The 111501-nt window shown below is 67.6% G+C and carries 110 protein-coding genes and 6 tRNA genes (2 of these 116 cut by a window edge); 39 read left to right on the forward strand and 77 right to left on the reverse strand.

Annotated elements, in window-relative coordinates; translation table 11 throughout:
- Nucleotides 1–35 carry the final stretch of a hypothetical protein gene (locus tag LTA6_RS02930; RefSeq protein WP_407358596.1) on the forward strand. The gene continues 508 nt to the left of window position 1, outside the view, so only the last 35 of its 543 coding nucleotides appear in the window; the start codon falls outside the window, past its left edge; it ends in the stop codon at nt 33–35.
- A gap of 44 nt (nt 36–79) precedes the next feature.
- On the opposite strand, the gene LTA6_RS02935 is transcribed toward LTA6_RS02930, so the two are convergent.
- Nucleotides 80–1660 carry a DUF222 domain-containing protein gene (locus LTA6_RS02935; protein WP_407358597.1) on the reverse strand — a complete coding sequence of 527 codons (1581 nt, stop codon included), beginning with the start codon at nt 1658–1660 and terminating at the stop codon, nt 80–82.
- A gap of 269 nt (nt 1661–1929) precedes the next feature.
- Between LTA6_RS02935 and LTA6_RS02940 the strand changes: the two genes are divergently transcribed.
- Nucleotides 1930–2427: a carboxymuconolactone decarboxylase family protein gene (locus tag LTA6_RS02940; RefSeq protein ID WP_363551000.1), complete on the forward strand. Its 498-nt coding sequence runs from the start codon at nt 1930–1932 to the stop codon at nt 2425–2427.
- A gap of 28 nt (nt 2428–2455) precedes the next feature.
- Nucleotides 2456–3295 (forward strand): sigma-70 family RNA polymerase sigma factor, encoded by an 840-nt coding sequence (locus LTA6_RS02945; RefSeq protein WP_341975961.1) that lies wholly within the window; start codon nt 2456–2458, stop codon nt 3293–3295.
- 25 nt (nt 3296–3320) lie between these two features.
- Here LTA6_RS02945 and LTA6_RS02950 read toward each other — a convergent pair whose 3' ends face one another.
- Nucleotides 3321–5051: an L-aspartate oxidase gene (locus LTA6_RS02950; protein WP_407358598.1), complete on the reverse strand. Its 1731-nt coding sequence runs from the start codon at nt 5049–5051 to the stop codon at nt 3321–3323.
- Between the two features lie 77 nt (nt 5052–5128).
- On the opposite strand from LTA6_RS02950, the gene LTA6_RS02955 reads away from it, so the two are divergent.
- Nucleotides 5129–6061, forward strand: a complete 933-nt coding sequence (locus LTA6_RS02955; protein ID WP_341975963.1) for a LysR family transcriptional regulator — start codon at nt 5129–5131, stop codon at nt 6059–6061.
- 52 nt (nt 6062–6113) lie between these two features.
- Here the strand turns inward: LTA6_RS02955 and LTA6_RS02960 are convergent.
- Nucleotides 6114–6186: transfer RNA gene (locus LTA6_RS02960), tRNA-Arg, on the reverse strand.
- 65 nt (nt 6187–6251) lie between these two features.
- On the reverse strand, nt 6252–6833 hold the full coding sequence (locus LTA6_RS02965) for an asparagine synthase (protein WP_407358599.1): 582 nt from the start codon (nt 6831–6833) through the stop codon (nt 6252–6254).
- A gap of 131 nt (nt 6834–6964) precedes the next feature.
- Here LTA6_RS02965 and LTA6_RS02970 point away from each other — a divergent pair, with 131 nt between their 5' ends.
- Nucleotides 6965–7804: an SDR family NAD(P)-dependent oxidoreductase gene (locus tag LTA6_RS02970; RefSeq protein ID WP_407358600.1), complete on the forward strand. Its 840-nt coding sequence runs from the start codon at nt 6965–6967 to the stop codon at nt 7802–7804.
- An 18-nt stretch (nt 7805–7822) separates the two neighbouring features.
- Here the strand turns inward: LTA6_RS02970 and LTA6_RS02975 are convergent, their stop codons facing one another.
- From LTA6_RS02975 to LTA6_RS03015, 9 genes are all read right to left on the reverse strand, one after another.
- Complete coding sequence (locus LTA6_RS02975) at nt 7823–8485, reverse strand: GntR family transcriptional regulator (protein WP_407358601.1); 663 nt, start codon at nt 8483–8485, stop codon at nt 7823–7825.
- A gap of 116 nt (nt 8486–8601) precedes the next feature.
- A complete protein-coding gene (locus tag LTA6_RS02980) occupies nt 8602–9243 on the reverse strand; it encodes an NADPH-dependent F420 reductase (protein WP_407358602.1) in 642 nt (213 codons plus the stop codon).
- A gap of 66 nt (nt 9244–9309) precedes the next feature.
- Complete coding sequence (locus tag LTA6_RS02985; protein WP_407358603.1) at nt 9310–10251, reverse strand: GNAT family N-acetyltransferase; 942 nt, start codon at nt 10249–10251, stop codon at nt 9310–9312.
- 33 nt (nt 10252–10284) lie between these two features.
- Nucleotides 10285–10722 carry a Fe-S cluster assembly sulfur transfer protein SufU gene (sufU, locus tag LTA6_RS02990; protein WP_341975968.1) on the reverse strand — a complete coding sequence of 146 codons (438 nt, stop codon included), beginning with the start codon at nt 10720–10722 and terminating at the stop codon, nt 10285–10287.
- Nucleotides 10719–12026 (reverse strand): cysteine desulfurase, encoded by a 1308-nt coding sequence (locus LTA6_RS02995; RefSeq protein ID WP_407358604.1) that lies wholly within the window; start codon nt 12024–12026, stop codon nt 10719–10721. Before LTA6_RS02995 ends, sufU begins: the two co-directional genes overlap by 4 nt.
- Before the next feature lie 208 nt (nt 12027–12234).
- Nucleotides 12235–13689, reverse strand: coding sequence for a glycoside hydrolase family 32 protein (locus tag LTA6_RS03000; RefSeq protein WP_407358605.1), 1455 nt, complete (start codon nt 13687–13689; stop codon nt 12235–12237).
- A 60-nt stretch (nt 13690–13749) separates the two neighbouring features.
- Complete coding sequence (locus LTA6_RS03005; RefSeq protein WP_363550987.1) at nt 13750–14583, reverse strand: carbohydrate ABC transporter permease; 834 nt, start codon at nt 14581–14583, stop codon at nt 13750–13752.
- A 9-nt stretch (nt 14584–14592) separates the two neighbouring features.
- Nucleotides 14593–15534 carry a sugar ABC transporter permease gene (locus LTA6_RS03010; RefSeq protein ID WP_341975972.1) on the reverse strand — a complete coding sequence of 314 codons (942 nt, stop codon included), beginning with the start codon at nt 15532–15534 and terminating at the stop codon, nt 14593–14595.
- Complete coding sequence (locus tag LTA6_RS03015; RefSeq protein ID WP_341975973.1) at nt 15534–16916, reverse strand: sugar ABC transporter substrate-binding protein; 1383 nt, start codon at nt 16914–16916, stop codon at nt 15534–15536. Before LTA6_RS03015 ends, LTA6_RS03010 begins: the two co-directional genes overlap by 1 nt.
- Nucleotides 16917–17066: 150 nt before the next feature.
- On the opposite strand from LTA6_RS03015, the gene LTA6_RS03020 reads away from it, so the two are divergent.
- Complete coding sequence (locus LTA6_RS03020; RefSeq protein WP_341975974.1) at nt 17067–18092, forward strand: LacI family DNA-binding transcriptional regulator; 1026 nt, start codon at nt 17067–17069, stop codon at nt 18090–18092.
- A gap of 66 nt (nt 18093–18158) precedes the next feature.
- Here LTA6_RS03020 and LTA6_RS03025 read toward each other — a convergent pair whose 3' ends face one another.
- The 5 genes from LTA6_RS03025 to LTA6_RS03045 form a co-directional block, all read right to left on the reverse strand.
- On the reverse strand, nt 18159–18293 hold the full coding sequence (locus LTA6_RS03025) for a methionine/alanine import family NSS transporter small subunit (protein ID WP_102194762.1): 135 nt from the start codon (nt 18291–18293) through the stop codon (nt 18159–18161).
- The gene (locus tag LTA6_RS03030; RefSeq protein ID WP_341975976.1) at nt 18290–19912 is read right to left on the reverse strand and encodes a sodium-dependent transporter; all 1623 of its coding nucleotides are present in this window, start codon (nt 19910–19912) and stop codon (nt 18290–18292) included. Before LTA6_RS03030 ends, LTA6_RS03025 begins: the two co-directional genes overlap by 4 nt.
- A 160-nt stretch (nt 19913–20072) precedes the next feature.
- On the reverse strand, nt 20073–22334 hold the full coding sequence (locus LTA6_RS03035; protein ID WP_407358606.1) for a heavy metal translocating P-type ATPase: 2262 nt from the start codon (nt 22332–22334) through the stop codon (nt 20073–20075).
- A gap of 37 nt (nt 22335–22371) precedes the next feature.
- Complete coding sequence (locus tag LTA6_RS03040) at nt 22372–23325, reverse strand: heavy-metal-associated domain-containing protein (RefSeq protein WP_341975978.1); 954 nt, start codon at nt 23323–23325, stop codon at nt 22372–22374.
- Nucleotides 23325–23534, reverse strand: a complete 210-nt coding sequence (locus LTA6_RS03045; protein WP_341975979.1) for a heavy-metal-associated domain-containing protein — start codon at nt 23532–23534, stop codon at nt 23325–23327. The genes LTA6_RS03040 and LTA6_RS03045 overlap by 1 nt, the downstream gene beginning before the upstream one ends.
- A gap of 210 nt (nt 23535–23744) precedes the next feature.
- On the opposite strand from LTA6_RS03045, the gene LTA6_RS03050 reads away from it, so the two are divergent.
- The 3 genes from LTA6_RS03050 to LTA6_RS03060 are packed head-to-tail and all read left to right on the forward strand — an operon-like array spanning nt 23745 to nt 25727.
- Nucleotides 23745–24413, forward strand: coding sequence for a hypothetical protein (locus LTA6_RS03050; RefSeq protein WP_341975980.1), 669 nt, complete (start codon nt 23745–23747; stop codon nt 24411–24413).
- A 31-nt stretch (nt 24414–24444) separates the two neighbouring features.
- Complete coding sequence (locus tag LTA6_RS03055) at nt 24445–24624, forward strand: hypothetical protein (protein WP_341975981.1); 180 nt, start codon at nt 24445–24447, stop codon at nt 24622–24624.
- 17 nt (nt 24625–24641) lie between these two features.
- Nucleotides 24642–25727, forward strand: a complete 1086-nt coding sequence (locus LTA6_RS03060) for a GNAT family N-acetyltransferase (RefSeq protein WP_341975982.1) — start codon at nt 24642–24644, stop codon at nt 25725–25727.
- 86 nt (nt 25728–25813) lie between these two features.
- Here LTA6_RS03060 and LTA6_RS03065 read toward each other — a convergent pair whose 3' ends face one another.
- From LTA6_RS03065 to LTA6_RS03110, 10 genes are all read right to left on the reverse strand, one after another.
- Nucleotides 25814–27268 carry a cellulase family glycosylhydrolase gene (locus LTA6_RS03065; protein ID WP_341975983.1) on the reverse strand — a complete coding sequence of 485 codons (1455 nt, stop codon included), beginning with the start codon at nt 27266–27268 and terminating at the stop codon, nt 25814–25816.
- A 286-nt stretch (nt 27269–27554) separates the two neighbouring features.
- The gene (locus LTA6_RS03070; protein ID WP_407358607.1) at nt 27555–28406 is read right to left on the reverse strand and encodes a sugar nucleotide-binding protein; all 852 of its coding nucleotides are present in this window, start codon (nt 28404–28406) and stop codon (nt 27555–27557) included.
- A gap of 153 nt (nt 28407–28559) precedes the next feature.
- Nucleotides 28560–28648 (reverse strand) — tRNA-Ser (locus LTA6_RS03075).
- Nucleotides 28649–28737: 89 nt separating this feature from the next.
- Nucleotides 28738–29973, reverse strand: a complete 1236-nt coding sequence (locus LTA6_RS03080; RefSeq protein ID WP_407358608.1) for an LCP family protein — start codon at nt 29971–29973, stop codon at nt 28738–28740.
- Between the two features lie 59 nt (nt 29974–30032).
- Nucleotides 30033–30117, reverse strand: a tRNA-Ser gene (locus LTA6_RS03085).
- Nucleotides 30118–30203: 86 nt separating this feature from the next.
- Nucleotides 30204–31208: a LacI family DNA-binding transcriptional regulator gene (locus tag LTA6_RS03090; protein ID WP_341978256.1), complete on the reverse strand. Its 1005-nt coding sequence runs from the start codon at nt 31206–31208 to the stop codon at nt 30204–30206.
- A gap of 46 nt (nt 31209–31254) precedes the next feature.
- Nucleotides 31255–31875 carry a hypothetical protein gene (locus LTA6_RS03095; protein WP_341976059.1) on the reverse strand — a complete coding sequence of 207 codons (621 nt, stop codon included), beginning with the start codon at nt 31873–31875 and terminating at the stop codon, nt 31255–31257.
- Nucleotides 31875–32786 carry a carbohydrate ABC transporter permease gene (locus LTA6_RS03100; RefSeq protein WP_341976060.1) on the reverse strand — a complete coding sequence of 304 codons (912 nt, stop codon included), beginning with the start codon at nt 32784–32786 and terminating at the stop codon, nt 31875–31877. Before LTA6_RS03100 ends, LTA6_RS03095 begins: the two co-directional genes overlap by 1 nt.
- A complete protein-coding gene (locus LTA6_RS03105; RefSeq protein WP_407358609.1) occupies nt 32783–33766 on the reverse strand; it encodes a carbohydrate ABC transporter permease in 984 nt (327 codons plus the stop codon). Before LTA6_RS03105 ends, LTA6_RS03100 begins: the two co-directional genes overlap by 4 nt.
- A gap of 19 nt (nt 33767–33785) precedes the next feature.
- Nucleotides 33786–35075: an ABC transporter substrate-binding protein gene (locus LTA6_RS03110; RefSeq protein ID WP_407358610.1), complete on the reverse strand. Its 1290-nt coding sequence runs from the start codon at nt 35073–35075 to the stop codon at nt 33786–33788.
- Nucleotides 35076–35376: 301 nt separating this feature from the next.
- Here LTA6_RS03110 and LTA6_RS03115 point away from each other — a divergent pair, with 301 nt between their 5' ends.
- The 6 genes from LTA6_RS03115 (at nt 35377) to LTA6_RS03140 (ending at nt 43522) form a co-directional block, all read left to right on the forward strand.
- Nucleotides 35377–37308 carry a DUF6807 family protein gene (locus LTA6_RS03115; protein WP_407358611.1) on the forward strand — a complete coding sequence of 644 codons (1932 nt, stop codon included), beginning with the start codon at nt 35377–35379 and terminating at the stop codon, nt 37306–37308.
- A 95-nt stretch (nt 37309–37403) separates the two neighbouring features.
- The gene (locus LTA6_RS03120; protein ID WP_407358612.1) at nt 37404–37784 is read left to right on the forward strand and encodes an L-rhamnose mutarotase; all 381 of its coding nucleotides are present in this window, start codon (nt 37404–37406) and stop codon (nt 37782–37784) included.
- Entirely contained in the window at nt 37781–38944 is a 1164-nt protein-coding gene (gene rhaI, locus LTA6_RS03125; RefSeq protein WP_341976067.1) for an L-rhamnose isomerase, read from the forward strand. Before LTA6_RS03120 ends, rhaI begins: the two co-directional genes overlap by 4 nt.
- A 4-nt stretch (nt 38945–38948) precedes the next feature.
- The gene (locus tag LTA6_RS03130) at nt 38949–39872 is read left to right on the forward strand and encodes an alpha/beta hydrolase fold domain-containing protein (RefSeq protein WP_407358613.1); all 924 of its coding nucleotides are present in this window, start codon (nt 38949–38951) and stop codon (nt 39870–39872) included.
- A gap of 1 nt (nt 39873) precedes the next feature.
- Complete coding sequence (locus LTA6_RS03135) at nt 39874–41925, forward strand: bifunctional aldolase/short-chain dehydrogenase (protein ID WP_407358614.1); 2052 nt, start codon at nt 39874–39876, stop codon at nt 41923–41925.
- A 187-nt stretch (nt 41926–42112) separates the two neighbouring features.
- Complete coding sequence (locus LTA6_RS03140) at nt 42113–43522, forward strand: rhamnulokinase family protein (RefSeq protein WP_407359242.1); 1410 nt, start codon at nt 42113–42115, stop codon at nt 43520–43522.
- 19 nt (nt 43523–43541) lie between these two features.
- Here LTA6_RS03140 and LTA6_RS03145 read toward each other — a convergent pair whose 3' ends face one another.
- From LTA6_RS03145 to serS, 3 genes are all read right to left on the reverse strand, one after another.
- Nucleotides 43542–43787, reverse strand: a complete 246-nt coding sequence (locus LTA6_RS03145; RefSeq protein WP_341976072.1) for a hypothetical protein — start codon at nt 43785–43787, stop codon at nt 43542–43544.
- 203 nt (nt 43788–43990) lie between these two features.
- Nucleotides 43991–44749 (reverse strand): HAD family hydrolase, encoded by a 759-nt coding sequence (locus LTA6_RS03150; RefSeq protein WP_407359243.1) that lies wholly within the window; start codon nt 44747–44749, stop codon nt 43991–43993.
- Nucleotides 44750–44829: 80 nt separating this feature from the next.
- Entirely contained in the window at nt 44830–46113 is a 1284-nt protein-coding gene (gene serS, locus LTA6_RS03155) for a serine--tRNA ligase (protein WP_407358615.1), read from the reverse strand.
- A 57-nt stretch (nt 46114–46170) separates the two neighbouring features.
- Here serS and LTA6_RS03160 point away from each other — a divergent pair, with 57 nt between their 5' ends.
- Nucleotides 46171–47169: a diacylglycerol kinase family protein gene (locus tag LTA6_RS03160; RefSeq protein WP_341976075.1), complete on the forward strand. Its 999-nt coding sequence runs from the start codon at nt 46171–46173 to the stop codon at nt 47167–47169.
- Between the two features lie 11 nt (nt 47170–47180).
- Here the strand turns inward: LTA6_RS03160 and LTA6_RS03165 are convergent, their stop codons facing one another.
- The 3 genes from LTA6_RS03165 to LTA6_RS03175 all read right to left on the reverse strand — a co-directional run bounded on the left by LTA6_RS03165 (nt 47181) and on the right by LTA6_RS03175 (nt 49660).
- Nucleotides 47181–47912 carry a hypothetical protein gene (locus LTA6_RS03165; protein WP_363550857.1) on the reverse strand — a complete coding sequence of 244 codons (732 nt, stop codon included), beginning with the start codon at nt 47910–47912 and terminating at the stop codon, nt 47181–47183.
- 20 nt (nt 47913–47932) lie between these two features.
- Nucleotides 47933–49393, reverse strand: a complete 1461-nt coding sequence (gene cls / locus LTA6_RS03170; RefSeq protein WP_341976079.1) for a cardiolipin synthase — start codon at nt 49391–49393, stop codon at nt 47933–47935.
- Nucleotides 49394–49486: 93 nt separating this feature from the next.
- Complete coding sequence (locus tag LTA6_RS03175) at nt 49487–49660, reverse strand: hypothetical protein (RefSeq protein ID WP_363550853.1); 174 nt, start codon at nt 49658–49660, stop codon at nt 49487–49489.
- Nucleotides 49661–49784: 124 nt separating this feature from the next.
- Here LTA6_RS03175 and LTA6_RS03180 point away from each other — a divergent pair, with 124 nt between their 5' ends.
- Nucleotides 49785–50894 carry a DUF4192 family protein gene (locus tag LTA6_RS03180; protein WP_407358616.1) on the forward strand — a complete coding sequence of 370 codons (1110 nt, stop codon included), beginning with the start codon at nt 49785–49787 and terminating at the stop codon, nt 50892–50894.
- A gap of 4 nt (nt 50895–50898) precedes the next feature.
- Here LTA6_RS03180 and lysS read toward each other — a convergent pair whose 3' ends face one another.
- Entirely contained in the window at nt 50899–52428 is a 1530-nt protein-coding gene (gene lysS, locus LTA6_RS03185; protein ID WP_407358617.1) for a lysine--tRNA ligase, read from the reverse strand.
- A gap of 79 nt (nt 52429–52507) precedes the next feature.
- On the opposite strand from lysS, the gene LTA6_RS03190 reads away from it, so the two are divergent.
- A complete protein-coding gene (locus tag LTA6_RS03190) occupies nt 52508–54349 on the forward strand; it encodes a DUF2207 domain-containing protein (protein WP_407358618.1) in 1842 nt (613 codons plus the stop codon).
- Between the two features lie 156 nt (nt 54350–54505).
- Here LTA6_RS03190 and LTA6_RS03195 read toward each other — a convergent pair whose 3' ends face one another.
- The 10 genes from LTA6_RS03195 to hpt all read right to left on the reverse strand — a co-directional run bounded on the left by LTA6_RS03195 (nt 54506) and on the right by hpt (nt 63232).
- Nucleotides 54506–55222 (reverse strand): DUF2520 domain-containing protein, encoded by a 717-nt coding sequence (locus LTA6_RS03195; protein WP_407358619.1) that lies wholly within the window; start codon nt 55220–55222, stop codon nt 54506–54508.
- Nucleotides 55223–55224: 2 nt separating this feature from the next.
- Nucleotides 55225–57219, reverse strand: coding sequence for a PH domain-containing protein (locus LTA6_RS03200; protein WP_407358620.1), 1995 nt, complete (start codon nt 57217–57219; stop codon nt 55225–55227).
- A complete protein-coding gene (locus LTA6_RS03205) occupies nt 57216–57797 on the reverse strand; it encodes a PH domain-containing protein (protein WP_407358621.1) in 582 nt (193 codons plus the stop codon). Before LTA6_RS03205 ends, LTA6_RS03200 begins: the two co-directional genes overlap by 4 nt.
- Nucleotides 57748–58230: a DUF3180 domain-containing protein gene (locus LTA6_RS03210; RefSeq protein ID WP_407358622.1), complete on the reverse strand. Its 483-nt coding sequence runs from the start codon at nt 58228–58230 to the stop codon at nt 57748–57750. Before LTA6_RS03210 ends, LTA6_RS03205 begins: the two co-directional genes overlap by 50 nt.
- A complete protein-coding gene (folK, locus tag LTA6_RS03215) occupies nt 58227–58766 on the reverse strand; it encodes a 2-amino-4-hydroxy-6-hydroxymethyldihydropteridine diphosphokinase (RefSeq protein ID WP_341976092.1) in 540 nt (179 codons plus the stop codon). The genes LTA6_RS03210 and folK overlap by 4 nt, the downstream gene beginning before the upstream one ends.
- Nucleotides 58763–59164, reverse strand: coding sequence for a dihydroneopterin aldolase (gene folB, locus LTA6_RS03220; protein ID WP_341976093.1), 402 nt, complete (start codon nt 59162–59164; stop codon nt 58763–58765). Before folB ends, folK begins: the two co-directional genes overlap by 4 nt.
- Before the next feature lie 5 nt (nt 59165–59169).
- On the reverse strand, nt 59170–59973 hold the full coding sequence (gene folP, locus LTA6_RS03225; RefSeq protein WP_407358623.1) for a dihydropteroate synthase: 804 nt from the start codon (nt 59971–59973) through the stop codon (nt 59170–59172).
- Nucleotides 59970–60590 carry a GTP cyclohydrolase I gene (folE, locus tag LTA6_RS03230; RefSeq protein WP_341978258.1) on the reverse strand — a complete coding sequence of 207 codons (621 nt, stop codon included), beginning with the start codon at nt 60588–60590 and terminating at the stop codon, nt 59970–59972. The genes folP and folE overlap by 4 nt, the downstream gene beginning before the upstream one ends.
- Before the next feature lie 2 nt (nt 60591–60592).
- Nucleotides 60593–62602, reverse strand: coding sequence for an ATP-dependent zinc metalloprotease FtsH (gene ftsH, locus LTA6_RS03235; protein ID WP_341976096.1), 2010 nt, complete (start codon nt 62600–62602; stop codon nt 60593–60595).
- A gap of 78 nt (nt 62603–62680) precedes the next feature.
- Nucleotides 62681–63232 carry a hypoxanthine phosphoribosyltransferase gene (gene hpt, locus LTA6_RS03240; RefSeq protein WP_341976098.1) on the reverse strand — a complete coding sequence of 184 codons (552 nt, stop codon included), beginning with the start codon at nt 63230–63232 and terminating at the stop codon, nt 62681–62683.
- A gap of 141 nt (nt 63233–63373) precedes the next feature.
- On the opposite strand from hpt, the gene LTA6_RS03245 reads away from it, so the two are divergent.
- Nucleotides 63374–63979, forward strand: a complete 606-nt coding sequence (locus LTA6_RS03245; RefSeq protein WP_341976099.1) for a DUF937 domain-containing protein — start codon at nt 63374–63376, stop codon at nt 63977–63979.
- 102 nt (nt 63980–64081) lie between these two features.
- Here LTA6_RS03245 and LTA6_RS03250 read toward each other — a convergent pair whose 3' ends face one another.
- The 4 genes from LTA6_RS03250 to LTA6_RS03265 all read right to left on the reverse strand — a co-directional run bounded on the left by LTA6_RS03250 (nt 64082) and on the right by LTA6_RS03265 (nt 70190).
- Nucleotides 64082–66919 carry an endo-beta-N-acetylglucosaminidase gene (locus LTA6_RS03250; protein WP_341976100.1) on the reverse strand — a complete coding sequence of 946 codons (2838 nt, stop codon included), beginning with the start codon at nt 66917–66919 and terminating at the stop codon, nt 64082–64084.
- Between the two features lie 125 nt (nt 66920–67044).
- On the reverse strand, nt 67045–68031 hold the full coding sequence (gene tilS, locus LTA6_RS03255) for a tRNA lysidine(34) synthetase TilS (protein WP_341976101.1): 987 nt from the start codon (nt 68029–68031) through the stop codon (nt 67045–67047).
- A gap of 15 nt (nt 68032–68046) precedes the next feature.
- A complete protein-coding gene (locus LTA6_RS03260) occupies nt 68047–68820 on the reverse strand; it encodes a 3-hydroxybutyrate dehydrogenase (RefSeq protein WP_341976102.1) in 774 nt (257 codons plus the stop codon).
- A complete protein-coding gene (locus tag LTA6_RS03265) occupies nt 68817–70190 on the reverse strand; it encodes an MFS transporter (protein WP_341976104.1) in 1374 nt (457 codons plus the stop codon). The genes LTA6_RS03260 and LTA6_RS03265 overlap by 4 nt, the downstream gene beginning before the upstream one ends.
- A gap of 151 nt (nt 70191–70341) precedes the next feature.
- Here LTA6_RS03265 and LTA6_RS03270 point away from each other — a divergent pair, with 151 nt between their 5' ends.
- From LTA6_RS03270 to LTA6_RS03280, 3 genes are read left to right on the forward strand one after another with little or no spacing between them, the layout of a single operon-like run.
- Nucleotides 70342–71274 carry a LysR family transcriptional regulator gene (locus LTA6_RS03270; protein WP_341976106.1) on the forward strand — a complete coding sequence of 311 codons (933 nt, stop codon included), beginning with the start codon at nt 70342–70344 and terminating at the stop codon, nt 71272–71274.
- Nucleotides 71275–71333: 59 nt separating this feature from the next.
- On the forward strand, nt 71334–71954 hold the full coding sequence (locus tag LTA6_RS03275; RefSeq protein WP_341976108.1) for a TMEM175 family protein: 621 nt from the start codon (nt 71334–71336) through the stop codon (nt 71952–71954).
- A 42-nt stretch (nt 71955–71996) separates the two neighbouring features.
- The gene (locus LTA6_RS03280) at nt 71997–72488 is read left to right on the forward strand and encodes an inorganic diphosphatase (RefSeq protein WP_042536967.1); all 492 of its coding nucleotides are present in this window, start codon (nt 71997–71999) and stop codon (nt 72486–72488) included.
- Nucleotides 72489–72564: 76 nt separating this feature from the next.
- On the opposite strand, the gene LTA6_RS03285 is transcribed toward LTA6_RS03280, so the two are convergent.
- Complete coding sequence (locus LTA6_RS03285; protein ID WP_341976111.1) at nt 72565–73932, reverse strand: M23 family metallopeptidase; 1368 nt, start codon at nt 73930–73932, stop codon at nt 72565–72567.
- A gap of 211 nt (nt 73933–74143) precedes the next feature.
- Between LTA6_RS03285 and LTA6_RS03290 the strand changes: the two genes are divergently transcribed.
- The 5 genes from LTA6_RS03290 to LTA6_RS03310 all read left to right on the forward strand — a co-directional run bounded on the left by LTA6_RS03290 (nt 74144) and on the right by LTA6_RS03310 (nt 75085).
- Nucleotides 74144–74216, forward strand: a tRNA-Glu gene (locus LTA6_RS03290).
- Between the two features lie 28 nt (nt 74217–74244).
- Nucleotides 74245–74318: transfer RNA gene (locus tag LTA6_RS03295), tRNA-Asp, on the forward strand.
- A gap of 67 nt (nt 74319–74385) precedes the next feature.
- Nucleotides 74386–74458, forward strand: a tRNA-Phe gene (locus LTA6_RS03300).
- A 99-nt stretch (nt 74459–74557) separates the two neighbouring features.
- Nucleotides 74558–74881 (forward strand): hypothetical protein, encoded by a 324-nt coding sequence (locus tag LTA6_RS03305; RefSeq protein ID WP_341976113.1) that lies wholly within the window; start codon nt 74558–74560, stop codon nt 74879–74881.
- Nucleotides 74882–74920: 39 nt separating this feature from the next.
- On the forward strand, nt 74921–75085 hold the full coding sequence (locus LTA6_RS03310) for a hypothetical protein (RefSeq protein ID WP_341976114.1): 165 nt from the start codon (nt 74921–74923) through the stop codon (nt 75083–75085).
- Nucleotides 75086–75091: 6 nt separating this feature from the next.
- On the opposite strand, the gene LTA6_RS03315 is transcribed toward LTA6_RS03310, so the two are convergent.
- Nucleotides 75092–75373 carry a hypothetical protein gene (locus LTA6_RS03315; protein WP_341976117.1) on the reverse strand — a complete coding sequence of 94 codons (282 nt, stop codon included), beginning with the start codon at nt 75371–75373 and terminating at the stop codon, nt 75092–75094.
- 111 nt (nt 75374–75484) lie between these two features.
- On the opposite strand from LTA6_RS03315, the gene LTA6_RS03320 reads away from it, so the two are divergent.
- On the forward strand, nt 75485–75787 hold the full coding sequence (locus tag LTA6_RS03320) for a hypothetical protein (protein WP_341976118.1): 303 nt from the start codon (nt 75485–75487) through the stop codon (nt 75785–75787).
- A gap of 85 nt (nt 75788–75872) precedes the next feature.
- Nucleotides 75873–76466: a short chain dehydrogenase gene (locus LTA6_RS03325; protein WP_341976120.1), complete on the forward strand. Its 594-nt coding sequence runs from the start codon at nt 75873–75875 to the stop codon at nt 76464–76466.
- Here the strand turns inward: LTA6_RS03325 and LTA6_RS03330 are convergent, their stop codons facing one another.
- Both LTA6_RS03330 and LTA6_RS03335 read right to left on the reverse strand, forming a co-directional pair.
- A complete protein-coding gene (locus tag LTA6_RS03330) occupies nt 76467–77168 on the reverse strand; it encodes a DUF2071 domain-containing protein (RefSeq protein ID WP_341976121.1) in 702 nt (233 codons plus the stop codon).
- Nucleotides 77165–77503, reverse strand: a complete 339-nt coding sequence (locus LTA6_RS03335; RefSeq protein ID WP_341976122.1) for a metalloregulator ArsR/SmtB family transcription factor — start codon at nt 77501–77503, stop codon at nt 77165–77167. Before LTA6_RS03335 ends, LTA6_RS03330 begins: the two co-directional genes overlap by 4 nt.
- A gap of 258 nt (nt 77504–77761) precedes the next feature.
- Here LTA6_RS03335 and LTA6_RS03340 point away from each other — a divergent pair, with 258 nt between their 5' ends.
- The 5 genes from LTA6_RS03340 to LTA6_RS03360 all read left to right on the forward strand — a co-directional run bounded on the left by LTA6_RS03340 (nt 77762) and on the right by LTA6_RS03360 (nt 83041).
- The gene (locus tag LTA6_RS03340; protein ID WP_407358624.1) at nt 77762–79222 is read left to right on the forward strand and encodes a cell division initiation protein; all 1461 of its coding nucleotides are present in this window, start codon (nt 77762–77764) and stop codon (nt 79220–79222) included.
- 144 nt (nt 79223–79366) lie between these two features.
- A complete protein-coding gene (locus LTA6_RS03345; RefSeq protein ID WP_341976124.1) occupies nt 79367–80305 on the forward strand; it encodes an ABC transporter ATP-binding protein in 939 nt (312 codons plus the stop codon).
- 2 nt (nt 80306–80307) lie between these two features.
- A complete protein-coding gene (locus LTA6_RS03350; protein WP_341976125.1) occupies nt 80308–81150 on the forward strand; it encodes an ABC transporter permease in 843 nt (280 codons plus the stop codon).
- Between the two features lie 56 nt (nt 81151–81206).
- Nucleotides 81207–82421, forward strand: coding sequence for a sensor histidine kinase (locus tag LTA6_RS03355; RefSeq protein WP_341976126.1), 1215 nt, complete (start codon nt 81207–81209; stop codon nt 82419–82421).
- Nucleotides 82418–83041 carry a response regulator transcription factor gene (locus LTA6_RS03360; RefSeq protein WP_341976127.1) on the forward strand — a complete coding sequence of 208 codons (624 nt, stop codon included), beginning with the start codon at nt 82418–82420 and terminating at the stop codon, nt 83039–83041. Before LTA6_RS03355 ends, LTA6_RS03360 begins: the two co-directional genes overlap by 4 nt.
- A 68-nt stretch (nt 83042–83109) precedes the next feature.
- On the opposite strand, the gene LTA6_RS03365 is transcribed toward LTA6_RS03360, so the two are convergent.
- The 3 genes from LTA6_RS03365 to LTA6_RS03375 form a co-directional block, all read right to left on the reverse strand.
- Nucleotides 83110–84228, reverse strand: a complete 1119-nt coding sequence (locus LTA6_RS03365) for an acyl-CoA desaturase (protein WP_341978260.1) — start codon at nt 84226–84228, stop codon at nt 83110–83112.
- 123 nt (nt 84229–84351) lie between these two features.
- Nucleotides 84352–85491, reverse strand: coding sequence for a low temperature requirement protein A (locus tag LTA6_RS03370; RefSeq protein WP_341978262.1), 1140 nt, complete (start codon nt 85489–85491; stop codon nt 84352–84354).
- 80 nt (nt 85492–85571) lie between these two features.
- Nucleotides 85572–86747 carry a glycosyltransferase gene (locus LTA6_RS03375; RefSeq protein WP_341976128.1) on the reverse strand — a complete coding sequence of 392 codons (1176 nt, stop codon included), beginning with the start codon at nt 86745–86747 and terminating at the stop codon, nt 85572–85574.
- Between the two features lie 104 nt (nt 86748–86851).
- Here LTA6_RS03375 and LTA6_RS03380 point away from each other — a divergent pair, with 104 nt between their 5' ends.
- Genes LTA6_RS03380 through LTA6_RS03390 form a run of 3 tightly spaced genes read left to right on the forward strand, consistent with a single transcriptional unit; the run spans nt 86852 to nt 90334 of the window.
- Nucleotides 86852–87115, forward strand: coding sequence for a glutaredoxin domain-containing protein (locus LTA6_RS03380; RefSeq protein ID WP_341976129.1), 264 nt, complete (start codon nt 86852–86854; stop codon nt 87113–87115).
- Nucleotides 87116–87165: 50 nt separating this feature from the next.
- Entirely contained in the window at nt 87166–88563 is a 1398-nt protein-coding gene (locus LTA6_RS03385) for an MFS transporter (protein WP_341976130.1), read from the forward strand.
- A 28-nt stretch (nt 88564–88591) separates the two neighbouring features.
- Nucleotides 88592–90334 carry an aldehyde dehydrogenase family protein gene (locus LTA6_RS03390; protein WP_341976131.1) on the forward strand — a complete coding sequence of 581 codons (1743 nt, stop codon included), beginning with the start codon at nt 88592–88594 and terminating at the stop codon, nt 90332–90334.
- Between the two features lie 165 nt (nt 90335–90499).
- Here LTA6_RS03390 and pip read toward each other — a convergent pair whose 3' ends face one another.
- Nucleotides 90500–91465: a prolyl aminopeptidase gene (gene pip, locus LTA6_RS03395; RefSeq protein WP_407358625.1), complete on the reverse strand. Its 966-nt coding sequence runs from the start codon at nt 91463–91465 to the stop codon at nt 90500–90502.
- Nucleotides 91466–91533: 68 nt separating this feature from the next.
- Nucleotides 91534–92406 (reverse strand): neutral zinc metallopeptidase, encoded by an 873-nt coding sequence (locus tag LTA6_RS03400; RefSeq protein WP_341976133.1) that lies wholly within the window; start codon nt 92404–92406, stop codon nt 91534–91536.
- Nucleotides 92407–92450: 44 nt separating this feature from the next.
- On the opposite strand from LTA6_RS03400, the gene LTA6_RS03405 reads away from it, so the two are divergent.
- Nucleotides 92451–93440, forward strand: a complete 990-nt coding sequence (locus LTA6_RS03405) for a malate dehydrogenase (RefSeq protein WP_341976135.1) — start codon at nt 92451–92453, stop codon at nt 93438–93440.
- Nucleotides 93441–93494: 54 nt separating this feature from the next.
- The gene (locus LTA6_RS03410) at nt 93495–93965 is read left to right on the forward strand and encodes a recombinase family protein (protein WP_341976136.1); all 471 of its coding nucleotides are present in this window, start codon (nt 93495–93497) and stop codon (nt 93963–93965) included.
- A gap of 9 nt (nt 93966–93974) precedes the next feature.
- Here the strand turns inward: LTA6_RS03410 and LTA6_RS03415 are convergent, their stop codons facing one another.
- The 19 genes from LTA6_RS03415 to LTA6_RS03505 form a co-directional block, all read right to left on the reverse strand.
- Nucleotides 93975–94634, reverse strand: a complete 660-nt coding sequence (locus LTA6_RS03415) for a hypothetical protein (protein WP_341976137.1) — start codon at nt 94632–94634, stop codon at nt 93975–93977.
- A complete protein-coding gene (locus tag LTA6_RS03420) occupies nt 94631–95125 on the reverse strand; it encodes a hypothetical protein (RefSeq protein WP_341976138.1) in 495 nt (164 codons plus the stop codon). Before LTA6_RS03420 ends, LTA6_RS03415 begins: the two co-directional genes overlap by 4 nt.
- Nucleotides 95126–95127: 2 nt before the next feature.
- A complete protein-coding gene (locus tag LTA6_RS03425) occupies nt 95128–96690 on the reverse strand; it encodes a hypothetical protein (protein WP_341976139.1) in 1563 nt (520 codons plus the stop codon).
- A gap of 3 nt (nt 96691–96693) precedes the next feature.
- The gene (locus LTA6_RS03430) at nt 96694–96975 is read right to left on the reverse strand and encodes a hypothetical protein (RefSeq protein WP_341976140.1); all 282 of its coding nucleotides are present in this window, start codon (nt 96973–96975) and stop codon (nt 96694–96696) included.
- Nucleotides 96972–97160: a hypothetical protein gene (locus tag LTA6_RS03435; protein ID WP_341976141.1), complete on the reverse strand. Its 189-nt coding sequence runs from the start codon at nt 97158–97160 to the stop codon at nt 96972–96974. Before LTA6_RS03435 ends, LTA6_RS03430 begins: the two co-directional genes overlap by 4 nt.
- Nucleotides 97161–97308: 148 nt before the next feature.
- Nucleotides 97309–97800, reverse strand: coding sequence for a hypothetical protein (locus LTA6_RS03440; RefSeq protein WP_341976142.1), 492 nt, complete (start codon nt 97798–97800; stop codon nt 97309–97311).
- An 11-nt stretch (nt 97801–97811) separates the two neighbouring features.
- Entirely contained in the window at nt 97812–98402 is a 591-nt protein-coding gene (locus LTA6_RS03445) for a hypothetical protein (protein WP_341976143.1), read from the reverse strand.
- A 214-nt stretch (nt 98403–98616) separates the two neighbouring features.
- On the reverse strand, nt 98617–98904 hold the full coding sequence (locus tag LTA6_RS03450; protein ID WP_341976144.1) for a WXG100 family type VII secretion target: 288 nt from the start codon (nt 98902–98904) through the stop codon (nt 98617–98619).
- A 185-nt stretch (nt 98905–99089) separates the two neighbouring features.
- Nucleotides 99090–99377: a WXG100 family type VII secretion target gene (locus LTA6_RS03455; protein ID WP_341976144.1), complete on the reverse strand. Its 288-nt coding sequence runs from the start codon at nt 99375–99377 to the stop codon at nt 99090–99092.
- Between the two features lie 117 nt (nt 99378–99494).
- Nucleotides 99495–100547, reverse strand: coding sequence for a hypothetical protein (locus LTA6_RS03460; RefSeq protein ID WP_407358626.1), 1053 nt, complete (start codon nt 100545–100547; stop codon nt 99495–99497).
- Complete coding sequence (locus LTA6_RS03465; protein ID WP_407358627.1) at nt 100544–101164, reverse strand: hypothetical protein; 621 nt, start codon at nt 101162–101164, stop codon at nt 100544–100546. Before LTA6_RS03465 ends, LTA6_RS03460 begins: the two co-directional genes overlap by 4 nt.
- Nucleotides 101161–101778 carry a hypothetical protein gene (locus LTA6_RS03470; RefSeq protein WP_341976147.1) on the reverse strand — a complete coding sequence of 206 codons (618 nt, stop codon included), beginning with the start codon at nt 101776–101778 and terminating at the stop codon, nt 101161–101163. Before LTA6_RS03470 ends, LTA6_RS03465 begins: the two co-directional genes overlap by 4 nt.
- A gap of 64 nt (nt 101779–101842) precedes the next feature.
- Nucleotides 101843–103009 carry a hypothetical protein gene (locus LTA6_RS03475; RefSeq protein WP_341976149.1) on the reverse strand — a complete coding sequence of 389 codons (1167 nt, stop codon included), beginning with the start codon at nt 103007–103009 and terminating at the stop codon, nt 101843–101845.
- 11 nt (nt 103010–103020) lie between these two features.
- Nucleotides 103021–103329 carry a hypothetical protein gene (locus LTA6_RS03480; RefSeq protein ID WP_341976150.1) on the reverse strand — a complete coding sequence of 103 codons (309 nt, stop codon included), beginning with the start codon at nt 103327–103329 and terminating at the stop codon, nt 103021–103023.
- A 77-nt stretch (nt 103330–103406) separates the two neighbouring features.
- Nucleotides 103407–103694: a WXG100 family type VII secretion target gene (locus tag LTA6_RS03485; protein ID WP_341976144.1), complete on the reverse strand. Its 288-nt coding sequence runs from the start codon at nt 103692–103694 to the stop codon at nt 103407–103409.
- 105 nt (nt 103695–103799) lie between these two features.
- Nucleotides 103800–108311 (reverse strand): FtsK/SpoIIIE domain-containing protein, encoded by a 4512-nt coding sequence (locus LTA6_RS03490; RefSeq protein WP_407358628.1) that lies wholly within the window; start codon nt 108309–108311, stop codon nt 103800–103802.
- Nucleotides 108312–108354: 43 nt separating this feature from the next.
- Nucleotides 108355–109749 (reverse strand): RDD family protein, encoded by a 1395-nt coding sequence (locus LTA6_RS03495; RefSeq protein WP_407358629.1) that lies wholly within the window; start codon nt 109747–109749, stop codon nt 108355–108357.
- Nucleotides 109746–110477: a hypothetical protein gene (locus LTA6_RS03500; RefSeq protein WP_407358630.1), complete on the reverse strand. Its 732-nt coding sequence runs from the start codon at nt 110475–110477 to the stop codon at nt 109746–109748. Before LTA6_RS03500 ends, LTA6_RS03495 begins: the two co-directional genes overlap by 4 nt.
- A protein-coding gene (locus LTA6_RS03505; RefSeq protein WP_407358631.1) for a protein kinase domain-containing protein crosses the window boundary here: on the reverse strand, nt 110474–111501 show its 3' portion. Its footprint extends 619 nt past the window's final position; the window shows 1028 of its 1647 coding nt (coding positions 620–1647); its start codon lies beyond the right edge, outside the window; its stop codon occupies nt 110474–110476. The genes LTA6_RS03500 and LTA6_RS03505 overlap by 4 nt, the downstream gene beginning before the upstream one ends.

Raw genomic sequence — 111501 nt, forward strand, 5'->3', positions numbered from 1 at the left:
CGCAATTCGATCCGGACGACATCACCCCGGGGTGACCCCGCTGAGCACCCCGGGTCGCTGAGCGTGCCGCAGCGCGCGGTCAGACGCGGGTGCGGGTGAGTGTGTCGAGGGTGGCGCGTGGGGTGCGCCATCGCTGTGCGGGGTCCCACCAGCCGGGTCCGCGGATCTGTGGGATGCCGCCGATCATGCGGATCTCCCATCCGGATCTGTCGAGGGTGCGGTGGTGGTGCCAGCACAGCGGCACCCCGTTGTCGGTGTGGGTCGGTCCGCCGCGGGCGTGTTCGGTCACGTGGTGGATCTCGCACCAGGATGCCGGGACGTGGCAGCCCGGGATGAGGCATTCTTTGTCGCGGAGCACGATCGCCCGACGTTGGTGGACGGTGAAGACCCGGTCGGTGACGCTGATCCCGACGATGCGGCCCTCGTCGAACAAGACGCGTTGGATCGTACCCGTGCAGGCGGTGTGGGAGGCGACGGATGCCGAGACCGGGGCGTCAACGCCGGGGATCGTCGCCCAACCGGCCGCGAATCCCGCTCCGGCGCCGGTGTCGCTGTTGACGCCGCTGTCGGTGTTGGTGCCGCTGTCCGGCACAGGGAGCGCGTCTGCGGCTGATCCGACTGCGAACTTCGCACCGTCGCCCGTGGCGAAGGTGGCAGCGTCGACGTGCACCACGAGAGTCGGCGCCGCCCCACCCAGGCTGGGCATCTCGTCGTGGCGGGCCGCGATGCCCAAGGCCGCGGCGAGGGCGTCGTGCTGCTTCTGCGCGCGGGTGCGCGGATCGATCACGTTCCTCGGGTCCGAGTTGAACGGATCCAGACCGTCACTAGCCCCGTCGATCTCGTCGGAGGGGCGGAACATCACACCCAAGTCGGCCGGGCCTGCTGTCTTCGGGTTCAGTTGCGCGTCGAAGATCAACTGCATCTGCGCGTAGACCTCGGGCAGCATGTTCCCCCAGACCGGGTAGGTCCCGTTGCGGAGCCTCCCGACCGTGAAGGACCGGTTCTGCGATGCCTCCGCCTCCGACGGCGCGGACCCATCCGGATCCAGATACAGGGCGATCAGCTGCGCGAACTGCTTCAGATCCTCCGGCGTCGCCGGAGGCGCCACATCAGCGGGCACAGTATCGGCATCTGCCCGCTCGCCGAAGTCGGCATCGGCGGCGGCACCGGCGAGGACGTACCCGCGGGCCTGGCCGGCGAGTTCGACATCCGCCCGCAACCGATCAGCCGCCCCGATCCGGACCCCCGCCCGTTCGATCGGACCGGTCGCCGCCAGCAGCCCGGCGATCCCGATCGTCCCGCCGAGCATCGCGCCGCGCAGTGCGGGCCACCGGGACGGCAATCGTGCACCTGAGGTGAGTTCCACATCACGGTGCACCATGTCCGCGGCCTTCACCACCCGGGCAGCCCCCGGTGCGTCAACGCGCAGCACCCGCTGCAGCAGTTCGTTCATGTTCCGGCATCCGAAGCCGTCCGGGAAACCCGGTTCTGCCCCTGCCGTCGTCTCCACGACGACCGCCTCGATGCGGCGGAAAGCCTCCCCGGCGATACGAAGAACATGCATCCGGTCGGCATCCGACAGTGCCCCGAGAGCATCCCCACTCAGCACCTGATCGAGGTCGGAGACGACCTGATCGAGGAGAGGTATGGGGTTGTTCATACCTCCATTCAACAGGGGGCCACCGACATTCAGACCCCGAAAAGAAGCAGATCAGAGAAACTTTTTCGATTTCCTTGGAGTCGAGCACCACCGGTCAGATAGTCGGTCCCACTCCGCCGCCGCGAGGGGTCGAGGCCGGCCAGCATCGGTCCGACCCGACGATCAGGAATATCGCGCGACGACGCATCCGTCACATTCTGCGCGCCCCATCCGTCTTCTCTATGAAGCGGTCCACCGGACGGCGCACAACCGACGAACAGGAGAAACCCATGACCATCATCGAAGCCCCCATCGACGCAGATGCGATCGTCACCCACAAGGCGCGGATGCCGCATCCGGCTTTCGTGCTCGAAGGCGGAATCGACGCGATCAGCAGCATCAACCGCGCCGCGCAGTCATCCGGCGTCCCGGAGTCACTGCTGCATCTCGTCGCGCTGCGGGCGAGCCAGATCAACGGTTGCAGCTGGTGCGTCGTCGACCACGCCCGCCAGGTGCTCGAGGACGGTGCTTCCCATGAGCGCGTCCATGCCGTCGCCGCTTGGCGGGACGCGCCGTATTTCAGCGCCAAGGAGCGCGCCGTGCTCGAGTTCACCGAGGTCCTCACCCGCCTCGCCGATCACCACGACCCGATCTCGGATGAGCTCTGGGAGGAGATGACGAGCCATTTCGATCGCAGGCAGATCTCCGGGCTGCTCTTCGAGATCGGCGCGATCAATGTGTGGAATCGCATCAATGCGGCGATCCGGCAGCCGGCCGGCGCCCACTGACCGGTAGCTTTCGAGCGGAGAGGTGCACATGCAGACGACCGACCTCGGCGAGACGTTCGAGACCCACCGGCGATATCTGACCGCCGTCGCCTATCGGATGCTCGGCTCGCACGCCGACGCCGAGGACGCCGTGCAGGAGGCGTGGCTCCGCGTCGCCCGCGCCACCCCCGAGGTCGACGATCTGCGAGCCTGGCTCACGCGGGTCGTCAGCCGGATCTGCCTCGACCAGCTGCGCTCCCGCTCACGGCGGCAGGAGAACCCGCTCGATCTGCTTCCGGAGGCGGAGCGGAGCCCCGACGAGTCCGACCCGGTCGTGCGTGCCGAGAGCGCCGACCGGGTCGGCTACGCCCTCATGCTGGTGCTCGAGCAGCTGACACCCGATGAGCGCCTCGCCTATGTGCTGCATGACGTGTTCGGCTTGTCGTTCGACGAGGTCGCGCCGATCGTGGACCGGACGACGCCCGCCGCCCGCAAGCTCGCCAGCCGGGCGCGGGACCGCGTGCGCGGGGCTGCCCCCGGCGACCCTCAGCAGGCGGCGACCCGCGAACAACGGCGGGCGGTCGTGGATGCGTTCCTCGCGGCCGCGCGGACCGGAGACTTCGCCGGGCTGCTGGCGGTGCTGCACCCGGATGTGGAGTTCCGCGTCGATCAGGGCGCTGACGGCATCCGTATCGTCCGCGGTGCGGAGAGCGTCGCCTCGAGCGCCGCCGCCTACCACCGCTACGCGGCGGGCTTCGACTTCGAGATCGTCGAACTCGCCACCGGTTTCGCTGTGGTCGCGATCTCCGACGGCGTCCCGGAATCCCTCCTCCTGTTCACCTCGGAGGGAGATCGCATCGTGGCCATGGAGACCCGCCTGATCCGCTGACGCAGAGCCGAACGACGAGAGACGGCTACTCGACGAGCTTGCCCACCGTGTCGACGTCGCGCATGAGCTCGGCGATCTCGTCGGGGATCGGCGGGATCGACTCGCGCGTCACACCCGTGCGCGGCGACCAGACGAGGTTCACCTGCAGCGCCTGATCGGTCTCGGGATAGTCGCTGCGGTTGTGGCATCCGCGGGTCTCCCGCCGCTCGAGGGCCGCCTCCATCGTGGCCCGGGCGGCGAGCGCCGACGCCTTCAGATCGAACGCATGCGCGAGATCTTGGAACCCGGCGATGTCCGGGTGGATTCCGATGTCGGCCATCCGCGCTTCGATCGCGTCGAGCTCGGCGAGCCCCGCGAGCAGCCCCTCCTCGGATCGCACCACGCCTGCATGCGACGTCATGGTGTTGCGGATCGCGCGCTGCAGCGCACGGACGTTCTCCCGCCCATCCGCAGCGAGCAGGTCATCGACCTCTGCACGGGCAGCCGCCACGGCGGCAGCAGATCGCCGCTGCGCATCCAATCCAGCAGCATGCGCCATCGCTGCCTGCCCCACCAGACGGCCGTAGACGAGCAACTCGATGAGCGAGTTGCCGCCGAGGCGATTCGCACCGTGCAGCCCGCTCGAGGCCTCCCCGATCGCATACAGGCCCTCGACGTCGGTCCGGTGGTCTTCCGGGCGCACCCAGACGCCGCCCATCGAGTAGTGGGCGGTCGGTGCGATCTCGATCGGGTCCGTGGTGATGTCGAGCATCTGCAGCTCGAGCATCGTCTGGTAGACGCGCGGCAGTCGCGACATGATCGTCTCGCGCGGGAGGTGCGACACGTCGAGCCAGACGCCGCCGTTCTCGGTACCGCGCCCCTCGGCGATCTCGGTGTAGGCGGCGAGAGCGACGCGGTCGCGGGTCGACAGCTCCATCCGCTCCGGATCGTACTTCTCCATGAACCGCTCGCCGAGTGCGTTGCGCAGGATTCCGCCTTCACCGCGCGCCGCCTCGGAGATCAGGGTTCCCGCGGCGTTCTCGGGCTCGATGATCCCGGACGGATGGAACTGCACGAGCTCAGGGTCGCGCAGCCGCGCCCCGGCCTCGACTGCGAGCCGGAAGGAGTCGCCGGTGTTCTCGTCACGACGAGAAGACGTGCGCCGCCAGATGCGGTTGTGGCCGCCGGCGGCGAGGATGACGGCATCCGCATGGATCAGGTAGCGAGTGCCGTCGCTCTGATCGAAGCCGTACGCGCCGAACACGACGTTGTCGCGGACGAGCAGACGTGTGATGTAGACGTGGTCGAGGATCGGCACGTGCAGCTGCTCGGCCCGGCGCACCAGCGAACGCTGGATCTCAAGGCCGGTGTAGTCGCCGGCGAACGCGGTGCGCCGGAAGGTGTGTGCGCCGAAGAAGCGCTGCGAGATGCGTCCGTCGTCTTCGCGGGCGAAGTCCATGCCGTAGCGCTCGAGGTCGCGGATGCCGCGCTCCGCGCCCTTCGCGACGATCTCGACCGTGTGCGGATTGGCGAGGAGGTAGCTCTCCTTGATCGTGTCGGCGGCGTGCTGCTGCCAGCTGTCCTCGGCATCCATGGTGCCGAGTGCGGCGTTGATGCCCCCTGCGGCGAGTGCGGTGTGCGCATCCTGCCGCGGCCGCTTGCCGACCGCCAGAACGTCGACGCCCCGCTCGGCCACTTCGATCGCCGCGCGCAGGCCGGAGCCCCCTGTTCCGATGACGAGGACGGAAGTGGAGATCTGTCGTTCGCGTGTGCTCATATCCTCCACGCTAGGAACCCGACGGCGATAACTCCAATGCATTGTTCGGCTTGATTCGATAGCTGTAGACTATTCTCATGAATCTGGAGCAGCTCCGCGGGTTCGTCCGCGTCGCCCAGCTCGGGCACTTCACCCGGGCCGCCGAGGACCTCCATCTGGCCCAGCCTTCGCTGAGCCGGCAGATCTCGACGCTCGAACAGGAGCTCGGGGCCGCGCTCTTCCACCGCGCACGCGGACATATCTCGCTCACTCCCGCCGGCGAGGCGCTGATGCCCCGCGCGCAGCGGATGCTCGCCGAGGCCGATGCCATCAAAGAGGAGATGAGCGACCTCGCCGGACTCCGACGAGGAAAAGTGCGTCTCGGCGCCACTCCTACCCTTTGCATCAGCCTCGTGCCCGAGGCGGTCGGGGCCTTCCACGAGATGCATCCCGGCATCGAGCTGCACCTCTCCGAGGCCGGCTCCCGACTGCTCATCGAGCAACTCGCCGTCGGCGCGGTCGACATGGCGCTCATCACCGCATCCGATGACCCGCCCGTCGCCGGCGTCAGTCTCACGAGAATGCCGCTGCTGTCCGAAGAGCTCGTCGTCGTGTCGTCCGCCGCCCGCCCCCCGATCTCGGCGCAGGCGACGATCGCGCTGGAGCAGCTCGCCGAGCTGCCGCTGATCGCCTTCGACGAGAGCTACGACCTGCGGGCGACGACCGATGCCGCGTTCCGCGCCGTCGGCCTCGCACCGACGCCGGTGCTGGAGGGGGCCGAAATGGACGCGGTGCTGCGCTTCGTCGAGCGCGGCCTGGGAGTCGCGGTCGTGCCGGCGATGGTGCTGCTCGATCGACCGGAACTGCGTTCGGTGCGGCTGGCGCATCCACTGATGACGCGGACGATCATCCTCGCCCATCGCACCGACGTGACGCCGACCGCCGCCGGTGCCGCCATGCGGCGGGTCATCGTCTCGACGGCCGCCGAGGTCGCACAACGCGACCCGGCGATCACGAGCCTGCTCGGGTAGTCCGGAAAGCAGAATTCCCCGCCACTTCCGTGGCGGGGAATTTCTGATGCTGTGCGCCCGAAGGGACTCGAACCCCTAACCTTCTGATCCGTAGTCAGATGCTCTATCCATTGAGCTACGGGCGCTCCTGCCCGCTCAGCGGGCCGACGATAAGCCTACAACAGTCGCGTCGCGATTGCGAAACGAGGGCTCAGTCGTGCTCTGCGGCCGCCTTCTGCTTCTTCTTCACCTTGCGGCGGGCACGCTGCTGCGAGGACAGCGCCTGCAGATCGACGAGCCGGAGCGCCTGCATCCGCGCCTCGCGCATGGTGTCGTAGTCGGGATCCTGATCGGGGCGCATCCCCTCGACGCGCAGGCGCCGATCGAGGTTGTGCCGCACGTCGGCCCAGGCCCCCTCCCGCGCTTCCTCCACGATGACGCTGAGCGCCTCCGGATCTTCCATCGTCTCGCGCAGTCTGGTGGCGACCCCGTGGGACTGCTTCGCCCGACGCTTGAGGTTGCGCACGTCGCGGTCACGGTAGTCGTGCGTGCCCGAAGGGTCGGAGTGACGACCGCGGGCGCGCTTGCGCAGTTCCGCGAGCGTCTTCTCGGCCTGCTCCGCTTCCTCCGCCATCGCGCGCAGCGCTTCACGGGCGTCGGCGATGTATTTGCCGGTGTCGAAGGCGCCGCCCTGGGCGATCGTGTCGACGAGGATGTGGTTCTTCACGACGAGGCGCGCAGCTGAGGTCGCGATCGCGACACCCTCAGCGATGGCATCCGATGTTCGTCCCACCGCAACCTCCTCTCCTCGAGCGTACCGGTATCACTTGCGCAGAACGTCGGCCAGAATGGATCCGATCGGGGTCTCGCCGCCTACACCGCCGCGCGAGACGCATCCTCGAGATCGCCCCCAGAGGAGGATGGATGCAGCCGCTCACGTTCACCGGCAGCACAACGGTCATCACCGGAGCCGCGAACGGCATGGGCGCCGCTGTCGCCCGCCTGCTCGCCGCCCAGGGCGCCCACCTCGCGCTGCTCGACCACGATGCCGACGCGCTGGCCGCCGTGGCCGAGGACCTGGCGAATACGACCGTGACGACGCATGTCGTCGACCTGCGCGATGACGACGCGGTCTTCGCGGCGACCGCCGAGATCGCCGCTGCGCACGGGCAGGTGAACGCCCTGATCACGTGCGCAGGGTCGTCGATGCTCGGTTCTCTCGACCAGCTCACGATGGAGGAGATGCGCTGGCTGGTCGATGTGAACCTGTGGGGGACGGTCTCGATCACGAAGGCGCTCCTCCCCGTGCTGCGCGCGGCGCCGGCGGCTCACATCACGCATCTCGCCAGCGTCTACGCCCTCGCCGCCCCCGCCGGTCGCATCCCCTATGCGCTGAGCAAGTTCGCCGTCCGCGGCTTCTCGGAGTCGCTGCGCCATGAGCTCGAGGACACCACGGTCACGGTCGGGGCCGTCTACCCCGCCGGAGTGCGAACGGGGATCATCCTGCACGGCCGCTATGCGGCGGCGATCGATCCGGCCGTCGCGGCCCGGGCCGCCGCAGCGCAGGCGCAGATGTATCACACCGACCCCGCGGATGCCGCGGCCCGTATCGTGCGCGCCACGCAGCGGCGCCGCGCGCGAACGATGATCGGTCGTGAGGCGCGACTCATCGATCTGCTCGTGCGCGCCAGCCCGACCGGATACTGGGCGGCGATGCGGCGACCGCTCCGTGCGGCGATCGACACGACGACCCCCGCCTCCTGAACCCGTTCGCGGTCGCGTTCAGTCCGACGAAGCGGCGCGCGCCAGGAGAACCCGTTCGGCGGTCGCCCGCCCGGCGGCGAGGTGCCGCGGCACGAGGACGCGCAGGGCATCCACGTCGCGCGCAATCAGCGCATCGAAGATGATGCGGTGCTCGGCAGCCATCGCGACCAGATCGTCGTGCTGCCCGAAGAGCCACTGCAGGCGCGTGATGAACACGCGGATGAGTTCATCGAGCATCTCGTTGCCTGCCAGCTCGGACACGATCTCGTGGAACCGTCCGGCAGCGATTCGCGCTGCTTCCGTATCGCCCGCGTGTGCGGCGCTCTCTTCGCGTTCGAGTGCGGCGCGCAACCGTTCGATTCCGGCGTCATCGTGCCGCTCGGCGGCGAAGACGAAGATCAACGTCTCGACAGACTCTCGAACTTCGCTGAGGTCGTACAGGTCGCGCACGGTGAACTCGCGCACCACCGCCCAACTGCGCGGTCGCGCCACGACGACTCCCTCGCCGACCAGAGCGCGAATCGCCTCTCGCACCGGCAGACGTGACACGTGGAGTTCGGCCGCGATATCCCGCTCGATGAGCTTGGTTCCGGGCAGACGCCGGCCCAGCACGATGTCGTCGCGCAGAATCCGCGTCACCCGCGCAGATTCCAGTTCCCCGACTGCCCCCAGCCCTGTCATGTCTGAATTCTCGCACTGTTCGGAGTTTCGCGTTCGCGTGTGTCTCCCCGCGCGTGAGCGTCGAAAGGGACGGGATGCCACAGCACCCCGTCCCCTTCATGCGGCTGGAACGATCGTCAGGGCAGACGGTTCGCGAGAGCCAGGTTCGCGGTCAGCTCCTCGGCGTTCTGCCTGACCACGTACGCGGGACGATCGCGCTCCACGCGCCACGATTCGCTCAGCGGGCCGACGTTCACGGTGTCGAAGCCGATCTCGTCGTAGAACCGCTCGACGAACTCGGCCGCGTCGTCATGGTCGCTCGAGGTCGCGAGCGCGCGCCGGTTCGGCGACCCGGCCGGGGCGCCGGCCGTCGCGATCTCCGAGGCCAAGATGTGGTTGAACGCCTTCGCCACCTTGGAGGTCGGCAGGTGCTGCTGGAGGAGCTCCGAGGTGGTGGTCTCCCCCTTGTCGAGAGCCTCGATGCGGCCGTCGCGCTCGAAGTAGTAGTTGTTCGTGTCGAGCACGATCTTTCCGGCGAGCGGCTCGACCGGGACCTGGTCGATCGCGTGCAGCGGCACGGTCACAACGACGACATCTCCCGCCGTTCCCGCCTCTGCGGCCGTGGCGGCTCGCGCCTTCGGGCCGAGTTCCGCGACGAGGTCGCCGAGGGTTTCCGGACCGCGGGAGTTCGCGATCACGACGTCGTAGCCGGAGGAGACGGCCGCGCGTGCGACCTGGGCTCCGATGTGTCCTGCACCGATGATTCCGAGAGTTGTCATGTCCGGGCCAACGCCCTCCGCACTGCGGTATTCCCGTCGGTGACGCCGGAAGTCACGAAGGCCGATTCACAGCTCCAGAAGGAGATGTTCTTCCAGCCGACGGTAGCCGAGCTGTTCGTAGAGCGAGACAGCACCGACGTTGAACCCGAACACGTGCAGTCCGATGGAGCCGGCACCGAGACGCTCGGCTTCTCGTTCGGCGGCGTGCATGAGCTCGCGGCCGTACCCCTTCCGCCGCTGATCGGCGGCCACCTCGATATCGAGGATGAAGGCATGCGGATGACCACCCCGTCGGCGCATGCCGATCCAGAGGATGCCCACCTCGACGCCGTCGACCGTCGCGGTGAACAACTCCTGACCCGGTGTCTCCAATCCCTGCGGCAGCTCCTGCAGGAACTGCCGGTGGGACTCCTCCACCGCCTCCTCCATCGTGTATCTGCCCGCATCGACGAGGTCCTGCGCGAAGGCCGCCTCGGATTCGATCTCGTAGCGGGGGTAGCGCTCCGGGGTCATCGGCGCCACCTCCACGTGGGCCGCGATCTGCCGACCCGGTAGCGGCTCGAGCAGCATCTGGATGGACGAGACCTGGAAGCCACGGCCGTCGGCGAACCGATGCCCCGCAGCATCCTGGGGGAACAGCCCCATGCTGACCCTGCGGACGTCATGCTCACGGCCCGTGTCCAGCACCGCGGCGAACACGGCGTCGCACTGCGCATCGCTGGGTTCGGTGCTGAACGCGAGATCGACGATGAACATCGTGGTGCTGTTCAGGCCGAGCCACACCGTGCCGATCTCGCCGTCTGCATCATCGACGATGCGCAGAATGCGCGACGTGGGCGTGTCCGTACCGTCGGGAATCAGGTCGGTGAAGTAGGCGTCGGCCTGGTCGACGGCATCCTGTCCCAGGCGCAAACCCGAGTCCTGCCGCAGCCGGATGAGCCGCGTCCTGGTGACTTCCCGCCACTCGTCGTAGCGGTCGGCATTCAGAGGAAGCAGCTTCAGAGGCATTCGTCCATCATCCTCTGTTGCCGCCGCGACCCGTCAAGCCAGCTTGTGCAGTGCGTCCTCTGCAGCGACCCAGGCCAGCATCGCGCACTTGACGCGCGCGACGTATTTCGATACCCCGCCGAGGGCCGCCGCATCGCCGAGCAGCTCCTCGTCGGGTTCGATCTTCCCGCGTGAGCGCATCGCCTCGCGGAACGCGGCGATCCGGACCTCCACCTCGTCGACGGTGAGCCCTTCGACGAGTTCGGCGAACAGCGAAGCGGATGCCTGCGAGATCGCGCATCCGTGGCCTTCCCACGCGACCGCTTCGATCGTGCCGTCGGCGGCGCGGTGCAACTGAAGGGTGACCTCGTCGCCACAGGTGGGATTCACCTGATGCGACTGCGCCGCGACCTCATCACGCAGCCCGAAACCGTGCGGGGTCCGAGAATGGTCGAGGATGAGCTCCTGGTACAGGTTCTGCAGGTCGCTCATGCGCCCCTCCGGAAGAAGTCGATCGCCGCGGCGACGCCCTCGATGACGGCATCCACCTCGGCCTCAGTCGTGTAGAGGTAGGTGCTCGCCCTCGTGGACGAGGTGACGCCGAGCCGCCGATGCAGCGGCTGGGCGCAGTGATGCCCGACGCGCACGGCGATGCCGCGATCATCGAGGAACTGACCGACGTCGTGGGAGTGGATGCCGGCGACGTCGAAGCTCGCGAGTCCCACCCGCGGCAGGTCGATGCCCGCGCCGAGCACGCGGACACCGTCGATCGCGCTCAGCCCGTCGACGAGCTGCCTGCCGAACGCCGCCTCGTGCGCAGCGATCCGCGGCATCCCGACCGCCGTCAGATAGTCGACGGCCGCGGTGAGCGCGATGGCCTGCGAAACCCGCTGCGTGCCCGCTTCGAAGCGCTGCGGCGGCGGCAGGTACTCGGCGGTCGTCGTCGTGACCGTGGTGATCATCGAGCCCCCGGTGAGGAAGGGCGGCATCGCCTCGAGGAGTTCGCGCCGCCCGTACAGGGCGCCGATCCCGGTGGGTCCGAGCATCTTGTGGCCGGAGAGCACAGCGAAGTCGACGTCGAGCTCTTTCACGTCGAGCGGGAGGTGCGGGGCCGATTGGCAGGCGTCGAGGAGCACGAGCGCGCCGACCTCGCGCGCACGGGCGACGATCTGCGGGACCGGGTTGATCACGCCGAGCACGTTGGAGACGTGCGTGACGGCGACGATCCTGGTGCGCTCGTTGATGATGGTAGCCGCGTCGTCGAGCCGCAGCGCACCGTCGTCGTCGACCGGGATGACCCGCAGCGTCGCGCCGGTGCGGGCGGCGAGCTCCTGCCACGGAATCAGGTTCGCGTGGTGCTCCATCTCGGTGGTGACGATCTCGTCGCCCTCGCGCAGCCGGAGCCGGTCTGCCTCGGCACCGCCGCGTCCGATGGAGGCGTTGGAGAGCGAGTAGGCGACGAGGTTGATCGCCTCGGTGGCGTTGGATGTCCAGACGATCTCGTCATCATCGGCGCCGACGAAACGGGCGAGGGTGCTGCGGGCATCTTCGAACAGCTCCGTCGCCTCGGCGGCGAGCGTGTGGGCGCCGCGGTGCACAGCCGAGTTCATCGTGGACGCGAACTCGCGCTCGGCATCCAGCACGGCGAAAGGACGCTGCGACGTGGCCCCAGAATCGAGGTAGGCGAGCGGATGCCCGTTCACCTGCGTCTGCAGGATCGGGAAGTCCTCGCGGATGCGACGCACCTCCGCCTCGCTCAGCGGGGCAGCCAGGTCGACAACAGGGGAAGTGCTCATCCTTCAAGTTTCCCACCTGCCGCTGGGTGCGGGCCCGGTCGGAGTCGCGTCGGGGGCGAGATTGCGCGCGTGCGAGGTCGAAAACGCACCGGAAACGCACCGTCGCCTCGGTGAGAGGTCAGAAACGCATCGCAAACGCGCGTTGAAGGAGCGTTTCTGACCGCTCGCCGCCCGCGACCGCCAGCCCGCAGCGCGGCCACGCCGCTTCTCACCCCGACGCGATGACCCCGGCGACGGCGATCCGCTCGACGTGCACGGCTCCCCCGCGTCCCTCGATGGCGAGAACCGTTCCCGCCTGCGGGGCGATCAGATCGGTGAGCACGCGGGTGCCTCCGTCGGCGAAGATCTCGATCGACGCGCGGTCCAGCCAGATGACGAGCTCCACCAGGCGTCCGCCCGGGACAGGCATCACCTCGACGCTCGGAAAGCTCTCGGGCAGTCCATCGGCGCCGGGGCGTCGATCGAGAGTGACCCGCCGGTCGCCGCGATCGTAGGCGAGGACGACACCGCCATCGCCGGAAGGGTCGCATCGCAGATGGAGGGCGAACCCCGCCGCATCTCGGGTATCCACGCGCACGGTCATCCGCCCGGCTTCCGGCAGCCGCTCCATCAGCGTGACCCGCTCGTCGACGGATACCGCCTCGACCGCGCTCTCCCTCTCGAGGGGAGCGGACACGGGCTGCTGCCGCAGCCGGATCCGTCCCGCTCGACTGACGAGCGACAGCCGGCGCGGGAGCGTCATCATCGCGTGCCGAAGCAGTCCATCACCGGCGGGCAGTTCCCGCGCGTAGTCCCAATTCGACATCCACGCGATCAGCGTCCGTTCCTCGCGATCCAGACCGTCGAAAGTGACCCCGGCGTAGCAGTCGCGGCCGAAGTCCAGCCAGTCCGCCGGCTCATCCGTCGCCTCGGCATCCGCCGTGAAGGTCACGCCGTCGAAACTCCCGATGACGTACTGGGTGCCCGATCCGCCCGCGACGCCGCCGGGGCTGAGGCTGATGATCAGCACCCAGCGCATCTCTGACGGGTCGCCGTCGACCGCGAGCGGGAACAGGTCCGGGCATTCCCAAACGCCGTCGACGGCCCGATCCGGGCCGAAGCTCGACAGGAACGTCCAGCGTGTGAGGTCATCGGAGCGATACAGCAGCACCTGCCGGTCGACCGCCTCGACGGTGACCATCACCCAATAGCTGCCGGCCGGCCCGTCGTAGCGGAACACCTTCGGGTCGCGGAACTCCCCGGTGCCGCGATCGAGCACCGGGTTGCCCGCGTACTTCGTCCAGGTGAGTCCGTCGTCGATGCTGTAGGCGAGCGCCTGCGCCTGCCGACTCGGGTTCCTCGATGCCTGGGTGTACAACGCGACCAGCGCCGGCGTGTCGGCCGAGCCGAGACCCGACGTGTTGCCGTGATCGATGACGACGGATCCGGAGAAGATCTCCCCGGCCTCATCGTCGCGAATGGCCACAGGATGGTGTTCCCAGCTGACCAGGTCGGTGCTGGATGCGTGCCCCCAGCTGATGTGATCATGCATCGTGCCATCGGGGTTGCACTGGTAGTAGAGGTGGTACTTGCCCCGGTAGAACACCAGCCCGTTCGGGTCGTTCATCCAGTTCCGCTCCGGGGTGAAATGCAAGAGGGGTCGGGGCGTATGGGCGTCGGTCACTACGGCATCCTTCAGATGATCGGGTCGGGTCGAGGGTCGGAGGCGAGTCAGGGCCGCGGGCTACTTGCCGGCACCCGCGGTGAGGCCTTCGCGCAGCGGCTTCTGCCCGAAGATGAACACGAGCAGCGCCGGGATCATCGAGATGATCACACCGGCGAGCACTGTGGCCACGCTTCCGGTGCCGAGGTTGCCCTGCAGTGTCACGAGGCCGAGCGGCAGGGTGAAGTTCTGCTCGCTGATCGTCATGATCAACGGCCTGAAGAACTCATTCCAGTGGTAGTTGAACGCGAGGATGCCGACGATGGCCAGCCCCGGTGCGGCGAGCGGCAGGTAGACGCCGAAGAACACGCGCCAGGGTCCGGCACCATCGATCTCGGCCGCCTCGGCGAGCTCGGGCGGCAGGCTCAGGAAGTACTGTCGCATCAGGAACGTGCCGAACGCCGTCGGCAGTGCCGGAACGATCAGCGCGAGCAGGGTGTCGGCGAGCCCCATGCCCCTGACGAGCATGAACACCGGCACGATCGTGACCTGCATCGGCACCATCATCGTGGCGAGGATCAGCATGAACAGGATCTTCTTACTGCGGAACTCGAACCGCGCGAAGACGTAGCCGGCCATCGCCGCGCTGAGCATCTGCCCGACCACGATCAGCAGCGTCACCAGGGCGCTGTTCCAGGTGTACAACCAGACCGGGATGCGCGCGAAGACGTCGGCGAACGCGCCGCCGCCGAACTCGATGGCGCCGGTGTCGATGTTCTGCGGCGACATCGCCGTGATGAGCGTCCACACGACCGGAGCCAGGGTGAGGAACGCGGCGACGATGAGCAGCGTGTACTTGCCGAGCGAACCCAGTCCGCGCAGCGGAGAGGTCCTCTGGACCGCTTCGATAGTCATGTCAGTTCCTCACCCGTAGAAGACGAAACGCTTGCTGAGCTGGAACTGCACGGCGGTCACCAGCATGATCAGAATGGTCAGCACGATGCCGATCGCCGAGGCGAGGCCGAACTCGAGCTGCTGGAAGGCGGATTCGTAGATGACCATCACCGCGGTGCGGGTCTCATCTCCTGGTCCGCCTCGGGTGAGGACGTAGGGCTGGTCGAAGATCTGCAGGGCGCCGATGATCGCCATCACGCTCGCGACGAGCATCGTCGGGCTGATCAGGGGGATCGTGATCTGGCGGAACTGCCGCCATCCGGTCGCGCCGTCGATCGAGGACGCCTCGTAGACCTCCTTCGGGATGGCGGCGACGCCGCCGATGAAGAGCAGGAACGTGAACCCGAAGTTCTGCCACACGTACACCAGCAGCACGACGACCTTCGCTCCGAAGCCCGTGGTGAGCCAGCCGATCTTGGCGACGCCGAACCAGCCGAGCACCTGATTCACCAGTCCGAACTCCTGATTGAACAGGTAGGCCATCACCAGGGAGACGGATGCCGCGGACAGGATCAGCGGGAAGAAGAGCGCCGAACGGAAGAACGTGCGCAGCCAGTTCGGCATCTTCGATTGGACCAGAACCGCCAGCCCCAGCGCGACGGCGAGCTGCAGGGTCACCGCCACGATCACGAACCCGATCGTGTTCAGGAACGACACCCGCACGGTGGGATTCGCGGCGAGCTGGACGAAGTTGTCGACGCCGACGAATTCCGGAGCCGTGATGATGTCCCAGCGGAAGAACGCCAGAACGATCGACCCGATGATCGGGATGAACGTGAAGATGCCGAGCCCGATCACGGTCGGCGCCAGGAACACCCAGATGAGGAGGCGGTTGCCGCGCTTCTTCTCCGGAGCGGGCTTCGCACCCTTGGGCACGACAGTGGCGCGGGTGGAGAGCGTCGTGGTGGACATCATCGTCCCTTCAATGCGAGTTCGAGGTCACGCTGCATCGTCTCCAGTCCGCGGCGGACGCCGCCCTGACCGTTGGTGATGGTCGTGACGACGTTCTTGATCAGCGCGGACTCGACGGCTGCCTGCTGCGGAGGTGCGGGCATCGGCCCGCTCTCGGGGAACTTGTCCAAGGTGTCGTAGAACACCTGCCAGTGCTTCGGCCCCATGCCTGCGCCGTACAGCTCGTCGTTGATCGAACGGCGAGGGATCGAGGAATCCGGGCGCGGGTGGGCGATGCGGAGACCCTCGTCGGAGATGCAGTACTTCAGCCACTCCCAGGCTTCGTCCTTGCGAGGCGAGGTCTCCATGATGGCGTAGCCGCCGGCCCCGAACTGGTGCCGCTGGCTGCGCATCTTCGGGAAGAAGCTCACGTCGTATTCGTCGTTGGCGACACCGGCATCGTTCAGTCCCTGTACCCAGAACCCGCCAGCGGGGGTCATCCCGACCTTGCCGGTGGAGAACAGTGAGACGAGCTCGTTGCCGCCGCCCTGCGCCGGGTTGGCCGCGAGGCCTTCACTGACCATCTGCTGCAGGACTTCGAAGCTCTCGATCGTGCGCTCGTTGAGGGCGTCGGCGTTCTCCCACAGCGGTCCACCGCCGCGCGGCTTCTCGTTCGGATAGAACCTGTTCCAGAGCCAGTCCCCGCCGGGGGCCTTCTCCTCGGTGAGGAAGCTGGTGTCGTTCACGTACAGCCACGGCACCACTCCGCCCCAGAGGCGGTTGTTCCAGAAATAGGGCAGGAAGTTGCCGTCGGCCGACTTCTTCATCGCGCGGGACACCTGGAAGAAGTCGTCGACCGTCCAGTCGTCACGCGGGCGCTCCAGCCCCGCCCGTTCCAGCGCACCCGTGTTGTAGAACACATTCGGGGCGTTGAAGTTGTCGGGCAGCTGGAAGAGATTGCCCTTGTACATGAACGCCTCGACGAGTGCGGGATTCACGTCGTCGAAGTATTCCTTCAGCTCGTCGCCGTCGCGCTGCACGTATTCGTCGATCGGGTGCGCCATCCGTGAGGCGAACAGCTGAGTGCCCTCGGTGGCCACCGTGACGACATCCGGCGGCGTTCCCGCGGCGACCATGGTGAGGATCTTGGCGAAGTAGTTGCTCCAGTCCTGCCCCTGGATCGCGACGATGCGCACGGCGATTCCCGGATGCTTCCGCTGAAACCCTTCGACGAGCGCCTGCCGCGCTGCGGCATCCTGCGCGGTGCCGAAGAGCGCCACGGTCAGAGCGTCATCGCCTCTGCCGGGGATGTCCCCACCGGTGAGGCGAGGCCATGAGACGGCGGTGCCGATGGCACCGAGTCCGAGCAGGGCGATCATCGCCCTGCGACTGAGTTCAACCACGTTGTCGTTCCCCGCTCGTGAGTTTCGGTCTGAGCCGTCGACGACGACGAACTCAGGTGCTGAATTGATTCAGCAAGAGGAAAGTAGCACCCGATCCCACCCGATGGCAAGAGTTATGCTGAAATGGTTCAGCACTTGTCGGGGAGGCAGATGATGGAGAAGCCGGTCACGCGACGCGTCACACTCGCCGACGTCGCCCGACAGTCCGGCATGTCCAAGGCGGCCGTGAGCATGATCCTCAACGACAAGCCGGGCACCCGCCTTTCCGAGCAGGCGACCGAGCGCGTGCGCGCGGCAGCCGCAGAACTCGGCTATCGCCCCAATCCTGCCGCCCAGAGCCTACGGCTCGGAAAGACCAGGGCGATCGGATTCATCTCCGACCAGGTGACGATCACCCGTTATGCGTCCGGCATGATCAGCGGCGTCCTCGCCGCGGCCAAGGAGTACGGCCACACGGTACTGATCGCAGAAGCCGGCGAGGCCGGCCAATCCGGGATCGCCGACGCGTTCGAGTCGATGATCGACCGACGGGTCGACGGGGTACTGGTGGGTCTCCTGGGGGCGCGCCTGATCGATCTGCCCGAGACCACCGTGCCCGTGGTCGTCGTGAACGGAACGACCACGGCAGATCACCCCAGCATCCTCCCGGATGAGCACACGGCCGGGCTGACGGTGGTACGGCGGCTCACCAGCGCAGGCCACCGACGCATCGGGCTGATCGGCGATGTGCCCCATGCGTTCGGCAACCCCCGTGAGAGCGTGACGATCGATCTGCGCTTCGCCGGAATGGAAGAGGCGTTCGCCGAGGCCGGGGTCATCCCGGTGCGGGTGGCCGTGCCGGATTGGATCCCCCAGGTCGGTTACGCGGAGACGCATCGGATGCTGGATGCTCATCCCGACCTCACCGCGATCCTCGCGTGCAACGACAACGTCGCCTTCGGCGTCTATCAGGCTCTGGCCGAACGTGGAACCCGCGTGCCGCACGACATCTCCGTGATCTCCTACGACGACGAAGAACTCGCCGGCTATCAGCGCCCAGGGCTCACCACCGCCCGGCTGCCGTACGAGGAGATGGCACGACGCGGAGTACGGATGCTCCTGGGCGACAGCGAGCCGGCGCACGAGCTGGTGCCGATGCCGCTCATCGAGCGGGAATCGGTCGGCGCGCCGGCGTGAGCGCCGGCGGCCACCGGGGAGGCGATCACGCCGCCCTTTCGGTCGACGGTCTCAGAGCTCGACGGCCTAGAGCTCGACGGGCGGAGCGGGCTCGGACTCCGCGACCTCCGGGTGGCGTGCGAGGTTCACGATCGCGGCGATGAGGCCGCCCCAGACCGTGACCATGGCGATGATCATCATGACGATCGCTGTCGTGGTCATGCGCGTGCTCCCTTCTCGGACGGTGCCAGTGCATCGATCGTGCCGGTCTCCGGGTCGGCCTCATAGCTCTCGTCGACCAGGAACTCGTCGTACTCAGGGTCATCCTTGGCGTGCGAACGGCCGCTCCACGGGAGGACCGACAGCACGAGCGCGAGAATCACCAGCGAGATGACCATCCCCCAGCCGAAGATCGCGAGGAACCATGCCGGATAGTCGCCGTACGGGGCCGAGGTCTTCGCGATGATCTCGCTGACGAGCAGGTAGCCGAGCACGATCGGACCGAGGACGCCGACGCAGATCTTCCAGATGCGGCCGACGCCGAAACTCGAGCGGCGGTTGAGGTGCTCCTGCAGAGCCGGCAGCTTGTGCAGCATCCAGGCCACCACGATGACCGCGACGAGCGCCACGGCCATGATGCCGAAGGCGTTGACGAAGGCGTCGGCGGTGTCGAGCACCGACAGCGCGGTCGTCGTCGAGAACAGCGCCATCGAGACGATCGCGAGCGGGATCGACACCACCATCGTGGTCCGGATGCGCCCCCAGCCGAGCTTGTCCTGGAGGGCGGCGACGATCACCTCGAGGATCGAGATGAGCGAGGTGACCCCGGCGAACACCAGTGCTCCGAAGAACAGCACCCCGATGATCGAGCCGCCGGCGGCGTTGGAGACGATCGTCGGGAAGGCGATGAACGCGAGGCCGATCCCGGACGACGCGACACCCGCGACCTCCGTCCCCTGCGCCTGAGCCATGAATCCGAGGGCGGCGAAGACGCCGATGCCGGCGAGGATCTCGAAGCCCGAGTTGGCGAACGCGACGACGAGACCGGAGCCGGTGAGGTCGGTCTTGCGCTTCAGGTACGACGAGTACGTCACCATGATCCCGAAGGCGACCGACAGCGAGAAGAAGATGTGGCCGTACGCCGATGCCCACACGGCCGGGTCGGCGAGAGCCTCCCAGTTCGGCGTGAAGAAGGCGTTGAGGCCGTCCATCGCCCCGGGGAGGAACAGCGACTGCACGACGAGGATCGCGAACATCACCGTGAGCAACGGCATCAGGATCATGTTCGCCCTGCCGATGCCGCGCTTGACACCCAGCGCCATGATCCCGATGACGACCAGCCAAACGATGATCAGCGGCACCCCGACCTGCGGCACGAATTCAGTGGAGACGCCGACTGCGGCGACATCCGCCGACTTCAGGAAGTCGACGAAGAAGAAGTCGTTCTCGTTGCCCGGCCCCCAGGTGAGCTGCGCCGAGAACCAGGTGTACATCGCCGCCCACGCGATGATGACGGCGTAGTACACCGAGATGACCACGCAGATCAGCACCTGCCACCACCCCAGCGGCTCCGCAGCGCGGTGGATGCGCCGGAACGCGAGCGGCGCCGACCCGCGGAAGCGGTGGCCGATCGCGTAGTCGAAGAACAGCAACGGGATGCCGGCAGTCAGCAACGCGCACAGGTACGGGATGAGGAACGCGCCACCGCCGCCTTCGTAGGCGACGTACGGGAAGCGCCAGATGTTCCCGAGGCCGACCGCCGAGCCGATGGCCGAGAGGATGAACACGTTCCGGGAGCCGAAGGCCTCGCGCTTGGGTGCCTGCGTTGTTGCGTTCGCCATGACCGCGACCCTACCGGAGTGCGTGCCCGCCGTCCGCGAGGCGAGCGGGAGGGTCCGTCCGCGGTACACCCGTCGGCTCGAATTCACACCTGCAGGCCGAAAAACGCGGTTTCCGCCTGCAGGTGTGCTTTCGGACCGACAAAGTGTCCCGACGGACGGCTCACCTGTCCGCCGTGACGCTCCGGAACCCCCGCAGGCGCAGGCTGTTGCCGACGACGAACACGCTGGAGAACGCCATCGCAGCGCCGGCGAGCATCGGGTTGAGCATGCCGAGCGCGGCGATCGGGATCGCGGCCACGTTGTAGGCGAAGGCCCAGAACAGGTTGGTCTTGATCGTGGAGAGGGTGCGGCGCGACAGGCGGATCGCGTCGACCGCACTGCGCAAGTCGCCTCGGACGAGGGTGATGTCGGATGCCTCGATCGCGACGTCGGTGCCCGTGCCCATGGCCAGCCCGAGGTCGGCCTGCGCGAGGGCGGCAGCGTCGTTCACACCGTCGCCGATCATCGCCACGACCTTGCCCTCCTGCTGCAACCGGGTGATGACGTCGACCTTGTCCTGGGGCAGAACTTCGGCGTGCACCTGCTCGATCTCGACTTCGGCGGCGATCCGGCGGGCCACCGCCTCGTTGTCACCGGTGAGCAGAACCGGGGTGAGGCCGAGCTCCTTGAGCTGGGAGATCGCCTCGGCGCTGGTCGGCTTCACCGTGTCGGCGACCACCAGGATGCCGCGGGCCCTGCCGTCCCAGCCAATCGCGACGACCGTCTTGCCGTCGCCCTCGGCATCCGCTTTCGCACTCGCGACCTCGGGGCTCAGGTGCAGCGCCCAGTCGGCGAGCAGGGTGTCGCGGCCGACGACGACCGCCACACCGTCGACGACGCCCTGCACGCCCTTGCCCTCGATGTTCGCGAAGTCCTCGGGAACGGGCAGCGTGCCGACCTCCTGCGTCGCGCCCTTCGCGATGGCCTGTGCGATCGGGTGCTCGGATGCGTCCTCGAGCGCGCCGGCGAAACGGAGCAGCTCGGCACGATCAACACCGGACTCGGTGACGACGTCGACGAGGGTCATCCGTCCGCTGGTGACGGTGCCGGTCTTGTCGAGCACCACGGTGTCGACCCGGCGGGTCGATTCCAGAACTTCCGGGCCCTTGATCAGGATGCCCATCTGCGCGCCGCGGCCGGTGCCGACGAGCAGCGCCGTCGGCGTAGCCAGTCCCAGGGCGCAGGGGCAGGCGATCACGAGGACGGCTACGGCCGCCGTGAACGCCGCGGTGACGGGGAACCCGGCCCCCAGCCACGCCCCGAGGGCAGCCACGGCGATGGCGATGACGATCGGCACGAACACCCCGGAGACGCGATCGGCCAATCGTTGCACCTCGGCCTTGCCGGTCTGCGCCTCCTCGACGAGCCGGGCCATCTGCGCCAGCTGCGTGTCGGAGCCGACCCGGGTGGCCCGCACCACCAGACGACCGCCGGCGTTGACGGTGGCGCCGGTGACGGCATCCCCCTCGCCGACCTCGACGGGCACGGATTCGCCGGTGAGCATCGAGGCGTCGATCGCCGATGTGCCGGAGACGACGACCCCGTCGGTCGCGATCTTCTCCCCCGGTCGCACGATGAATTCGTCACCAGCAGCGAGCTCCGCGGTGGGGATCTTCACCTCGACGCCGCCGCGCAGCACCGAGACCTCCTTGGCACCCAGTTCGAGCAGAGCCCGAAGCGCCGCCCCCGCCTGCTTCTTCGACCGCTTCTCGAAGTAGCGGCCCGCGAGGATGAACATCGTCACCCCCGCGCCGACCTCGAGGTAGATGTTGGCTGCGCCGTCCGATGGAGCAATCGTGAACTCGAAGGGATGCGTCATCCCCGGCGTGCCTGCGGTGCCGAAGAAGAGCGCGTACAGCGACCAGAGGAACGCCGCGGATGTGCCCATCGAGATGAGCGTGTCCATCGTCGCCGTGCCGTGCCGGAGGTTCATCCAGGCGGCACGGTGGAACGGCCATGCCGCCCAGATGATGACGGGAGCGGCGAGCGCGAGCGATGCCCACTGCCAGTAGGTGAACTGCAGCGCGGGAATCATCGCCATCGCGATCACCGGCACGGTCAGCACGATCGAGCCGATCAGCCGGTGCCGCAGAGACGTCAGCTCGGGGTCCTCGGAGTCGCCGGCATCCCTACCCGCGGCGACCGCGGGCTTCGGGAGGTGCGCGGTGTAGCCGGTCTTCTCGACCTCCGCGATCAGCAGTGCGGGATCGTACCCCTCGGGGATGGTGACCTTCGCCTTCTCGGTCGCGTAGTTCACGCTCGCCTCGACGCCGTCGAGCTTGTTCAGCTTCTTCTCGATCCGCATCGCGCAGGAGGCGCAGGTCATGCCGCCGATCTCCAGTTCGATGCCCGGTCCTCGCACAGGCACTGCCGATGTGCTCATCGTCGTTCCCTCTCTTCTCGCACCTTGATCCGGAGGATCAGTGCGAATCGTCGTGCGTGTCGGGTTGTTCTCCGTGAGGCGCCTGTGTCGCTTCGACGACGAACTCCGCACTGTGCAGTATGCCGTCGACCTGGAAGTCGAGGTACAGCAGGTATCGTCCCGCGGTCGGCGCTTCGGCCATGAACCCGATCTCGGGCCCGGATGTCTCTCCTGCCTCGGGGTCGTCTCCCTCGGCGTGCACGTGCAGGTAGGCCAGGTCGCCCTCGCGGAGGGCGACGAGGTGCCCGAAAGCGCCGAGATACGGCTGCAGGGACGTCACCGGTTCGCCGTCGCGGGTCACCGTGATCGTGAGTTCGCCGGACGCTCCGGCCGCGAGGTCACCCTCGAGCGAGACCGTGTAGCCGTCGACGTCGTCGACTTTCGACAGCGCCGGCTGCGTCGGGGCGAAGGATCCGGCGACCTGCACAGTGCGCGTCAGGGTGAGCCCGACCGCCTCCTTGCCGCTCGGAGTGAAGTCCGCGTAGACGCGGTAGCTTCCAGCATCCGCCCACGTCCAGGGGAGCGACCAGATGCCGGTGCTCGTGTCGAGTTCCGGGTGCACGTGGCGGAACAGCATCCCGTCGGAACGCACCACGATCAGGTGGAGCTCCTTGTCGTGAGCGGTGGCGTACGACGTCACGGGTTCCCCCGCTTCGTCGAGGATGCGGAAGCTCAGCTCCCCGCTCTCTCCGACGGCGCCCGGCGCCTCGACGGGCGACAACGTGAACCCACCGGCGCTCAGGGACAGACCCTTCAGCGCGTCGGCCGTCGTGTGTTCCGACGCACCGTGCGCCGCGGTTCCTGCCTCTTCTGTGTGACCGTTCATCTCATCCTTCTTCACCCATGTCGCAGCGATGTCGCCGGGGACGACCGCGCCCGCGACGGCGAAGGCCGCACCGAATGCGACCACCAATCCTGCCCCGTAGAGCGCGAGTCGTCCGCCGGCGTTCATCAGACGCGCACTGCCGAATAGCCGGCCTCGCCGACCGCAGCCAGAACCTGGGCGTCGTCGAGGTCGTCCGCGCCGGTGACGACGAGCTGGCCCGTCTTCGCGCTCACCTGGATGCTCTCGACGCCGGAGATCTGCTCGACCTCTTCGCGCACCGACATCTCGCAGTGTCCGCACGTCATGCCGGTCACCTGGTACTCAGTCGTGGTCATGATGTTCCTCTCCGTCTGGGACGCTTTCGGTCCGATACTGAAGTCAACCCTATACCCCCTAGGGGTATTCCCGAGCGCGTCGGACCAAATGAATGTCGACGTTCCGCGTAATGATCCGACTCGAACTCCGTCTTCTGTACGAGGGGTCATGTCGCCCCTCGTCGCGCTCTGGGAATAGCGCATCCGCCACTGGGGAATTCGGGTAATCACATGGAAATGAACATTCAGCGTCCGGCAACGAAGCCGCACCACACGCAGGGCGAAGGAGTCTCGCGTCGGTCCGTCGCCAAGGGCCTCGCCTGGTCGGCACCGGCCATTGCGTTGGCGGTTGCAACACCGCTCGCAGCCGCTTCGACCAACGGGCCGGGCTGCGGCTGCCTCACCACCGGCTCGCTGGGCGCGTTCACCGCGCAGTCGCTCACCGTGCTCAACCTCGGCACCGTGACAGGCAGCATCGTCTTCAACCTCAACAGCGGTGGTTGCGATGTCGGCTTCTTCAAGCCCGGATACACGGTCATCGGAGTAGGCGGGAGCATCTCCTTCAGCGATGGCACCAGTCACAACTACACCGTCGGCGGAACGACCGGTGTCGGCACGATCGGACAGATCAGCGCCTTCACCTCCACCTTCTCGGTGCTGGGCAACGTGAACATGCCCAACGACATCTTCCCGCCCTACGGCCCGAAGATCCCGACCAGACTCTGCATGACCTTCACGGCGATCTTCATCCCGCTCCTCCCGATCCCGCAGGTCGAGTGCACGTACAGCCTCTGCTTCGACATCACTAACCCGTCGAGCCTCGGCGCTGTGGTTGCCGGCACGGGAACCGTGAACTGGACCGACCTCACGCCGAGCAACCCCGTGCTCACGGCTTTGTAAACCGACGGGGATGCATACTCATGGAACTGTCATGAGCGCCCGCCCGGCCTCCTTGGCCTCGCAGGTCCGCAGGCGTCGTCGGCGCCGACGCATGGAGCGCTACTACCGCTCGATCAGCCCGGCGATGGAGCGCATGAAGACGATCGGCACCACCGTCCTGGTCGTCGGCGGCGTCGGCTTCCTCGTCTGGGTGTTCGCCTTCTATCGGTGAGGACTCAGCTTCTGTCGGTGAGCGCACGGCGACTGAGCGCCGCGGCGTGCGGCGGCGTCTGGCCCGCCCGCACGCCGCGGCTCGAGATCAGGCCTTGCACCGCGGAGGACATCGACACGATGTGGGGGTGGCGCCGGCTTCCGGAGGTGAGCCAGTGGCTGAGCGCGGCTCCGGATACGCTCGGCGCCTTTCGCGCGTACTTTCGGGCGCCCGACCGGCTCGCGTCGACGTTCATCATCGATCTGCACGCTGAGCGCGAGGATGAGCCCCGCACACCGATCGGTGACGTCACGGTGCGCTGCATCGACGGCGGGGCCGACGAAGAGGTGGCCGGCGATGCGCGGGGCGTCGAAGCGGAGCTCGGCTGGGCACTCGACCCCGCCCACGAAGGAAACGGATATGCCACCGAGGCGGTCCGCGCGGTGATCGACACCTGCTTCGGGTCACTTGGTATGAGACGAGTCCACGCCGGATGCTTCGCCGACGACGAGCGTTCATGGCGCCTGATGGAACACCTCGGGATGCGACGTGAGGGGGTCAGTCGCAAGAGCACCCTCCATCACTCAGGCACCTGGCTCGACTGGATGAGCTACGGCCTCCTCGCCGAGGAGTGGCCCGTGATCGAGCTGGTGCGGGGATCGATTCCGGCTGACGTCGAGAGATGCGTCAGCCTGTGGACCGAGGTCGCCTCCGCTCGCGAAGGATCCGCCGAGATGCGCGGAACGGACGACCGGCTCAGGGAGCTCTTCGACGGACCGGTCGCGCGGTTCACCGCGGCGGGAGAGCCGCTGGCCGGGTTCGTGCTCGTGGTTCCCAAAGCAGGAGACGACGGCACGCTCGTCCTCGAGAGACTGGCGGTGCGGCCGACGGCCGCGGGCCGGGGAATCGATCGCGCGCTTCTCACCGACGTGATCTCGTGGTCGGAATCGAACGAGTTCGAGGCGATCGAACTGGCTGTGGGCGCCGGTGACGGAACGACCCCCCTGTACGAGGCAGCTGGCTTCCGCCCAGTCGTGGGGCCGATCCCTCGCGCCCTCAGCGACGATGCGCTGGCCACCTTCCGCCTCCCCCTCCCGGCGAGCGCGCGTAAACATGGGGATTAACTTCCGAGGCCGCCGTTCAAGACCGACGGCCCGGAGCATCACGCCCCGGGCCGTCGTCCTCACCGGTCAGTGACCGGACCTGTTCGTCAGAGCGCTCCGGCTCGGACGTGGTTGATCACCCAGGCGCCGACCGGCTTGAGGGTGGAACCGGTCCACGGGCCGTTCGTGTCGCAGGTGCCGACCTTGAACGCGGCGCCGCTGAGCGGGTCATCCGAGAAGTTCCACTTCACCCAGCTGATGTCCTTCTCCTCCATGAGGTCGAGGTACCGCTCGGCCATGGGGAGATCGAGCGCTCCGCCGCCGGTGTACTCCTCGGCGCCCCACTCCGTCACGAAGGTGGGCAGCACGTCAGAGGTGTTGTCGAGTGCCGTGAGGTACTCGTCGCGGTGCGAGGTCGCGTAGAAGTGGAACACGTACATGATGTTCGTCGCGTTCACCGGGTTGGCGATGATCGGCGCAGGTCCGTGGTCACCGGACACCCCGAAGGATGACCAGTCGGGCGTGCCGACGAGGATCACGGCGTCAGGGTCGATCGCGCGGATCACCGGGATGATCTTCTCGGCGTAGCTCTTGATCGTGCTCCACTGCACGCCGCTCGGCTCGTTGGCGATCTCGTAGAGAACGGTGCCCTTGCTGCCGTGGCGCGTGGCGATCGCCTTGAAGAACTTCTTGGCGTTCTCGAGGTTGACGTTGGGGTCACCCTTCTCGAGGATGTGCCAGTCGGCGATCGAGTACATGCCGCGGTCGTGGGTCTCCTGGATCAGATCACCCGCGAGGTTCGTGAAGTGCGTCGGGTTGCTGACGTAGCCGTCGTCTTCCACATACGTGGACAGGCGCACCACATCGGCGCTCCAGTCGTCGGCCAGGGCGTCGAACGCGGAGTCGGTCATGCAGTCGCTGTGCCACTGCAGCCCGTGCGTGCTCATGCCGCGCAGCTGCACGGGGACGCCGTCTTCGCTGCAGAGCTTGAGGCCGCAGACCTCCAGAGTGCCAGCCTTCTCGACCGGGGTTCCCGTGGTGGGACCGCCCGAACCATCGCCGGGAGTGCCGTAGACCTTGAGCTCCCACAGGGAGTAGCCCCACGCCGTGCCGCGGACGGTGTTGTAGATGCGCAGGTAGCGCCCCGTTCCCGAGCCGGTCCAGCTGTCGGTGCCGCCGTTGCCTGCGGTCTCGGTCTTGAGAGTCGTCCAGGTGCTGCCGTCTGCCGACATCTGGATCTTGTAGCCCTTGGCGTAGGCCGCCTCCCAGTTGAGGTCGACCTTCGACACGGTGGCTCCGGCTCCGAGGTCGACGCTGATCCACTGCGCAGCCGAGCCCTCTTCGCTCGCCCAGCGCGTCGTGGAGCTGCCGTCGACGGCCTTGCCTGCGCCGAACGTCGAGTCCTCGATCGAGGATGCCGTGGCCGGGCGCCCCTGAGAGATCAGGGTGTCGGCAAGTGTGCCGACAGGGTCTGCGGCAGCCGCCGTGGGCATGATCATCGCTGCGGTCACGAGCACCGCGGCCAGCCCGGCGAGGCTGCTCCTCATCATGGCTTTCTTCATCGGTCATCCTTTCGTGGGATCACATCGTCGTATCCCCGTGGCGGTATGGCGCTGCATCCCGTTAGGAAATGTTGTTTATGAATGCCTTGCGGTTGAGAGTGTAGCCGTCACCGAGCGTCACGACCAGCCCCCTGCACCGACCGTCCGATGAGCGTCGCGACCGACGGGAGGGGGCCGCCGGCGTGACGGATGCTGTCGGGTGGCGCGCCCGCGAGTGAGGACGACAGCGGAACACGCCTCGACGCCCGCACGAAGTCGGGCCGCGCTTACAACCGAAATCGCGTGGTCACGCGGACTCTCCGAGCATCTGCGCGTAACCCTCCCGGAACGACGGGAAACGCAGCGACCCGAGGAAGTCCACCAGCAGCTGTCCGTCCAGCACGGTCCCGCCGCCGACCTCCGGTACGACTCGCGGTGGAGGCTCCACGCCCAGGCGATCCGCGATGAAGGTCACCACTTCACCCAGCAGGACCGGCTCTCGATCGACCGCATGGATGAGTGCCGGCGGGGTCTCCGCCCAGAGCATCGCGTGGAGCAGCCCGACGAGATCGTCCTCGTGGATGCGGTTCGTCCGTCGTGAGTAGTCGACGGGCGCATGCTCTCGGACACGACGGATCAGCGAGTCCCGCCCTGGCCCGTAGATTCCTGCCGGCCTGACGGTGACGGCGCAGAGCAGCTCAGCAGCCAGGACCTCTCCCTCCAGAAGCGACCGCGCGCGTGCCCCGGCCGGGGCCGCCGCATCCGACTCGGTGAGAGGAGCGGCACCCGCACACCCCTCGAGCACCCGTGTCGATGAGACGAACACGACGCGCGAAGGGAGTGACGGCAGGGCGTCCGCAAGGTTGGTCAGCGCGGCCGAATAGATGTCCGCCTCAGCTCGCGCCTCGGCATCCGGCGGCAGAGTGATCACAACCGAATCGCACGCAGGGAGAGCACGCCTCCGGGCAACGCGAAGGTCGTCGGTGATCACCGAGAACCCGGCAGGAAGCTCCGCGCTTGAGCGGCGCATCGCGAACACCTCGACGCCGTCAGCGATGAGCCGCTCGCCAAGCTTGATCCCCAGCTTTCCGCAGCCCACGAGCAGGGTCCTCCCGGGGAACCTTCGTCCCCGGCCCCACTCCTGCGGCGGCGTGTTCATATGCGCTCCATGGTTGCGGCGCCGGCGTGAGCTCGCGGGCGGGCGTTCACGCTCACCGGAGATGCGCCCGAACAGGATGCGGCGCTCGATTCCTCGACCCGGGACTCCGACGAGCGGGCGACTGTTCCGATGCTCTGATCAGGATTTTTTCTGCGGAGACGAGGGGATTTGAACCCCTGGACCCCGTAAGAGGTCTCCACCTTAGCAGGGTGGTGCACTAGGCCGGACTATGCGACGTCTCCAGGCATCCGACCCGAAAGCACGGATGCACGTAGTAATCATAACTGCTCCCGCGGGCGGGCACGAACCGGCGCCCTTCCGCGGCTGGCCGCTACTCGCGGACGTTGCCGTTCGAGCAGGTCTGCTGGGCCGCGGAGTTGCCCTTGATGGAGTCCGGCAGCGCCACCACGGGCTGCGACGGATCCGGAGTCGTGGCCGGATCTGTCTCGCCAGGAGGCGGGTCCGTCACGACGACGCCGTCCCTGTCGGTGTTCACGTGGGTGATCTGCAACTGCGAATTGGCGTTGATCGCGTCCCACATGGCCGCCGCGGCTTCCTCGTCCGGGATGACCTTGTTGGGGTCGTCGTAGTCCGTGACGTTCGGGTACTGCAGGAAGACGATGTCCTGGAACGGCACATTCTTCACCGCGAGCGCGATCTGCACGATCTTCATCGGATCGGCGAGCGATTGACTCGGCTCGAGGTTCTTCACGCCGGTGGTCGCGAGCTTGAGCATCACCGGGATGTTGCCGAGCGTCTCGCCGCTGATCATCTTGCGCGCCAGGCTCGTCATGTACTGCTGCTGGTTGCCGATGCGACCGAGGTCGCTGCCGTCGCCGACGCCGTGGCGGGTGCGGAGGAACTGCAGCGCCTCGATCCCCTGGATCGTGTGGTTTCCGGCCGCCATGTCGAGGCCGGTGTGATCGTCCTGGATGGGGTTGGCGAGGCACACGTCGACGCCGCCGATCGCGTTCGTGATCTCGATCACGCCACCGAACGTGACGGATGCCGCGAACTGGATCTCCTGGCCCGTGAGCGCGGAGATCGTCTTCACGACGCAGTTGAGGCCACCGTCGGTGTACGCCGTGTTCAGGGGCTGCTTGCTCATCCCGGAGCGGACGTCGCCGTCGGCATCCACGCACTCCGGGATCGGGATCATCAGGTCGCGCGGGAAGCTGACGGCCGTGATGCGGCGGGGTTCCTCGGAGACGTGGATCAGCAGGTTCACATCGTTGAGGGTGCCTTCCGAATCCGGACCCGAGCAACGCTCGCCGAAGTACTGCTTGTACGCCTCTTCACAGGTATCGACGCCGGTGAGGAGCAGGTTGAATCCACCCTTGTACGCACCGATGTCCGGCGGGAGCTCCTCCTGGCCCTCGAGCTCGACGGCGTTCGCCGTGACCGTGCTGGCGAGGTCGTAGAACACATACGCCGCGACGCCGATGCCGCTGACCAGCACCACCGCCATCGCGATGCCGATGAGCTTGAGCAGCTGAGAGGCCGTGCTGGGCGTACGCAACTGACCATGCCGCGCGATGGTGCGACGGCGTCGGGTGTTCTCGCTCAATCGGGGACCTTTCGGCTCTGCATGCGGTGCGTTGGGGGCTTACACCGTGCTCAATTCTGCGGAGGGTAAGGGATTCGAACCCTTGAGACATCTCTGCCCACTGGTTTTCAAGACCAGCTCCATCGGCCGCTCGGACAACCCTCCCGATAGATGCATCTACCGACAAGGCGTGAGTCTAGCCGAGTTCCATTCTCTCGCGCCGACCTGGGCGGGTCCTGGATGTGCATGTCTCAGCCGCTCGACTCCCGTACGACGAGTTGCGGCTGGAAGCGGACGGAGCGGTCATGATCACGCGGCTCTTCGGATGTCTCCTTGAGGAGCAGGTCCACCGCGGTCCATCCCAGCATGCGCGCCGGCTGGCTCACCGAGGTGAGCGGGACGACCGTGGCGGCAGCGAAGTCGATGTCGTCGTAGCCGACCAGCGCGATGTCCTCCGGGACGCGGATGCCGCCACCGAGAGCGAAGGCTTGAAGCAGTCCGACCGCGAGCAGGTCGTTGGCGGCGAACACGGCGTCCGGGCGGTCCGCCGGCACGCGCGCGACGATGTCCTCCCCCGCTGCGCGTCCGTTCAGCACGGTCAGCCCTCCGCGCTCGATCACCTCGAGCGTCGCCCCACCGACAGCATCCACGGCTGCGCGCGCGCCCTGAAGACGATGTGCGACCTGCGGGATCGACGTCGGCCCGGCGAGGAAGGCGATCCGCCGGCGCCCGCGGTCGAGCAGGTGCGCGACCGCGAGGCGCCCACCCTCGACATCGTCGACCGCGACCGACGCGAACTCCTGATCCGGGTCCTCACGGTCGACGAAGACCACGGGCACACCGGCCTCCTTCAGCGCGCGCAGTGCGGTCAGGTCGTCGGAGACGGGTGTGACCAGCAGACCGTTCACCCGCTGCTCGCGGAACAGCTCGAGATGAGCGGCCTGTCGCGTCGGGTTCTCGTCGCTGTTGCCGAGGAGGACGGTGAGTCCGGCTTCGGCCGCTCTGTCCTCGGCTCCGCGTGCCACCTCGGCGAAGAACGGGTTGCCGACATCGGGGACGACGAGGCCGATGCTGCGACTGCGGCCGGCCCGGAGCTGCCTGGCCGCATCGTTGCGGACGAACCCGAGCTCGCGGATGACCCGAAGCACCCGTTCCGCCGTGGCGGGCGCGACCCGATCGGGCTGGTTCAGCACGTTCGAGACGGTGCCGACCGATACGCCGGCGGTTGCCGCGACATCCTTGACGCTCACCGACATGGTCACCTCTGCCCTTCTCGCATCGCCGTCCAGTGTGACACGCGACTCAGCGTTTCCGTTCGCCGACCGCCACCACCGCGAACACGAGGCAGCCGACGCCCGGAACGATCAAGGGGAGCAACTGCCAGGTGACGACCGCGGTGAGCACGATCGCCGCGGCGAGGTACGCCGATCCCATGGCATCCGCTCCGATCCTGGCGGGCACGGCGCGAACCGCGGCGAGCCATCCGCTCGTCGGCGACCAGCCGGCGGCGGCCGTCAGGGTGGCGAGTGCGACGAAGAGCAGACCGAACACGCCGACCACACCGACCACTGGCCCGCCGGGCAGCACTCCCCCGCTCGCGAGCAGTACATCCCAGACCAGCAACGCGGTCGCCGCGACCGCGACCGCCCCGACGCCCAGTCCACCGAGGAGCGCCCCCTGCACGTCCCGCAGGAAGAGCCCGACGCCGGATGCCTCCGCCCGCAGGTGACGACGCAGATGACGGATGCCGGCGGCGAGCGCGGCCGGCATCGTCACGATCGGCAACGAGCACGCGACCACCAGGATACCGACCCACATGACCTCCGCGAACAGGGCGTATCGGTTCACCGCGCCCGGCCAGCGCAGCACGCTGCCGTCGATCTCCGGCCTGCGGGTCCGCGCCCGCGGCATGCGCCGTGTCATCAGCCCTTCAACCCCTGCGTCGCGACGCCCTCGACGAGGAAGCGTTGGAAGATCATGAAGAACGCCAGCACGGGCAGCAGCGCCAGCACGGAGACCGCGATGGTCGCACCGAGATCCGAGGTGGAGGTCTGGTCGTTGAAGATCCGCAGCGCGAGCGGCACCGGCTGCTTGCTCGGTGAATTGAGGTACAGCAGCGGCCCGAGGAAGTCGTTCCAGCTCCAGATGAACGCGAAGATCGACGACGTGATCAGCGCGGGCTTGATGAGGGGCAACGTGATCGAGAAGAACACCCGCGGGTGACCTGCCCCGTCGATCCGCGCCGCCTCATCGAGCTCGCGCGGCAGACCGCGGATGAACTGCACCATGAGGAAGACGAAGAATGCCTCTGTGGCCAAGAACTTCCCGATCAGCAGCGGCACGAAGGTGTCGACCAGCCCCAGATTCCGGAACAGCATGTACTGCGGAATGATCAGCACGTGGAACGGCAGCAGCAGCGTTCCGATCATCACCGTGAAGAAGACCGCCCGACCCCGGAAGTCGATCCGGGCGAAGGCATACGCGGCCATCGACGAAGAGATGACGACGCCGATCACCGATCCGACCGCGAGCAGCAGCGAGTTCAGGAAGAACTGCCACAGCGGCACGCCGCCCACGCCGCCGAGCACCGTGAGGTAGTTGTCGAAGGTCGGGTTCTGCGGCAGCAGCCCCTGGTTGGCTCCGAACTCGGAGTGCGGCTTGAAGGACGCCGCGAACATCCAGATGAGCGGGTAGAGCACGATCGCGGCGAGGGCGATCGCGATGATCCCCCAGATGATGGCGATGGTCCGCGACCGCGTGCGAGACCGGCCGACCGGAGCCGCGCGGGCGATCCGGTTCTTGTCGACCGTGAGCAGGGTTCTCGTCTCGCTCATCGCGAGTCACCTCCGTAGTGCACCCAGCTTCTCGAGGTGCGGAACATCAGGAACGCGATGATTCCGACGACGATCAGGAGCACCCAGGCCATCGCCGAGGCGTAACCGAGTTGCCCGTCGCGGAACGCACGCGTGTACAGGTAGACCGTGTAGTAGTTCGTCGCGCCGGCAGGTCCCCCGGTACCGGAGCCGATGATGTACGCCGACGCGAAGATCTGGAAGGCATTGATCATCTCCAGCAACAGGTTGAAGAAGATGACGGGGGACAGCATGGGCAGGGTGACGTTGAAGAATTTGCGCCAGGGGCCTGCGCCGTCGACGGATGCCGCTTCGTACAGCTCGGCCGGCACCCCTTTGAGACCGGCCAGGAAGATGACCATGGGGGCCCCGAACTGCCAGACCGCGAGCAGGATCATCATCGGCAGCACGAGCGCCGGGATGCCGACCCATCCGCCCATCTCGATACCGAACAGGCTCAGCGTGCCGTCGACCGGACCATCCGTGGCGAACATCGCACGCCAGACGATCGCGATCGAGACGCTGGCGCCGATCAGCGACGGCGCATAGAAGGCCGACCGGAAGAAGCCGGAGCCGCGGGAGCGTGCGTTGAGCAGCATCGCGACGCCGAGCGCCGCGGCCAGTTTGATCGGTGTGCCGATGAGGACGTACCCGAGCGTGATCTGGACGGAGCCCCAGAACTTCTGGTCTCCCATCATCCGCTCGAAGTTCGCAAGTCCCGTCCATTGCGGCGAACTGAAGATGTCGTACGTCGTGAACGCCAGATACAGCGAGAACAACATCGGCCCGGCCGTGAGACCGATGAAGCCGAGCAGCCACGGCGAGAGGAAGACGTAACCGGCGACGGTATCCCGGCGGGAACCGCGCCGCCGGGATACCGCCCCTCGGCCATCGACCGAGGGGCGGTCACCGGAATCGGCGACGCGTGAAGCACTCGGCGCGATCGCCGATTCGGTGGACATCGCAGTGATCCTTTCCGGGTCAGCCCGCGAGGATGACTTCGGCCTCATCGAAGAACTGGGTCACCGCGTCGTCGACGCTGATCGCCCCCAGACCGATCGACTTGCCGAGGTCCCAGAACGTCTGCTCGATCGAGCCGTATCCCTTCACCGGAACCGGAGGCGCGTCTCCGATGCGGTCGGCGACGGACTCGAGGTAGTCGGCGACCTGCTTGTCAGCGCCTTCGAGCTTCGCTCCGTCGAGCTTGCTCGAGGAAGCCGGGAATCCGAGTGTGGTGCCGAAGATCTCGCCGGACTCGGGCGAATTGACCAGGAAGTCGAGGAAGATCGCGGCGGCCTCCGGGTGCTCGGTGTTGGCCGAGACCGCGACCTGCAGTCCGGCCTGGCGGTAGAGGTCCTTGGCGTCGTCGTCGCTGGTCGGCGGTGCCACCATCGACAGCGCGGAGTCGCCCGTCTCGGCGAGATATCCGCCGAGGAAGTTCGACCAGCTCATCTCGCTCGCGGTCAGCTTGGCGCCGAGTCCCGAGGTCGGGGTGATCTCCTCGAGCCGGGACTGCGGAATGCCGACGCCGTCGCGCACCTGCGCGCCGGACTCCCAGAAGTCGCGCAACTGGTCCTCGTCGAAGCCGAGGGCGCCGTCGTCAGTGAACAGGTTTCCGCCGTCCTGACGGAGCAGGAGCTCGAGGTTCTGGATGCGCTGCGTGTAGTCGGTGCCGCCGTAGACGCTGCCGGCGGAGGCCTCGGTGACGCTCGCCATCCATTCATCGTGGTCCTCGTACGAGGTGCCGCCTTCGTACGGCTCGACACCGACCTGGCTGAGCAGGTCGTCGTTCTGGAAGACCGCCCAGGCGCTGTAGCCGGTCGGCAGCGAGAACTGCTTGCCGTCGAGCTGCCCGGTGCCGAGCAGCGCTTCATCGAACGTCGAGGTGTCGACGAAGTCCTTGTACGTGCCGAGGTCGAGCAGCAGGCCCGACTCCCCGTACTGACGCAGATACGAGTCGGAGAACTGCCAGACATCGGGGAGACCGTTGCCAGCTGCCTCGGTCTGGCGCTTCTCCCAGTAGCTGGGGAAGTCGGTGAAGCTGCCCTCGATCGTGATGTTCGGGTACTCCTCGTTGAACGCCTCGATGAGTGCTTCGTAACGGCTGGCTCGGTCGTCGTTGCCCCACCAGGTGAAGGTGAGCGTGACCTTCTCGTCGGCGTCGTAGACCGGCTTCGCATCGGGTGCTGCGCCTCCGGCGCAGCCGGCGAGCGCGAGTGCCGCACCCGCGACGAGGGCGGTCGCCGCCGCGATTCGCTTCGTAATGAACATCGTTGTCCTCTCTTGGTGAACTTCTTCGTCGACCGGTGGGGGCCGGGCGCCGCTGACCGGTCATTGCTGTGGTTTCGCGCTAACAGGAAAGCGCTTCCCGGCAATCTACTCGGGATTGAAACGTTTCGCAATAGCTCATTCTCATCATCATCGATCGTATGGTAAACGTTGTAATGAACACGCCCATAGTTCCGCCCTCCAGGCCGCCTGTCGATACATCCCCTTCGGTCGGGAAGCGCTTTCCCATATGCTGGAGGAGAATGTGATGCAGCATCCGCTCCCCGACCGAAGGATTCCCGCGATGGCCACAGACGTGCTGCTCGTCGGAGCCCACGGTTTCGGCGCCGACCACCTGCGCAACCTGGAACGTCTCGGTGATCGTGTGCGCGTGGTGGCGTTGGCGGATCCGAACGGTGGACCCAGCGAGGGCTACGGCTCCGACGCACCCGCCTTCGCCGGGCTCGCCGAGGCCTTCGACGCGGGCATCCGCCCCGACGTGGTGATCATCGCGACGCCGACCGGCACGCATTTCGCACTTGCCTCGCTCGCGCTCGAGCGTGGCTGCGATCTCTACCTCGAGAAACCGCCGCTCGCGACCATCGAGCAGTTCGAAGCACTGCTGGCCCTTCAGAAGCGCTCAGGTCGAGCGGTGCAGGTCGGGTTTCAGAGCTTCGGCTCGCACGCGTTCGACCGCCTCGCAGAACTGGGCGAACCGACATCGGTCGCAACCTGGGGCGCCTGGGCGAGGGATGCCGCCTACTGGTCGCGCTCTGCATGGGCGGGCAGACGCACCCTCGACGGCCACCCCGTCGTGGACGGTGTCGTGACAAACCCGCTCTCGCACGCCGTCGCCACTGCTCTGCGCATCGCCGGCGCCCGGCGCCGTGACGACGTCGCGCGAGTAGAGCTCGAGCTCTACCGCGCGAACGACATCGAGGCAGACGACACCTCCAGCGTCCGGATCACGCTCACCGACGGGCGAATCGTCTCCGCGGCGCTGACCCTCGCCGCCCCCGAGCATTCCGACCCGCTCATCGAGGTGCGCACGCCCGAGGCCGACGTGATCTTCTCCTACACGACCGACCGGCTCATCCACCCGGACGGCAGCGAGGTCGACACCGGACGCACCGAGCTCTTCGAGGAGCTGCTCGATCATCGCGACCACGGCGTCCCCCTGCACGCTCCCCTGGTCGAGACCGGAGCGTTCATGGCCGTGATGGAGGCGGTGCGCACCGCGCCCGACCCCATACCGGTAGAGGATGCTGCGATCACGCTCCTCACCGACCGACCGTCACCCCTCACGACCATCGACGGCATCGTGGAGTGGGTCGAGCGCACCGCGAGATCCGGCGCCCTGTTCAGCGAGCTGCATGCCCCCTTCGCTGCGGCGCCACTGGCCGGCCGCACGCACGAGCTCCGTGTCGGCGCGGCCGTCGTCGCCGTGCATGATGACGGATCGGCAGTCGCCCACACGTCGGGATCGCGGCCCTTCCTGCACCCCGTGCGCACGCCGTCCGGCGTCGTCGTCTCCGCCGCACACCCCGCCGATCACCATTGGCACCTCGGTGTCTCGATCGCGCTTCAGCATGTGAACAGCGTGAACTTCTGGGGTGGCCCCACCTACACACGCGACCTCGGATATCGCTGGCTGAGCGACCACGGCCGCATCCGGACGACGTCGTTCGCCCTCGACGATGACGGCTTCTCCTCGACCGCCGACTGGATCGCGCCCGGCGGCGCCGTGCTGTTGAGCGAATCCACGCGGTGGCAGCTGCGAGAGTCATCCGATCCGCGTGCATGGCTGTTCCGGACGACGACGACGCTGCGGGCGGAGAGCACTCCGGTCGAACTCGGCAGCCCAGCCAGCAACGGACGCATCGGCGGCGGCTACGGCGGCTTCACCTGGCGGTTCCCCTCGGCATCCGATGTCGACGTGCGAACCGGACGAGCGGCAGGCGAAGACGCCGTGCACGGCACCGTCGCGCCGTGGCTGGCGTTCAGCGCGCTTTTCGGTGACGGCGAGGCCACCGTCGCACTCGCCGGCGATGACGACCGCACGTGTGAGGACCCCTGGTTCGTGCGCGTCGACGCCTATCCCGGCGTGGGCTCGGCGCTCGCCTGGGAGGACGCGCTCCGACTCGACGTCGGCGCGAGCATCACCGTGTCGTTCCGCGGAGCCGTCGCTGACGGACGCCTCACGAATGACGAGATCGCCGGCCTGCTCGACGAGTGACCCGGCCGGTCCCACGACCGTTCTTGCACATCTCATCCGTCACCCTCTAGACTTGCATGAAACGATTCAATGACGATCCTCCGAAATGTGAGCCCATGACCCGCCACTGCTTCCGGCTTCAGGTCCGCCCTGAGCTGCTGGACGAGTACCTCGCTCGCCATTCCCCGGTGTGGCCCGAGATGCTCGCCGAGATCGCGGCCGCCGGTCGCCGCAACTACTCCCTCTTCCACGACGAGAACGGCACCCTCGTCGGCTACTACGAGACCGACGACGACGCGGCAGCGCAGGCGTACCTCGCCGCCTCCGAGGTCGCTTCCCGATGGGAGGCCGAGATGGGTCGCTTCTTCATCGGCCTCGACGGTCGTCCCGATCAGGCGGCCATCCCGCTGTCCGAGGTGTTCCATCTCGAAGACCAGCTCGTCGCAGCCGGCGAGCCCGATACATCCGACGAAGACGACGAAGGCAGCGCCCCATGAGCATCCTCTCCCCCGACACCCTGGCCGCCCTCGAGCAGCAGGCCATCGAGCTCCCCTCCTGGGCGTTCGGCAACTCCGGCACGCGCTTCAAGGTGTTCGGCACACCGGGCACACCACGCGACCCGTTCGAGAAGATCTCCGACGCCGCTCAGGTGCACAAGTACACGGCGCTCGCGCCGAGCGTGGCGCTGCACATCCCCTGGGACATGTGCGACTTCGCCGCTCTCCGCACGCACGCCGAGGACCTCGGCGTGGCCCTGGGCACCATCAACTCGAACACCTTCCAGGACGACGACTACAAGTACGGGGCCCTCACCCACGAGGATTCCGCGATCCGCCGGAAGGCGATCGACCACCACCTCGCCTGCATCGACGTCATGGATGCGACCGGGAGCCGTGACCTGAAGATCTGGCTCGCCGAGGGCTCGAACTACCCCGGCCAAGCCGACCTGCGCGGACGCCAGGACCGCCTGCAGGAATCGCTGCAGACGATCTACGCGCGCCTGGGAGATGACCAGCGCCTGGTGCTGGAGTACAAGTTCTTCGAGCCGGCTTTCTACCACACCGACGTTCCCGACTGGGGTACGTCGTACGCACAGGTCGCATCCCTCGGCGACAAGGCGATGGTCTGCCTCGACACCGGCCATCATGCACCGGGCACCAACATCGAATTCATCGTGATGCAGCTGCTGCGCCTCGGAAAGCTCGGCTCGTTCGACTTCAACTCGCGCTTCTACGCCGACGACGACCTGATCGTCGGCGCGGCCGACCCGTTCCAGCTGTTCCGCATCCTCTTCGAGGTCGTCAGGGGTGGCGGGCTGAACAACCCAGACGTGGCGTTCATGCTCGACCAGTGCCACAACGTCGAAGACAAGATCCCCGGCCAGATCCGCTCGGTGCTCAACGTGCAGGAGATGACGGCTCGCGCGCTGCTCGTCGATCGCGACGCTCTCACCCAGGCGCAGAAATCCGGCGATGTGCTCGCCGCCAACGCCGTGTTCATGGATGCCTTCTACACCGACGTCCGTCCTGCCCTGGCCGAGTGGCGCGAGTCTCGCGGTCTCGCAGCGGACCCGATGAAGGCGTTCGCCGAGTCCGGCCACCTGGCGCGGATCGCGGCCGACCGCGTCGGCGGCGTGCAGGCCGGCTGGGGCGCCTGAGTCGATGACCACTCCCGTCGAGGTCGCCGACCGGATTCTGAACGGACCGCACGGGCCGCTCCGCGTGCGCGTCTACTCGCCCTCATCCCCCCGCACGCACGGCCTGGTCTGGGCGCACGGCGGCGGGTTCGCCGCCGGCGAGCTCGAAATGCCCGAGGCCGACTGGGTCAGCCACGCGTTCGCCGAGCGCGGCGTCACGGTCGTCAGCGTGGAGTACCGCTTGGCGCCGTTGCCCGCGGATGGCGGCGAATCGCCGGACGCCCGGGCGCTCGGAGGCGCTCATTACCCCGTCGCGCACGAGGAGATGGTCTTCGCATTCCAGTGGGCCACGGAATCAGGTCCGGCGACCGGGCCGTGGGCGATCGGCGGCGCGAGCGCGGGCGGCAACCTGGCCGCCGGTGCGGCACTTCGTCTCGCGCACGAGAGCGATGTCGTCCCCGCGCTGGCTGTGCTCGCCTATCCGACGCTGCAGGCCGTGCAGGATGCTCCGGATGCCGCGCTGCGCGCGCTGCTCGACGCGGATCCCGACGCCGACCGATTCGGCCCGGAGATCGTGCTCGGCATGTACGAGAACTACCTCGGCGGGGCTGTCGACGGCGCCGATGTCTACGCCATCCCCGGCACCGCGACGACAGCGCAGCTCGCCGGTTTCCCCGCCACGATCATGATCAACGGCGAGGCCGACGAACTCCGGGTCTCCGGCGAAGCATTCGCCCTGGCACTCGCAGAAGCGGGAGTCGAGATCGACGTGTCGACAGAGCCGGACACCACCCACGGGCACCTCAACCGTCCAGAGGAGGCCGCGGCCACGGCATCCGTCGAGCGATTCGCCGCACGCATCCACCGCGTGGACCTGTCACACCCGCCTCGACGCATGACGCGCTCGCACGTCGAGTCGACCCGAACTGCACCGACCCAAGAAGGCTGACATGACCAACCCCACCGCCGCCGCTCTCCTCGCGCGCAGCAATCGCCTGGGCGCCGACCCCAAGAACACGAACTACGCCGGCGGCAACACCTCCGCCCAGGGCGCCGAGATCGACCCCGTGACGGGACAGCCGGTCGAACTGCTCTGGGTGAAAGGCTCCGGCGGCGACCTCGGCACGCTGACCGAGCCGGGCCTGGCCGTGCTGCGCCTCGATCGCATGCGCGCGCTCGTCGACGTCTACCCCGGCATCGACCGGGAAGACGAGATGGTCGCCGCCTTCGACTACTGCCTGCACGGCAAGGGAGGAGCCGCTCCCTCGATCGACACGGCCATGCACGGGCTCGTGGATGCCGCTCACGTCGACCACCTGCATCCCGACTCCGGCATCGCGATCGCGACGGCTGCAGACGGCGAGGAACTCACCGCGAAGATCTTCGGCGACGGCGCAGGTGGACAGAAGGTCGTCTGGGTGCCCTGGCGGCGTCCCGGCTTCCAGCTCGGTCTCGACATCGCCGCCATCAAGGCGAAGAACCCGCAGGCAATCGGCTGCATCCTCGGCGGGCATGGCATCACCGCGTGGGGCGACACGTCCGAGGAGTCCGAGGCGAACTCCCTCTGGATCATCGACACCGCTGCCGCCTACATCGCCGAGCACGGCAAGGCCGACCCGTTCGGCGGCACCCGCGCCGGCTTCGAGGCCCTTCCCGATCCCGATCGCCGTGAACGCGCCGCTGCCCTCGCCGGCACGATCCGCGGCATCGCCTCGACCGACAGGCCGATGGTCGGGCACTTCACCGATGCTGATGTCGTGCTCGACTTCCTCGCGTCCGAGCGCGCCCCGGAACTCGCGGCTCTCGGCACGAGCTGCCCCGACCATTTCCTGCGCACCAAGGTGAAGCCGCTCATTCTCGACCTGCCTGGTTCGGCATCCGCCGAGGAACAGATCGCGCGCCTCCACGAGTTGCAAGCCGAATACCGCGCCGACTATCAGTCGTACTACGACGCGCATGCGACAGCCGAGTCCCCCGCGATCCGCGGCGCCGACCCGCTCATCGTGCTCGTGCCGGGCGTCGGCATGTTCTCCTACGGAGCGAACAAGCAGACCGCTCGGGTCGCCGGCGAGTTCTACGTCAACGCGATCAACGTGATGCGCGGCGCCGAGGCGCTGTCGACGTACTCCCCCATCTCCGATGCCGAGAAGTTCCGCATCGAATACTGGGCGCTGGAAGAGGCGAAGCTGCAGCGGATGCCGAAGCCGAAGTCCCACCAGGGACGCATCGCGTTCGTCACGGGAGCAGCCTCCGGCATCGGCAAGGCCATCGCCACCCGGCTCGCGGCCGAGGGCGCCTGTGTCGTCATCGCCGACCTCGACCTCGAGAAGGCGCAGGCTGCGGCAGCGGAACTCGGAAGCACCGATGTCGCGATCGGCGTCGCCGCGAACGTCGCCGACGCCGCCGCCGTACAGGCCGCGCTCGACGAGGCGGTCCTAGCCTTCGGAGGCGTCGACCTCGTGGTCAACAACGCCGGACTTTCGCTCTCGAAGCCGCTGCTGGAGACGACCGAGAAGGACTGGGACCTGCAGCACGATGTGATGGCGAAGGGCTCGTTCCTGGTGTCGAAGGCGGCAGCGAAGGTGCTCATCGACCAGAAGCTCGGCGGTGACATCATCTACATCTCGTCGAAGAACTCCGTCTTCGCCGGCCCGAACAACGTCGCGTACTCCGCGACGAAGGCCGACCAGGCGCACCAGGTACGCCTGCTCGCCGTCGAGCTCGGTGAGTTCGGCATCCGCGTCAACGGCATCAACCCCGACGGTGTGGTCCGAGGCTCCGGCATCTTCGCCTCGGGCTGGGGCGCGAACCGCGCCGCGACCTACGGCGTCGCGGAAGAGGACCTCGGCCAGTTCTACGCGAACCGCACGATCCTCAAGCGCGAGGTCGTACCGGAGAATGTGGCGGATGCCGTCTATGTGCTCACCGGCCCGGAGCTGAGCCGCACCACCGGCCTGCACATCCCCGTCGACTCCGGCGTCGCGGCCGCGTTCCTGCGATGACCCTTCGGCAGCGTTTCGTCTCGCTTCGCTCGCTCAACGCCCGGGGATCGTCATCGATCGTTGAGCCGGGCCCACGCCCCCGAGGCTCCGGGCAGCGCGAAGCGCTGGTCGGAGAGGGGTGGGGAGGAGCGCCAGCGACGAGACGAAACGCGTCGATCCGTCCGCACGACCGAGCGGCGGCCAGGAGATGACCGTGCGCGCGGTCGCAGCGGTGGACCTCGGCGCCACCAGCGGACGGGTGATGATCGGCCGCGTCGGCGACGGATCGCTCGAGCTCGAACTCATCTCGCGGTTCCCGAACGGACCGGTCGAGCGCGAAGACGGCCTGCACTGGGACTTCGATGCCCTGTACGAGAACATCCTCGACGGCCTCGCCGAGGCTGTCCGCCGCGAGCCGGCGATCGAGAGCATCGGCGTCGACTCGTGGGCGGTCGACTACGGCCTGCTGCGCGACGGCGAACTGCTCGATCAGCCGTTCCACTACCGTGACGGGCGCACCGAAAGGGGTGTCCTAGACGTCCACCATGTCGCCCCCTTCGACGAGCTCTACGAGCGCAACGGCCTGCAGTTCCTGCCGTTCAACACGCTGTACCAGTACCGGGCCGACAAGAGTCTGCCCGACGCGGACACTGCGCTGCTCATCCCCGACCTCATCGCGTTCCTGCTCACCGGAGCCCGCGTCGCCGAACGGACGAACGCGTCGACGACAGGACTGCTCTGCATCCGCACCGGTGAGTGGGATCTCGAGCTCGCCGAGCGCATCGGCATCCCGGAGCGGCTGCTCCCTGGCCTCGTCGACCCGGGAATGCTGCTCGGAACGCTGCGTCCTGACGTCGCCGGCCGCGTCGGCAAGACCCTGCCGGTCATCGCCGTGGGGTCGCACGACACGGCATCCGCCGTCGCCGCTGCCCCCCTCTCCTCTCCGCGCTCCGCCTACATCTCCTGCGGCACCTGGGGACTCGTCGGCGTCGAGCTGGCAGAGCCGGTGCTGTCGGATGCCGCGCGAGACGCGAACTTCACCAATGAGCGCGGCGTCGACGGGCGCATCCGCTTCCTGCATAACGTCACCGGACTCTGGCTCCTCAGCGAGAGCGTGCGCGCCTGGGCAGCGGAGGACGGCGCGCCGATCGACCTGCCTGTACTGCTGGTGGCGGCAGCAGAGGTCGCCGGAGACATTCCGCTGTTCGATGCGAACGACGCAACACTCAGCCTGCCAGGGGATATGCCGGCCCGGATCGCCGTCCTGCTCCGGGCATCCGGCGAAGGGGTCCCGGCCACGCGAGCCGCGTTCGTGCGCAGCATCGTCGAGAGCATCGCCGACGCTTTCGCCGACGCGATCCGCACCGCTGGCACGCTGTCAGGGCGCGAGATCGACGCCATCCATCTCGTCGGCGGCGGATCCCTGAATCGGCTGCTCTGCCAGGCGACGGCCGACCGCTCCGGTCTTCCCGTGCTGGCGGGTCCGGTCGAGGCGACCGCTCTGGGTAACGTCCTCGTACAGGCACGCGCGCTGGGTGCCGCGCCGTCAGCGCTGGAGGAACTGCGTGCGCTCGTGGCGGCGACTCACCCGCCCGCCCGATTCGACCCTCGAGGCTGATACGGCGGCCGCACCACGTTCAGTCCTTGCCGACGGAGTCCAGAACGATGTCCGCTTCCGAACCGTAGAACGAGTCGCCTACGAACGACGCGAGCGTGATCGTTCCACCGAGGTGATTCGAGTACACGTACGCCCCGCCGGAGTCGGTTCCCTGATAGTTCCACGCATAGACGGTGTCGCCCGCGTGGGCCGCTATCGGCGTCCCGCACGCGATCGCCAATGCGATCGCGCCAGCGGCCACTGCCCCTCGGACCTTGAAACCCATGACGTCATCCTCTCGACCCTGTTTCACCGGGGCGAGCCAACCTCGGCGGCATCATCGTCGTGTCGACGATCGTGCGCCTTCAGATTCGCACCCGACGAGACAGGCCGACATCCGTAGAATCACGGAAGTCCACTCGCATGCACGTCTCGCGCCGGGGCGGGTTCCTCAGGTCGTCGAGCCCCATTCGGGCTCGAACCAGAGCGCTACTCGCCCGCGCCGACCTCGACGGCCGCAGGAAGCGTGTTCAACGCCGTCGCGAGCCCGCCATCGGCCACATCTCCGGTGATCTCCCCCGCGGCGTCCTTCACGACATCCGGAGCCTGCCCCATCGCCACCGCCCGGCCACCGACGCCGAGCGCCCAGCCGAACATGCCGATGTCGTTGCGGCCGTCACCGGCGACGAGCACCTGCTGGCCGTCGATACCCAGCCGCGCGCGCACGCGTTCCATGGCCGTGCCCTTGTCGACGCCCTGCGGAGCGATGTCCAGCCAGGCGGTCCAGCCGATCGCGTAGGAGACCTCGTTGAGCCCGGCATCCGCGACGAGACGGTGGAAGTCCTCCTCGTCATGCCCAGGCGAGACCACGACGATGCGCGAGACCGGCGCGGCGCCGAGTTCTTCGAACAGCACCTGACGCCCACCGTCGAGGGTCCAGTCGTCGAGCTGCGCGGTGTACAGCCGCTGCCCCGACCCGAGTTCGACCATGTAGCGCGCATCCGGCAGACGCTCGCGCAGCAGCGAGAGCACCGTCGAGGGATCGAACGTCTCCACATGCCAGCGCTCCCACGCGTTGCCTGTGCGTCGCATGGTGACCGCGCCGTTCGAGCACACCACGTACTCCGGAGTCAGACCGAGCTCCTCGACGTAGCGCTGCGTGCCCATCCAGCTGCGACCGGTCGCGATCGTGACCACGTGGCCCAGGTCTCTGAGCCGCGCGACGGCCTCGGGCACGCCGGGACTCATCGTCTCGTCCTGAAGCAGGATGGTGCCGTCGACGTCGAGTCCGACGAGCCAGGGGGTCCCCGAGCCGGGCGAAGCGTCGGTCACGCCTCCGGCTCCAGTACGGCGAGGCCGCCGAGATACGGCTGCAGCACCTCGGGCACGAGCACGGAGCCGTCGGCGCGCTGGTGCGTCTCCAGCAGTGCAACGATCCAGCGCGTGGTGGCGAGGGTGCCGTTCAGGGTCGCGACGTGCTGTGTCTTGGCGGACTTCCCGTCCTCCGCAGCCGGACGGTGCCGGATGTCGAGGCGACGAGCCTGGAACGCGGTGCAGTTCGAGGTCGACGTGAGTTCGCGGAACGCCCCCTGCGTGGGCACCCAGGCCTCGATGTCGTACTTGCGCGCGGCACTCGAGCCCAGATCTCCTGCGGCGACGTCGATCACCCGGTATGCGAGCCCGAGGGCTGTCAGCATCTCTTCCTGCAGGGCGACGAGGCGCAGGTGCTCGGCCTCGGCATCCTCCGCCGTCGTGTAGACGAACATCTCCAGCTTGTTGAACTGGTGCACGCGGATGATTCCGCGGGTGTCCTTGCCGTGCGAACCGGCCTCGCGGCGGTAGCAGGTCGACCAGCCGGCGTAGCGCAGCGCGCCCTTGGACAGGTCGACGATCTCGTCCTTGTGGTACCCGGCGAGCGCGACCTCGCTGGTGCCGACGAGGTACAGGTCGTCGTCCTTGTCGAGGTGGTACACCTCGTCGGCGTGCTCGCCGAGGAAGCCGGTGCCCTGCATGATCTCCGGCCGCACGAGGGTGGGCGTGATCAGCGGCACGAAGCCGTTCTGCAGCGCCTTGTCGAGCGCCAGGTTCATCAGCGCGATCTCGAGGCGGGCGCCGATTCCGCGGAGGAAGTAGAACCGCGCACCCGAGACCTTCGCGCCGCGTTCCATGTCGATCGCGCCGAGGATCTCGCCGAGCTCCAGGTGGTCGCGCGGCTCGAAGTCGAACGCGGGAACCTCGCCGACCCTGCGCAGCTCGACGAAGTCTGCCTCGCCACCGGCCGGAACGCCGTCGATGACGACGTTCTCGATGCGCGCGAGGGCAGCGGATGCGGCGTCGGCCGCCTCGTTCGCGACGACCTGCGCCTGCTTGACACGGTCTGCGAGGTCCTTGACCTGCGCGACGAGCGCGGCCTTCTCCTCCTTGGGCGCCTTCGCGACCTGCTTGCCGAACACGTTCTGCTCGGCCCGCAGCTCTTCGAACGTGGCGAGCGCGGCACGACGCGATCGATCGGCCTCGAGCGCTGCGTCGACGGTTCCCTGGTCGTTGCCACGCGCGGCCTGCGAGCGGCGGACGATCTCAGGCTGGTCGCGGAGAAGAGCGAGGTCGATCATCCCTCAAGTCTAGGGCGCGCGCGGGAACGACCCGGATGGCGGGATTAGAGTAGCGCCATGACGAAGCCCGCCGCAGCCCCGCGCCAGGCGGCACTCGTCTACAACCCGATCAAGGTCGACGAGAAGCGGCTGCGCGCCTTGCTGCGCGACCTTTCGAAGGACGCGGGGTGGGCCCACCCCGCGTTCTATCCGACGACGATCCAGGATGCCGGCCAGGGAGCAACCGCGCAGGCGCTCGCCCGCGGCATCGATGTGGTGCTCGTCGCCGGCGGCGACGGAACCGTGCGCGCCGTGGCGGAGGCGATCGCCGGCACCGGTGTGCCCCTGGCGATCCTGCCGAGCGGCACCGGCAACCTCCTCGCCCGCAACCTCGGCCTCCCGCTCAGCGACCCGGCCGAGATGATCCGGGCAGCACTCGGCGACTTCACGCACCCGATCGACATCTGCTGGGCAGCGCTCACCCGCACCGACGGCGAGACGTCGGAACATGCGTTCGTGGTGCTCGCCGGCATCGGACTGGATGCCGACATGATCGCGAACACGCGATCCGACCTGAAGAAGTCGGTCGGCTGGATCGCGTACGTCGACGGCGCTGCACGCTCCCTCGCCGGCGCGAAGCCGTTCCGTGCGATGTATCAGATCGACGACGGCCGACTGCACTCGACCAAGGTGCACAGCATCCTGTTCGCGAACTGCGGCACCCTCCCTGCGGGGATCGCGCTCATCCCCGATGCCTCGATCGCCGACGGCATCCTGGATATCGCCGTCATCCAGCCCACCGGCATGCTCGGCTGGCTCGGCGTCTGGCGCAAGATCTGGTGGGACAACTCCGTGCTCCGTCGCTTCCGTGCCGGCCGGCTCGTGCTGCAGCGGCGCGGCAGGGATGCATCCGTGCACTATCTGCGCGGGCTGAGCGCGGAGGTGGCCGGAAGCGGCCCCACACCGATCGAGTTGGATGGCGACGAGTTCGGACTGGCCGTCCGCATCCGCTGCCGCGTCGAGCCGAAGGCGCTGCTCCTGGCACTTCCCGCCGGGCACCCCGTCGACGCGCTCTGACCGCCCCGGGGTCAGTCGCCGAGGACGCTCACAGTGCCGTCGAGGTTCCCGCCGACGAGCGTCAACGTGAAGCCGTCCTCCTCGACGGAATCGTCACCGAAGCTGAGCAGGGTGCCCCGCGGCGCCATGTCCATCGTGCACATCTGCTCGTCGTCGGTGGTGAACGTCACCGTGCCCGCATTGCCCGCACCCTCGACCGACTCGACGACCGGCGGGCAGCTCGACGAACCCCAGGTGAGCAGCACGAGACCGCCGTCACCGATCCAGCCGGCCGACGGCAGGTAGTCCGTCGACGATCCGGGAACACCCGTGAATGCCGGATCACCGTCGAGATCCACGTCATCGACGAGGTCGCCGTACGTGACGTTCAGCGTCAGTTCCTTGGTCGGGTCGACCCCCTCCGGCAGCGCCCCGATGCTCGCACGCGGCGCCATGTCTCTCGTGCAGACTTCGTCGGCTTCGTTGTCCTTCACTGTGACCGTGACGTTCTGCCCGTCCGCCTCGACGGAGTCGACGACCGGCACGCAGGTGGACGACCCCCACGTGACGACGGCGAACATGCGCCCGCCGTCCAGCAGTGTGCCCTCGATGTCTGCGTAGTCGTCATCCGGCGCACTCGACGGCGGCGCAGAACCGGTGCTCGTCGGCGTCACGGCGCCCGGCGTCGAAGTGCACCCGGCGATGAGCAGGACAGAGGCGGCGACCGCGGACAACGCGGCGACAAGGCGCATGGGGGAGGTCATGGCCCCCAGGGTACCCGCCGTCACTGCAGAGCGGAGGTGAGTCGTGCGAGATTGTCGAGAACCGTGGAGCGCAGCGGCTGCTGCATCCACTCCTCCAGGGTCAGCTCGCGGCTCAGCGCGCGGTACCGGTCCTCGACGGCGCGCATCCCGGCGACGAACTCCGCACCGCGCACCAACATCGACACCTCGAGGTTCAGACCGAACGAGCGCATGTCCATGTTGCTGGACCCGATGACGGCGGTCTCGTCGTCGATGGTGAGGCTCTTGGTGTGCAGAATGTACGGCTGGCGGTACATCCAGATGCGCACGCCCGCCTTCAGCAGCGCCTCGTAGTAGCTGCGCTGGGCGTGATAGACGACCGCCTGGTCGCCCTCTTCCGAGACGAACAGCTCGACGGCCACGCCACGGTCGCATGCGGCCGAGACCGCGATCAGCAGCGCTTCGTCGGGCACGAAGTACGGGCTCACGATCATGATCTTGCGCTTAGCGGCGTAGAGCAGGCCCAGGAAGAGGCGCAGATTGTTCTCGGTCTCGAATCCCGGCCCCGACGGCACGACCTGGCAGTCCAGGTCTCCGGTGCCGGTCTCGACCTTGGTGATGTCGAGGTCGCTGAGCACCTCTCCGGTCTCGCTGTACCAATCGGCGAGGAAGACGGCGTTCACGCTCGCGACGACAGGGCCGTCGACGCGCACCATCAGGTCGACCCAGTGCAGGCCGCGCTTGATGTTCTTCGGCAGGTTGTACGTCGAATCGGTGACGTTCTGCGACCCCAGGAACCCCACTCGTCCGTCGACCACGAGGAGCTTGCGGTGGTTGCGCAGATCGGGCCGCTGCATCCGCCCCTTGAGGGGCTGCACCGGGAGCATCAGATGCCATTCGGCACCCATCGCATCCAGGCGAGCGATGGTCTTCTTGTAGCGCGGCTTCCAGCGGTTCGCCCAGTGATCGAGCAGCACGCGCACCGAGACGCCTCTGGCCGCGACCTCTTCGAGCGCGCGGAAGAAGTTGTCGGTGGCGGCATCCGACTGCAGGATGTAGAACTCCACATGGACGTAGGTCTCGGCTCTGCGGATGGCGTCGGCCATCGCATCCAGAGACTCCTGGTATTCGGAGATCAGCCGGGCCCCGTTGTCGCCCGACAACGGCAGCGCCCCCATGTTCTGGTTCATCTGCACCAGGGCGTCGAACCACTCCGGCGCATTCGGCCGCAGCGTGCCGAAGTGCAGATTCTCACTGGTCTCTTTGATGTACTCGTTGATCTGGTCCTGCTTGCGACGGCGGGCACGGGGCAGTCGCGGATTTCCGATCAGCAGGAACAGGAACACCCCGACGAACGGGATGAAGAAGATCGCGAGCAGCCAGGCCATCGCGGACGTGGGCCGCCGATTGCGCGGGATGATGATGATCGCGGTGATGCGGATGGCGATATCGAGGACCAGTAGGAAGCCGACGACCCACCACGGCCAGGCCTCCGGAATCATCGCGTCCCCTCGACCTCTCCTCGCCACGACGGCGTTCGCCGCAGCGCCGCGCCATGGGCGAGGCTTCGCTTCACAGTAGCGGAAGCCTGCACGTCAGGGGCGGGGCGGCATGCCTCGCGCAGCGCGCTCCTCGGCCTCGATCTGCGCGTGCACCTTGCGTTCGGTGCGGTCGAAACGCAGGATGCCGCGGATCACGATGAAGAAGACGATGCTCACACCGACGGTCGGCAGAAGGGACCATGCCGCTGCGAGCCAGAAATTCTCCATGCCTCCATGGTACGCGGACCGGCTGTGGCCTCGACTCCTCCTGCACAATCGCCGATCTCGGAGAATCCGTCCACATCGGACCGTTCGGCCCCCACGGGGCGACCCGCCCGAGCACACTCGCGTGATGACCACAGTTCTCCACGCATCCGGCTCCGCCGATTTCCTCGGCCTCGTCCCCGCCCTCGCCGGCTTCACGCCGCGCGAGAGCATCGTCCTGCTCCCCTTCCGCGGCAAGCGCGCCTACGGTGCGATGCGCGTCGATCTCCCCTCCGACGATGTCGACCTCGACGAGTACGTCGAGACGGCCATCGCGCTCATCTCGCGTGTGACGGGGACGGATGCTGTCGCGATCGTCGTCTACACCGACGAGTCTGCACTGCCGACGCGCGACGGACTCGTGCTCCCCGTGGCGGTGGCCGTCGACGGTCTCCTCGACAGTGCGGAGGATGTCGGTCTGCGCATCGTCGATGCGCTCTGCGTCACCCCGGACGGGTGGGCGAGCTACCTGGAGGAGGAGCCGAATCTCGCTCCGCTCGCCGATATCCCTGCCGCGCCGGTCGCTCCGGGCGTCGGCGACGTCGCCGGCGATCAGCTCGCCGGCACCGCGCTGCCTCATATCGACCTCGCGGAGAAGGAGCGCGTGGGTACGGCCCTCCACGATCTCGAAGAGGTGCTCGCCCATGACGCCACCGGTCGGCTGACCGGAGGCGAGAATCCGCAGGCGCTCGCCGCCGTCGTGCTTCTCGACGACATTCCGGCCTTCTTCGAGATGCTCCTCGACGAGCCCGAGAATCTGCCTCCGTTCGCGACTGCGGCGTTGCTGTGGTGCCTGGGTCGACCGATCTTCCGCGATGTGGCGCTGACCCAGTGGGCGACCGATGCCGCTCGTGGCATCCGCGTGCTCGACGCCCAGCTCGCCTATTCGCACAACGGCGAGACGATCCCCGACGACCTCGGCGCCGTCTTCCTCGGGCGCGGTCCGAAGCCCGATCCCGACCGGCTGCGGCTGGCCCTCGCCATCGTCCGGGGCGCTGCCGCACGAGCACCGCGCGCTTCTCGACCCGGGCCTCTGACGGTCGCGGCGTGGCTGTCGTGGGCGCTCGGACGCTCCAGTCACGCCGCGCACTACATCGATCTGGTGCGCGAGATCGATCCCGAGTACGGGCTCGCCGCTCTCCTGGGCTCGATGATCAGCGCCGCGATGCTGCCCGAGTGGGCCTTCCAGCGGGGCTGAGGCGCTACTTGACGAGCGGGAACAGGATGGTCTCGCGGATGCCGAGCCCGGTGATCGCCATCAGCAGCCGGTCGATGCCCATGCCCATGCCGCCGGACGGCGGCATGCCGTGCTCGAGCGCGCGGAGGAACTCATCATCGACCGGCATCGCCTCGACGTCACCGCGCGCGGCGAGCTTCGCCTGCTCGACGAAGCGCTCGCGCTGGATGACCGGGTCGACGAGCTCGGAGTATCCGGTTGCGAGTTCGAAACCGCGGATGTACAGGTCCCACTTCTCGACGACGCCGGCGATCGAGCGGTGTTCACGCACCAGCGGCGAGGTGTCGACCGGAAAGTCCATCACGAACGTCGGACGCACGAGGTCGCCCTTCACGAAGTGCTCCCAGAGCTCTTCGACGAGCTTTCCGTGCGTCGCCTGCGGCGGCAGGTCGACACCGGACGCTTCGGCGAACGCGATGAGGTCGTCGACATCGTCCTGCGGAGTGACGGTGCGACCGGATGCGGCAGACAGCGACTCGTACATCGAGATGCGGTCCCACTCGCCACCGAGGTCGTACTCGGTGCCGTCGGCCCAGATCACTGTCGTCGAGCCGCTGACCGCGATGGCCGCCTGCTGCACGAGCTCCTGAGTGAGCCCCGCCATCTGGTTGTAGTCGCCGTAGGCCTGGTACGCCTCGAGCATCGCGAACTCGGGGCTGTGCGTGGAGTCGGCCCCCTCGTTGCGGAAGTTGCGGTTGATCTCGTACACCCGCTCGATGCCGCCGACGACCGCGCGCTTGAGGTAGAGCTCCGGCGCGATGCGCAGGTAGAGGTCGGTGTCGAACGCGTTCGAGTGGGTGATGAACGGACGAGCGGATGCTCCGCCGTGCTGCACCTGCAGCATCGGCGTCTCCACCTCGAGGTAGTCATGGCTTCCGAAAGTGGCGCGCAGACTGGCGTTCACCGCGGCGCGGGCGCGAACGGTCGTCCGGGCCTGCTCGCGCACGATGAGGTCGAGGTAGCGGCTGCGCACTCGACCCTCGTCGCTGAGCTCGGAGTAGGCGTTCGGCAGCGGGAGGATCGCCTTCGACGCGATCGTCCAGGCATCGGCCATGATCGACAGCTCGCCGCGGCGGCTGGAGATGACCTCACCGTGCACGAAGACGTGGTCGCCCAGGTCGACGAGAGCCTTCCAGTCGGCGAGGGACTCCTCGCCGACGTTCGCGAGGGAGATCATCGCCTGGATGCGCGAGCCGTCACCGGCCTGCAGCGTCGCGAAGCAGAGCTTGCCCGTGTTGCGGCTGAAGACGATCCGCCCTGCCACGCCGACGATCAGGCCCGTCGCGGTGTCGGCCTCGATCTCGCCGTACTCCGCGCGCAGCGCCGGAATGGTGTGCGTCACCGGAACGGCGACGGGGAACGCACCGCCACCGGCATCCGACCGCTCTGCGATCAGGCGCTCGCGCTTCGCCAGGCGCACCGCCTTCTGCTCGAAGACGTCGTCTTCGAGGGTGTCGGCGGGGGTTGCAGCGGGCGCGGCAGACGCGTCAGTCATTCGGGGCTCCTTGGAAGTCGGTCCCAGTTTACCGGGGCGATTTCTGCCGACGATGGCGACAGCTGGGTAGCCTCGGAGAATGGCCGTCAACCGGATGCTCCCCGTTCTTACCGCGGTCGCCATAGCGGGCGCGGGACTGCTCGCCCCCGCCGCCGCCGCGGCATCCGTCGTCGACGCAGATCGGCAGGCATCGGCGGTCTCGGCCGACGTCGATGACTTCTCTTATGCGTCCTGGGATGCCCGATACGAGGTCAGCCTGGATGACGACGGCCGGTCGCACATGCTCGTCACCGAAACACTCGTCGCCCGCTTCCCCGATTTCGACCAGAACCGGGGCATCGTCCGCGGGCTCCCGGTCACGTACGACAACGCGCATCTGGACACCCGTGTGATCTCCGTCACCGACGAGACCGGCGCGGCAGTACCGTTCGAGACCGGTGAGGACGACGGCCTCATCCTCGTCCTCACCGGAGACGACGACTACGTCCAGGGACTCAACACCTACGTCATCGAGTACGAGATGACCGACGTGATCCTGCACCGCGACGACGGCCAGGCCGATGAGTTCTACTGGGATCTTCTCCCTCTGGACAGCAGTCAGGCGATCGAGTCGTTCCACGCTGAGATCGTCTTCGATGCGGCGATGAGTGCGCAGCTCACCGGCTCGGCGCGGTGCTACACCGGCTACGCGGGTTCCACCGACGAGTGCGCGATCCAGGGGCCGTCCGCCGATGGCGACGCGGCCTCGTTCCGCGTCGAGTCCGGTGAGCGCGCCGCCGGTGATGGTGTGACCGTCGCGATCGGGTTCGAGCCGAACACGGCCACGCAACCCTCCGCCCGCACGCCCAACACGGTGACCGACACCGTGCCGGCGCTGGCTGCCCTCGGAGCGTTCGGGCTCTCTGCGGGCGGATGTGCGGCAGTGGCCGTGCTCAAACGCCGGCGCCGCACCGCCACCGGCGTCGTCATCGCGCAGTACGACGTGCCCGATTCGATGCCGCCGCTGCTCGCGGCCGCGATCGTGCCTGGTGCGAAGGATCCGATCCCCGCCGAGATCGTGCACCTCGCGGTTCGGGGCACTCTTCGCATCGAGGAAGCAGGGGACAGCGAAGGCGCCACCGGACAGCCCCGGTTGCGGAGAACGCCAGGAGGCCGGATCCCCGACCAGCTGGATGTCGAGGCACTCGATGCGCTGTTCCTCGGCGCGGATGCCGAGGGCGTCGTGAGCCTCCCGTTGACCGACGAGTCCTTCGCCGGGCGCATGAACGGCCTCCTGCAGAGCGGGAAGACGGCGGCCGCATCGCGTGGACTCACTACGAGGGTCCGCAGCCGTGGGGCGATGGTCCTGCAGTGGTGTGCGATCGCCGTCGTCGCCGTCGGGCTCGGCCTGAGCCTGTGGGGGGCGATCTCCGGCCGGGTGACCGGCATCCCGGCTCTCGTCGCGATCTCCTTCGGCGGGTTCGCCGTCTTGATGTCGAGCCTGTTCACGTTCTCGAAGCACACGGTCCTCACGCCGGAGGGTGCTCTCGCCCACGAGTACCTGCTCGGCGTGCGCGAGTTCATCCGCGTGGCCGAAGCCGACCGGCTGCAGATGCTGCAGTCGTACACCGGTGCCGAGCGTCGCCAGGACGGCAGCGTGAACGTCATCGAGCTCTACGAGCTTCTGCTGCCGTACGCGATGCTGTTCGGGCAGGAAGACCAATGGGGCGGTGTGCTCGAAGCCGCGTACGCGCAAGCGCAACGCGGACCGGGGTGGATCGGCGACCCGACTTCCCCGTATCTCCGCAGTCATCTCGCGGCATTCGCCGTGTCGTCGCACGCCGCGGCCACGTATTCAGAGAGTTCCTCGAGTGCGGGCGGCTCGTCGGGAGGCGGATTCTCCGGCGGAGGGGGCAGCGGCGGCTCGTCGGGAGGGCGCTGAGCGCGCCGCATCCGCTCTCCCCTGCGTCAGGGAGTCGCCGCGACACCCCCTCTCGCGTGGCCCCCGTCTCGCGTGGCCGCGCTTCTCGCCTCTTGCCCCGCGTCGCCTCATCTGACACCGCGGGCCGCAATCCCGGTGGTGTAGCGACCCGAGGTGTCAGATGAAAGTGGCGCCGGAGTCAGGCAGAGTGTCGATGGGGCCGGATGCTTCGCGCAGCGCCCGTTCGACGGTGGATTGCACGAGCGCGGAGAGGTAGCTCCCGGGGTTGTCCACACCGATCTCTCGCAGCCGGCTCGTCGACTGGCCGATGATCGAGCGGGAGAACTCGGTCGCGGTCTGGATCGCGTCGGCGTACGCCGTCCGATCCGCCTCTGCGATGACCACGGGTTCGCAGCCCATCTCGACGGCGAGCGCCTGACCGATCGGCAGGACGGCCGCAGGTGCCGTCACCGCGGCGAAACCCGCCTGCAACTGGCGCAGGTCGATCGACGTTCCAGTGAAAGTGATCGCCGGATGAACCGCCAGGGGAATCGCGCCGCGCTCGGCAGCGGGACGCAGCACCTCGATGCCGTAAGCGGGATCGGTGTGCAGCACGAGCTGGCCGATCTGCCATCCGCCGATCTCAGCGATGCCGGCGACGAGCGACGGGAGCTGGTCATGGGGGACGGCGATCACGACGAGCTCGCTGCGGCGAACGATCTCCAGTGCGTCCAGTACGGGCACGTCGGGGAGCACGGCCGAGGCTCGATCGTCATCGGACCCCGTGGTGATCCCGATGATCGCGTGGCCTGCCCCGGCGAGCGCCGCACCGATCACGGGACCGACCCGGCCCGCGCCGATGATGCCGACGCCGAGGCGCCCGTCACGAGGCATCGCTACTCCCCCGGCTGCGTCGCTGTGGGCGGTACCGGCGGCGCGGCTGGCGGAACCGGCGCGGCTGGCAGAACCGGCGGAGCGGGCGGCGTTGCGGCCGGAGGAGCGGGCGGCGGCGGCGCGGGCGCGAACGTCGGGGGCGCGGGGGGCTGCGCCACCGGCGGCTGCCCGTACCCCGCAGGTGGTGCAGGCGGAGCAGGCGCGAATCCTGGCATCGGCGGAGCAACCGGAGCACCGGGGAAGGGCTGCCCGACGATCCCCGCCGAGGGCACCTGCTCGGGCGCCCACGACACCGCCGGCGCCTGTGGTGCGTACTCGCCCCAGCGGTGCGTGTGGTCCCGATGCGCCGCTTCCGCCGCGGCACGACCCACCCCGTCGAGCAGGGCGAGCGCGTCGTCGCGTTCCAGGCCGGAGAGGTACCCCTGGATGGGCCCGGGAACCGTGTGCACCTGTGCGCCGGAAACGCGCTGTGCGCGGTCGATCGGCCCCTGCGAGAGCGAGACGCCCTGCAGTCGCGCGAGCGGGAAGACGGCGAGCTTGCGCCACACGATGCCGCGGCGCAGCACGAGGCCGAACTCGGTGAGCACGTATCCGTGACGCTTCCACGACAGCGGGCGACGCCACCATGCTCTCGCTGGCATCGTGCGATAGGGATCGCCTTCCACCGGACCCAGGATGCCGTGCTCCCACACCAGCGGGATGTCGGAGACCGGAGCATCCGGCAGCATCAGCGCGAGCACGCGCTCGACATCGGCGCGCTTGCCGACCGGAAGCACGATGTTGAACTGCTGCGCACTCCCGGACGACTGCTGCGCGACGCTCTTGCCGCTCATCCGGTTGATCTTGACCGTCCACCAGCCGAACGGGCGCCAGAGCAGCGACTGCGAGACCTCGACCGCGAAGATGCGCCCGGGCGGGAGCGTCTCGGTCACCGTGGTCAGCAGACCGTACGTGATCCGCACGCCGTCAGGGGTCGGGGCGATGGAGTATCGCAGCGACTTCGAGATCTGCGCCCAGGTGATACCGACGGCGGCGATGATCAGCGGGATGCCCATGCCCAGCCCGATGGCGAGCACGACGATCCCGGTCTCCCCGTCGTCTTCGGCGAGGGTCCCGACGACGGCACTGCCCATCGCGACCGCGAAGATCACCCCGAAGAAGAACAGCCAGAGCACGCCGGCGATCACCTGCGACCCGATCAGACGACCGGTGGGGATCTTGACGACGCTCTCGGGGGCGACATCGGCGAGGTCCACGCCCTCGATGAGGCCGGTCACGCCGGCATTCACCGAACCGACGAGCTGCGCCCGCGCCGTGCCGGGAACACTGGGAGCGCCAGGAACACTGCTTGCTGCGCCTTCGCCGCTCGCCGCATCCACCGCCGCGTGGCGTGCCGCGCGCGCTCCCGAGGCGAGGCGCAGGATGTCTGCGCGCACGGACTCCGCCCGCGCCGTCGCCAGATACTCGAGCGGCACGTTCGCATCGGTGCCGGCACCGACGACCTCGAGCTTGGCGAGTCCGATGATGCGCGCAGGGAACGGACGCGTGAGGTTGACGCCCTGCACGCGGTCGAGAGGTGCGCGGCGATGCGATCGGAAGATGATCCCCTTGCGCACCTCGACATGGTCGCCGGTGATGCGGAACTGCTGGAAGCGCCAGACGAGCCAGAACGCGCCGACGAGCACGACGACCAGGACCAGTACGCCCAGCAGCACGATCAGGATCAGGTTGTTCTCGAGAACCCAGTCGACGGGGTCTCCGCCGTTCTGCCCGTAATGCGCCTCTTCCGGCGCGAACAGGTTGACGACCCACGCGATGACGCGATCGCGCATGTTCGCGATCAGGACGCCGCCGATGATGAGGAGAGCAAGCCCACCCTTGAACAGCGGGGTGAGCGGATGCATCCGGTGCCACTCGCCGTCGGCGAGCGACGTCGAGTCATCCGCCGGTGGCGCGACAGGCGCGACCGCGGGCGGCGGGAACTGCGGCTCGCTCACAGGCCGGTCCGGCGCGTCTCGGCGACCTGGATGAGGGTGTCGCGGAGAGCCTCCGCCGCGCCCTGCGTGAGACCCGGGATCTGCACTCCGGTCGTCGCCGCGGCGGTGACCATCTTCAGCTGACTCACTCCGAAGGCACGATCCAACGGGCCCTGCGTGATGTCGACCAGCTGCATCCGCCCGTACGGGACGGCGATCATGCGCTGCCAGAGGATGCCCTTGCGGAAGACGATGTCGTCGGCGCGGAGCATGTACCCGATCGCCTTCGCCTGCCTGGGCAGGATGATCAGGGTGATCAGCGTGACCAGGACGATCACTGCCGCGGGGATCCAGGCCCAGGTCTGCTCGAATCCCAGTGCCATGACGGATGCCGCGATCGCGACGACCACGATGAAGATCACGTTCTGCACGATCTGCGACACCACGTAGCGCGGCGAGATCTGGTGCCAGGCGCCGTCGAGCTCGAGTCGATTCTCGTTGCGCGCTGTGCGCAGCTGTCCGTAGGTGCCCTGGTCGAGGGCTGCGCGGTCAGTGCCCTCCGTAGGGTTCAGGGGCGCGGTCTCTGGGTTCTGAGTCATCAGGATCCTTCGGCAGGGTGCAGAACTGTTCGGCGATGAGGCCGGCGATCACGAGGGCGATCGCGCTCCCCATCAGCGCCAGCATGGCCACAGTCGACCCTACCGGGGGATCGATCGGACGGGTCAGCAGGAACACGAGGAGCCCCGCTCCGATTCCGGCCATGATCGCGCCGAGCAGGCTGGACGCGCGAGCGAGAGTTGCCGCCCGCAATGCGCGGAACGGGTCGATCCGTCCGGCGCCCCGCACGCTCCGGCGCACCGGCCACGCCACCCCGAGCGACGCGGCGGCGACGAGCAGCAGGAGGACCGGAAGCAGAAGCGACGGGGTGAACGTCGCGCGGCCCGTCGCGGTGAGGAGCTGATCGAGCAGGAAACCGGCTCCGACGCCGAGGAGCGCGAGCAGCGCCAGGAGACCTGCCGAGGTGCGTTTCATACCGCGTCCTGTGCGCGCAGCCTCGTCGCGAGGTCGGCCACCCGACCGTGCCCGACGAGCTCGGCCTCCGGGTCGAGCGTCAGCCACGGCTCGAGCACGAACAGCCGTTCGGCAGCGCGCGGATGCGGCAGCTGGAGGCGCTCGTCGACGGACGTGACATCGCCGTAGGCGATCAGGTCGAGGTCGAGGGTGCGATCGCCCCAGCGCTCGTGTCGCACCCTGCCGTTCTCGTCCTCGATGGCGTGCAGCATCCCCAGGAGGATCTCGGGGGCGAGCTGCGTGGTCACGAGTGCCACGGCATTCACGTACCCCGGAGCATCCGGATCAGGACCGTCGAGGCGCAGCGCGACGGTCTCGAAGAGCTCGGACAGCCGCACCTCGCTCACCAGCGGCAGACGCCCGATGCGCTCGGCGGCATGACGGATCGTCGCCTGCCGATCGCCGAGGTTGGCGCCGAAGGCGACGACCGCGACAGCATCCTCTCGTCCTGGGCGGACGGGGGGTGCCGGCGGCGGGTTGGTGAGGTTGCGGCTCATGCCGGCCACTCCGACGAGGAGGCGCCGTCCGACGTGCGACCGCGGTGCAGGGTCACCGCGACGTCGGCGAAGGTGAGCGGGATCGGGGCATGCGGCTTGTGCACGGTGACGGCGGCATGCTGCACCCGCGGGTCTTCGAGGACGACGTCGGCGATCCGCGCCGCGAGCGTCTCGATGAGGTTCACCGGCTCGCCGGCGACGACCGCTGCGACTTTCTCGGCGAGTTCGCCGTAGTGCACGGTGTCGGTGACGTCATCGGACTCGGCCGCTCGTGCCAGCGACATCGACAGGCGCAGATCGATGGTGAACTCCTGGCCGTCCTCGCGCTCGTGGTCGTAGACGCCGTGACGTCCGAACACGGTGAGGCCGGTGAGGACGATGTGGTCGAGCTCGAACATGAGGATTACCCTTCCCAGGCGTGAGCGATGGCGAGGGCGTCGCGGGTTGCGGCCACATCGTGCACGCGTACGGCCCACACGCCCGCGCGCAGGGCGAGGGCGCTCGTGACGGCGGTCGCGAGATCGCGACGCGCCTCGGAGACGGATGCCTCGGCATCCGCCTGCAGCGTCTCCGCCAGGAAACGCTTCCGGGAGGTGCCGATGAGCACCCGTGGGCCGAGGGCGACGATCTCGTCGAGGCCCCGCAGCACGTCCCAGTTCTGGGCGCCGGCCTTCGCGAAGCCGATGCCCGGGTCGACGATGAGACGCGAAGGGGCGATGCCGGCCGCAGCCGCCTCGCCGATGCGCTCCTGCAGCTCGCCGGCGACCTCACGTGCGACGCGGCGATAATCCGCGTGGGCGTACATGTCTGCGGACGGACCCCGCCAGTGCCCGATCGCGAAGTCTGCCCCGGACTCGGCGACCACCGCGCGCATCTCCGGGTCGGCCAGACCGCCCGAGACGTCATTGACGATGCGCGCGCCCGCATGAACGGCTGCGGCCGCAGTGGCAGCGTTGAGCGTGTCGATGCTCACCGGCACACCCGACTCGGCGAGGCGTTCGATCACCGGGATGACGCGCTGCTGCTCGATGTCGGCACCGATGCGCTCGGCGCCGGGGCGGGTCGATTCGCCGCCGATGTCGAGGATGGTCGCTCCCTGTTCGCGCAGCAGCAGGCCGTGGGCGACCGCGTGCTCGACGTCGAGGTAGCGTCCGCCGTCGCTGAACGAATCCGGCGTGACATTGAGGATGCCCCAGATCGCCGTCACAACGCGGGTCCCGTACCGCTCGATGAGCGCCCGGATGGGCTGCCGATCAGCGTGATCAGTTCGGCGCGTGCGATCGGCTCGGTGTACACGCCGCGGGCTGCGATCGTGAGCGTGGATGCCTCGGGCTGACGGCCGCCGCGCATCGTGACGCACCCGTGGCTGGCATCGAGGACGACGAGCACGCCACGCGTGTCGAGGTGCTCGGCGATCGTGTCGGCGATCTGTTCGCCGAGACGCTCCTGCACCTGCGGTCGCGCGGCGAGCGTCTCCACGACGCGCACGAGCGCCCCCAGGCCGACCACCTGCTCGCCGGGAAGATAGGCGAGGTGAGCGTGACCGGCGAAGGGGAGCAGGTGATGCTCGCAGACGGAGCGGAAGCGGATGTCGCGCAGCAGTACGGCGCCGGACGGAAGCGTGTCCGGAGCCGGACCACGGGCCACGCTGATCGTGTGTGCGAGCGGTGCCGCCGCATCCTGACCGACACCGGCGAAGTACTCCGAGTACAGCTCAGCCATCCGTGCGGGCGTCTGCTTCAGACCGGGGCGATCCGGGTCCTCGCCGATCGCCTCGAGCAGCTCACGAGTGAGTCGCTCGACACGCGCCCTGTCGACGGCCACGGTCACGCCGTCGCTGGTCGGCTGTGACCCGTCGCGTTCGCTGATCCGGCCTGACTGCGCGTCGTCACGGCATCCGCTGGCGCCTCAACGGAGGCAGCCAGCGAGACATCGCGCTTGGGAACCTCGATCGGAGGCCGCTGCGAGACCGGGCGGTCTTCGCTGCTCAACCACAGCGGGCGCTCGGGGAGCTTCTGCACCTCGGTGAAGATCTCGGCGATCTGGTTGTGGTCGAGGGTCTCCTGCTCGAGCAGGGCCAGCGCGAGTCGGTCGAGGATGTCACGGTTCTGGCTGATCACCTGATAGGCCTCGTTGTGCGCCTGCTCGATGAGGGCGCGCACCTCGGCATCGACACGCTCGGCGACGCTCTCGGAGTACTCACGGCCGCGTCCGACGTCGCGGGCGACGAACATGTCGCCGCCTTCGTGTCCGAGCTTGACCGGGCCGACCTCGGTGGTCATGCCGTACTCGATGACCATCTTGCGGGCGATCGACGTCGCCTTCTCGATGTCGTTCGATGCACCGGTGGTCGGGTCGTGGAAGACGATCTCCTCGGCGACGCGGCCGCCCATGGCGTAGGCGAGCTGATCCTGCAGCTCGTTGCGGGTGACCGAGTACTTGTCGTCGAGCGGCAGCACCATCGTGTAGCCGAGGGCCTTGCCTCGAGGGAGGATCGTGATCTTCGTGACCGGATCGGTGTAGTTCATCGCCGCCGCCGCGAGCGCGTGTCCGCCCTCGTGGTACGCCGTGATGAGCTTCTCCTTGTCCTTCATCACGCGGGTGCGGCGTTGCGGGCCGCCGATCACGCGGTCGATGGCCTCGTCGAGCGCGCGGTTGTCGACGAGCTGCGCGTTGGAGCGAGCAGTCAGCAGAGCCGCCTCGTTGAGGACGTTGGCGAGGTCCGCACCGGTGAAGCCCGGCGTCTTGCGCGCGACGATCTCGAGGTCGACGCTCTTGGCCAGCGGCTTGCCCTTCGAGTGCACCTCGAGGATCTTCTGGCGGCCCTTGAGGTCAGGGGCGTCCACGCCGATCTGCCGGTCGAAACGGCCGGGGCGCAGCAGCGCAGGGTCGAGGATGTCGGGGCGGTTCGTCGCCGCGATCACGATGACGTTCGCGTTCGGGTCGAAACCGTCCATCTCGACGAGCATCTGGTTGAGGGTCTGCTCGCGCTCGTCGTTGCCGCCGCCCATGCCAGCACCGCGGTGACGGCCGACGGCGTCGATCTCATCGATGAAGATGATCGCGGGTGCCGCTTCCTTCGCCTGGTTGAACAGGTCGCGGACGCGGGATGCTCCCACACCGACGAACATCTCGACGAAGTCCGATCCGGAGATGGAGTAGAACGGCGCTCCGGCCTCACCGGCGACAGCGCGGGCGAGGAGGGTCTTACCGGTTCCGGGAGGGCCGTACAGCAGCACGCCCTTCGGGATACGCGCTCCGATGGCCTGGAACTTCGCGGGGTCCTGCAGGAACTCCTTGATCTCGTGGAGTTCCTCGATCGCCTCGTCAGCCCCGGCGACGTCGGCGAAGGTGACCGTCGGGGTCTCCTTGTTCACCAGTTTCGCCTTGGACTTGCCGAACTGCATGACCTTGCTGCCACCGCCCTGCATGGACGAGAGCAGCCACCAGAACAGCAGACCGAGCAGCACCAGCGGGAGCAGCAGCGAGAGGAAGCCGTCGAACCAGGTCGCACGCGGCACGGCGTCGTTGAAGCCGTCCTTGGGCTCGGCTTCGTTGATCGCGGTGACGACTTCGTCGGCCCGGGCAGTCACGTAGTAGAACTGCACGTTCTCGGCGCCCTCGAACGGTTTCGACAGGGTCATGTCGACGCGCTGATCGCCGTCGGTGTTCACCACCTCGGTGACGGAGCTGCCGGCGAGCAGCTTCAGGCCCTCCTGCGTGGAAATCTGCTTGGGGGCTCCGAGGTTCGAGATCAGCAGGAAGCCGCCGAACAGGAGCAGTCCGATCAGCGCCACGTAGATCAGCGGATTCCGGGTGATCTTCTTCACGTCCATGATCCGATCAGCGTATCGCGCCGCACTTTACGGTCGGCTGTGATTCGCCCACGGCGTACGCGCGCGCGGGCGCGAGCGTTAGGAGTAGACGTGCGGTGCGAGCACCGCGACATCGCGAAGATTGCGGTAGCGCTCGTTGTAGTCGAGGCCGTAGCCGACGACGAAGTCGGTGGGAATGTCGAAGCCGACGTAGCGGCAGTCGATCTCGACCTTCGCTGCCTCCGGCTTGCGCAGCAGTGCCAGCACCTCGATCGACTCGGCGCCGCGGGACTCGAAGTTCTCCAGCAGCCAGCTGAGGGTGAGGCCGGAATCGATGATGTCCTCGACGATCAGCACGTGCTTGCCGTTGATGTCGACGTCGAGGTCCTTGCGGATCTGCACGACGCCGCTGGACTTCGTGCTCGCGCCATAGCTGGAGACCGCCATCCAGTCCATCGGAGCGTGGAACGGCAGCGCACGAGCGAAGTCGGCCATCACCATGATCGCGCCCTTGAGCACGCCGATCAGGATCAGGTCCTTGCCCGCGTAGTCCGCGGCGACGCGGGCGGCGAGCTCCTCGAGCTTGGCGAGGATCTCCTCCTCTGTGACGAGGATTTGAGCAAGGTCATCCTGGATTTCCGCGGCGCGCATGGATCGATTTTAGGTGACGCGATCGGATGCTCGGGCACAGCTCTTGCGATCGAACACTGCCAACCCTCCTCAGCAGGCCGCATCCGCACTACTGTGAGCGGGAGAAGAGGGGCGGACGCCCACTGACGGAAGGATTCACCCATGGCTCTTGACGACATCCTCAAGCAGGTGCCGATCGACGACATCGCGAAGAAGCTGGGCGTCTCCCCCGACGTCGCCAAGCAGGCGGTCGAGCAGGGCGGCGCCGTGCTGCTCAGCGGTCTCGCGAAGAACGCCGAGACCTCAGAGGGGTCCGCAGCGATCGAGAACGCGCTCAAGAAGCACAAGGGTGCGAAGGGTGCGGCGACCGTCGACGACATCGATCAGGCCGACGGCGGCAAGATCGTCTCGCACATCCTCGGCGCGAAGGAGAAGGAGGTCACCGCAACTCTCACCGAGTCCAAGGAGACCGCCGGCATCGACTTCGGCAAGCTTCTGCCGATCCTCGCCCCGATCGTGATGGGCCTGATCGCGAACGCGACGAAGGGCAAGACCGGCACGACGGAGGCAGCGACGGAGCAGTCCGGCGGCGGGATCGGCGACCTCATCGGGGGCCTCCTCGGCGGCGGCAACGGTTCCGGTGGCAGCAGCGGCGGCGGCGGAATCGGCGACCTGCTCGGCGGTCTCCTGGGCGGCGGCTCCGGCGGCAACACGGGCGGCGGCGGAATCGGCGATCTCCTGGGCGGCCTCCTCGGCGGCAAGAAGTAGCAGCACCGAACGCATCGACGGGCTCAGGTGATCCCTGAGCCCGTCGAACTGTTTCCGGATGCCGGATGCCGGATGCTCAGCGCACCCGGCATCCGGTGGGTGTCACTGCCGGAGGTCCGCCGTATCGAGGACGAGCGGTTCCGACGTGTTGCCGGCGTAATCCGTCACGACGATGGAGATCTTCTCGGCATCGGGATACGGCCGCGTGATCAACAGCTCGCGGTTCGCGTCGGTGGCGCCGCGGGTCGCCGTGAACTGCTCCACGCCGTCGTACGCGACGGTCAGCGTGTGCCAGTCCCACGTACTCGGCGGTGTCAGCCGCCATCCGTCGGCATCCGACACGACGTCCGCCGGCAGATACGAAGCCGCGAGCGAATCGTGGGTGTTCCCGCGGTACGAGACCGGCATGACGCCTCGCGGCTTCCCGGCCGGGTTCAGCGGCACCACAGATACGTCGTAGCGGCGCCCCTCAGGATCGGCCACCGGAACGACAGCCGTTCGGGCATCCGCACCCACGCGCACCTCGATCTTCTCCGCACCGGCGACGTCCTGCGCAGTGAGCTCTACCAGATACCCGCCGACCCTCGCGGGCGAGGCGGGCGCCTGCCATGACACCTGCACGGAACCTGCCTCTGCCGCCTGCGTGCGGAAGCCACGAGCATCCGTGGTCTCCGCGACGCTGATCGCCGAGACGGACTTGTCCAGTCCGATGAGCTGGGTCGCCGGCTCGGATCGCACGCCGTCCTTGCCCACCGCGACGACCTCGATGGCGAGGTCGCCGTGTCCCGGCTCCATGTCGAGGTTCTGCACATGCAGCGTGCCGTCGTAGGTGCCGCCGAGCCAGACCCGCTCGCCGTCGCCGCGAGTGGCGTAGACCTCGTAGGAATCGACCTCGTCGAACGACTGCAGGTCCCACGACAGCACCGCCTCGCCCGATGCGTAGAGGGCATCGACGCTGAGCGCGCTCGGCGCAGCCGGTGCAGACTCGTCCGCGCCGACCTGGATGCCGCCGAGATTGACCTGCACTCCGTCCGACTGTCCTGCCAGCGTCAGACCGAGCGTGGCGATGCGCCGGCCGGACTGCTCGCCCAGGTCGACCGTTTCGGTCGCCCAGTCCGCCCCGCTGTGCGATAGCGGGTAGTTCACGACGGTGTCCGGCTGGTCGGCGTAGACCACAGCGAGCTGCGCGCCGACGCCTGCACCGGACGGCACCGCGTAGGTGACATCGACCTCGGTGGCGGATTCGACGGCGAGATCGGTCTTGAAGAGGCGCATCGTGGTGTCTTCGGCCAGGCCGCCGTAGATCGCCAGCGACGAACCGCCCCGGAACGCCCCGATCGGCGCGAACGGCGTCGCGGTCTCCACCCCCTGGGTGTCCTTACGAGCGAGGTCGGTGCCGTAGTCGAAATCGGCGTGCAGGTCGGATGCCGCACCCGATGCCGTCTCGAACCACCACTGCCACGACGGCAGCAGCGACTGGATACTGATGTTCGTCCACTCCTGCGCAGAAGAGTGACGCCCGTCATCCCACCATCCGACGCCGTGCCCCGTGTTGAACCAGCTGGCGAACTCGGTACCGCCGGCGACCGATCGCTCGGGCGTGAAGTCGGCGACGCCGGTCCACGCGTCGGCATCGGCGACGCCGACATCCGGACGGGCGTAGCCGGCTTCGGCGCCTGTTCGGGTGACGTCTTCGCGAACGCCGGAGAAGAACATCCGCTCGCGTTCGGTGACCATCCACTGGTACGCGTCGGTCTGCATCAGCGGGAGCGGCTCGGTCTTCTGCAGATCCGCGCCGAGGTCGTCGTCGAGCGATCGCTGGTAGAAGTCGGACGGGGTGAAGAGCGCGACCGAGGTGCGCGGATTCTTCGTGCCCGGCTCGTAGATGCTCGGGAACTCGGTGGTCGTCGGGTGCCCGCCGCCGAGCTTGCCCTGGTTGGCCTCCACACCGAGGAAGAACTCGTCATAGAGTTCAGGCCCGTACGCGTCTCGGATGCGATCCCATTCGGTGGCATCCGGCGCCCACTCGGGCCACCCGTAGTTCACGAAGACCGAGTCATGGATCTGCCCGTGCTCCTCGTCCTTCAGCCAGGCGACCTTGTCGTCGTCGATCGAGCTGTTCACGTCGTAGTAGTTCGTGTACATGCCGTTCGCCGTGAGGTACGCCATGAACTTCTTGAACGTGGCATCGGGGTGCGGGCTGTGCTCCTCCTTGTTGAAGAAGTACCCGTCGTAGCCGAAGTATTCGGCCATCTCGATGAGCTTGTCCGCGACGGGGAAGGACCCGTCCTCGCGCTGATCGAGCAGCAGTTCGTCGACGCTGACGCCGGGGCGGAAGTACGGGTCGAAATAGATCGTCGCGATCGACAGAGCGCCGTTGCGATGCGCCGCGTTGGTGTACGCGGGGTTGGGGATGTTGACCGATCCGAATTCGAAGCCGCGGTTGCGCCAATCGGACGTCGCGGGGTCGTACAGCGCGGAGGGAGTGGCCCTGGTGGCGGCGCCGTGCCACGGGGCGAAGATGTCGGTGTACTGCCAGAAGTTGAGCGTGTGTTCGGAGAACTCGTCGTTGTACGGCGTGCTGCCGAAGAACGAGTTGCCGTAGTCGCCCTGCATCAGCAGCACCTGCGCGTCGCCGGTGAGGTCGGGATTGGCCTGGGTCGGGGCGAAAGGCTCGATCCGCGGCTGCAGCGGGATGCGGGCACGCAGCATCTCGGCGTCGGGGTCGGTCTCGGGAGACCAGTTCAGGATGTCGCGGACGCGATAGCCCGGGAATGACGGCTGCGCAGCGTCGACGGCGGCCTCTCCAGCGGGCGGATGCGAATCGGCAGCGTGGGCGGGCACGAGGCCGGCCACGACGAGGGCTGCACCGAGCGTCGTACCGACGAGCGCTCTGCGACGGTTTCGGTGGGGGCGCGTATGCGCGGGGACGGTGTTCAACGCAGATCTCCTCCGATGAGCGGAGCGACGGATGCTGGGGGCACCACTAAATCGCTTTAGTTGACGCGCCCGACATTACCGCGCCCGAACGCGGTCCACAAGATCCGCACCCGGAAGCGTTGCCGTCAGCGGGCGGTGAACACGATCCGTCCGCCGTGACGCTGCGCTGAGCATCCCGGCAGGTCGATCGGCCCCTGGCCGGACCAGTCCGTGACGAGGCGCGCGACCTCCAGCGTCTGCGTGCGCGTCAGGCTCACCCCGAACTCGCTGTCGACGACGAGGCGGATGATGCGGTTGCGCAGCGCGGCGGGGTTCGCGGCGAGCGCGGCGACGCTGACCGAGATGCCGGCCTCGGCGTGCTCGACGATGTCTTCGATGGTCTCGTGGATCATCTCGTCGAAGGCCTCGGCGTCTTCGCGCAGCTGCTCCGCCGTGCGCGCGAGGGCTTCGGCGATCCCGGGGCCGAGCTCGGCTTCCAGCACCGGCAGCACCTGCGCGCGCACGCGCACCCGGGCGAAACGTTCGTCGACGTTGTGCGGGTCATCCCAGAACTCGAGATCGGATGCCGCGCAGAAGGCCCGGGTCGTCTCACGTCGCACGCCCAGCAGCGGGCGCATCCAGCGGATGCCGTCCTCATCCTCGCGGACCGGAGCCATCCCCTGCAGGCTGGCTGCGCCCGAGCCTCGGGCGAGGCCCAGCAGTACCGTCTCGGCCTGGTCGTCGAGGGTATGCCCCAGCAGCACTGCGGCCGCGCGCACGTCGAGAGCCGCATCGCGAAGCACCCCGTAGCGCACCTCACGCGCGGCGTTCTCGGGACCGCCCTCGGTACCGACCTTCACCTTCACGATCAGCGGGTCGACGCCGAGGCGGGCGGCGGCCCGACCGGCTTGGGCTGCGACCGCATCCGACCCCGGCTGCAAGCCGTGATCCACTGTCAGTGACGCGACCCGCAGGCCCCGCTTCGGCGCCTCGAAACCGACAGCCGCGGCGAGCGCGAGCGAGTCGGCGCCTCCCGAGAGGGCGACGAGCACGGTGGCTCCGTCGGGCACGGCGGCGAGTGCGGTGCGCACCGCAAGGCGGATCTCGGCGATGGCCGGCGACAGGGAAGGCACAGCACAACGGTAGTACTACCGCGCGGCCCAGCCGCCGTCCATCGTGTAGCTGGCACCGGTCACCATCGCGGATTCGTCGCCGGCGAGCCACGCCACCAGCGCGGCCACCTCCTCCGGCTCGATGAGCCGCTTGATGGCGCTCTCGGTGAGCATGATCCTTGCCAGCACCTCCGTCTCGGGGATGCCGTGGACCCGTGCCTGGTCCGCGATCTGCTTCTCCACCAGCGGGGTCCTGACATAGCCGGGGTTGACGCAGTTGCTGGTCACGCCGTACTCGCCGCCTTCGAGCGCGGTGACCTTGGAGAGCCCCTCGAGACCGTGCTTGGCTGTGACGTAGGCCGATTTGAAGGGCGAAGCGCGCAGTCCGTGCACAGACGAGACGTTGATGATCCGGCCGAAGCCCCGCGCGTACATCCCAGGGAGCACCGCCCGGATCAGGAGGAACGGGACCTCGAGCATGAGCGACATGATCCGGCGGAAGTCCTGAGGGTCGAAATCCTGGATCGGGCTGATGTGCTGGATGCCAGCATTGTTCACGAGGATGTCCACCCCGGCCAGCGCGTCCGACAACCGCTGGTCGGTGAGAGCGGCGGGGTCCAGCAGGTCGACGGCCCAGCTCGATCCTCCGACCGCCGCCGCCAATGCCTCAGCACCGGCCCGGTCCTTGTCCGCGACGATGACGTGCGCACCCCGGGCCGCCAGCGCACGCACCGCGGCCGCGCCGATCCCGCTGGCGCCGCCGGTGACCAACGCCTGTCTTCCGGAGAGCGGCTCCGCTGCGGGGCTCAACTGCGCACCCGCGCCGTGTTCAGACCGTGCTTGCGGGCGTCGGCGTCGTCGATGTCGTGCAGGGAGATGCCCCTGGTCTCCTTCAGGGTGATCACCGCGACCGCTGTGACGGCACAGGCGGCCGCCACGTATACGGCCACCGGCAGCCAGGAACCGAAGTCCTGCAGCAATGCCGTCGCGATGATCGGCGCCAGCGAGCCGGCGACGATCGAGGTGACCTGGTAGCCGAGGGAGACACCGGAGTAGCGCATGCGGGTGGGGAACATCTCGGCCATGATGGCCGGTTGTCCGGCGTACATCAGGGCGTGGAAGCACAGGCCGATGGCGACAGCCGCCGTGATGATGAACGGGTTCAGGGTGTCGAACATCGGGAAGGCGAAGAACGCCCAGGATGCTCCGAGCACCACGCCGGCCAGGTAGACCGGTTTGCGGCCGAAGGCGTCGGAGAGCCGGCCGACCTGCGGAATCACGATGAAGTGGATGACGTGGGCCACCAGCAGCGCCAGCAGCAGCTGGCTCGTGTCGTACGCGTGCACGGTCTTCAGATACACGATGGTGAAGGACACGATGATGTAGTACAGGATGTTCTCGGCGAAGCGCAGGCCCATCGCTCCGAAGATGCCCCGCGGGTACTTCTTCACGACCTCCAGCACGCCGTAGCTGACGGCCTTCTCGGCTTCCGCCTGTGCGCGGGCCTCGAGGAAGATCGGCGCCTCGCTGACGTGGGTGCGGATGTAGTAGCCGATGATGACGACGATGGCCGACACCCAGAAGGCCACACGCCAGCCCCAGCTCAGGAACTGGTCCGAGGGAAGGATCCAGGACATGCCCAGCAGCACCAGCGTCGCCAGCAGGTTCCCCACCGGAACGGCGGCCTGCGGCCAGCTGGACCAGAAGCCACGTGACTTGTCCGGGCTGTGCTCGGCCACCAGCAGGACGGCCCCGCCCCACTCGCCGCCCACGGCGAACCCCTGCACGAAACGAAGGATCACCAGCAGCGCCGGCGCCCAGTAGCCGATCGAGGTGAAACCGGGCAGACAGCCCATCAGGAAGGTGGCGACGCCCACCAGGATGATGGTGACCTGCAGCGTGTGCTTGCGGCCGAGCTTGTCGCCGATCTGGCCGAACACGATGCCGCCGAGCGGGCGGGCCACGAAGCCCACCGCGTAGGTCAGGAATGCCGCGATGATGCCATCCAGCTCGGTACCGGCATTCGGGAAGAAGAACGTGCCGAACACCAGCGAGGCGGCGGTCGCGTACAGGAAGAACTCGTACCACTCCACCACCGTGCCCACCATCGAGGCGGCCACGATCTTCTTGAGTCCCGAGGTCTTCGTCTCGGGGACGATGGTCGTCTTATCGGCGCTCACGCTCACTCCTTCGTGTTGTGCCGACGTCCGCGTTGACCTCGGCGTGCGGCGCCCGGGCTCTCACGGGCAGGGCGGCCTCAGCAAGTATGGGCACGCGCGGCAGTGTGCATCAATGACCAGTCGAGCAGAGATCGTGTGCACAATTGCAGATATGAATATCCCGACTCGTGGCACCGTCGCCGCGAACCCCGACGACCTCCTGATCCTTCTCGCCGTGGCGCGCACCGGACGGTTCACCACCGCGGCCGAGAGCCTGGGTCTGAACCACACCACCGTGTCGCGCCGGATCGCCGCGCTGGAGATGTCGCTCGGCGGACGCACGCTGGCGCGCACCCCCGGCGGTTGGGAGCTGACCGACCTCGGCCGCCGCGCCGTTCGCGCCGCCGAAGACGTCGAGACCGCGGTCGCCACCATCCACGAGGGCGATGACGAGGCCGATCAGATCGCCGGCGTCGTGCGCATCTCCGCCACCGACGGGTTCAGCGCGTTCATCGTCGCACCGGCGGTGGCGCACCTGCGACGGAGGCACCCGAGGCTCAGCGTCGAGATCGTCAACGTCACCCGGCGCGCCCTGCAGCACCGCTCTGGGCTTGATCTGGAGGTCGTGGTCGGCGAGCCGCAGGTGCACAGAGCCGAGGCGATCCGGCTCGGCGATTACACGCTGGGGATGTACGCCTCGCGCGACTACCTCGACGAATTCGGCACTCCGGCCGGCATCGCGGATCTGAGCACGCACCCCCTGGTGTACTTCGTCGATTCCATGCTGCAGGTCGACGACCTCGACGCGCCGCGGCGACTGGTTCCCGGGATGCTGGATTCGCTCAGCTCGACGAATGTCTTCGTCCATGTCGAAGCCACCCGCGCCGGAGCAGGCATCGGCTTCCTGCCGTGCTTCATGGCGGGCCGACACCCTGATCTGGTGCGGCTGCTGCCCGAAGACTTCGCCGAACGCCTGCCCTACTGGATGGTGTTGCGACCCGACTCGCTGCGTCAACCCGCCGTCGCCGCGGTGGCAGACGCACTGCGTCGCCGCACGGCCGCCGTGCACGACGCGCTGCTGGGCCTCGCGCCTCTTGAGTACTGAAGGCGCCGTGCACTCCTCCGGGGTGGCGCGTTTCGCATCCGCCGTCATACTCTGAGCGCGTGACCGACGAGAGAACGCCCCATCCGCTCAAAGCCGAGCGGTTCAAGGCGTTCGTCGACGCGGTGGTCGCGATCGCGATGACGCTGCTCATCCTGCCGCTGCTGGAATCGGTGTCCGAAGCGGCGAACGAAGGACTCGGCACGGCGGAATTCCTCGCTGAGCACAGCGGGCAGCTGCTGAGCTTCGGATTGAGCTTCGTCCTCATCGCCGCGTTCTGGATGGAGCACCACCGCATGTACTCGCGCGTCGAGGGCATGACCGGTCCGCTGCTGTGGATCAACGCCGGCTGGATGCTGACGATCGTGTGGCTTCCGGTGCCGACGGCGATGCTCGGTCAGATGGAGGGCGACGCCCTGCAGACCGTGCTCTACATCGGCACGCTGATCCTGACCCAGGTCACGACGCTCGCGGCGAAGCTCTATCTGCTGCGGCATCCGGAGCTTCATGACTTCCCCGCCGGCGAGCTGCGTCACGGCGCACTCGGAGACGTCGCGGCGATCATCCTGTTCGCCATCGCCATGCCGATCGCCGCCTGGGTGCATCCGATCGGGTACTACGCCCTCCTGCTGATCGCACTGACCGGACCCGTCACCAGGATTCTGACGCGGCTGCCCAGGTAGGCTGGTCGGCGGCATCCAACCGTCTTTCTGAGGAGCACACGCATGGGCGCACACGACGCCGTCATCGAGATCCCGCGCGGCAGCCGCGTGAAGTACGAGGTCGACCACGAGACCGGACGAGTCCACCTCGACCGTGTGCTCTACACGACCTTCGGCTACCCCGCCGACTACGGCTACTTCGACAACACCCTCGGCGAGGACGGCGACCCGCTCGACGTGCTGGTGCTGCTCGACCACGCCATCTACCCGGGCGTCGTCGTCGAGGTCCGCCCCGTCGCCGTGCTGAAGATGAGCGACGAGGCCGGCGGAGACGACAAGCTCGTGGCCGTGCTGTCCAAGGATCCGCGCTGGGCGCACATCCAGGACATCGGCGACGTCGCCGAGTTCACCAAGAAGGAGATCGAGCACTTCTTCGAGCACTACAAGGACCTCGAGCCCAACAAGTGGGTCAAGGTCGACGCGTGGGGCGACGCCGCTGAGGCGCAGCGCATCCTCGACGAGGCGATCGTGCGGTTCGGCGAGCAGGGTCACTGACCCTTCGCGACAGAAGAAGACCCCCGGTCCGCTCAGCGGCCGGGGGTCTTTCTTTCGGAATTCTTCGGGCGGATGCTCAGAAGTAGACGCCGCGGTCGCCCATGAACCACTCGGGGTTGTTGGGGTAGCCGTCGATGTAGACCTCGAAGTGCAGGTGGCATCCGAAGGAACCACCGGTGTTGCCGGCGTACGCGATGACCTGCCCGGCCTCCACCCACTGCCCGTAGCCCACGGCGAACTCGTTGATGTGCGCGTACCCGGTGGCGATGCCGCCGCCGTGCTGGATCCGTATGTAGCGGCCGTAGCCGTCGTTCCAGAAGGCCGCATCGACCGTGCCGGAGTATGCCGCGTAGATGGGGGCGCCACAGCCGTTGGCCAGGTCGACACCTCGGTGGAAGCTCGACGAGCACCCGTTCGACCCGCACTGCGACTCACGGGGACCGTACCCGGAGGACTTCCCTCCGCCATGCGGGCGAACCCAGCCGCTGGAGGAAGGAGTGCCTCCGCCTCCGCCGCCTCCACCGTTTCCGCCGCCACCGCCGGCCGCAGCCTCCGCGGCCTCGCGCTCTCGACGCTGTCGTTCTTCCTCTTCACGCGCCGCGACACCGGCCTGGTAGCCGGCGACCGTGGTGGCCGTGGCATCCTTCAGCGCAGCGAGCTGCCCCTGCAGGGTGTTGAGGTTCGCGGCCTGCTCGTCGAGCGCGGCCTGAGCAGCCTGAGCCGCCTGCTGGGCCGCGACCATCTTCTGCTCGGCGATCTGTTGCAGGCGGTCACGCTCGGTGCGCGCGACGACGGCCTGGTCGCTGAGCGACTGCGCCGAGTTGCGTGCGGCAACAGCGTCGTCGTAGATGGACTGGTTGTACTGCAGCAGCTTGTCCATCGTGCCGAGGCGCGTGAGCAGTTCGTCGGCGTTCGCGGCAGAGCCGGCGAAGAAGAGTTCGAGCGACGTGTCGTCGCCGCCGTTGCGGTAGAGCTGAGCCGCGACCTGGCCGGCCTTGCGGGCGGAATCATCGGCGATGCCGGCCTGCTCGTCGGCCTTCGACTGCAGTTCTTCGGCATCGGTGACGGCCTGGAAGAACGCCTGCTGTGCGGCGTAGAACTCCTCGCCTGCGAGCTTCGCGGCTGCCTGGGCGTCCGCGACCTTCTGCGTCAGGGACTGGATCAGGCCTTCGATGCGGGTGATCTCGGCAGCCTTGGCTCCCTCGTTCTGCATGGCCGCCTGCACGTCGTCCCAGCTGGGGTACGACGCAGCGTTGGCGGCGGACACACCGGACGAGACGCCGAACGCGCTGAGCGCGACGACGCTGAGAGCACCGAGGCCAAGAACGCCGCGGCGGCTGATCGAGCCGCGGTTCCAGAACGCTTTGCGCTCCACGGATGTCGGCGCGCACCCGCATTCAGAGGATGCCGCAGCAGCAGCATCCAGCGTGGTCTTGTCGTTCACGCGGCCCCTTTCGCCGGATTCACACATGTCACACTAACAACAACAACCACATCCACACCAGGGCTGCATGTTAGAGAGTTGGCACGGTGACGGTTCCATCGTCCTCCGTTTCATGGCTCTCCGGGGGCAGGCTCGCCCTCGATTCGCGTTTTGCCTCGATCGTCGTTTATGCTTGAGCGTCGGCAAGGAGTGCTCCCCCGGGAAGCACAACGGCCCCATCGTTTAGCGGCCTAGGACGCCGCCCTTTCACGGCGGTAGCACGGGTTCGAATCCCGTTGGGGTCACTCATCCGATATAATTGAATACAAGTATGGCCCTGTAGCGCAGTTGGTTAGCGTGCCGCCCTGTCACGGCGGAGGTCGCGGGTTCAAGTCCCGTCAGGGTCGCTCCACGCGTTGAGCCTTCTTTCGAGGAGGCTCTTCGTCTAGGACGCGACAGGTTCGCCGGTCGCGCGGCTCTGTAGCTCAGTTGGTAGAGCGTTCGACTGAAAATCGAGAGGTCACGGGATCGACGCCCGTCGGAGCCACAGGGTGATCATTACAATCACCTTAGAAACCCTCGCCTAGCTTCTACATGGCGGGGGTTTTGCTTTTCCCTGGACCGGCCACAGAGAATCGAGTCACCCATGAGCGCTGACGCCCTTCTCTCCTCTCGCCGCATCGAGCTGACTCTCGTCAAGCCCTGGTTCGCGCTGTACGCCGGGGTCCGGCCGACCCTCGTCATCGAGGGGCGCGGTCAGCCGACGCAATGGGGCCTTGGCACCTGGCAGGTTCCGTCCGACCGAACAGTCACTCTGGGCGTGTTCCTCTTCAACCGCCTCTGGCGCTTCGGCGAGGCCGAATTCGCACTCGAACCCCATGACGCGCCGGCCCTCGTATATCGGGCGCCGGCCCTGCCCTTCTTGCGCGGGCGAATCCGCCTGCATTCCGATCACACCGCTGACAGCTGACGCAGCCGGTCTCAGGCTTCGCCGGTGTACCGTCTGGTCATGACGAGAACGACTTTCAAGCCCGGCGACGAGGTCTTCACAACCCGCTCTCGCGGGATCATCATCGACATCTGCGCCACGCCTTCTGGGCAGTTCATCTTCGGGGTCGAGGACGCCGACGGCGAAGTGATCTACTACACGCCCAAGGCGCTGCGGCACGTATAGGTTCACTCAGAGCAGGTCGAACATGCCGCCGAACGGGAAAGCATCGTCTCCGTCGTCGTCGGTATCGAACTGAACGGTCTCGACGGAGATCACCACTTGACTGCCCGCCGAGATGAGCACGCTCACGACACGATTGCCCATGACGGTGAAGTCGACGAATCTTCCGCCGGTACGAACGGCTTCCTCGATCAGCCCTTTGAGCTCGTCGACGTTCTGCCCCTGCGCGAGGAAGAAGCTGCCACCGTTGACGGCGACCTGGGTTCGCACCATCGTCTGCACCTCGTCCATCTGGCGAACGCTACCCCTGGAGGCTTGAGGAAGTAAGGGGGGTTGCATCTTTGACAGGCAAGTGTCAGACCCGATGAGACGGGAACGGCACGGAGGACTTACGGTTCTCTCATGGGCAGACTCAAGTACGACGGCACGTCGGATCCGATCCTCATCGAGGACGCGACGCTGGCACATCTCAAGATCATCATCGCCACGAAGCTTCGACGCCAGGAGAGCTTCATGATGACGTGGCGCCCGATCGGCCAAGGACCCGACGCTCGAGCGACCGTGTGGATCCACCCGGCTATCCCGCTGCAGTTCGGATTCGATGACGCCGAGGCCCCGCCCATCGATGCGCACCGCATCACCGAGATGATGGGTGCGCTCAATGCGACCGGAGAACTGGTCCTCGACCACTTCACCTCGCAGTGAAGCCGCCAGTCGCCCGGGCACGGAATAGGTCCGCAACGACTCCGGTTGCAGTCGAAGGCACAACGGCCACCGAGGTGAGGACCATATGAGAATTCTGCTGATCGGCGCAAGTGGACACGTCGGCGCCGCCGCGACACGCGCTCTCGAGGCCCGTCACACCGTCATCCCGGTCGGGCGCTCCACCTCACCGCGCGTGGACGTCACGGATGCCGCCTCGATCACGGCGCTGTTCGAAGCCGTCGGCGAGGTCGATGCCGTCGTCGTCGCCGCGGGGTCAGTCCCCTTCGAGCCGCTCGCGGAACTGGGACCCGACGACTACCGGAGCGCCTTCGAGGGCAAGGTCCTCTCCCAGATCGACGTCGTCCGGATCGGAACGCCCTACGTCGCCGACGGCGGTTCTTTCACGCTCACCACCGGCATCCTGGCACGCGAACCCATCGCCACCGGCGCTGCCGCCTCGATGGCGAACGGCGCCGTGGAATCGTTCGTGCTCGCCGCGGCGACGGAACTGCCCCGTGGCATCCGCGTCAACGCCGTCAGCCCCACGGTTCTCGAGGAATCCACCGGTTACCACGCTGCCTTCCCCGGATTCATCCCGGTCTCCTCCGTCGCCGTCGGCCAGGCGTTCACGAAGTCGGTCGACGGAGTGCAGACCGGTCAGGTCTTCCGACTCGACTGATCAGCCGAGCCGCGGCGCCGAAAGTGTGAGCGGCAGATTCCGCATGACGACGACGCTGTCGAACACCGCCGCACCAGGCGGCAACGCGTCGAAGAACGACGAGCGCAGGCTGCGCATTCTGGCCCCTTCCACGGACCACTCCTCGGATGCGAGCACCACCGGCTCCAGGGTCACACCGTCCTGCCGGCGCGACCACCCGATGCGTCCGGCGCGGTAGAACTCCGAGGCGTCGTCGACGGTATCGAAGAAGTCACTGCGCCATTCGCCTCCGACTTCGACGTCGGCAGCGAGGCTCTCCCCTTTCGCATCCATCGTCAGCGCATACCTGTCGCCGGACTCGTCGATCGTGAATCGCGCCTTTCGGTGCACACCGGGAAACAGGCGGCCCCCGAACAGCACGGGACTCCACGCGGAACTGTGCCGTTCGAAGATGTAGACACCGCGATGAGTCTCGCCGGCGTCGTCCCACTCGACGGCCATGCGGTGCGCGGCGTTCTCCGAGCGCAGGCCCCACCGTCCGCGAAGCCATGTCGGGCGGACGTCCTCGATTCCCAGTACGCAGACCCCGGCGAGCGCATATCCCTTGATGAGCTGCGGGCGGAACCGCGCGGGGAGGAGGCTGCGAGCCACTTCCGGGTCGAGTCGGTAACTGAGGAGGAGTCGCCGACGAAGGTGCGCCCGTACCTCTCGCAGAACAGTCATTCGATCGCCTCACCCTTCGCGGCATTCGCCGAACGTCTCTTGCGCACTTCGCGCACCACGACCTGTTCCGGGCACACGGTGGAGAGGAAGTCTCCGACCGTGAGGGCGAGGCGTCCGCTGACGAGCGAGTACAGGATGCGATTGGCGTCGCGCCGCTCGCTGATCAGTCCTGCACCTCGAAGAACGCGAAGGTGACGAGAGATGGTGGGCCCCGTCGCGTGGAACTGCGCGGCGATCTGGCCAGCGGCCAGCTCGCCGTCTTTCAAGTCCTGGAGGATCTGCCGTCGGGTCGGATGCGCCAGCGCCTCGAAGACTGTGGTCGCTTCGTCTTCCATATTTGCAATATAGCACTAGTGCGAAATAGCTTCGCCCTCCGCTTCCCGGAGCCGGACCTCGATCCAAGACTCCATCCCCGAATCACAGCACGCAAAGATAAGCTGAGTGCGCGGCGCATGTCTCTCCGGCTTCCGGAAGGGCATTGTGGCGGCGTTCCCCACGACATCCCCTTGGCCCCGCGAAATCGCTCCGCCCCTGCCGCATGATCCGGGCGGACCGAGTTCGGCGGATGCGCCACCCCAGAAAGGCCTGAGCACATGAGCGACTCCCCCGGCACCGGCGATCGCGGAGACGACTTCTTCGACCAGCTGGTTCAGAGCAACCCCCGTGAGCAGTCCGCGTTCACCGTGGGCTTCCGCGGATACGACAAGGGCGAGGTCGATACAGCGCTCTCGGGCCTGCGGCACCAGCTGCAGCAGGTCACCGCCGATCTGAACGACATCAACGAACGCCACACTTCGGAGCTCGAAGCCGTGCGCGCCGAGGAGAGCGCCGTTCGAGAAGCTCTCGAGTCGCAGATCGCCGCCGCCAAGGCCCAGGCTGCCGAGGCCGAGCAGCAGGTCAGCACGCTCACCTCCGAGCTCGTCGACGCTCCCCGCCCGGAAGGCAAGGAAGCGCCGTCGCGCCAGCAGTTCGAGGCGATCCTGCGGGTTGCCGAGGAGCAGGCCAACGTGCTCATCCAGAACGCGGCTGTGCAGGCCGACCGTCTGATGGCGGCCGCTCGTGAAGAAGTCGCCGCACAGCGCGCCGAGGCCGACGCCGACGCCACCCGGATCACCGCGCAGGCGCAGCGCGATGCCGACCAGGTGCGTCTGAAGATGGACACCGAGTACACCGCGCACGAGGCGCGGATCGAACGCGAAGCCGCGCACGCAGACGAGAAGGTCGCCCAGGCCGCTCAGGAAGCGACTGCGATCCGCACCGAGGCCGAGAAGGGTGCAGCCGCACTGCGCTCGCTGGTGACCCGCGAGACGACACAACTGCGGGCGGATGCCGAGCGCGAGGTCCGCGAGATGAACGCCCGCGTTCTCGAGTTCGAGGAGACGCTCACCCGCCGCCAGGACGACGCGCAGCAGGAGTTCCTGGTGCTGCACAACCAGGCGGTCGCGCACGCCGAGCGCATCACCACCGACGCGAACGAGCAGGTTGCCGCCTCCCTGGAGCACGCCCAGCGGATCTCCGGCAAGGCCGACGACTACGAGCGCCTGATGCGCGCGCAGGCCGCGACGATCGAGGCCGATACTCATGTGCGCGCCCGCGACACCCTCGACCGCGCTCGCGTGAAGTCGCAGAAGATCGTCGACACTGTCATGGAGCACGCCACGACCGTGCTGCGCGACGCCGAGGACCGGACCCGCCAGCTGCGCTGGCAGCAGCAGCAGTTGTCGAGCTTCATGTCCGAGGTGCGCGAGCTGATCCGCCCCGACGGCATCCTTGCCGCCGAGCCGACCACTGCCGACTCCGCGGCGGTGGCCGTCAACACCAAGAGCACCAAGAACGCCAAGGGCACCAAGAACGCGATCGATTCCGAGTCGGAGCTGGTGACCGAGGCCGAAGTGGAAGACGCCGCAGACGCCGCGCCGGAGGCGCCCGTCGGCGACGAGTCTTTCCTCGGCGATGAGGCGCTCGACGACGAACTGATCGACGACGAGTCCATCGTCGCCAACAAGATCACCATCGAGGTCGTCGAGGCCGACGAGGAGCACGCAGGACGCTGATCACCGTCCTCTCGAACTGAGGCGCGAACGGATTTCCGTTCGCGCCTCAGTCGTTTCCGATGCTCGGGGTCCACCGATCGGTGGACCCCGGAATCCGCCTCCTCACCGCTACCGCGTCGCCGCGGCTCCAGCCACGCTGGAGTCATGACAGACAACGTGATCGAGGTGCGTGACCTCCGCAAGGAGTACGGGGGCTTCACGGCTGTCGACGGCATCAGCTTCGAGATCCACCGCGGTGAGACTTTCGCGCTCCTCGGACCGAACGGCGCGGGCAAGTCCACCACGATCGAGATCCTCGAGGGCTATCGGCATCGCACCTCCGGCGACGTGCGCGTGCTCGGTGTCGACCCGCAGCGCGGCGGGCTGGACTGGAAGGCTCGCCTCGGCATCGTTCTACAGTCCACCGGAGAAGCGGGCACCTTCACGGTCCGCGAGCTGCTGACCGAGTTCGCCGGTTACTTCCCTCACCCCCGTGACGTCGACGAGGTCATCGCCGCCGTCGGGCTCGACGAGAAGCAGCGCACACGGGCGGCGAAGCTCTCCGGCGGGCAGCAGCGTCGACTCGACGTCGCGCTCGGAATCATCGGCCGCCCCGAGCTCCTCTTCCTCGACGAGCCGACGACGGGGTTCGACCCCGCGGCGCGGCGCCAGTTCTGGGATCTCATCCGCTCGCTGAAACGGGAGGGCACCAGCATCCTCCTCACCACCCACTACCTCGATGAAGCAGCGCAACTCGGCGACCGCGCGGCCGTGATCACCGGCGGCACCATCACCGCGATCGGGCGCATCGACGAGATCGGCGGACCGGACGCGCGCACCCCCGTGGTGCGCTGGATCGATCCCGCAGGCACGGCCCACAGTGAGAAGACCGTCGCACCCGGCGCACTCGTGGCCGAGCTCTACCGCCGCGACGGCGAGCCGCGAGGTCTGGAGATCGTCCGGCCGACGTTGGAAGACGTCTACCTGGAGTTGATCCGAGCATCCGCTGTTCATGACCCCGCAGAAACCGTCCACCCGCTGCGCGCCACCCCTGAGGACACGCTGGCCCCCTTCGCTCCGGTCGCGATTCTTGAGGAGTTGTGAACATGACCATCACCGCCCCCACCGCCGCATCCCCGAACTTCGGCCTGCCACGTACGATTCGCCTCGGTGCCCGCCGCATCCGCTTCGAGCTGCGCCAATACTTCCGTGCCGGCGACCAGGTCTTCTTCACGTTCCTGTTCCCGACGGTGATGTACCTCATCTTCGCGACCATCTTCACCGGCGACATCGGCGAGGGGGCGGATGCCGTGAGCATGGCGACCTACTACCTTCCCGGCCTGATCGCCGGTGGCATCCTGCTCTCCGGGGTGCAGGGGCTGTCGATCGAGATCGCCGTCGAGAAGAGCGACGGCACCCTGAAGCGCCTCGGAGGCATGCCGCTCTCACCGGTCACGTACTTCATCGGCAAGATCGGCGAGGTGTTCGTCACCGCCATCCTGCAGATCGCACTGCTGATCGCCGTCGCGGTCGTCGTCTATCGCGTCGAACTGCCCACCGCCCCGGAAGCGTGGGCTCGGTTCGCCTGGGTGTTCGTGCTCGGCCTCCTCACCTGCACCCTGCTCGGCATCGCCCTCTCCTCAGTGCCCCGGTCCGGCAAGACGTCCTCGGCGGTGGTCATCCCGATCGTGCTCCTCCTGCAGTTCATCTCCGGTGTGTACATCGCGTTCACGATGCTGCCGGAATGGCTGCAGAATGTCGCAGGGGTGTTCCCCTTGAAGTGGATCGCGCAGGGCATGCGTGCGTCGCTGCTGCCGGATTCCTTCAAAGCGGGTGAGGCGGGCGGGCAGTGGGATCTCGGGATGATCGTGATCATGCTCGGCGTGTGGCTGGTGATCGGCCTGCTGCTCAGCCGGTTCACGTTCCGTTGGATCCGCCGCGACGGATGACGGATGCCGTGCATCGCCGGAGCGCACCGGCACCGGAGGGTGGAAGAGTAGTTCCCATGAGCAGCACCATCAGGAAGGAACGCCTGGGCTGGGACATCGCCACTGCCGCCCTCTTCGCGGTGATCACGCTGCTCGCTTTCGCCATGCTGCCTGCCCGCTTCCCCGGATCGCCGTGGCTGCTATTCACCGTCGCGTGCGGCATCGTCCTGGTCTATGCCCTCGGTGCCCGTCGCTTCGTCAGCATTCGCGAGTCTCCCCTGCCGACGCCGATGACCTCCATCGTGCTGCAGGCAGCCCTCGTCATCCTGCTCGCGCTCGGAGTCTCGCTCGAACCGAACATGCTCCTGTTGCAGACTCTGGTGCTGCCTCTGATCTGGATGACCTCGCGTTCAACGCTCCAGTCCGTCATCGTGACAGTGCTGAACGCGCTCATCCTCGGCACCGCATACTCGGTCTGGGGCGGTTTCGCCCCGGAACTGGTCATCGCCGGATTCCTGACTTCCGGGCTGTCCGGCGCATTCAGTCTCGCGCTGGGACTCTGGATCACGCGGATCGCGGAGTGGGGCTCCGAACGTCAGCGGCTGCTCGCCGAGCTCACCGCCGCGCAGACCCGTCTCGAGGCGGCGAGCCACGAGGCGGGCGCGACGGCCGAACGAACACGCTTGGCGAGAGACGTGCACGACACGATCGCCCAGAGCCTGACCAGCATCGTCATGCTCGCGGAGCGCGCCCGTCACGACGGCTCGGCTGACACGGTCCTGCTCATCGAGGAGGCGGCGCGCAACGCCCTGCGTGAGGCACGCGCTCTCGTCGTCGTCGAGTCGCCGGCGACAGACCCGTCCGGTTCCCTCGCGCAGGCGCTGCATCGGCTCGGTGAGCGCTTCGGCCGGGAGACCGGCGTGCCGGTATCCGTGAAAGCCTCCGCCGAGGTCGTGCCCCGCGATGTGCAGGTCGTGCTGCTGCGGTGCGCGCAGGAAGGACTCGCGAACGTCCGCAAGCATGCGGCGGCCCACGCGGCATCCCTGACCTTGGAGATCGGCGATGAGGCGGTGCTCACGGTGAGCGATGACGGCCGCGGCATCGGCGACACGCAGATCGACGACGGCCGCGGGTTCGGGCTGTCGGGCATGCGAGACCGCGTCGCTCTCGTCGGCGGCGCGTTGCAGGTGCAGGATGCCGAAGAGTCAGGGGCCACGCTCACGGTGCGCATCCCGCTGACGCGGCTGCCGCTGTCGGGCAGTTCGACTGATGCCGCGGCGAGGACAGCATGATCCGCGTCATCGTCGCAGACGACCATCCGATCGTGCGTTCCGGCATCGTCGGCCTCCTCGCTCTCGATGACGGCCTGGAGGTCGTCGGCGAGGCATCCGACGGTCTCGAAGCCGTCGAACTCGTCCGCACTCTGCGCCCCGACGTCGTTCTCATGGACCTGCGGATGCCGCGCCTCAGCGGCGCCGAGGCCACCGCACGGATCACCGAGGAGCTTCCCGGCGTGCGGGTGCTCGTCCTGACGACCTATGAAAGCGATGACGACATCCTCGGTGCGATCGAAGCCGGCGCCAGCGGCTACCTGCTGAAGGCCGCGCCGCAGGAGGAGATCGTCGCCGGCATCCGCTCCGTGGCGGAGGGCCACACCGTTCTGGCTCCCTCGATCGCCGCGACCCTGGTGACGCGGATGCGGACCGACAGGGTTGAGCGCCCTCAGTTGAGCCCCCGCGAACTCGATGTGCTGCGCCTGGTCGCGCTGGGGCGCAGCAATCCTGAGATCGCCAGGGAACTGTTCATCGGCGAGGCCACGGTGAAGACGCACCTGTTGCACGCATTCGAGAAGCTCGAGGTGTCGGACCGCACCCGTGCGGTCACCCTCGCTCTCGAGCTCGGGCTGCTGTAGCGCCTCCCCAACGCACGAATGGCCCGATCTCCGGAGAGATCGAGCCATTCAGCGATTCGAGGAGCGGACTACGCCCGGCGCATCTGTCCGGCTGCGGGGCAGTCGAACGGGTCGCTGCCCGCGGCGAGTCCCACGCGGTTCAGGTACTCGATGACGATCTTGTACGACTGGATGACAGTCGTCTCGGTGTACGGCACGTTGTTCGCGGCGCAGTAGTCACGGACGATCTCGCGCGCCTTCGACAGATGCGGGCGCGGCATGTTCGGGAAGAGGTGGTGTTCGACCTGGTAGTTCAGGCCGCCCATCAGCCAAGTGGTGGGCCATCCACCGGAGACATTCCGGGAGGTGCGCACCTGCTTGGAGAAGAAGTCGAGTCGGGCGCTCGGATCGATGATCGGCATGCCCTTGTGGTTCGGTGCGAACGCGGCGCCCATGTATACGCCGAAGACGGCGAACTGAACTCCCATGAAGGCGAACGCCATTCCGAGCGGGAGCATCATGAACACCGGAACGAGGATGAGCACGAAGCGTGCGGCGATGATGCTGAGCTCGATCCAGCGCCCCTTGACGTTCTTGGTCGTGAACAGGTATTTCAGGCCGAGGTAATGGAGGTTCAGCCCCTCGAGGGTGAGCAGCGGGAAGAAGAACCAGCCCTGCTTGCGGGTGATCAGCTTGATCAGGCCCTTGGCCTTCGCGGCATCCTCTTCGAGGAACGAGATCGTGTCGACTTCGATGTCGGGGTCCTTGCCGACCTGGTTCGGGTTGCCGTGGTGCTTGGTGTGCTTCGAGTCCCACCAGGAGTAGCTCATGCCGATGCTGGCGATCACGATGCGGGCGAGCTTGAAGTTCGCCGGCCCCGAGGTCAGGATCTGACGGTGCGCGGCCTCGTGTCCGAGGAATGCGATCTGCGTCAGGACGATGCCGAGTCCGGCGGCGATGAGCAGCTGGAACCAGCTGTCGCCGAGCAGGATGAAGCCGGTGATCAAACCGCCGAGGGCGACGGCGATACCGGAGGCTACGGCGATGTAGAACCAGGTCGCTCGGCGCAGAAGGCCGGTCTCACGGACAACTTGCGAGACCTGCTTGAAGGCCTGAGCCATCGGCGGGATCTCGGCTGACCCGGCGTACGTCTGGCGTACGGGGCCAAGGGTGTTCGAGGTCGATTCGACCTTGGTGATGGAGATGATGCTCTCCTGCCAGTTGGGAGCCCTGGAGCTGCAGGAGCCGAAGGCGGATGCCGAAGGCTTCACCTCAGGCTACGCCCCTGCGTATGCACCACCGGGCATACGCAGGTGTGATCCTTCTGATACTCAGGGCTGAGATCCTGGCGCCTCTTCGCCCACCGGCGGCCGCAGCACGAGGATCACCACGACGACCACCAGCACGATGGCCGTGAACACCACCGGAGTCGGCAGCAACGGGTCCAGCAGCACCAGCACCGCCGCGAGCGGGATCGCCGTGTTGACGACCCGATCCGCGTTCTCGCGGATCGCGATCCACCAGATGCCGAGCAGGAACACCGCGATCGGAACGGTGACCGTGAAGGATGCCTGGACCGCATCGAGTTTTGAGTGATGCGTCAGGCGATCGATCTCGACCTCGATACCGGCGGAGAATGCCGCTGCGGCCGCGAAAACGAAGAAGTGGGTATAGCCGTAGCGGATGGAGCTTGCCAGGGTGGTGATGGCGCGGTGGTGCGGCGGCCAGAAGTAGATCCACCACAGCGAGGCGGTGACGACGAGCGCGAGCACCGCGATGGAGATGAGCGGTCCGAGCGACTCGACCTCGTCGAGGGCTTCGATGATCGCGTTGGACGAGGCCAGCAGACTCTCGCCGAGGACGATCAGCGTGAACAGGCTGTAACGCTCAGTGATGTGGTGCGGATGCCACGGCGTCTGCCCCTGGCGTTCGGCGATGACCGGCACCGCGAGCTCGAAGACCACGAACAGGAGGAAGACCGCGATCTTCGCCTCGGCGGGGACGAACAGGAATGCGACCCAGCAGAGCTGAACGATCGTGATGCCTGCCGCATAGAACAGCGTCGCCCTGCGCGCGCTGCCTGCCGAACGAGAGGCGCGCAGCCACTGCACGATCATCGCGACGCGCATCACGATGTAGGCGATGACCGGCACGGTGAAGTCGCCATGGAACGCGGCCGGGATTCCCGCCGCGAGCACGAGAACCCCACCCATCTGCACAAAGGTGAGGATGCGGTAGAGCCAGTCGTCGGTCGAGAACGAGTTCGCGAACCAGGTGAAGTTCATCCACGCCCACCAGATGGCGAAGAACATGAACCCGTACGATACGAGCCCGTTCTCGACATGTCCCGCCGACAGCTCGTGGTGCAGCTGGGCCGAAGCCGTGCTCACCGCGACGACGAACACCAGGTCGAAGAAGAGCTCGAGCGGCGTCGCCGCGCGGTGTCCCTGATGGGGGTCGCGCGGGTGCATGCGGGTCAGCCGGAAGCGCGGGGCCGTTGCGATGTCAGTCACCGGGACAGAATAATGCCTGCCCATTCACACGGTGGCGTCTACAGCTCTCCCGGCCGCATCGCCTCGGCATCGATCGCGCGGATGATCCGCTGCGTCGCGGTGTCGACCGGCGGTTCAGCCGCGGCACCGGCCGGTCGACGGCCGCGGGGCGCGTAGACGACGAGGGAGTGGAACAGGAACCGCGCGAAGAACGCGACGATGAGGGATATCCCTGTGGCGACCACGCTCGAGATGTGCCAGGACTCGACCATCAGTGCCATCAACGGGATGCGCAGCGCTGCCTCGATGCCGTTGAACGTGACGGAGGTGGCGAACCGGATGCCGAGGCCTCGGGCGCCGGTGCGCATGTCGGCGAAGACGAACCGCTCCTGCAGGATGAAGTTGCCGATGATGGTCGTCCCGGCGCCGATGATCGCGGCCCAGATGTAGTCCATACCGGCCGTGGTGAGCAGCCACATGATGCCGAGGTTCACGATCGCCCCGACGAGACCGATCAGGGCGAACAGCGACATCTTTCCGAAGCGCAGGCGGGTGAGGTGGGCGACGAACGTCATCCCCTGACGCAGACTCGCCTTGGACGTTCCGTGCCGGCGCTCGCCGAACTCCATCGGGATCTCGGCGGTCCGCAGGTCGGAGCGGGCCAGGATCTCGAGCAGGATCTTGAAGCCCTGCGGACGCAGAGCGGGGAGATCGACGCGGCTGCGGTCGACGAGGAAGAACCCCGTCATCGGGTCGGTGCTCCGGGCCAGTCGCAGCGGGAACATCGCCTTCGTCAGCCAGGTCGCCGCCCGCGAAACCCCGAAGCGCAGCGCCGTGCCGAGTCCGCCGGAGTCCCCGCCGCCGACGTAGCGCGAGGCGCCGACGACATCGGCGTCGCCCTGCGCGTGTCGCGCCAGTAACTGAGGCAGCAGTTCCGGCGGATGCTGCAGGTCGCCGTCCATCACGATGCAGATGTCGGATGCCGCCGCGGCCAGCCCCACGGCGACCGCGCCGCCGAGCCCACCGGTGTTCTCCGCGCGATGGATGACGCGCACCGACAGGGGCGCGTCTGCGGCGACGCGCTCGACCTCGGCCGTGGTGCCATCGGCGCTGTCGTCGACGAAGAGGATCTCGGCATCCCACCCGCGCAACGCCGTCGCCGTGCGCTCGACGAGCTCGGCCACGTTGTCACGCTCGTTGAAGGTCGGCACGATGACCGTGACCGCTGTCTTCACGTGCACCCTTCCCGTCGGATGATATTCGGCTCCATCGTTCCATGTCTGGCCGCGCCGTGCTTTCTCTCAGCGCTTGCTCTGCTGAACGGCCCTACCCTTGATACATGACTTCTCCTGCTTCTGACACCATCACGATGTTCGGCGCCGAGTGGTGCGGCGACTGCCGCCGCACCAAGAAGCAGCTCGACGGACTGGGAATCGAGTACACGTACGTCGATCTCGCCGCTGACCCTGCTGCCGCAGACATCGCGAAGGACATCTCCGGTCGCATGAACATCCCGGTCGTCGTCTACCCGGACTCCTCGCACCACGTCGAGCCGTCGAACGCCGACGTCGAAGCGAAACTGCGCGAACTCGCGCTGATCTGAGGCCCGCGCCGCGACGTCGCCTGTGACATGCGCGCCGATACACTGGCGCGATGAGCTCAGACGCTCGACCGGAGCGCGCATCCGTCCGCCTCTCTCCCCGCACGATCGTGCTGTACGCGGTCGGCTCGCTGGGCACCGGAGGCTACGCCACCCTGCCGGGGCTGGTGCTGACGTACTTCCTCACCGACAACCTCGGTGTCGCCGCTCTCGCCGCGGGACTCATCGTGACCGCCGCGAAGATCTGGGACGTCATCATCGACCCCCTCATCGGCGCGGCATCCGATCGCCAGCTGGCGCGCACCGGCTCGCGCCGCGGATTCATGATGACCGGCGCGCTCACACTCCCGCTGTTCTTCGCGCTCACCTTCGCCGTCCCGCCGTCGTGGGGTCCGGCAGCCGGCGCGACCTGCGTGCTGCTGGCATTCCTCGCGACGGCGACGGCGTTCAGCCTCTTCCAGGTGCCGTACGTCGCGCTTCCCGCCGAACTGACCGGCAGCTACGACGAACGCAGCCGGCTGCTCGGCTGGCGCGTGGTCGTGCTCACCGCGGCGATCCTGATGTTCGGAGCGGGCGGCCCTGCCCTGCGCAGGGCGGGATCTGATCCGGTCGCGGGCTATCTCTTGATGGGTGTCGTCGCCGGCGTGGTCATCGGGGCGGGAATGTTCATCGCCGCACGCACCGCGGTCGCCGGCGCGAAGGGCGCTTCTCGTACTGCGGCTCCCCCGGCCGGAATCCGCGAGCAGTATCTCGCCGGGTTCCGCGCGCTGGGACGCAGCATCCCGTTCCGCGCGCTGCTCGGCACGTTCTTGCTGCAGGCGCTCGCCACCGGCACGATGCTCGCCGGCGCACAATACGTTGCGACCTGGGTGCTGCGATCCGAGGACGCCGTGACCTTCGTGTTCATCGCCCTGGTCGGGCCGGCGCTGCTCGCTGCGCCCGGATGGACGACCTTCGCCCGACGCCTCGGCAAAGAGCGGGCCTTCATGATCGCCAGCGTGCTGTTCACACTGGCCGCGGCATCCACCACCGCCGCCGTCTGGGCGCCCGGACCGTGGATCTATGCCTCGGTGGCGGTCGCGGGAGTCGCCTATGCGGGGCTGCAGGCCCTGCCGATGGCGATGCTCCCCGATGTGATCTCGCACGACGAACGCACGCACGGTGCAGGCCAGGCCGGCACGTTCACCGGCGTCTGGACGGCCGGCGAGACGGTCGGCTTCGCTCTCGGCGCGTCTGCGGTCTCGCTCACGCTGGCCGCGACCGGCTACGTCTCCACCGTCGCCGGGGCCTCGGTGGAGCAGCCGGATGCCGCGATCACGGGCATCGTGCTCAGCTTCAGCATCCTTCCCGCCGTGTTGATGGCGGCGAGCCTGCTGACGCTGCGGGGATACCGGCTGCGCCGCGCGGACATCGACGAGGCTCCCGCTCGCATCCGCGATCCGCACGCATAAGCTGGGACCCCGCCCGAAGGAGACGTCGATGACTTCTACGACCACGTCCGCCCCTGCTGACCTCGACGACGCGGAGCGCGCACGTCTCGACCAGGACGTGGCCGCGCTCCAGACCGGCACCCGCACCTGGTCGAGCCTCACGGTCGGCCAGCGGGCAACGCTGCTTCGAGCGGTACGCGCCGGTGTGGCGGCGACCGCCGAGGACTGGGCGACGACAGCGGCGGCATCCAAGGGCCTTGACGCGAAGCATCCGCTGCGCGGCGAGGAGTGGCTCAGTGGCCCGTACAGCGTGCTCGGCGCGCTCGACGCCTACATCGAGACCCTCTCCCGTCTCGCCCAGGGCGTCAACCCGCTCGACGGCGTGCGACTCGACCGGGCACCGGGCGGCCGTACGCGCGTGCACGCGTTCCCCCTCACCGGGATCGACAAGTTCCTGCTCTCGGGGTACACCGGAGAAGTCTGGCTGGAGCCCGGCATCACCCCGAACGCCGCACGCGCCGCGGCCGGCCTCGCCCAGCGCACACCCACCGAGTCCGGGGGCGTCGGCCTGGTGCTCGGCGCCGGCAATATCACCTCCATCCCGGTGCTCGACGTGCTCTACGAGCTGCTCGCCCACAACCGCACCGCCCTCCTCAAGGTCAACCCGACGCAGGACTCGCTCGTGCCGGTGTACAAGCGCGCGTTCGCCGCTCTCATCGAGCCGGGGTTCCTCCGGATCGTCCGAGGCGGGCCGGCGGTCGGGGCGCACCTGACCGGCCACCCTGACCTGATCCACGTGCACATCACGGGGTCCGCGGCGACGTTCGATGCGATCGTGTGGGGCCAGGGCGCGGCGGCCAAGCGGCGCCGGCGCGAGAACCGTCCGCAACTGAAGAAGCCGATCACGGCTGAGCTGGGCGGTGTCTCGCCGATCATCGTCGTGCCAGGCGAATGGACCGATGCCGACATCACGTTCCAGGCGGAGCACATTGCGACGATGCGTCTGCAGAACAGCGGACACAACTGCATCGCCGGCCAGGTCGTGATCCTCTCATCCGACTGGGCGCAGGCCGATGCCTTCCGTGCCGCTCTGCGCCGCGCCTACGCGAACGCCCCGGAGCGGCCGACCTGGTACCCCGGCTCACCATCGCGGATGCAGTCGGCAGCGGATGCCTACCCCGATGCCCTCGTGCTCGGCGACCGCGTGCTCGTGGAGATCGAGAACGGTCAGGATGCCGCGCCCCTCGAGCACACCGAGTACTTCGCTCCGGTGCTCGGCGTCGTCACCGTACCGGGTCACGGCCAGGACTTCCTCGATGCGGCCGTCGCGCACGCGAACAACGAGTTGCAGGGCACGCTCGGCGCGAACCTGCTGATCGACCCGGCGACCGAGAAGGCTCTCGGCTCCGGCTTCGAGCGGGCGATCACCGCCCTCCGCTACGGATCGATCGCGATCAACGGCTGGACGGCGTTCGGCTTCATCACCCCGACCCTCACCTGGGGCGCTTTCCCCGGCAGCACGATCGACGATGTGGGCAGCGGGATCGGCGTGGTGCACAACGCGCTGCTGCTGGACGGTGTCGAACGTTCGGTCGTCCGCGGACCGTTCCGGCCGTTCCCGCGGTCACTCCCCCTGTTGAACGGCGGCGGGCGCCTGAGCATCCTGCCGAAGCCGCCGTGGTTCGTATCGTCTCGCACCGGCGCCGTGGTGAGCGAGGGCCTGACCCGCTTCCGCGTGACCGGCAGCGTCCCCGGACTCGTACGAACCCTGCTCCAGGCGCTTCGCGCCTGACGGCACCCGTCAGCTCGGTCGTTGAGCGAGCGCCCTTCGTCTCGTCGCTTCGCTCCTCGCTCAGGAGCCTGTCGAAACGCGTCATCCAGCGTTCGAGGTCGGATCGATGCGTTTCGTCTCGGTCGCTGCGCTCCCTCGCTCAACGACCAGCGAGAACTGGGCCGCTCAGAGGGCGAGCAGATCCGTCGCGTCGCGCAGCGCCTGCTGGATCGCGGGCTCGGATGCCGAGTGCCCGGCCTCGACGATGACGAATTCCGCTTCCGGCCATGCACGATGCAGATCCCAGGCCGTCATCACCGGGGTGCAGACGTCGTACCGCCCCTGCACGATGATCGCCGGGATATGGCGGATCGCATCGATGCCGGCGAGCAGCTGACCCTCGCTCCACCATCCGCGGTTCACGAAGAAGTGGTTCTCGATGCGGGCGAACGCCACCGCGCGCTCCGGATTCGCCATCTCGGCGATGTGCTCCGGGTCCGGACGCATCGTCACGGTCGACGCCTCCCATGTGGTCCAGGCGACCGCCGCGGGAATGTGCACCGCAGGATCCGGATCGAAGAGGCGACGGTGGTACGCCTCGATCATCCGTGAGCGCTCGAGGATCGGGATCGGTGCGATGAAGTCCTCCCACAGATCGGGGAAGAGCGCGGCCGCGCCGCCCTCGTAGAACCATTCGAGCTCTTCACGGCGCAGCGTGAAGATGCCCCGGAGCACGAGGCCGGTGACGGCGTCCGGATGCGCCTGCGCGTAGGCCAGGGCGAGGCTGCTGCCCCAGGAGCCGCCGAACACCTGCCAGGCCTCGATCCCGAGGTTCTTGCGCAGCAGCTCCATGTCGGCGATCAGGTGCGCCGTGGTGACGAAGCGCAGGTCCGCGCCGGGCTCGGCGGCGTGCGGGGTGCTCTTGCCGCAACCGCGCTGATCGAAGAGCACGATCCGGTACTTCTCCGGGTCGAAGAAGCGGCGCTGCCAGGGCGAGGTGCCACTGCCCGGTCCGCCGTGCAGGAAGACCACGGGCTTGCCCTCGGGGTTGCCGCTGACCTCCCAATGGATGCGGTGCCCGTCACCGACGAGCAGTTGCCCCTCATCGTACGGCTCGATCGATGGATACAGTGCATCCAGGTTCATCATCATTGGTCCCCCGACCCGGTGAAAAGAAGTTCAACCTTCCACGCTAGCCGAGGGATGACGACCTCCTGGTATTACAGGTCGCCCTCGGCGACAGTGAAGGTGTCGCAGACGCCCAGGCCGTTCTGGTATCCGTTCGCGAACCAGTACTGGCGCTGATCGCTGGAGCCGTGCGTGAAGCTCTCCGGGTTCACGAAACCGGACTGCTCCTGGATGTGGTCGTCACCGACCGTGACCGCCGCATTGATGGCGTCGTTCAACTGCGCCTCGGTGGGCTCCAGCAGATACGGGTCGCCGTCGGCATCCTTCTGCTTGGTCATCTGCCCGATCCAGGCGCCCGCGTAGCAGTCGGCCTGCAACTCCATGCGCACACCGTTGCTGCCGGGACCGGTGCCGTTGTTCGGGTACTGCTCCATGTAGCCGGTGATGTTCTGGATGTGGTGACCCCACTCGTGCCCGACGATGTACAGCTGCGCGAGGTTGCCGGCGGATGCTCCGAACTGCTGCCGCATGAGATCGAAGAACGTCGGATCGAGGTACACACCTTCTTCGGGCGGGCAGTAGAACGGCCCGACGGCGTTGGATGCGGTACCGCACTGCGTCGGAGTCTGCCCGTCGACGACGGTGAGCTGCGGGGCTCGATAGCCCTCGATGTTCTCCGCCCAGAACTCGTCGAGTGCGACCTGCGCGCCTGCCATCCGGCAGTCGACATCCGCGTTGGCGTCAGCGCCGGTCTTGCAGTCCTCGATGACTGAACCGCCGGCAGGCTCCGTACCGCCGCCCGTCGCGCCGCCACCGAGAAGGCCGGTGAGATCCACACCGAGGAGCGGTCCGACCAGGAGAGCGATGATGCCGAGGACACCCACGCCACCGCCGGCGATCGCCGCGTTGCGTCCGCGGCGTCGCGTGGTGTTGCCCGAGATGTCGGCGTCGGGGTTGAAGGTCATGAATCGAGGGTACTCCCGTGCCGATCAGACGTAGGCTCGGAATCATGACGACGACCATCACCATCACCGGCGCGGGCGGGCAGATCGGTTACGCGCTGCTGTTTCGAATCGCGGCCGGCGACATGCTCGGATCGGACGAGAAGGTGCGGCTGCGGTTGCTGGAGATCCCCCAGGGGCTCGGCGCCGCGGAGGGTGCGGCGCTCGAACTGCAGGACGGTGCGTTCGGCCTGCTCGAGCACGTCGAGGTGACGGATGACCCGGCCGTCGGGTTCGACGGCTGCGATCTCGCGTTGCTCGTCGGCGCCCGGCCACGAGGCCCTGGCATGGAGCGTGCCGACCTGCTCGCTGCGAACGCCGGGATCTTCGGCCCGCAAGGCGAGGCGATCGCCGCCAACGCGGCATCCGGGGTGCGGGTGACGGTCGTCGGCAACCCGGCGAACACGAACGCGCTGATCGCGGCAGCATCCGCTGACGGAGTTCCGGCCGAGCGCTTCACCGCACTCACCCGCCTCGACGAGAACCGCGCCAAGGCGCAGCTTGCGCAGGCCCTCGGGGCTCGCGTCGGGAGCATCGGTCGGGTGCCGATCTGGGGCAACCATTCGGCGACGCAGTTCCCTGACGTGTCGCACGCGACCGTCGACGGGCGACCGGTCACCGAGGCTCTGGCCGCGATCGTCGGCGATGTACCGGCGTGGTTGGAGAGGACCTTCATCCCCCGGGTGGCGAAGCGCGGCGCCGAGATCATCGAGGTGCGCGGTTCGTCATCGGTGGCGTCGGCCGCGAGCGCGACGATCGACCACGTGCGGGACTGGGTGCACGGCACCGAGGACTGGACCAGCGCCGGTGTCGTCTCGCACGGCGAGTACGGAGTTCCGGAGGGGCTGATCTCCTCGTTCCCGGTACGTTCCGTTGCGGGCGAGTGGCAGGTCGTCGAGGGGCTGGAGCTGAGTGAGTGGGCACGCGCGCGGGTCGACGCCTCCGTGACCGAACTGGTCGAGGAGCGCGAGGCCGTACGGGCGCTCGGGATGCTCTGAATCGGTCGCCATCCGGCTACGCAGCAAGGCAGAATGGATGCTGGAGGTGCGCCGATGAGCGATTCAACTGAGCTGACGACCGGGAACGTGCATATTGACGACCCGCGGACCAGTCCGGTACACCTGCCCCATGCTGCGGCCGAGTGCCCGAAGTGCTTCACCGAGTTGCAGCAGAACCGCAATTTCTGGTCGGCGCGACCCGATGGTTCACGTCTGGTCGGGCTCGTCGTCGCCCGCGAGGGGATGCCATCGGTCGTGCAGCAGCGCGATGACCTCACCCGCTTCGGCGTGCCCATCGAGGGCTTCCGCCACCCGGCGCCCGACATCCTGGAGAGCTGGAGTGAGCGGCTGGGCCGGCTCATCGCGACCTTGAAGCCCGGTGACGTTCTCGTGGTCGCCAACCTCAACGCGCTCGGCCGGGACACCGATGAGGGCACGCGCGCCGTGGCCGAGCTGCGCCGCCGCGGCATCATGGTGAAGGTTCTCAGCCACGACTCCCGGCACCTGGCCGACGCCGGCGCCTGAGCCACAGCATCAGCTCGCCTTGGCTCCTCCGGCGAGCAACTGGTCGCGCAGCGATTCGGGCTTCTCGTCGCTGAAGTAGGCGACCGCGACGAACTCGTCGAACAGCGCGCACATCACGTTCTCCAGCTCACCCAACGGGGTGGAGAAACGCACCATCAGAATCCGCTTCGTGTCGGGCACGGGGATCCAGTAGTCAGCGATCAACCGCATGACTCCGTCCGACTCCGCACCTTCCTCGACCAGCTCGACACGGTGCGTACGCAGCGCGGGGACCCCAGGACCGCGCACCTCGACCATCGACGCGAACGCCGCAGGATCGATCTGCTTCAACCCCTCGGCCATGACCTTCAGCACCTTCTGCGGCGCAGTGCCGACCGCGGGACTCATCCGAAGATCGGCCGGCTCGAATACGAGCAGCGTCACCGGCAACGGGGTGCCCGGTGCGATCTCGGTCGAGAACATGATGGCGCGGACCTCGCCCTGCGCGCCCGCTGCCACCGCCTCGTGCAGCTGGTTGCGCACGGTAGCGCGCTCGACGGCACGATCGTCGGCAGGGCCGATCGCATCTCGTGCGATGCGTCTGATGGAGGAGTTCGTCGCCTCCTCGGCGGACAGATCCACCGAGAACCAGCGCCCCGGAAGGCGGAACCGCAGGCCGCGGCCGCTCACTCGGGTGCCGCCCACTCTCCGTAGCGGGCGTTCATATCGGTCAGGCTGACGCCGCCCGTGCCCGCCTCCGTGACGCCCAGGGGGTCGAGTTCCGCTGCGGCAGACCTGAGATCGACGACCTCGTGGCCCTGCGCCGTGTCGGCGCCGGCCGTGATTTTGATCGTGTTCGGCTCCCACGGCAGAGCACCCCAAATGGCTTCGACCACGGCATCCAGCTCGCTGGCGGTGAGCGGCTCGGCGGAGTCGACCTCGAGCCCGAGACTGATCCGATGGCCGAACCCGTTGGCCGAACGAGCGAGGTCTCGCACGCCCACGATCCTCGGCTCGGCCGCCGTCACGGCATCCGCCACGTCACCGTAGTCCACTGTCGTTCCTTCCGTCTGTTCCGTTCCGGGCGTCGCGATCGCGCAACCCGACAGTGCACCGCTCAGCAACGAACCCGCGAGCGTCACGGCGAGGAGACGGCGCGTCCCGATGTGTCGTCGCTTCATGTTCATTCATTCCAGTGGTAGTAGGAGGTGTCGGTATACCCATCTTCGTTGAAGAAGTTCCCCAGGTCGGGATGGTTCGCCTGCACCTCGGCGAGATGCTCCTGATAGGTCTGCGAGTACTTGTCGGCGTTGTGGGCACCGGCGTCCACGCCGAGGACCGGATTCGGATTCGGCGGGTCGACGTTGATGGTCGTCCAGTTCGGTCCGTGCTCGGTGCCGAGATCCCCGGCGACGATGTCGAGGTTCGGGACCGGGTCGCCGTTGTGCTGCACCGAGACCACGTCCACCGAATCCGGGATGGGCATGTGATCGATGGGCGCTCCCGAGACGACGACGGCCTGCCAGTTGTAGTCGGAGTTGTACGCCGCGAGATGCCCCGCCATGATGCCGCCCTGGCTGAAGCCGACGAGCATGACCGGGTCGTTCTCGCCGATGCCGGCCTGCTCCATGGCCTCGAGCACGGCCCGCTCGTACTGCGTCTGCAGGGCCGGCGTCAGCATCAAGGCCAGGTTGCTGTCGAGGTCGTTCACGGCCCCCTGGTCGCCGAAGCGCGACAGCCACTCCTGTGTGCTCGGCAGCGTGACGGTGTAGTACCAGCCGTCGGGCCCGAGCACCTTGGTGATCTTGACGACGGAGTCGGTCTCCCCGCCGAGCTCATCCACCTCCCCGGTGCCGTTGAGCACCGTGGCCAGGCTCGGATCCGCCGGAACGTCCTCCGGCAGCACATCGGCGTACGGGTCCGTCTCGCTCACCTTGGGCGTGTCCTTGAGCACGTCGGAGAGGATGCTGGCGATGAGGAACGCGGCGAGTACTCCTGCAATGATGGCCGCGATGATGAGCCCGATCGTGCCGAACAACATCCCCACCGCGATGATGAGGAGCAGTATCACCAGCACGCCCAGGATCGCGACGATCGTGTTCGCGATCCTCTTCAACAGATCGACGACGTCTTGCAGGAAGTCGCCGATCCATTCCCCGATCCCCTCGAGGAAGTCGCCGATGTCGGAGAAGAAGTCCCCGACCTTGTCCCAGAATCCTTCATTCGTCGAATCGATCGCCGCGTCGATCTTGCGGATCGCTGCCTCTGCGGCCTCATTCATGGCCTCTCGCGCCGCGTCGATCCGTCCGCTGGCGGATCCGACGGCCGCCTGGGCGTCATCAGCGGCCCGCTGAGCGCCAGGCACCTGCCCCGTCAGCGAGGGAGCTGCGTCGTCAGCGGCATCCACTCTGTCGTTGAGGTCTTCGAGCGCACTGTCGGCGCGGCTCTGCGCGAGAAGCGCATTGTCGAGGTCGTCCTGCGCTCGCTCTGCATCGGCGTGGGCCTCGGTGAGGGCGACGGCGTACTCGGTGATCGCGTCAGCGGTGCCTTTGTAGCGGGGCTGGATGCGATCCAGATCCGAGGCGATCTGCTCGTTCTGCTCGTGAAGAGCCTGAACGGCCTTGCCCTCGTCGTCGTCGACGATGCCACGCAGTTCGCGGATCACATCGAGGATCACTTCTGCCGAGGAGGCGAGGTCTGCGGCGCGCGATGTCAGTTCAGCGGGCCGCCCGGGAAGAACGCTCATGGACTATTTCTCCCCATCCTGTGCCATCTTGTCGTCGAGGTCACGGAACGTGTCGACGATCGCCTGCATGAAATCGGCCTGCGACCGCAGGTTGTCGCGCAGCTTCTCGCGCGCGATGTCCCATTTGCCACCGAAGTCGTCGATCTTGCCGCTGAGTCCACCGTGTCCGGTGAGCCCGCCGAGATCGTCTGCGAGAGCTTCGGCCTCATCGAAGGTCGTGGCGAGCCCCTTGGCCGTGTGTGCGGTGGACTGCAGCCGCGCGAGGTCCATCTTGACGTCGCTCATCGCTCTCCCCCGTCGTCGTGCCGGTCGCGCTGCGCGAGGCGCTCGGTCGTCGCCGTGCGCAACCACGCGCCCAGGGCGGCGTCGGCTGCTCGCACTTCGGCGCGCAGGTCCGCGGCATCCGCGGCGGATACGGGCACGCGAACCCGCAATCCCTGCAGTGCCGCCGCCAGAGACTCGTCCGACATCGTGCGCCCCCCTTGTTGCGTGAATACGCCTACCGCGCGAACCCCTCCGGCCCGATACCCACACCCTACGGAACCGCGGACGACGCTGTCGATGGGCACAACTGCCCATCACACTCGAACACGGATCCGACGCGTCGTCGAATCCACGTCAGAAGGCGCCGCCCGGGTACACGCTCTCCGGCAAGGTGAAGCACGCCGAACCCGAATCAATTCGGATCGTGTTTGAAACGCCCTGACCGAAGATGTAGTTCTCCGCTGTTTCCGGCGACATAAGCTGCACTTCATACTTGTCAGAGATGTTCAGGCGTGTCCTGATTTCGAAGCGATCATCATCTAGAAAATGTGCTTCCATCGCCTTCACGATCGACTCAATCTCCGTCCCCGGCGCCAGAGTGACTGTCGTCGCTCCGTTCCAGCTGTGCTGCGTCTCATTGCACGCGAACAGCGACCCCGTCGGGTTCTGCTCGACGCTAACGATGACCTCCGGCGGGATCAGCTCAGCCACCTCAAGCTCCACCTCTTGCGAAGTCCGCTTGGCCTCCTCCCAGGTAAAACCGCTGTCATCCACTGGCTCCTCCTTCGAGGGCATACAGCCAGTCAGCGACGTCACGAGCACCGCGACAAGCACTACCTTGGCCACGTGCGCCCGCCTCATTGATTGACCATTTCAAGCATGTCCCTCAAAGCCCGTTTGTTGTCGTCGCTGTTGCTTGCGATGAGGTTGTGGTTCTCCACAAGCACACTCCCGTAGTCCGGCGGCACGTAGATCGACGGATACTCACCGACCATCCCGACCGACACCTGGTCGAGCACGTCATCGTCAGGTCCTCGATAGTAGTCGTCGTGATCGAATGCGGGATGTTCGCGGGGATTGTTCCCGCCCCACACCAGGTCCATCGACTGCGCCTCCTGGAGAGCATCCTGGTACGACAGATCCACATACAGCGTGTCCGGGTCCGCTTCCCACTCCGGCAGCATCCCGGCACCCGACAGCGAGATCACCTTGTCATAGTCCACGCCCGCGACCTCAGCGCTTGTCACGTTGGCCAGGCCCCAACTGTGCCCGAACGCATCATGCTCCGCGCCAGCGAACTGCGGGTCCGTTCGCATCCCGAGCTCGAACCGCGCGAGCTGCTCCCCCGAACCTCGCGCGGTGTCCGGATCGTTCGCTTCGGTGATGCGAATGAAGTTGACGCCGCCCTTCTCGCTGTCCTCACCCGGAAAGGGGCCGTCCTTGTACACGAACGCGACGGTCCCCGGAACGTTGTCGAACATGAACTGTCCGATCTCCTGCACCTCGGCCCTGTAGAAGTCGTTGAGGTTCGTGAACGTCCCCGGCACGCCGAGCTGTCAAGGGCGATGGGGACTACTCCCCATCGTCCTCCGACTCCCCGTGCCACGACACGACAGAGGGGGCCGACCGTCATGGTCGACCCCCTCCAGAAGATGCCGTGGTTCAGCCGCCGGCGAGCTGCGTGTCCAGGTCCTGGATCGCACGCATCATGCCGAGCAGCGACTCGGACATGTCGTTGATGCCGTCCACCGCGGTCTTCAGACCCGTGGTCAGCTCGCCATAACCCTCACCGAACTTGCCCGAAGCGTGCTGCGTCTTGAAGTCCTCACCCAGCAGGGTGTCGACCTGACCCTTCAGGGTGTCCAACTGCCCCTGAATGTCATCACGAGCCTGCGACAGCGACGACGCCACCTGCTCCATCTCCGAATAAGATGCACCGAAATCAGCCATCGTCAACTCCCTCGACTCAAAATTCCTCGAACCCCTCCGGCCCGATACCTACACCCTACGAAACCTCGCACGACACTGTCGATGGGGACAACTCCCCATCCGACCCGTCTGCCTCTCTGGCGATGCGACGACACGACAGAGGGGGCCGACCTTCATGGTCGACCCCCTCCAGAAGATGCCGTGGTTCAGCCGCCGGCGAGCTGCGTGTCCAGGTCCTGGATCGCACGCATCATGCCGAGCAGCGACTCGGACATGTCGTTGATGCCGTCCACCGCGGTCTTCAGACCCGTGGTCAGCTCGCCATAACCCTCACCGAACTTGCCCGAAGCGTGCTGCGTCTTGAAGTCCTCACCCAGCAGGGTGTCGACCTGACCCTTCAGGGTGTCCAACTGCCCCTGAATGTCATCACGAGCCTGCGACAGCGACGACGCCACCTGCTCCATCTCCGAATAAGATGCACCGAAATCAGCCATCGTCAACTCCCTCGACTCAAAATTCCTCGAACCCCTCCGGCCCGATACCTACACCCTACGGAACAGAAGACGAACACGTCGATGGGGACAACTCCCCATCCTCCGAACCCGACGAGGTCAGGCCAGCTGCGCTGTCAACGCCGCGGCGACGATGCCGAACACCGCGGGGATCAGGCATCCGATCACGAAGGCCCTGCCGGACGGGGGTGCCGCGAACAGCGCCGCGCGCTCCTTGCTGCGTTCCTCCCAGCCCGTCCGCGTCGCATCGTCGACGGACGCCGAGCGCACCAGCACTGATCCGACGAGCACGGCGAGATCTTCGACCCAGCGCCAGAATGCGGTGTCGGTGAGCGCGAGCTCGCGGCGGGCGATGATGTACACGCGTCCACCGATCACCTCGATGTCGCAGCTCGACGCGAGCTGCAGCAGGGCGTCCCTGACGGGCGCCGTGAGCGCCTCGCGCACCGCGGCCTCGTCCTGCGGTTCGCAGGACACCGTGACGTGCTTGTCGAACTCGACGTCGATTGGCTGCTCGCGCTGAGTCGGCGGCGGGACCGCAGGCTGACCCCACACGTCACCCAGACGGGTGATCAGCGTCATGGGCGGCAGGCCCGAAGGAGCATCGAACGCGACGAAGCAGGCGGTGTGCTGCATCCGCGTGCGCGCCGACATCCTCTCGTACCCGTAGTTCGCGACCTGGAACCCTCCGACGGCGCCGGATGCGAGGCCGTCGCGGATGGCCCGGGCCCCTCCCCGGCGGAACAGCGAAGCCGGCAGGTCGGGATTCTCGCGGAATGCCTCGTACGAAAGGGAGTTCGACGCGGCGAAGCGGGCGAGCCGGTACCAGCGCTCCTCCTCGTCTCGTCTGGTCCTGAGTTCCGTCCTGATCTGCGAGACGGCCAGCGGGATGACCATGACTGCGGCGATGAGCCAGGTGTAGACGTTGGCTCCTGAGCCGCCGAAGATCATCTGCACGACGAGGGCGAAGAGAGAAGCCAGGAGGCCGAACCCGACCACCAGGACGATGAAGCGGACGACGATCCGGGCGACAAGAGCAGACCTGCCGTTCTCGCCGGCGATCTCGCGTACGCGCTTCTCCGCCTCGGAGTGCGCCGTAGCCGCATCGAGCGGTTCTCGGAGCGCCGTCGTGTCGAACGCGAGGGGCGTCACGCCTGCCACTCGTCGCCCTTCTTCACGACAGCGGACACCAGCTCGGCGACGCGCTCCTCGCTGGGCAGCGGGGTGAAGCCATCCACCCTCATGCCGTTGAGGACACCCTCGGCCAGAGGCTCGACCACCGCCAGCAGATACGGCGGCACCGGGCCGAGAACGGCCCCGATGGTCATGCCGCTGCCGAAGAACAGCCACCGCCTGGTGCCGAAGTCCTCGCCGTTCTCGCGCTGCGCGAGGGTCGCGGAGAACCCCACCCCGAGGTGCTCGGTCTCGACGCGCAACGGTGCAGGCGGAAGGATGGCAGTCGGCGACCACAGGAACTCCGCCTGCTCCTGGCGGGAGAACTCGCTCTGCGCGACGACGATCGTCAGTGTGGCGAGTGCGGCGGCATCCGGGCCCACGAGCAGGAAGAGCCGAGCGTCCGGAGTGGCCCGCGTCGCAAGCGTCTCGAGAGCACGCTCGACCCGCGCGTGCAGCTCTTCCGGGACCTCGACTGCCGCGGTGTACTCGGACCGCGCGCCGGCCGCCCATTCGGCGGGGCTCTGCGGCCCGTTCTCGCCGATCGAGATCGGGATGGCGTCGGCGCGCTCGTAATCGAAGAAGATGTCCATCATTCCTGCCAGGTGAACGTCGACACGTGAGCGTCGAACAGGGATATCCACAGCGCGATCACCGGGTCGTCCTCCGGGAGATCCGCCTCATGAGGAACGGTGACTGTCCACTGGACGGCTTCCGTGAGCTTGGAGCCGGGGATCGGGATGAGGTAGTTGATCATGAAGGACACGGCGCTCACATCGTCCATCGAAACCGGCCGCCGCTCTGTCCAGCGGACGATCCGGTGCCCCTCGCCGACGGCGACACCACCGTGATTGGTGATCATGCTCTCGACGACGCGACTCAGCGGCGCTTCCGGTGTGGCTGCCCGCTTGATGCCGATCATGCTCGCCGTGCCGAGCGCCCAGGTCGGCGAACTCTCGCCGGCGAACGCGTACGCGAAGCCGTTCTGCCCTCGCACAGAGGCGAGCGCGTCATGCACCTGCCGGGAGAGCTTGAGCGTGAGCGCCTCGCTCGCCTGCGCCGCCCTGAGCCGAGCGGTCGCGCGATCCGTCAGCTGCTTCTCGGTCTGCTCGCTCAGGTCGTACGCCTCCCACCCCGGAGGCAGCAGCATCCGATACGGGGGGACGACGGCGCCGCGGCGCCCGAGCAGCTCAGCACGAAGATCGCTCATGGAATCAGTCTGTCATCTCTCTCAACGCGCACACGGGCTCAGCCGACTCCCGAGGGCGCAGGGCTCAGCTGAACGGGTTCTGATCCGCGTCGAACGTGCCGGACCATGCGCCGCCCGCCGAGTCCTTGATCGCGCCGGCGATGGCGAACTGCGACGACCAGATGTTGCCGACCATCTCCAGGGTCTGCACCCCGGTCGCCGTGCCATCCGTCAACCGTCCGAAGTCATCGATGGAGTGGCCGCCGAACAGGCGCGCACTGAAGTCCGCGAATCCCGTCACCGGGTTGGTCTTCGTCGCCCACGCGCTCCACCCGGCGCTCGGCGTCATGCGTCCGAAGAAGCCGAGCGCATTGTCTGCAGCGGCGAACGACTTGAGGCCGCGGGCGGCGGGGCCGATGAAGGGGATCACGCCGATCACGCCGAAGGCGACGTCGACCCAGCTGCCCTCACCCCGTATCGCTCTCGTGAGAGCGACCGCGAGGGTCAGAACCGCGACGATGCCGGCGAGGATCGCGATGAGGGGTCCGCCGACGATGATGGCGAGGACCGCGAGGATGATGCCCGCGACCGCGAGCACGTCGGACATGAACTGCAGGAAACCGCCGAAGTCGTCGTTCCACGAGTCTTCGATCTTGCCCGCCATGTCGTCGCGGATGCCCTTGGCGGCGTTCGAGAATGCCGTGTGCCAGGAGTCCCACTCCGTGTCGTAGTCCTTGGCCCTGTCGTCCCAGGCGCCCTTGGCGTTGGTCGCGAGCGTGTTCGCGGATCCTGCCGCGGTGTCTCTGGCCTTCTCGGCCTCCTCGCGGAGGGTCTCGTCATCGGCGTCTTCACCGGTCGGGTAGTCGGGGCGCTCGTTGCGTGCCGCGTCTGCGGCTTCCAGCTTGCGGTTGTACTCGTCCCAGAGATCGAAGAGGTCCTCGATGATCGTCGTCATCGTCTTCTGGGAGTCCTCGAGCTCCTGCCCGTAGGTCTTGATGTAGGGCGCCACCGCGCTGTACAGGTCGCCGCCCTTTTTGAGGTCTCCGTGGACCTTCTCCGACAGCTCCTTGAGCTTGTCGATGGCGTCACCGCGCATGTCGGCGCCGTTCTCCACGAGCCGCTGCAGCAGGAGGGCGGAGTTCTTCATGTCGGTCGCCAGATCACTGATCTGCGTGCCGCGTTCCTTGATCTCGGCCGGGTCGCCGGTGACCACCTGGATGTGGTGGCCGCCCGGTGACGTCTGAGGCATCATCACGTGCATGGTCAGTTGCCTCCGCTGTTGTCGGACTTCTTCGCGGCCTCGACATCGAAGTCCTTGAAGCCCTTGATGACGCCTTCGAGATGCTCTGCGACCTTCTTGCAGTTATCCATCAGCGTCTTGCGCTTGTCGTCCCAGCGACCTTCGAAGTCGTCGGCGGCGTCCTGCAGGTCGTCCTCGCCGTACGGCCGTCCCACGGCCCGGGACAGGTCCTTGCGGCGGCTTCCCGCTGCCTCGAACTCGTCGATGATGTTCTTCAGCTCGGTCTGCAGTTCATCCAGATCGTCGTACTTGAGCTTGACCCCGTCGCCCACGCTCTTCTCCTCCGGTAGAAGTCAAGTGAAGGGGGCCGGTCTCGCAACCGACCCCCGGATAATTCTTGTGCCGTGGCTCAGCCGCCGGCGAGCTGCGTGTCCAGGTCCTGGATCGCACGCATCATGCCCAGCAGCGACTCGGACATGTCGTTGATGCCATCCACGGCAGTCTTCAGACCCGTGGTCAGCTCGCCATAACCCTCACCGAACTTGCCCGAAGCGTGCTGCGTCTTGAAGTCCTCACCCAGCAGGGTGTCGACCTGACCCTTCAGGGTGTCCAACTGCCCCTGAATGTCATCACGAGCCTGCGACAGCGACGACGCCACCTGCTCCATCTCCGAATAAGATGCACCGAAATCAGCCATCGTCAACTCCCTCGACTCAAAATTCCTCGAACCCCTCCGGCCCGATACCTACACCCTACGAAACCTCGCACGACACTGTCGATGGGGACAACTCCCCATCCCGGATCAGACGAGTCGATCCCCGTCCACCAGGGGCAGCTGCACCGTGACCTGCCGGCCGGCCTGCACGAAGATGCCTCGGCCGTCCGGGAAGTCGGTGCGCTTGACCTTCGGGAACGGCACCTTGAACACGGCGTCGCCGTCGAACGCATCCGGCTTGATGATGATGCCCTTGCGACCGGCCTTGAAGTCGCCGATGAAGCCGAACCCGCTCGTGACCTGGGTCACATCCGCGTCGCCGATCAGCAGGTGGTCGCTGCGGTTGACCGCCTGGAACAGAGCCTTCATCTCGCGCTCCGCTGGTCCGTCGGCGAACTGCGGCACATCCTCGACGACGATGAGCATCCGCACCGGCAGCGTCTCGTCGGCGGCGATCTCGGCGATCTCCTTGGCGAGCTCCTTCGCATCCTCCGGCGTGACCGCGCTGCGGGTCCAGTCGGCGTAGCCCTTGAGCTGTGCGCGACGGCCGCCGAAGTGGAAGAGCTTGATCTCGGGGTCGAAACGGCGCATCGATCCGATGATCGCCTTGAGCGCGTTCGTCTTGCCCGACAGCGGAGGACCGGCGACCACGAAGGTGCCGACGGGGTCGAACTCCCGAGGCGCGAGCGTGTCCTCGGCGACACCGAGAACCGGGAACTCGCCGATCCGATCCGGCAGGTCCCGCGCGGACAGCCGCGTCGGCAGCGCGCCGATCTCGGCCACCTCGCGGGCGCCGGCCGCACGCAGGTCGGCGGCCAGCTTGTCCAGCAGCTTCGTCTGCTCAGCGACGTTCGGAGTACCGCCGAGCGTGGCGATCTGCGTCTCCAGACCGTCGACGATCGCGCGGCCAGGGGCGGAGCGCTCGTCGAGGACGTCCTTCGGTGCGTTCAGCATCGCGTAGCTGGATTCGTCGGCCAGACGCAGCACCACACGTCGTGAGACGTTTGCGCTCACCGCGGTCGGCACCGAGCCGGAGCGGTCGGCGCTCGCGACGACGTGCACTCCGAGCGGGCGCCCCTCGCCGAGGATCCGCATGAACGTCTGATAGAACGGCATCCGTGCCGTCGTCGACTCCCACTCGCTTCGGAACTGCGGGAAGCCGTCGATGAGCAGCAGGATGCGCGACTCGGCCTTGCCGGTGATCTCGCGATACTCCGTGAGGCTGGCCGCGTTCGCCGCGCTGAACCGCTTCCCGCGGTCATCGAGCACGCGAGCGAGGGAACGCAGGATGCGCTGGACGCGCTCGGCGTCATCACCGGCGATGATCGATCCGACGTGCGGCAGCACCTCGAGGCTCCGCAGGGACCCGGATCCGAAGTCGATTCCGTACACCTCGGCATTGGACGTTCCGGCGTGGAAGCCGGAGGCGATCGCCAGCGTGCGCAGCACGGTCGATTTTCCCGACCCGCTGGTGCCATAGACGAGCAGCGAGCCGTCCTTGTCGGGGTGGAAGTAGGCGGGCTCCTGCAACTGACGCTGCGGAACGTCCATCTTGCCGAGAAGGATCTGGCTGTCACCGAGCACCGGCAGGTCGCGGATGTCGACCGCGCGCTCGAGGTCGTCGAGCCACGGCCGGCGAGGCGCCGGGATGCCGGCTGCCGCCGCAGCCTTCACCAGGCTGGCGACGATGCGCTTCTGGTCGTTCGGCCCGAGGTCCTCGTCGTGCGAGTCGGACTCCGGCGCCTGGTCGGCCTCCCAGGTCTGGATCGACCCGAAGCGGAGTTCGGCGACCTTGACCTCTGCCGCCTGCACCTCGTCGGTCGTCCATCCACCGGCATAAGCCGACTGGAACGACACGAGACGGCCGGGGCCGGTCTTGGCGATACCGCGGCCGGGGATCGAGGGTGGGAAGCTGGCGGCTACCGGATCGTCGACGACGTCCTTCGAATCCGACTCATCGGCCATGCGCAGCGCGACGCGCAGGTTGGTGTTCGCTCGCAGGTTGTCCTTGATGACGCCGGCGGGTCGCTGGGTCGCCATGATCAGGTGGATGCCGAGCGATCGGCCTCGCTGAGCCACGTCGACGACGCCGTCGACGAACTCGGGGACTTCGCCGGCGAGCGCGGCGAACTCGTCGATGACGAGAACGAGCGCGGGCGGCGTCTCCGGGTCGCGGCGCTTCTCGAGCTCGAGGAGGTCTTTCGCCTTCTTGCGGTTGAACAGGTGCTCACGATGGTGCAGCTCGGCTCGCAGGCTGGTCAGCGCTCGGCGCACCAGGTGCGGGCTGAGATCGGTGACCAGACCGACTGTGTGCGGCAGGTCGACGCAGTCGGCGAACGCCGAGCCGCCCTTGTAGTCGACGAACAGGAAGGTGACCCGATCGGGGCTGTGCGCAGCGGCCATGCCGAGTACCCAGGCCTGCAGGAACTCGCTCTTTCCGGCACCGGTGGTGCCGCCGACGAGGGCGTGCGGGCCCTGCGTCCGCAGGTCGAGGGTCATCGCGTCGGTCTGGGACTGTCCGATGATCGCGCGCAGGTTTCCGGCCTTCTTCAGACGGGACTGCGGGGCACCGGAGCGATCGAGGATCGTGTTGTTCTGCCGCCACCGGTCGATCACGGCATTCGGGTCCGCCGCGATGTCGGCGCCGACGAGGGAGAGGAACATGACCGAGTTGGGGATGTCCGAAGCATCCTCGATCACCGTGCTGGAATCCACCACGGGTGCGAGCCGCTTGGCGAACATGGTCATGTACGCGTGCGAGACGCCCTCGACCTGCGCGTCGCGATACGCGACGCCACTGCGGACCGTTCCGACGGTGGCGTGGTCGAGACCGCCGCTCACGTCGATGAAGGTACGGCAGGCGGCGGGCAACGCCTCGACGACGGGCGCCACGAAGAGCCCGTAGACGCCGACATCGGCACCCCGCTCGAGGATCTGCGTAAGCCGGGCACGGTCGACGGGCGCATCGTTCGTGACGATGACGACGATCGCCGCCTGGCCGGGGAACGTCGCGTCCTCTGCAGCGCGCTTGACGTCGGTGCCGTAGACCATCGGATCCCAGTCGTCGCCGTAGGGCGGGCGCTGCGACTTCGCCTCGCGGGCACGGCGCAGCACGATCTCCTCCAGCCCGCTGAGCAGGGCGGCACCCGTGGATGCCGAGTCGGCCAGCGCCACATCCTTGAACGGGTTCCGCTCGCTGGAAGTGTGCGGCAGCCACTTGAGCCAGTCGAGCTCATTCGCCCAGCCCGGCTCGGTGAGGGCGACCGTGACGAGCTCATTGGGCGAGTGCATGCCGAAGAGCTGCACGGCGACGCCTCGCAGTGCGTCGCTCGCGAGAGACGTGGGTCCGGCGACACCGATCGACCCGACGCTCTGCAGCGACTCGAGGATCGGCACGTCGGCGATCATCTTGTAGCGCTCTTCGAGGCGGTTCACGCGTTCGACGTACTCGGCGAGCGCCTCCGGCGTCTCGGTGCGCTTGATCTTGGTGCGCGATTCGCTCTCGCACACGCCTAGCCGCAGGGCAAGGAAGTTCCAATGCTCCGGTCGGCGCGTCCACAGCAGCGGCCCCAGGCGCATGGCCTCGTCGAAGACGACCGCGACGGCAGGCACCTCGTTCTGGCGCACCTCGCGTTCGCGGGGATGCGCGTGGTAGAGCTTCTCCTCGAGCCGCTCGATCTGCTCCTCGAAGGTCTCGACCTCCTTGCCCAGACGCTGACCGACGTTGGTCTTCTGGGAGATGAAGTTTCCGAACATCATCATCGGCGACGCCGCCGCCATGAGCAGTGAGAGCATGCGGCCGGTGACCGCCCACATCGTCACGGCGAGCAGGATCGGCGCAACGAGCATCGGCCACGGGAACAGTCGTGACGGCGCCTCGCGCGGGTATCGCGGCTCGTCGAGATCCTCGCCCTTGAATCGCTCCTCGACCCGCGGGCTGCGGTTGAACATCAGGGCGCCGCCGCGCTCCAGCACCGGGTCGCCGTCGGCCGAGCCGTCGAAATCGCTGACCATGTGCACGACGAACTCGCCGTCTCCGAGCACGAACTTCTGGCCGGGGATGACCCGCAGACGCTGCACGAGGCCGCCGTCGACGAGGATGCCGTTCGCGGAGTTCAGGTCGACGAGTTCGACGAAGGTCGCTGCGACTTCGATTCGCGCGTGCCGCTTGGACACCAGCGGATCGGCGATGGTGACGTTGTTGGAGGCATCCCGACCGATCAGGAAGTGCCCGATGGGAAGCGGGAACTCCTGCCCCGCCGCGGGCCCGGAGACCACCGAGAGCAGCGCGGCCGGGCGCGCTCCGACGCTCCCGACCGCCGCCCGGTTCGGACCGACGTTGACGACCTCGGCGAGGAATCCCGACCCGATCGGCGCATCGCCGATGAGGAGATCAGGCGTGAGCATCACCGGGCTGTCGCTGGTCGGCGGCGAGACCGACAGCGTCAGCACGTCGGCAGGGCTCGCTGGGATGCTGCGCAGCGGATCCGTGGCGGCGATCTGCCGCGCGACGTCGGCCACGGTCGCCGTGGAGTCGGCCATCACGACGATGTCCGTCAGGGGAGCCGCAGGGCGCCGCAGTGTCAGCTTGACTCTCATCGGTTGGCCTCCTGGCGCCGGGCGCCCATCTCACGAATCCTGCTCATACCCATTCCACCTGCAGCGTCCGGTCACCGAATCGCACGGTGTCGCCACGCTGCACCTCTGCGGGGTGCCCCGCGACGAGAGCCGTCTCCGACCCGTTCCGCACGACGGCGCTTCCGTTGGTCGACGCGCGGTCGACGACGAACACACCGCGTCGCGCGGGGATCACGGCGATGTGGGTCTTCGACACCGAACGCGTGTCATCATGGACCCGCACCAAGTGCGCCTCGCCCTCTCCGGCGGCGGCGCTGGGCGACCGGCCGAAGATGGTCGTGCCGCGCACCTCGATGCGATCGCCGTTGTCCAGCACGAGCACCGCCCGTACGCCGGCGGCTGCCGGTTCGACATCGGATGCCGGAGGCTCGGGCGCTGCGGGCGGAGACGCGGCGACGACCGGTGCGGGCTGAGGGGCGGCGGCGACCGGAGCGGCCAGAGGGGCCGCGGCGACCGGAGCGGGTTGCGACACCGGCGCCGGAACAGGCGCCTGCGGTGCAGGTGCCGCCGGAGCAGGAGCCGCCGGAGCAGGAGCCGCCGCTGGCGGCGCGTACTGCGACGGCCCGGGCGCGCCCGTCGCGAGCGAGGGGGGAACCGCGGACACCATCGAGTCCGCTGCCGGCGCCTCGGTCTGCGCCGCCGGCGACGTGCTCCGGTGCGCTCCGATCACGCCGCCGGACAGGCGCGCGCTCGGGACGTATTCCGCCACGGCATCCCGTGCCATCGGAGTGGCCAACGAGGGAAGCGGGGCCTTCTCCTCGTGCTCCGGCGTGTTCACGCGCTTGCGCGCGATGCGCATCCGCTTCTGGTCGTAGGGGTTCAGCCCCTTGCGCACATCGACGAACCAGGTCGCGGCGGCGAGATCCAGCCACCCCCTGTTGCGGCGCTCGATGTCGAACAGCGGCGAAAGGACGACGACGAGCAGCGGACCGATGAGCGGGATGACCAGCGACACGTACGCGACCAGATAGCGCACGACAGCGCCCCGCCAGAATCGGGGGCGCTCGAGGGTTCTGACGTTCACCGAGCGGATCCCGCAGATCCCCTTGCCGAGGGTGACGCCCTTGCGTCCGTGCAGCACGAGCTGCACGATGATGTACACCGTCATCAGCCCTTGCGAGACTGCCAGGGCGACGATGATCCAGACGAGGTCGCCGCGAGCGAAGAACTTCTCGCCATCGAATCCGCCGGCGGCCACCTGCGTCAGCAACGGCACCAGGACGATGATCGCCGGAATCATGATCAGCCCGGCGACGAACCACTCCAGCAGCGCCGCCAGAACGCGGCGACCACGAGGAGCGGGCACCAGTCCGAGCGATGCCGCGTATGCGGGATCGGGCCGTCCGTGCGCGTCGAGTCCCTCGATCACGGGTGCGCGATCGTCGATCTCCCAGATCACTCCGACTCCCCTTCACCTTCGGCGTCGGCGGGAAGGGGAACGTCGAGCAGTGCGAGATCTTCTCGGCTGACCAGACGCGACGCGATCACGTGCTCGACGAGACGGGCACGGCGGTTCGTGGCGAAGGTGCGCTGACCGCCGCGCATGCCGGGCACACCGATGCGATCGAACTTGTCGCAGACGTTGTCGAGCTTTCGGTTGAACCGGGTGACCGTCCAGCCGAGCCGTTCGGCCGCCTTCGCAGATGTGGGGATCTCGCTCATGCCGGTGCCGTCCCTGCGCAGCTGGGGTTCGGCGAGGGCAAGGATCAGCAGTCTCTGGCTGAGGGTCAGCGGAACCGCACCGATTGTGGATGCTCCACCGTCATCGTGTTCGCGCTTCGTCGCCCGGAACGTCGGCTCCGCCGCATGCAGGGTGAGTTCGTAGGTCGTCGGGCCCGCACTGAACACGACGGTCGTCGTCTCGAATACCAGAGGCAGTCGTGCCCCTGGTGCCAACCAGGCCTGCACACCGCCCACCGAGTCGGTCACCGTCGCGGTGAGCCGCGTTCCGACGTTCGCCAGCCACCAGAGACCGTCGTCGTCGCTGATCTCCAGGAAATGCCGGTGCAGGAACAGATTCTCGTCGAGTTCGAGATCTCCCTCTCGCCCGACGATGAATCGACCGCCGGCCTCGATCGGGAAGTACTCACCGGCGAACTCCACCGTCACGCCTGCTGTGCCGCTCATTCCACGCACCCCCGAACCGCTTCCGACGCCCGGCCGTCATCACGACGCAGCAGCACATCGATGCATACCTTGCCCGCGGCCGGCGGCACGAACTGCGCCTTCGGTTCGGGCGCCTGCTGCGGATCCACCACACCGGTTACGTCGACGACCGACCAGATGAAGCTGTCGCCCTCGCGCGGATCCGGATTCGTCCAGGTGAATGTCACCTGTTCCCCATCGCGCGTGCCGGTGAGCTCGGCCACCTTCGGCACCGCATCCGACGTCACGTCCTGCGGGACGACGTCGTCGTCGGTGGCGATCGGTTCCGGTGTCAATCCGGACACGAGGAAGTTCAGTCCGATGATCGCACCGACGATGATCGCCACGCCGGCGATGCCGAGGGTGACCCACAGCCCGGTGCGGCTGCGGGCTGGAGCGTGCGCAGCAGCGCCCACCGGCCGGTCCGCCACCGGTGCCGGCGTCATCGTCGGCGCCGGAGCTGTCGCGGCGCCCTCGGGCGCCACGACCATCGGCGCCCTCAGAATCGTGCGCTCGTCGGCGCTGGCCGCTGTCACGGGAGCAGGTGCCACCGGCATCCGGAGTTGGGTCTCGTCGATCGCCGAATCCGCCGGCGCCGGCGAGTCGAAGCGCGGCATGTCGGGCTGGACAACCGACGGGTTCTTCCGCTGCGTCGTGGCCGACGGGCGGGTGAACGCGGCGACGTCAGGGTCGATGCTGACGATCTCGCGCACACGTGTGAGTCCGTCGCCGTCATCCTCGAGTTCTTCCGGGGACGGATGATCGTCGACGATGTCGATCGGCGTCACCGAGTGCGAGAGCTCGATCTGCACCTTCTGCAGGGCGCGGCCGAACGCGACCGCGCTGGGGAACCGGTCGTCCGGGTTCTTCGCCATCGAACGTTCCAGGAGCCGCTGCAGGCTCGCCGGCGAGTCCGGGCGGCCCAGCTGCGGCAGGGCGCCGCGCTCGATCCGCTCGATGAGATCGGCGCTCGAGTTGCGCTCGCCCGGACGCTCGAAGGGCGAAC

Origin of the sequence: Microbacterium sp. LTA6 (genome assembly GCF_045690355.1) — a bacterium.
Lineage (GTDB): Bacteria > Actinomycetota > Actinomycetes > Actinomycetales > Microbacteriaceae > Microbacterium.

What these genes read in the sequence shown, in the direction of transcription:
- LTA6_RS02935 (WP_407358597.1), bottom strand. Translation starts at nt 1,660, where the DNA reads ATGAACAACCCCATACCTCTCCTCGATCAGGTCGTCTCCGACCTCGAT.
- LTA6_RS02940 (WP_363551000.1), top strand. Translation starts at nt 1,930, where the DNA reads ATGACCATCATCGAAGCCCCCATCGACGCAGATGCGATCGTCACCCAC.
- LTA6_RS02945 (WP_341975961.1), top strand. Translation starts at nt 2,456, where the DNA reads ATGCAGACGACCGACCTCGGCGAGACGTTCGAGACCCACCGGCGATAT.
- LTA6_RS02950 (WP_407358598.1), bottom strand. Translation starts at nt 5,051, where the DNA reads ATGAGCACACGCGAACGACAGATCTCCACTTCCGTCCTCGTCATCGGA.
- LTA6_RS02955 (WP_341975963.1), top strand. Translation starts at nt 5,129, where the DNA reads ATGAATCTGGAGCAGCTCCGCGGGTTCGTCCGCGTCGCCCAGCTCGGG.
- LTA6_RS02970 (WP_407358600.1), top strand. Translation starts at nt 6,965, where the DNA reads ATGCAGCCGCTCACGTTCACCGGCAGCACAACGGTCATCACCGGAGCC.
- LTA6_RS02975 (WP_407358601.1), bottom strand. Translation starts at nt 8,485, where the DNA reads ATGACAGGGCTGGGGGCAGTCGGGGAACTGGAATCTGCGCGGGTGACG.
- LTA6_RS02980 (WP_407358602.1), bottom strand. Translation starts at nt 9,243, where the DNA reads ATGACAACTCTCGGAATCATCGGTGCAGGACACATCGGAGCCCAGGTC.
- LTA6_RS02985 (WP_407358603.1), bottom strand. Translation starts at nt 10,251, where the DNA reads ATGCCTCTGAAGCTGCTTCCTCTGAATGCCGACCGCTACGACGAGTGG.
- sufU (WP_341975968.1), bottom strand. Translation starts at nt 10,722, where the DNA reads ATGAGCGACCTGCAGAACCTGTACCAGGAGCTCATCCTCGACCATTCT.
- LTA6_RS02995 (WP_407358604.1), bottom strand. Translation starts at nt 12,026, where the DNA reads ATGAGCACTTCCCCTGTTGTCGACCTGGCTGCCCCGCTGAGCGAGGCG.
- LTA6_RS03005 (WP_363550987.1), bottom strand. Translation starts at nt 14,583, where the DNA reads ATGACTATCGAAGCGGTCCAGAGGACCTCTCCGCTGCGCGGACTGGGT.
- LTA6_RS03010 (WP_341975972.1), bottom strand. Translation starts at nt 15,534, where the DNA reads ATGTCCACCACGACGCTCTCCACCCGCGCCACTGTCGTGCCCAAGGGT.
- LTA6_RS03020 (WP_341975974.1), top strand. Translation starts at nt 17,067, where the DNA reads ATGATGGAGAAGCCGGTCACGCGACGCGTCACACTCGCCGACGTCGCC.
- LTA6_RS03025 (WP_102194762.1), bottom strand. Translation starts at nt 18,293, where the DNA reads ATGACCACGACAGCGATCGTCATGATGATCATCGCCATGGTCACGGTC.
- LTA6_RS03030 (WP_341975976.1), bottom strand. Translation starts at nt 19,912, where the DNA reads ATGGCGAACGCAACAACGCAGGCACCCAAGCGCGAGGCCTTCGGCTCC.
- LTA6_RS03035 (WP_407358606.1), bottom strand. Translation starts at nt 22,334, where the DNA reads ATGAGCACATCGGCAGTGCCTGTGCGAGGACCGGGCATCGAACTGGAG.
- LTA6_RS03040 (WP_341975978.1), bottom strand. Translation starts at nt 23,325, where the DNA reads ATGAACGCCGGCGGACGACTCGCGCTCTACGGGGCAGGATTGGTGGTC.
- LTA6_RS03045 (WP_341975979.1), bottom strand. Translation starts at nt 23,534, where the DNA reads ATGACCACGACTGAGTACCAGGTGACCGGCATGACGTGCGGACACTGC.
- LTA6_RS03050 (WP_341975980.1), top strand. Translation starts at nt 23,745, where the DNA reads ATGGAAATGAACATTCAGCGTCCGGCAACGAAGCCGCACCACACGCAG.
- LTA6_RS03055 (WP_341975981.1), top strand. Translation starts at nt 24,445, where the DNA reads ATGAGCGCCCGCCCGGCCTCCTTGGCCTCGCAGGTCCGCAGGCGTCGT.
- LTA6_RS03065 (WP_341975983.1), bottom strand. Translation starts at nt 27,268, where the DNA reads ATGAAGAAAGCCATGATGAGGAGCAGCCTCGCCGGGCTGGCCGCGGTG.
- LTA6_RS03070 (WP_407358607.1), bottom strand. Translation starts at nt 28,406, where the DNA reads ATGAACACGCCGCCGCAGGAGTGGGGCCGGGGACGAAGGTTCCCCGGG.
- LTA6_RS03090 (WP_341978256.1), bottom strand. Translation starts at nt 31,208, where the DNA reads ATGTCGGTGAGCGTCAAGGATGTCGCGGCAACCGCCGGCGTATCGGTC.
- LTA6_RS03095 (WP_341976059.1), bottom strand. Translation starts at nt 31,875, where the DNA reads ATGACACGGCGCATGCCGCGGGCGCGGACCCGCAGGCCGGAGATCGAC.
- LTA6_RS03100 (WP_341976060.1), bottom strand. Translation starts at nt 32,786, where the DNA reads ATGAGCGAGACGAGAACCCTGCTCACGGTCGACAAGAACCGGATCGCC.
- LTA6_RS03105 (WP_407358609.1), bottom strand. Translation starts at nt 33,766, where the DNA reads ATGTCCACCGAATCGGCGATCGCGCCGAGTGCTTCACGCGTCGCCGAT.
- LTA6_RS03110 (WP_407358610.1), bottom strand. Translation starts at nt 35,075, where the DNA reads ATGTTCATTACGAAGCGAATCGCGGCGGCGACCGCCCTCGTCGCGGGT.
- LTA6_RS03115 (WP_407358611.1), top strand. Translation starts at nt 35,377, where the DNA reads ATGGCCACAGACGTGCTGCTCGTCGGAGCCCACGGTTTCGGCGCCGAC.
- LTA6_RS03120 (WP_407358612.1), top strand. Translation starts at nt 37,404, where the DNA reads ATGACCCGCCACTGCTTCCGGCTTCAGGTCCGCCCTGAGCTGCTGGAC.
- rhaI (WP_341976067.1), top strand. Translation starts at nt 37,781, where the DNA reads ATGAGCATCCTCTCCCCCGACACCCTGGCCGCCCTCGAGCAGCAGGCC.
- LTA6_RS03130 (WP_407358613.1), top strand. Translation starts at nt 38,949, where the DNA reads ATGACCACTCCCGTCGAGGTCGCCGACCGGATTCTGAACGGACCGCAC.
- LTA6_RS03135 (WP_407358614.1), top strand. Translation starts at nt 39,874, where the DNA reads ATGACCAACCCCACCGCCGCCGCTCTCCTCGCGCGCAGCAATCGCCTG.
- LTA6_RS03140 (WP_407359242.1), top strand. Translation starts at nt 42,113, where the DNA reads ATGACCGTGCGCGCGGTCGCAGCGGTGGACCTCGGCGCCACCAGCGGA.
- LTA6_RS03145 (WP_341976072.1), bottom strand. Translation starts at nt 43,787, where the DNA reads ATGGGTTTCAAGGTCCGAGGGGCAGTGGCCGCTGGCGCGATCGCATTG.
- LTA6_RS03150 (WP_407359243.1), bottom strand. Translation starts at nt 44,749, where the DNA reads ATGAGTCCCGGCGTGCCCGAGGCCGTCGCGCGGCTCAGAGACCTGGGC.
- serS (WP_407358615.1), bottom strand. Translation starts at nt 46,113, where the DNA reads ATGATCGACCTCGCTCTTCTCCGCGACCAGCCTGAGATCGTCCGCCGC.
- LTA6_RS03160 (WP_341976075.1), top strand. Translation starts at nt 46,171, where the DNA reads ATGACGAAGCCCGCCGCAGCCCCGCGCCAGGCGGCACTCGTCTACAAC.
- LTA6_RS03165 (WP_363550857.1), bottom strand. Translation starts at nt 47,912, where the DNA reads ATGACCTCCCCCATGCGCCTTGTCGCCGCGTTGTCCGCGGTCGCCGCC.
- cls (WP_341976079.1), bottom strand. Translation starts at nt 49,393, where the DNA reads ATGATTCCGGAGGCCTGGCCGTGGTGGGTCGTCGGCTTCCTACTGGTC.
- LTA6_RS03175 (WP_363550853.1), bottom strand. Translation starts at nt 49,660, where the DNA reads ATGGAGAATTTCTGGCTCGCAGCGGCATGGTCCCTTCTGCCGACCGTC.
- LTA6_RS03180 (WP_407358616.1), top strand. Translation starts at nt 49,785, where the DNA reads ATGACCACAGTTCTCCACGCATCCGGCTCCGCCGATTTCCTCGGCCTC.
- lysS (WP_407358617.1), bottom strand. Translation starts at nt 52,428, where the DNA reads ATGACTGACGCGTCTGCCGCGCCCGCTGCAACCCCCGCCGACACCCTC.
- LTA6_RS03190 (WP_407358618.1), top strand. Translation starts at nt 52,508, where the DNA reads ATGGCCGTCAACCGGATGCTCCCCGTTCTTACCGCGGTCGCCATAGCG.
- LTA6_RS03195 (WP_407358619.1), bottom strand. Translation starts at nt 55,222, where the DNA reads ATGCCTCGTGACGGGCGCCTCGGCGTCGGCATCATCGGCGCGGGCCGG.
- LTA6_RS03205 (WP_407358621.1), bottom strand. Translation starts at nt 57,797, where the DNA reads ATGACTCAGAACCCAGAGACCGCGCCCCTGAACCCTACGGAGGGCACT.
- LTA6_RS03210 (WP_407358622.1), bottom strand. Translation starts at nt 58,230, where the DNA reads ATGAAACGCACCTCGGCAGGTCTCCTGGCGCTGCTCGCGCTCCTCGGC.
- folK (WP_341976092.1), bottom strand. Translation starts at nt 58,766, where the DNA reads ATGAGCCGCAACCTCACCAACCCGCCGCCGGCACCCCCCGTCCGCCCA.
- folB (WP_341976093.1), bottom strand. Translation starts at nt 59,164, where the DNA reads ATGTTCGAGCTCGACCACATCGTCCTCACCGGCCTCACCGTGTTCGGA.
- ftsH (WP_341976096.1), bottom strand. Translation starts at nt 62,602, where the DNA reads ATGGACGTGAAGAAGATCACCCGGAATCCGCTGATCTACGTGGCGCTG.
- hpt (WP_341976098.1), bottom strand. Translation starts at nt 63,232, where the DNA reads ATGCGCGCCGCGGAAATCCAGGATGACCTTGCTCAAATCCTCGTCACA.
- LTA6_RS03245 (WP_341976099.1), top strand. Translation starts at nt 63,374, where the DNA reads ATGGCTCTTGACGACATCCTCAAGCAGGTGCCGATCGACGACATCGCG.
- LTA6_RS03270 (WP_341976106.1), top strand. Translation starts at nt 70,342, where the DNA reads ATGAATATCCCGACTCGTGGCACCGTCGCCGCGAACCCCGACGACCTC.
- LTA6_RS03280 (WP_042536967.1), top strand. Translation starts at nt 71,997, where the DNA reads ATGGGCGCACACGACGCCGTCATCGAGATCCCGCGCGGCAGCCGCGTG.
- LTA6_RS03305 (WP_341976113.1), top strand. Translation starts at nt 74,558, where the DNA reads ATGAGCGCTGACGCCCTTCTCTCCTCTCGCCGCATCGAGCTGACTCTC.
- LTA6_RS03310 (WP_341976114.1), top strand. Translation starts at nt 74,921, where the DNA reads ATGACGAGAACGACTTTCAAGCCCGGCGACGAGGTCTTCACAACCCGC.
- LTA6_RS03315 (WP_341976117.1), bottom strand. Translation starts at nt 75,373, where the DNA reads ATGGACGAGGTGCAGACGATGGTGCGAACCCAGGTCGCCGTCAACGGT.
- LTA6_RS03320 (WP_341976118.1), top strand. Translation starts at nt 75,485, where the DNA reads ATGGGCAGACTCAAGTACGACGGCACGTCGGATCCGATCCTCATCGAG.
- LTA6_RS03325 (WP_341976120.1), top strand. Translation starts at nt 75,873, where the DNA reads ATGAGAATTCTGCTGATCGGCGCAAGTGGACACGTCGGCGCCGCCGCG.
- LTA6_RS03330 (WP_341976121.1), bottom strand. Translation starts at nt 77,168, where the DNA reads ATGACTGTTCTGCGAGAGGTACGGGCGCACCTTCGTCGGCGACTCCTC.
- LTA6_RS03335 (WP_341976122.1), bottom strand. Translation starts at nt 77,503, where the DNA reads ATGGAAGACGAAGCGACCACAGTCTTCGAGGCGCTGGCGCATCCGACC.
- LTA6_RS03340 (WP_407358624.1), top strand. Translation starts at nt 77,762, where the DNA reads ATGAGCGACTCCCCCGGCACCGGCGATCGCGGAGACGACTTCTTCGAC.
- LTA6_RS03345 (WP_341976124.1), top strand. Translation starts at nt 79,367, where the DNA reads ATGACAGACAACGTGATCGAGGTGCGTGACCTCCGCAAGGAGTACGGG.
- LTA6_RS03350 (WP_341976125.1), top strand. Translation starts at nt 80,308, where the DNA reads ATGACCATCACCGCCCCCACCGCCGCATCCCCGAACTTCGGCCTGCCA.
- LTA6_RS03355 (WP_341976126.1), top strand. Translation starts at nt 81,207, where the DNA reads ATGAGCAGCACCATCAGGAAGGAACGCCTGGGCTGGGACATCGCCACT.
- LTA6_RS03360 (WP_341976127.1), top strand. Translation starts at nt 82,418, where the DNA reads ATGATCCGCGTCATCGTCGCAGACGACCATCCGATCGTGCGTTCCGGC.
- LTA6_RS03370 (WP_341978262.1), bottom strand. Translation starts at nt 85,491, where the DNA reads ATGCACCCGCGCGACCCCCATCAGGGACACCGCGCGGCGACGCCGCTC.
- LTA6_RS03380 (WP_341976129.1), top strand. Translation starts at nt 86,852, where the DNA reads ATGACTTCTCCTGCTTCTGACACCATCACGATGTTCGGCGCCGAGTGG.
- LTA6_RS03385 (WP_341976130.1), top strand. Translation starts at nt 87,166, where the DNA reads ATGAGCTCAGACGCTCGACCGGAGCGCGCATCCGTCCGCCTCTCTCCC.
- LTA6_RS03390 (WP_341976131.1), top strand. Translation starts at nt 88,592, where the DNA reads ATGACTTCTACGACCACGTCCGCCCCTGCTGACCTCGACGACGCGGAG.
- pip (WP_407358625.1), bottom strand. Translation starts at nt 91,465, where the DNA reads ATGATGATGAACCTGGATGCACTGTATCCATCGATCGAGCCGTACGAT.
- LTA6_RS03400 (WP_341976133.1), bottom strand. Translation starts at nt 92,406, where the DNA reads ATGACCTTCAACCCCGACGCCGACATCTCGGGCAACACCACGCGACGC.
- LTA6_RS03405 (WP_341976135.1), top strand. Translation starts at nt 92,451, where the DNA reads ATGACGACGACCATCACCATCACCGGCGCGGGCGGGCAGATCGGTTAC.
- LTA6_RS03410 (WP_341976136.1), top strand. Translation starts at nt 93,495, where the DNA reads ATGAGCGATTCAACTGAGCTGACGACCGGGAACGTGCATATTGACGAC.
- LTA6_RS03420 (WP_341976138.1), bottom strand. Translation starts at nt 95,125, where the DNA reads ATGAAGCGACGACACATCGGGACGCGCCGTCTCCTCGCCGTGACGCTC.
- LTA6_RS03425 (WP_341976139.1), bottom strand. Translation starts at nt 96,690, where the DNA reads ATGAGCGTTCTTCCCGGGCGGCCCGCTGAACTGACATCGCGCGCCGCA.
- LTA6_RS03430 (WP_341976140.1), bottom strand. Translation starts at nt 96,975, where the DNA reads ATGAGCGACGTCAAGATGGACCTCGCGCGGCTGCAGTCCACCGCACAC.
- LTA6_RS03435 (WP_341976141.1), bottom strand. Translation starts at nt 97,160, where the DNA reads ATGTCGGACGAGTCTCTGGCGGCGGCACTGCAGGGATTGCGGGTTCGC.
- LTA6_RS03450 (WP_341976144.1), bottom strand. Translation starts at nt 98,904, where the DNA reads ATGGCTGATTTCGGTGCATCTTATTCGGAGATGGAGCAGGTGGCGTCG.
- LTA6_RS03455 (WP_341976144.1), bottom strand. Translation starts at nt 99,377, where the DNA reads ATGGCTGATTTCGGTGCATCTTATTCGGAGATGGAGCAGGTGGCGTCG.
- LTA6_RS03465 (WP_407358627.1), bottom strand. Translation starts at nt 101,164, where the DNA reads ATGATGGACATCTTCTTCGATTACGAGCGCGCCGACGCCATCCCGATC.
- LTA6_RS03470 (WP_341976147.1), bottom strand. Translation starts at nt 101,778, where the DNA reads ATGAGCGATCTTCGTGCTGAGCTGCTCGGGCGCCGCGGCGCCGTCGTC.
- LTA6_RS03475 (WP_341976149.1), bottom strand. Translation starts at nt 103,009, where the DNA reads ATGATGCCTCAGACGTCACCGGGCGGCCACCACATCCAGGTGGTCACC.
- LTA6_RS03485 (WP_341976144.1), bottom strand. Translation starts at nt 103,694, where the DNA reads ATGGCTGATTTCGGTGCATCTTATTCGGAGATGGAGCAGGTGGCGTCG.
- LTA6_RS03490 (WP_407358628.1), bottom strand. Translation starts at nt 108,311, where the DNA reads ATGAGAGTCAAGCTGACACTGCGGCGCCCTGCGGCTCCCCTGACGGAC.
- LTA6_RS03500 (WP_407358630.1), bottom strand. Translation starts at nt 110,477, where the DNA reads ATGAGCGGCACAGCAGGCGTGACGGTGGAGTTCGCCGGTGAGTACTTC.